The organism is Acidovorax sp. 93 (assembly GCF_003633835.1).
In the GTDB taxonomy this organism is placed as follows: domain Bacteria; phylum Pseudomonadota; class Gammaproteobacteria; order Burkholderiales; family Burkholderiaceae_C; genus Acidovorax; species Acidovorax facilis.
In genome coordinates this window covers 3,833,964-3,947,167 of sequence record NZ_RBIT01000001.1, presented here as the reverse complement: position 1 = coordinate 3,947,167, position 113,204 = coordinate 3,833,964, and the positions used below count along the sequence as shown (strand labels likewise).

The window sequence follows — 113,204 nt, the reverse complement described above, 5'->3', positions numbered from 1 at the left end:
GTTCTTGACGGGCAGGAAGCCCGCAAACACGAAGCCGCCATGTTCAGTGCTGTGGGCCACGGCACCCGCCACGCTCAGCGCCGTGGTGATGCTGCTGGCGCCCGGCAGGGGCACGGCCCGCAGACCGGCCGCCTGCACGGCGGCCACGAGCCGGGCGCCAGGGTCGCTCACACCGGGCGTGCCAGCGTCACTCACATACGCCACGCGCTGGCCCAGCTGCAACCGCTGCACCACGTTCTGCGCAGCTTCGGCCTCGTTGTGCTGGTGCACGGCCAGCAACTGCGCGGCGCCCTTGTCGATGCCGTAGGCGCGCAGCAGGGACTGGGTGTGGCGCGTGTCTTCGCAGGCCACGGTGTCGGCCATCTGCAGCACGTGCAGCGCGCGCAGGGTGATGTCGGCCAGGTTGCCGATGGGCGTGGCCACCACGTACAAGGCGCCCTCGGGATAATGCTGGGCCGCCGCTGCTTCGCGCGCGGCGGCCTGGGCTGAAGCGAAAGATGCGCTCAATGAAATTCCTTGGAAAGAGAAAACCAGCGGGGGCGGTGGCACCAGCGGCCGCAACCATCACCACCCGCGAGCGCGGAAACGCCGCGGAAGACACCGCCCTGGCCCACCTGGAAGCCGCGGGCCTGCGCCTGGTGGCACGCAATTATCGGACGCCGGGGCGTGGGGGCGGCGAGATCGACCTGGTGATGCGTGAGCGGGATGGCACGCTGGTCTTCGTCGAGGTGCGCAGCCGTGCGGGCAACGCCTTCGGCGGGGCGGGCGCCAGCATCAGTGCCACCAAGCAGCAGCGCATCATTTTTGCCGCCCGGCACTACCTGCTGCGCTTGCCATCACCGCCGCCCTGCCGCTTTGACGTGGTGCTGGTCGAAGCTTCGGTGCAGTGGCTCAAGGCGGCCTTTGATGCGCAGTGACCCCATCCGTTCCCTGTCCCCCATTCGGGCTCCAAAGCAATGCCGGTGACTACGGTTTGCTACAAAAGCTGTAACACGCGGCGGGTATCATCGGGCCCTCATGCTTGAGCAACGCATCCAACAGCATTTCATCGACAGCGCCGACCTGAAGTACCAAGCCGCGCAGGTTCTGAGCCACCCCATCGCCGCCGCCGTTCAGGCCGTGCTGGCCTGTGTGACCAGCGGCGGCAAGGTGCTGGCCTGCGGCAACGGCCCCTCGGCCGCCGAGGCACAGCAGTTCGCCGCCTTCTGCGTGGCGGGTTTCGAGCGCGATCGGCCCGAGCTCGCGGCGCTGGCCCTCACTGGCGACAGCACCCTTCTCACCGCAGCCGCTGGCGGCCCCTACGATGCCGCGCAGCAGTTCGCCCGCCAGGTGCGGGCGCTGGGCCAGGCGGGCGACGTGCTGCTGGTCCTGTCCGTCACCGGCAACGATGCCAACCTCCTGGCCGCTGCCGAAGCCGCCCACGAGCGCGACATGACCGTGGTGGTGCTGACCGGCCGCACCGGCGGCAAGCTGGCTGCGCTGCTGCGCGAAACCGATGTATTGATCAGCGTGCCCCATGACCGCGCGGCGCGCGTGCGAGAAGTCCATGCCCTGGTGCTGCATTGCCTGAGCGACGGCGTGGACGCCCAGTTACTTGGTGAACAGGAGATTCCGCTATGAAGCAACAAACAACCATGAAGCGTACCCAGCGCACGGTGTGCACCGTGCTGGCCGCAGCCGCCCTCGCTGCAGGCCTGTCGGCCTGCGCGCCGCTGATCGTCGGGGGCGCTGTGGTGGGTGGTGTGATGGCCGTGGACCGCCGCACGGCAGGCACCCAGATCGAGGATGAAGGCATCGAACTGCGCGCGGCCAACCGCATCCGCGAAACGTTTGGCGACCGCGTCCATGTGAACGTGACGAGCTACAACCGCCAGGCCCTGCTGACGGGCGAAGTCCCCAACGCGCAGGAGCGCCAGGCCGTCGAGCAATTGGTGTCGCAGGTGGAGAACGTGCGCTCGGTGGTGAACGACCTGACCATCACCACCTTCTCCAGCACCCTGAGCCAGCGTTCCAACGACACCTTCATCACCGGCAAGGTCCGCGCCAGCCTGGTGGACGCGCAGGACATCTCGGCCAATTCCTTCAAGGTGGTGACCGAGCGCAACGTTGTCTATCTGATGGGCCGTGTGTCGCAGCGCGAAGCCAACCGGGCCACCGAGATTGCGCGCGGGGTGAGCGGCGTGGGCAAGGTGGTGCGTGTGTTCGAGATCGTCTCGGAAGAAGAACTGCGCCGCATCGCTCCGCAGCCTGCACCCGTCACCACGGATGACACCAAGCCCTCTGGGGGCTGAAGGCCGTTTAGCAGGCTTGGCGGCCAGCACAGCCAACCACCCGTGCAGCAAAAATCCCGGCCCGCATCCTGCGGCCCGGGATTTTTTCTTGGGGATTTTGCCCCGCGCGCTGCGGCGTGAAACCGGCGCTGCACAAGCCAGCGCGCCCGTGGAACCGGCTTTGCCGGGCCACCGGGTGCGTCCCCCCTCAGGGGGGAAGGCGCGAAGCGACTCAGGGGGGAGCCTATTTCAACCGCTGGATGAGGGACGATGTATCCCAGCGGTTGCCCCCCATTTTCTGCACATCGGCATAAAACTGGTCCACCAGGGCCGTCACCGGCACGCGTGAACCGTTGCGCTTGGCCTCATCGAGCACCAGGCCCAGGTCCTTGCGCATCCAGTCCACGGCAAAGCCAAAGTCGAACTTGCCGTCCACCATGGTCTTGCCACGGTTGTCCATCTGCCAGCTTTGGGCGGCGCCTTTGCCGATCACGTCGAGGACCTGTTTCATGTCCAGCCCCGCGTTCTGGCCAAAGGCCACGGCCTCGGACAGGGCCTGCACCAGCCCGGCAATACAGATCTGGTTGACCATCTTGGCCAGCTGGCCCGAGCCACTGGCACCCAGCAGCGTGAAGGCACGCGAGAACGCCATGGCCACGGGTTGGGCTGCCTCGAAGGCTGCGGCATCGCCGCCGCACATTACGGTGAGCAGGCCGTTCTGCGCGCCAGCCTGGCCGCCCGACACGGGGGCATCCACAAACTGCAGGCCCAACGCCTGGGCGGCTGCGTACTGCTCGCGCGCCACCTCGGCCGATGCCGTGGTGTGGTCCACAAAAATCGCACCCGGCTTCATGCCCGCAAAGGCGCCGTCCGCGCCCAGCGTCACAGAGCGCAGGTCATCGTCGTTGCCCACGCAGCAGAACACGATGTCCGCGCCCGCGGCGGCTTCGCGCGGCGTTGCAGCATGTTTTGGCGCCTTGGCGCTTGCATACTCTGCGCACCAAGCTATTGATTTAGTAGCGGTCCGGTTGTAAACCGTCACCTCATGCCCGGCCAGTGCAAGGTGTCCGGCCATCGGGTAGCCCATCACACCCAAGCCCAGAAAGGCGACCTTGCGGGAAGGGGTGGCGTCGTAGTTGCGGGGGTTGGTGCTTGGCATGAAAATGGTTCTTGTGAGAAAAGGCCGCCATGTCGACGGCGTTTGAAACTGGCGCGGCCTGGGCCAGCGGACGCCGTGGAACTGGCTTTGCCAGGCCACTGGCGTCGTCCCCCTTCCCGCGCGCCGCGCGAGAGAAGGGGGAAGCGGCGCAGCCGCTCAGGGGGTTGTCACACGATCGCGAAATGCTCGGTACCCGAGGCCAGGTCTGGCGACTTGGCGCGCTGGCTGTTGAGCTTGATCTGCAGGCGCAGGTCGTTGAGCGAGTCGGCGTTGCGCAGCGCGTCTTCGTAGCTGATCACGTTGGCCTCGTACAGGTCGAACAGCGCCTGGTCAAAGGTCTGCATGCCCAGGTTGCGGCTCTTTTTCATGATCTCCTTGATCTCGGAGACATCGCCCTTGAAGATCAGGTCGGAGATCAGCGGCGTGTTCAGCATGATCTCCACCGCAGCCGCACGGCCCTTGCCGTCCTGCTTGGGGATCAGGCGCTGCGAGACCATGGCGCGCAGGTTCAGTGACAAATCCATCAGCAGCTGCGCGCGGCGCTCTTCAGGGAAGAAGTTGATGATGCGGTCCAGCGCCTGGTTGGCGCTGTTGGCGTGCAGCGTGGCCAGGCACAGGTGGCCGGTTTCGGCAAAGGCCACGGCATGTTCCATGGTCTCGCGGTCGCGGATTTCGCCCATCAGGATCACGTCGGGCGCCTGGCGCAGCGTGTTCTTGAGGGCCGCTTCCCAGCTGTCGGTATCCAGCCCCACTTCGCGCTGCGTGACCACGCAGTTCTTGTGTGGGTGCACGAATTCCACCGGGTCTTCCACCGTGATGATGTGGCCGAACGAGTTCTCGTTGCGCCAGTCCACCATGGCGGCCAGCGTGGTCGATTTGCCCGAGCCCGTGGCACCCACCAGGATGCACAGGCCGCGCTTGGTCATTGTCACTTCCTTGAGTACCTGCGGCACGCCCAGGCCGTCGATGGTGGGCAGCGTGAGCGGAATCGTCCGCATCACCATGCCCACATGCCCCTGCTGGATGAAGGCGTTGACGCGAAAGCGGCCGATGCCGGAGGGCGAGATCGCGAAGTTGCACTCCTTGGTGCGCTCGAAGTCGGCCACTTGCTTGTCGCTCATGATGGCGCGCGCCAGCGTGAGCGTATGGTTGGGGGAGAGCGGCTGGGGCGACACCTTGGTCACCTTGCCATCCACCTTGATGGCGGGTGGAAAGTCTGCGGTGATGAACAAGTCGCTGCCGTTGCGGCCCACCATCAACTTGAGCAGGTCATTGATGAATTTACTGGCCTGATCGCGTTCCATCAGAAGTTCTCCCGGGGCTGTTCGTCGGCTGGACGATCATTGATCTTGTCGTGGCGCATCATTACTTGTGGTTGTCGCTCAGGCGCGCACTCACCACACGCAGGCGCAGCGACAGCTTGCGGGCCAGCAGTGCAATCAGGCTGGCTGCAAGCTGCGGGTCCTTGGTCATCATGTCGTCCATGGCTTCGGCGCTCAGCACGGCGATCTCGCAGTCGGTGAGCGTAGTGCAGGCCGAAAAGCGGATGCCGCTGTCGAGCAGCGACATCTCGCCCAGGATGTCACCGGGCCGCGTCTCGGCCAGGCGCAATTGCTCGCCCCAGGGCTGCACACGGTCCACGGCGATAGTGCCCGTGAGCAGCACCACCATGAAATTGCCGTACTCGTCCTGGCGGATCACATCGCGGTTGGACGGGATGGCCGCAAATTCGAAGAAGCGCTCCATGCGCTCCACGGCGTCCTTGTCCAGGTGCGCCATGTATTTGTCTTTGGCCCACAGACCTTGCAGCAGCTTGCCGCCTCGGCTGGTGGGCAGGCGTTTGGCGCCTACTTCCACGGCACGTGCCTCCCAGGGCACCAGCATCGAATCGTCTACGCCCTGGCCTGCAAAGGCCGTGGAGAACAGCACGGAATCCGTGTGGTCTTCCGCAGGCTTGCCGCCCCGGGTTTTCATTTTCAGAAGGCTCAGAATGCCTTTCATATCGGGCTCCGGTATGCGGCGCCTGCGGGGGCCGCAAAGTCGTTCATGGGTGTGTGCTGCGGGGGGCTCAGCCAGGGAAGTTCTCGGGGATCTTGGCCTTGCTGCGGGCCTCGGCCGGGCTGATGATGTTGCGGCGCACGAGGTCGGTGAGGTTCTGGTCCAGCGTCTGCATGCCCACGCTGTTGCTGGTCTGGATGGTGGAGTACATCTGCGCCACCTTGGCCTCGCGAATCAGGTTGCGGATGGCGCTGGTGCCCAGCATGATCTCGTGCGCGGCCACGCGGCCCGAGCCGTCCTTGGTTTTGCACAGTGTCTGCGAGATCACCGCCTGCAGCGATTCGGACAACATCGCACGCACCATTTCCTTTTCTTCGGCCGGGAACACGTCGATGATCCGGTCAATCGTCTTGGCAGCGCTGGAGGTGTGCAGCGTGCCAAACACCAAGTGGCCCGTTTCCGCCGCCGTCATGGCCAGGCGGATGGTTTCGAGGTCGCGCATTTCACCCACCAGAATGGCGTCCGGGTCTTCGCGCAGTGCGGACTTCAGCGCGGCCGCGAACGACAGCGTCATCGGCCCCACTTCGCGCTGGTTGATCAGGCACTTCTTGGATTCGTGCACGAACTCGATCGGGTCTTCCACCGTGAGGATGTGGCCGTATTCGGTTTCGTTGAGGTAGTTGACCATGGCGGCCAGCGTGGTGGATTTGCCCGAGCCCGTGGGCCCGGTCACCAGCACCAGGCCGCGCGGCTTGAGGGCCAGGTCGCCGAAGATCTTGGGCGCGTTGAGCTGCTCCAGCGTCAGGATCTTGCTTGGAATGGTCCGGAACACCGCGGCGGCGCCCCGGTTCTGGTTGAAGGCGTTGACGCGAAAACGTGCCAGGCCTTCGATTTCAAACGAGAAGTCGACTTCCAGAAACTCTTCATACGTCTTGCGCTGGGCGTCGCTCATGATGTCGTACACCATGGCATGCACCGTCTTGTGGTCCAGCGCATCGACGTTGATGCGCCGCACATCGCCGTGGACCCGGATCATGGGCGGCAGGCCTGCGGAGAGGTGCAGGTCGGAGGCCTTGTTCTTGACGCTGAACGCGAGCAGTTGGGTAATGTCCACGGAATCCCTCTATCGTTTGGTACGCTTGCCAAACATTATGACCACGATTGCTAACAACCTCCAACAGGTTCTGGGCAGGATGGCGCAGGCGTGCAAAGCCGCCGGGCGCGATCCGGCCAGCGTTTCCTTGCTGGCCGTTTCCAAGACCTTTGGCGCCGATGCGGTGCTGGAGGCCGTGGCCGCCGGCCAGCGCGACTTCGGCGAAAACTACATCCAGGAAGGCGTGGACAAGATTGCAGCTGTGCACGCAGCCTTGCCCGGTGCAGCTTTGCAGTGGCACTGTATTGGCCCCATTCAGAGCAACAAGACCCGCCTGGTGGCCGAGCACTTTGACTGGGTGCATACGGTGGACCGGCTCAAGATCGCCGAGCGCCTGTCGGCCCAGCGGCCCGATCACCTGCCGCCGCTGCAGGTATGTATCCAGGTCAACATCGACGGTGGGCCCACCAAGTCGGGCGTGGCCCCGGCCGAGGCCCTGGACCTGGTGCGGGCTGTCGCAAAACTGCCACGGCTGGTGGTGCGGGGGCTCATGAGCATTCCGGACCATGCTCCTGAGTTTGAAGCGCAAATGGCAATCCACACTAGCGCCAGAAGGCTATTTGACGAGATATCGGCAGTAGGAGAGCCAGGCCTGGGGCAGTTTGACACCCTGTCCCTGGGCATGACGGCCGACCTGGAGGCCGCCATTCAGGCAGGCAGCACGCTGGTGCGCGTGGGCACCGGCGTGTTTGGTGGACGGACCTACCCCGCCGCCTGAGCGGGCTCAGCCCGGCAGCGTGAAGCGCGCCACGCAGTCCAGCGCCGCTGTCACATCCGCCTCGCTCACATCCAGGTGCGTCACCCAGCGCAGCCGGGTGGCGCCGCCATACAGGCTGCTGGTGACGCGCACGCCGTGCTGCGCCAGCCAGGCGGTGAAGGCCGGGGCCACCTCTGCGTGCAGGTCGGTGAAGAGGATGTTGGTCTGCCAGGGCAGCACGGTGAGCTTGCCCTGCAGCACGGGGTGGCTGCGGTTGGCTTCAGCCAGCCCTTGCGCCAGCCGGTCCAGGCGGGCGTGGTCTTCCGCCAGGCGCCGCACATGGTGCTGCAGCGCGTAGTGGCCGGCAGCCGCCAGGACACCCGCCTGCCGCATGCCACCGCCCAGGATCTTGCGGGTGCGGCGCGCCTGCCGGATGAAGTCGCGCGAGCCCAGCACCAGCGAGCCCACAGGCGCGCCCAGGCCCTTGCTCAGGCACAGCGATGCTGAATCAAAGTGGCTGCACAGCGCGCGCGCTTCTGCATACACATCGGTGCCGTTGCGCGCGGCATTGGCCGTGGCGGCGTTGAACATGCGTGCGCCGTCCAGGTGCATCGCCAACCCCCGGCTGCGCGCCAGTTGGGCCACCTCGGCGATGTAAGCGGGCGGCAGCACCTGGCCGCCGGTCGTGTTCTCCAGCACCACCAGGCGGGTGCGCGCAAAGTGCGGGTCGTCCGGTTTGATGGCTGCCGCGATGTCGGCCACGCGCAGCGTGCCGTCGGGCTGCGTCTCCACCGGCTGGGGCTGGATGGAGCCCAGCACGGCCATGCCACCCGCCTCCCAGCGGTAGGTGTGCCAGCTCTGGCCCACGATGGCTTCGTCGCCGCGCTGGCAGTGGCCCCACAGCGCGATCAGGTTGGTCTGCGTGCCCGAGGGGGCGAACAGCGCGGCCTCAAAACCCAGCAGCTCGGCGGCATGGTCCTGCAGTGCGTTCACCGAGGGGTCATCGGCAAACACATCGTCGCCAAGCGGGGCCTTGAACATGGCCTCGCGCATGGCGGGCGTGGGCTGGGTGACGGTGTCGCTGCGAAAGTCGGGCATGGGCGCGGTCCTGGTGGGTCGGGTCAACGAATGACCGGCCATGTTAGTCGTGTTGGCTCCCACAGCGGCCGTAAGGCTCTCGGCTGGCGAAATGGGCGCTGCCGAGGCCAGGGACGGCGAGCAAGGGCCGCCCCGCAGCGAGGGCGTCGTCCCCCTGAGGGGGAAGGCGCCGAAGGCGACTCAGGGGGCTACGGTCTGGCCATCTTGCACTCGGTGCCTTGGGCTATTTCATTGCCGGTGTAGGCCGCATCGGTGCGAAAGCCATAGTTCGTGCCTTCCCAGCCCACCTTCACGGCCTTGCCGTCCACCGGCGCGATGGTGTTGACCACCTGGGGCAGCAGCAGCTGGTGGTCTTCGCCGCGCATGCGCACGGGGCCCACCACCGAGTCAATCGTCAGGTCTTCCAGCGCGCGGGCCACCTTCACCGGGTCGGTGGACTGGGCCTTGTTGATGGCGGCGGCGAGGAAGCGCGGCGTCATCTCGATGCGCGGCGCGAGAAAGTCCTTGCCCGTCTTGGCCTTGTAGGCCCTGGCCAGCGCATCCACCTTGGGGGTGTCGGCCTGGCCGGGGTGCCATTCGGCCACCCAGGTCAACTGGCCCTGCTTGGCCTGCGACACCGCCAGCACCGTGCCGGGGATGGAGCCCGCGCTGTGGTTGAAGTAGCGCAGGTTGTAGCCCGCGTCACCCGCCGCCTTGAGCAGCAGCGTCATGTCCTGCCCCCAGTTGCCGGTGATGACCGAGTCGGCCTCCGTGCTCTTGACCTTGGCGAGGTAGGGCGCAAAGTCCTTCACGCGGCCGATGGGGTGCAGCGCCTCGCCCACAAACTGGATGTCGGGCCGCGCCAGGCCCACCATCTCGCGGCCATAGTGCGCCCACTGCTTGCCGTGCGCGTAGTCCTGGTTCAGCAGGTAGACCTTCTTGATGTCCGGCTGCTTCTTGATGTAGTTGGCAATCGCCTTCATCTTCATGGCCGTGTTGGCCTCGAACTGGAAGTGCCAGAAGTTGCACGCCTTGCCCGTCAGCTCGGGGTCGATGGAGGAGTGGTTCAGCACCAGGATCTCCTTGCCCGGGTTGCGCTGGTTGTGGCGCGCTGCCGCCTGCACCAGCGCCGTGACCACCGATGAGCCCGAGCCGCCCGTCACGATGGCCTTGGCTCCCTGGTCAATGGCGGCCTGCAGCGCGCTCTGGCTCTCTTGCGCCGAGAGCTTGCTGTCGAACTGCAGCAGCTGCAGCTTGGTGCCCTTGAGCACGCCGCCCTTGGCGTTGATGTCCTCGATGGCGTACTGCGTGTGGGTGAGCATCAGCTCACCCACGTTGGCGAACGGGCCCGACAGCGGGTCGATGTAGGCGACCTTGAAGGTCTCCTGCGCGCTGGCGGCCGTGCCGATGAGTAGTGCCGCCGCAGCGGCCAGGGGGGTGAGGAACACTGTTTTCATGGGTTTTGTCTCCGGTGGTTGTTGTGCTTGGGATGGGGGCGCAGCGCAGCCGCGCGCGTCATGCAGGGTTGCGCTTGCGGGTGCGCCGCAGCCCCAGCACGCGCCAGGCCAGCTGCGCCAGCTCCTGCGCCACCTCGTCTTGCGACAGGCGGCCGTCAGGGCGGTACCAGTTGTAGAGAAAGCCGGGCAGGCTGCAGGCGGCCAGGGCGGTGATCTTGGTGTCGTTGAACTCGAACATGCCGTCGTCGCGGCCCTGTTCGAGCAGCGCGCACAGCCGGTCGTAGAAGTGGTTCGCCAGATCCTTCTGCGCCGCCAGGTACTCGGGCCGGTACACCTGCGGCTCGCGGTAGGGGAAGAAGGCTGACGGGTGGTGCTCCAGCGTGGCGCGGATCAGCCGCTCGATGCCTTCGGTCACCTTCACATGCGCGGGGCGGTCGTCGCCCGCCGCAAAGTCCATGGCCGTGAAGCAGGCCACGGCAGGTGCCCACGACAGCGTCTCGAAGATCTCCTGCTTGTTGCGAAAGTAGTAGTACACAAAGGGCTTGGTCACGCCCAGCTGCTGCACGATCTGCTCGATGGTGGTGTTGGCGTAGCCCTGCGCATCGAACAGTGCCTCGGCCGCGCGCAGGATCCGCTCGCGCTTCTCGTCCGACCCGGCCGTGGCGGCCTTCTGGCGGCCGCTGGCCTGCACGGGGGGCTGCTGGTTCATCGGTGTCCTTTGTGCGACGTTGAAGTTATACCCATGGGTAGCATTGTTCTACCGAGCGGTATATATTGGCAAGACGCTGGCGGGTGAGGGCGCTCAGAGAAAACCCTGAGTGGCCGCCAAGAACCAGCGATTCCAGACACCTCGGAGACAACGCCATGCCTTCTGCCGCACCGCAGCTGCCGCTGCACGAACACCTGCGCCGCCACGCGCGCGAAACGCCCGACCGCATCGCCTACCTCTGGTACGGTCAGCCCCTCACGTGGGCGCAGCTTGATGCGGCCAGTGATGCATTTGCTGCGCGCCTGCAGGCGCTGGGTGTGGCCAAGGGCGAGCCCGTGGCGCTGTTCATGAACAACTGCCCGCAGTACGTGATGGCGCACTACGGCATCCAGAAGATCGGCGCCATCGTCTGTCCTTGCGGGCCGCTGAACAAGGAGCACGAGCTGGAATACCAGCTCACCGACCTGCAGGCGCGCGTGATCGTCGCGGCCGATGTGCTGCTGCCCGTGGTGGACAAGGTGCGCGCCAAGACCGCGCTGCAGCAGGTGTTTGTGGTGCGCTATGCCGAGCTGCTGCCCGAGGGCACGCCCAGCATCGACGTACCCGCCGAGCTGCTGGCCATGCGCGCCGCCATGGTGCCGGTGCCTGCGGGCTGCGAAGACTTCCTGGCCGCCACCCGCACCGGTGCGCGGCCTGCGCCCGTGGCCTTGTCGATGGATGACATCTCGCTCATGACCTACACCTCGGGCACCACCGGGTTGCCGAAGGGCGCGATGCTGAGCTACGGCAATGCCACGTTCAAGACCGCAGCCTCGGCTGACTGCAACGGCATGACACCGCACGAAACGCTGCTGGCGGTGGCGCCGCTGTACCACATCGCCGGCATGGTGATGGGCGTGAACCTGCCGGTCTACACCGGCGCCACGGCCGTGCTGCTGTACCGTTTTGACCCGCTGGGCGTGGCCCAGGCGCTGGAGCGCCATCGCGTGACCTGGTGGTACAGCATCGCGCCCATGAATGGCGCGCTCATGCAGGTGCCCGGCGCACGCGAGATGGACTGGAGCGCGCTGCGCCGCAACCCGGTCACCAGCTTTGGCATCACCTTCACCGAGGCGCTGGCCCAGCAGTGGCAGCAGTTCGCGCCGAACTGCATCTCCCACGAGGCGGCCTACGGGCTGTCCGAAACGCACACCGTGGACACCGCCATGCCGGTGGACGCCATCCGCTGGGGCACTCAGGGCAAGCCCGTGTCGGGCAACACCATCCGCATCGTCGACCCCGACACTGGCGCGCCGCTGCCCACCGGCGAGGTGGGCGAGATCACCATCCACGGCCCCGGCAACTTCAAGGGCTACAGGAACAAGCCCGAGGCAACGGCCAAGACGCTGCGGGATGGCTGGGTCTACACCGGCGACATGGGCAAGATCGATGCGGACGGCTATGTCACCTTCATCGGCCGTTTCAAGGAAATGATCAAGGTGTCGGGCTACAGCGTGTTCCCCGAAGAGGTCGAGACCCTGCTCATCAAGCACCCCGCCGTGGCCCAGGCCGCCGTGATTGGCGTGCCCGATGCGGAAAAGGGCGAAGTGGTGCGCGCCTTCATCGTCAAGAAGCCCGGCCAGGAGGTGGACGCCGCTGGCCTGGTGGCCTGGTGCCGCGAGAACATGGCGCCCTACAAAGCCCCGCGCGAGGTGCGCTTCATCGACGCACTGCCCGCCACGGGCGCGGGCAAGGTGCTGCGCCGCCTGCTTCGGGATATTGCTTGATTGAATGAGAAATTGGCTGCTGGCGCCTGATGAATATGCGCTGGCAGCTATACAAAACATAGCGACTGCCCCATGCCATCTTCTGTTCTGTTCATCAAAGTGCTGGTTGCCAATCGGGGCGAAATCGCACTGCGCACCGTGCGCGCCCTGCACGACCTGGGCATTGCCAGCGTGGCCGTGTATGCCGACGATGACGCCACCAGCCCCCATGTCCACGCAGCCAGTGCGGCCGTGGCGCTGGGCGCGACCGGCCCTGCGGCGTACCTGGACGGTGCACGCCTCATCGCCATTGCGAAGGCGCAGGGCTGCGACTCCGTGCACCCCGGTTACGGTTTCTTAAGCGAGCGCGCCGACTTCGCCCGCGCCTGCGTCGAGGCCGGGTTGCGCTTCATCGGCCCCACGCCCGCACAGCTGGCGCTGTTCGGCGACAAGGCGCAGGCCCGTGCGCTGGCGCAGCAGGAGGGTGTGCCGCTGATGCCCGGCACGCAGGCGGCGGTGACGTTGGAGGAGGCGCAGGCCTTCTTTGCGCAGCACGCCACTTCAGGCATCGTGATCAAGGCCATCGGTGGCGGCGGCGGGCGCGGCATGCGCGCGGTGGCGTCGGCCGATGAACTGCCCGCTGCCTACGCGCGCTGCCGCAGCGAGGCGCAGGCCGCCTTTGGTGTGGACGGCGTGTACGTGGAGCGCCTGATGGGCAACGCGCGCCACATCGAGGTGCAGGTGCTGGGCGATGGGCGCGAGGTGATCGCCCTGGGCGAGCGCGAGTGCACGCTGCAGCGGCGCTTTCAGAAGGTGGTGGAGATCGCGCCCAGCCCTTCGTTGCCCGCAGCGCTGCGTGAGCGCATCACCACCGCTGCCTTGTCGATGGCGCGGGCCGTGGCCTACGAGGGCCTGGGCACGTTCGAGTTTCTGGTGGACCTGGCCTCGAACGACCTGCCGTTTGTGTTCATCGAATGCAACCCACGCCTGCAGGTGGAGCACACCATCACCGAAGAGGTCACCGGCGTGGACCTGGTGCAGGCCCAGATCGCGCTGGCGGCGGGCCGCACGCTGCAGGACATCGGCCTCGACCCTGCAGTACCGCCCGCCGTGTTGGGCTTTGCAGTGCAGTGGCGCATCAACGCCGAAACGCTGGACGCGCAGGGCGGCGCCACGCCCGGCAGCGGCACGCTGAAGCGCTTTGACCTGCCCACAGGCCCCGGCGTGCGTGTGGACACCCATGGCGCAGCGGGCGCCGCGCCGTCACCGCACTACGACACGCTGCTGGCCAAGCTCATCGTGCACACACGCAGCCCGCGTTTTGCGGATGCGCTGCGCCGCTCGCAGCGCGCGCTGGCCGAGTGCCGCATCGACGGTGTAGCCACCAACCTCGCGCTGCTGCAGGCCCTGGCCGCACGGCCCGAAATGGAGAGCCAGCAGGTGCACACGCGCTGGCTGGAAACCGTGTTGCCGGCATTGCTGAATGCTTCCGAAAAAATAGCTGCTAGCGCTTATCCATCAAGCGCTAGCGGCCAAAAAGACTCAAATTTCTCAATGTCTGCACCCGAAGGCGCCGTGCTGGCCCCCATGCCCGCCCGCCTGGTGCAACTGAGCGTGGCCGAGGGCGACGTGGTCGCCGCAGGCGCTGAGCTGGCCGTGCTCGAATCCATGAAGATGGAGCACGTGCTGCTGGCCCCACACGCGGGCCGCGTCGGCGCGCTGCTGGCCGTGGCCGGTGGCTACGTCGCGCAGGGGCAGCCGCTGCTGGTGCTGGACGCAGTGGATGATGCGGCCGATGTCGAAGTGCAGGGCAGCGCTGCGCACGACCTCGACCACATCCGCGCCGACCTGCAACGCGTGATCGACCGCCACGCCTTCACGCTCGACGCCGCGCGCCCCGACGCCATGGCCAAGCGCCACGCGCAAGGCGGCCGCTCCGCGCGCGAGAACATTGCCGACCTGTGCGACGACGGCAGCTTCATCGAATATGGTGCCCTCGCCATCGCCGCGCAGGCGCGCCGCCGCAGCAAGGAAGACCTCATTGCCAACACGCCCGCCGATGGCATGGTCACGGGCATTGGCGGCATCAACGGCGCACTGTTTGGCGACGAGAAATCCCGCGCCGTGGTCATGTCCTACGACGCCACCGTGCTCGCAGGCACCCAGGGCGTGCGCAACCACGCCAAGACCGACCGCATGCTCGGCATCGCACTGGCGCAGAAGCTGCCCGTGGTGCTGTTCGCCGAGGGCGGCGGCGGGCGCCCGGGCGACACCGACATGCCCGTGGTGGCGGGCCTGCATGTGCACACCTTCGCCAGCTACGCGGCGCTGTCGGGCCAGGTGCCGGTGATCGGCATCGCCGCAGGGCGCTGCTTTGCGGGCAACGCGGCGCTGCTGGGCTGCAGCGACGTGATCATCGCCACGCGCGCCAGCAACATCGGCATGGGCGGCCCGGCCATGATCGAAGGCGGTGGTCTGGGCGTCTTCAAGCCCGAGCAGATCGGCCCGAGCCGCGTGCAGCATGCCAACGGCGTGATCGACGTGCTGGTCGATGACGAGGCCGGGGCGGTGCAGGCCGCGCGCCACTACCTGTCGTTCTTCCAGGGCCGCTCATCGCAATGGTCTGCACCCGACCAGCGCCTGCTGCGCGCCGTGGTGCCCGAGAACCGCCTGCGCGTGTACGACACCCGCACGGCGATGGCGGGCCTGGTGGACGACGGCAGCCTGCTGCTGCTGCGCACCGGCTTTGGCGCGGGCATCCACGCCGCGCTGGCGCGCATCGAAGGCCGCCCCGTGGGCTTGCTGGCCAACAACCCGCAACACCTGGGTGGCGCCATCGACGCAGATGCGGCCGACAAGGGCGCGCGCTTCATGCAGCTGTGCAACGCGCATGGCCTGCCCATCGTGAGCCTGGTGGACACGCCCGGCTTCATGGTCGGCCCCGAGGTCGAAGCCACGGCCCAGGTGCGCCATGTGAGCCGTCTGTTCGTCACCGCCGCCAGCCTGCGCGTGCCGACCTTCAGCGTGGTGCTGCGCAAAGGCTACGGCCTGGGCGCCATGGGCATGACGGCCGGGGGCTTCCATGCGCCCGTGTTCACCGTCGCCTGGCCTACGGGCGAGTTCGGCGCCATGGGGCTCGAAGGCGCCGTGCGCCTGGGCTTTCGCAAGGAGCTGGAGGCGCTGCCCGAGGGCGCCGAGCGCGACGCGCTGTTTGCCAAGCTGCTGGCCAAGTCCTACGCCAATGGGGAGGCGATGCACATGGCGGCCACGCTGGAAATCGACGCGGTGATCGACCCGGCCGACACGCGGGCCTGGCTGGCGCGGGGGCTGGCGTCGGCACAGGTGGGGCCATTGGTGCACCGGTTCATTGATACCTGGTGAGCCACTGCGTGGGGACGGCAGCCCGTGCTAAGCTGGTTTTTGACATCGCGGCGTGCGATCCTGAATGCCAGAGGGCATCCCGCCACACCCGCCGTTCACGCTGAGCTGGCCGAAGCGCCGCGCAGGGCTTCGACCAGCTCAGCCTGAACGGGCGGGGGGATTCGATTCAACTCGCATCCTTGTGAGCGGCGCGCGCCACTCAACCCTGCTTTGTACGGAGACTTTTCACCATGCCCGGACTGCTGCCCGATATCGACCCTGATGGCCTGCTCGAATTCTCGGTGGTCTACACCGACCGCGCGCTCAACCACATGTCCAAGCGCTTCACCGGTGTGGTGCAGGACATTCTGGGAACGCTCAAAGAGGTCTACCACGCCCACACTGCCGTGCTGGTACCCGGCAGCGGCACCTTCGGCATGGAGGCCGTGGCGCGCCAGTTTGCCAACAAGGAAAAAGTGCTCATCGTGCGCAACGGCTGGTTCAGCTACCGCTGGACGCAGATCTTCGATGCCGACAAGGGCCTGGGCGGCGGCTCGGTCGTCTGCAAGGCGCGCCAGCAGGGCAGCGGCCCGCAGGCACCCTGGGCCCCATGCCCTGCTGAAGACGTCGCCGCCACCATCCGCGCCGAAAAGCCCAAGGTGGTGTTCGCGCCCCATGTGGAGACGGCCAGCGGCATCATCCTGTCCGACGACTACATCCGCACGCTGACGGCGGCTGCGCATGAGGTAGGCGCGCTGTTTGTGCTGGACTGCGTGGCGTCGGGCGCGATGTGGGTGGACATGCAGGCCACGGGCGTGGACGTGCTGATCTCTGCGCCGCAAAAGGGCTGGAGCGGATCGCCCTGCTGCGCCATGGTGATGCTGTCCGAGCGTGCGCGCGAAGCCATCGAGGGCACCACGAGCAGCAGCTTCTCGTGCGACCTCAAGAAGTGGATGCAGATCGCCGAGGGCTATGAAAAGGGCCAGCACGCGTACCACACCACCATGCCCACGGATGCGCTGGTGCGCCTCTCCGAAGTCATGGCCGAGACGCGTGCCTACGGTTTTGAGAACGTGCGGCAAGAGCAAATCGAACTGGGCGCCAAGGTGCGCGCGCTGCTCGAATCGCGTGGTTTTCCCAGTGTGGCGGCCGAGGGCTTCAAGGCGCCCGGCGTGGTGGTGAGCTACACCACCGACCCCGGCATCCAGAACGGCAAGAAGTTCATGGAAGTGGGCCTGCAGACGGCTGCGGGTGTGCCGCTGCAGTGCGATGAGGGGCCGGACTTCAAGACCTTCCGCATCGGCCTGTTTGGCCTGGAAAAGTGGCACAACGTGGACCGCACCGTGGGCCATCTGACAGCAGCATTGAATAAGGTGAAATGAATGGCTCGTTTGGCTACAGTCACTCCCCCTCTTCAATCACTTAGGGATAAAGGGTTCGATGTTCTATTTCTGTCGCATGCGAGGTCAATCTTAGAGGGAGAGTTTCCCGAGGCGTTGATAGAAATAGAGCGCGTCCTGAGTGCAATTGAATTGCCGATCTCGGAGATCATTGGATCGGGCGGTGGCGAGACCCAGTTCACTCAACGTTTGCGGAGGGCTCTTGCAACGCTGAACTGGAAAAAACACATTTTTGAAATCGGCAAGACGATCGATGGCGTGCCACGTGAATCAACCTCTCATGAAGTTGACCACGTAAAGCGTTACGTAGACGCAGGCGTTGTCGCGATGGAAATCGAGTGGAACAACAAGGACCCGTTTTACGACCGAGACCTGGAAAATTTCAAGCGCTTGCACGCGGAGGGCGCGATCAGCGTAGGAATCATCATTACGCGCGGGCAATCTCTGCAGGAAAGCCTGTGGGACGCCGTCCACCGATTCGCTTCCGAGCGCGGTATCGATTCGATAGAAAAACTCTCCGAGAACGGAGTAGTCCCGACTCCCAAGCAGCGGGCGAATATCTTGAAGCGAGTTCTACGCAACAAAGACCCAGTGCCTTTCGCGACTGCATGGGCTGACAACTTCGTCGGCAACAAGTTCGGACAGGCGACCACGCATTGGTCTAAGTTGATGAACCGGGTAGAGCGTGGGGTTGGCAATCCATGTCCGCTGTTACTCATTGGCTTGCCTGCCTCAATCATCGTGTTTGATGGGGCAAAGGTTGAGCCACTTTCAGAAGAGGATGCGGCAGACGGAAGCGAGGCCGCTTAGGCGAGCGCTAACTGGAGGCCAGTTTCTGCTTGAGAGTGATTGGTGTATGTTGGCCAAGTGGGTGTGTAATTTTCATCCGCTTGGTTCCCCCAAATAGCCCATCCCTCCCTCTTGCCACGAGCAAACATCTCAAGATAGGGCCCTGGACTGCACGAGGTAATCAGGGGGTACTGCTCGTCTGGCTTGCGTGAGTGCTCGCGTTTGCGAGTGTTCATGATGTTGACTTGAGTGCGCCCTGCCTGCAGGGTACGAGCATTTTTGCCACGCGTTCCGAACAAAAGTATTTCGGTGACGTTACGAAAGTAGAAGCCGACGCCTCGACCGTCAGGGCCTCCATCCTTTCGGATTTTTTGCCAGATGATGTTCGACTTGTACTGAAACCCCCATGCTTGCATTACCGCTAGGCCATCTGGGAGAAGAGCGTTCGGAACCCAAAGATAGAGATGAGCCGTGTCCGCTGCTGCTTCGGCGACTGGAAGGGCCTTGATATCGTCCAAGGTCAACGTTCCATAGCGGCTGAGCCGTTTGTGTTCTGGCGCTACTTTTCCGGTTCTGTTTTGAAACTGCCAAGGCGGGTCGGCAAGAATCGTCTTGAACTTACGCCCTGCAACAAAGTTCGAGAAATTTTGGGAAGCTGATTCACAGTTCATGGCAGGGGTTTGGTTTTGAGACGTCTAGCGAAATTACTGTATATAGATCCATGTGTCAACACATGGCAACAACGGCGCACGAACATACCACTACCTTGTCACCCTGTCCGACGACATAGGCATTAACAGCATTTCGGTGAGCTTGAACTATTCGACTCCTTCCGACCAGGCATGCGCGCTGCGCCGCGCCAAGTTTCAAGCACTGGGCCTGCTGCTGCTGGTGACGGCCGTGTTCTTCGCCACCAGCGTGGTCGAACGCGGACTGTGGCTCAACGGTGTGAAAGCCATGGCTGAAGCCGCCATGGTGGGCGCGCTGGCCGACTGGTTTGCGGTGGTGGCGCTGTTCCGGCGCCCGCTGGGCCTGCCCATTCCGCACACGGCGGTCATTGCGCGCAACCAAGCGCGCATCGGCCGCAACCTCGCCACCTTTGTGCGCGACAAGTTCCTGGATGTGCCCTCGCTGGTGTCTCTGATCCGCCGGCACGACCCCGCCGAGCGGCTGGCGCAGTGGCTGACTGCCCCCGGCAACGCCGCGCTGCTGGGCCACCAGGCCACGCGCCTGGCATCGGCTGCGCTGGAGACGGTGCAGGACGCGCAGGTGGAGCGCTTCATCCACAAGGCCGCGCGTGCCTTGATCGGGCAGGTGGATATGTCGCGTGCCCTGGCGGCAGTGCTCGACACCCTCACGCACAATGGCCGTCACCAGGCGCTGCTGGACGACGTGCTGGCCAAGCTCATCGAACTGTTGCAGAACGAGCAAACCCGCACCTGGGTCGCGCAGTCCATCGTGGCCTGGCTCAAGAAGGACCACCCGCGCACCGAGAAGTTGCTGCCCAGCGACTGGCTGGGCGACAAGGGCTCGGCCCTGCTGGCCCGCGCGCTCGAGAGCCTGATGGCCGATGTGGCCGCCAACCCGCAGCACGCACTGCGTGCGCAGTTTGATGTGGCGGTGCAGCGCTTTATCGAGCGCCTGCGCAGCGACCCGGAATGGGAGCGCAAGGGCGAGGAGATCCGCACCTGGTTGCAGACCGACGCCACGGTGGCAGGTTATGTGCAGACCTTGTGGCTGGATCTGCGCGGCGCTCTGCAACGCGACCTGGCCGATGCCAACTCGGTGCTGGCGCGGCAGGTGGGCAAGCTGGGGTTATGGCTGGGTGAGTCGCTGGCGGGGGATGCGGCGTTGCGGCAGTCGTTCAATGACCGGCTGGAGCGGTGGGTGGAGGGCCTGGCGCCGGATGTGTCGGCATTCATTGCGCAGCACATCGAGGACACGGTGCGGCGGTGGGATACGGAAGAGATGACGCAGCTGGTCGAGCTGAACATTGGCAAGGACCTGCAGTACATCCGCATCAATGGCACCGTGGTGGGCGGGCTGATCGGGCTTGTGCTGTTTGTGGTGTCGCACGCGGGGGAGATTTGGCGGGCGGTGGTGGGTGGCTGAGGCTGCTGCAGTCTGAGTACCACCCCCAACCGTTCGGGCTGAGCCTGTCGAAGCCTGGGCGTACGCGTGGAGAAGGCCGTCGCCTGCAATGACGAGTTAGAGACCTCCGTTAGCGCCTTCTTGCACACGAACTGGCTTGCCAAGCCTTCGTGCCATGGCTGCGATATGAGACTGCTGAGCATCTACTACATGTTGCTCCACAAGGCGGATCAGCTCTTGTACGTCATAGAGCCGATCAAACGGAAAAGAAAGGTTGTATTCAAGGTGAATAACCAGTTCTTCCGCGCTTTCATTCTTCGACATAACTACCGATTCAAATTCGTTCTCGTCGCTATGCGAAACGTACTTGTGGCGTAGATCAATGATTTTTCTGTGCTTCTCGATAAGCGGTGTATCAGTACCAAAGACTGAAGAGATTTCAAGGCGCTTCCGCCCGGCGCCAGCGCTCACAAAACACTTGGCGTAGGCGTTTATTGCGCCTCGGAAATGTGCAAGAAATTCAAGAATTGCTTCATATGAAGTCCAGAGATGTGGGTGCCCAAGTTCTTCGGCCCGGGCAATGTAGTAGCGAGCTTCGTGAACTTGCTGCAGCAAGTAGACCCAGCGACTGAAGGAGTTCAATTCGTTCATGCTCAACGTACGTCTAATGCGGCACCGTCAGATGCGCGCTTATTGAGTCGGCACCAACCAACTTGAAGCCGTTCACGCTTTTCGAAGCGCCGCGCAAGGCTTCGACAGGCTCAGCCCGAACGGTTGGTTCAAATTCAATGATTCCGAATCAAAAATGAAAAAGATGGTCACCATTCTTTGTTTCAGCTACTCAAAAGAGCGTGTGCGCAGGATTTCTTGCTCTGCTAGATCAAAGGAACATGCCCAGGTTTTGCTACCTGTGTAGCCGCCAAAGCTGTTTTTCGCATTGATGCTCACCGTATATGAGATGCTGGGAAACCAGCCTCTAGCCGTTTCATAGTCGGGCTCTGGACCGGGCGCTCTATGAACGTCGCCCACTCTTGCTGACTCTGGGTCTTTGAGCATTGCCACGATCTTGGCGAGACAGCGTTTCTTGTTCGCCTCAACTACCTCGGAAGATGGCGGTACTGTTGGAGACATGGCATCGATCTGTTTCTGGACTTTGGCTTTTGCTTCTGCGACGCTGTTCGAACCGTTCGAAGTCGATTTCCCTCGGCAAGCTTCGGAGAACGTGTGCTTGTAGTCGGTGCAGTCAATGGGAACAGCTGGCTTTACTTCAATCTTCTTAGCGTCATTGGCGCATGGCGTTTGACTGAAAGTGCTTCCGCACTTGTAAACGGTCTGTCCATGGGCAGGTGCGTAAAAGAGAAAAACCAAGATAAATAAGTGAAAGAATTTCAATGGACCTCCTATGCCTTCAGGCGCTTTGATGTAGTCGGCAATTGACCAATATGCCATCAAGTCTGCTAGTCAAAATTCGCTCGCTCACGCTCTGAAGCTAGTATGACAAGAGGCTGATATGTGCAGCGTGTATCAATTCCTGTCAGCGAGAAGCCGGTACGTTCCAGGGCCGCCACCCTTCAAAACCTCGGCAAATCCGGATGCTTGATCGCCCCTCCGCGCACCAACATCTTCCCGTACTCCGCACACCGGTTCAGCGTCGGAATCACCTTCCCCGGGTTCAGCAACCCCGCCGGGTCAAACGCATGCTTGAGGCCGAACATCTGCGCGTTCTCCTCCGCAGAAAACTGCACGCACATGCTGTTGAGTTTCTCCACACCCACGCCATGTTCACCCGTCACGGTGCCGCCCATGGCCACGCTGGTCTCCAGAATCTCAGCGCCAAAAAGCTCGCAGCGGTGCAGCTGGTCGGCGTCGTTCGCATCGAACAGGATCAGCGGATGCAGGTTGCCGTCGCCCGCGTGGAACACGTTGGCGCAGCGCAGCTGGTATTTCTTTTCCATCTCCTGGATGGCCAGCAGGATGTCGGCCAGGCGCTTGCGCGGGATGGTCGAGTCCATGCACATGTAGTCGGGGCTGATGCGGCCGCTGGCGGGGAAGGCGTTTTTGCGGCCGCTCCAGAAGCGCAGGCGCTCGGCCTCGTCGTTGCTGACCGAGATGGCGGTGGCGCCTGCGGCGCGCAGCACCTCGCTCATGCGGCCGATTTCTTCTTCCACCTCTTCGGGCGTGCCGTCGCTTTCGCACAGCAGGATGGCTTCGGCCGTGAGGTCGTAGCCTGCGTGCACAAAGTCTTCCACGGCGGCGGTCATGGGTTTGTCCATCATCTCCAGTCCTGCGGGGATGATGCCGGCCGCGATGACGGCGGCCACCGCGTCACCCGCTTTGCGCACGTCGTCAAAGCTGGCCATGATGCAGCGCGCCAGCTGCGGCTTGGGGATGAGCTTGACCGTCACTTCGGTGGTCACGGCCAGCATGCCTTCGCTGCCGATCACGGCGGCCAACAGGTCGTAGCCGGGGGCGTCCAGGGCCTCGCTGCCGAATTCGACGGGCTCGCCTTCCACCGTGAAGCCCTTCACCTTGAGCACGTTGTGCACCGTGAGTCCGTATTTGAGGCAGTGCACGCCGCCCGAGTTCTCGGCCACGTTGCCGCCGATGGTGCAGGCGATCTGGCTGCTGGGGTCGGGGGCGTAGTAGAGGTTGTAGGGTGCCGCCGCCTCGCTGATGGCCAGGTTGCGCACGCCACACTGCACCACGGCCGTGCGGCTTTCGGGGTTCAGGTCGAGGATGCGGTTGAACTTGGCCAGCGACATCGTCACGCCCAGGGCGTGTGGCATGGCCCCGCCCGACAAGCCCGTGCCCGCACCGCGCGCCACCACCGGCACCTGCAGCCGGTGGCACACCTGCAGCACGGCCTGCACCTCGTCGTAGGTTTCAGGCAGGCACACCACCAGCGGGCGCTGGCGGTAGGCGGTGAGGCCGTCGCATTCGTAGGGCGTGGTGTCTTCGGTGTGCCAGAGCAGTGCGTGGGCGGGCAGCACGCGGCCCAGGGCCTGGACAACCTCGGCCTGGCGTGCGGCGCGTTCGGACAGGGCTACGGTGGGGTCGGCGGCAGTGTTCATGGCTGTCACTGTAGGGGATGGCTCGGTGCCCGGGCTTGAGCTTTTCTTCAGGGGATTGTGAAAAACACCGGATTGCTCATCAATTGATAGCTGCTGATGTCTGTTGGGCAAGCGCTGGAGGAAAATCTGCCTGAACCTGATGGAGGCGGGCGTGACTCGGGCGAGGGCAGCCGAGCAAGGGCCGCCCCGCAGCAAGGGCTGCGTCCCCCTTCCCGGCGCAGCCGAGAGAAGGGGGAAGGCGCCAAAGGCGATTCAGGGGAATGCCTCGACTACGCCATGGTTTTGCGCAGCCACTCGGCAAACGCCGCGCATTCCCACCGGTCCATGGTGCCGGTGCGCCAGCACAGGTAGTGGGCGTGGGGGCTGGCAGTGTCGGTGTCAAACAGGCGCACCAGCGTGCCGTTCTCCAGCCACGGTGCGCCCAGCTTCAGTCGCACTAGGGCGACGCCCATGCCGGCGGCGGCGCCGTCGCACATCAGGCCGATGTCGTTGAACTGCGAGCCCTCGCTGGGCTCGGCCCAGTCAAGGCCCGTGGCAGCAAACCAGGTGCGCCAGGGCTCCAGGGGACTGCGCAGCAGGGGCACGCCCTCCAGGTCTTCGGGGCGGTCAAAGGGGCCGTGTTCGCGCACGAAGGCGGGCGAGGCCAGGGGCGTGACCACGTCGCGGGCCAGTTCCACATGCTCCACGTCGGCATAGTGGCCGGGGCCAAAGCGCACCATCAGGTCGGCATCCTCGGCCACCACGTCCAGCAGCGGGATGGACACCTGCAGGGCCAGGTCGATCTCGGGGTAGGCCTCGGTGAACTGGCGCAGGCGGGGGATGAGGATGGTGCGCGCAAACGTGGGCGTCACGGCCAGCTTGAGCCGCCGGCGCCCGGGCGCGGCCGCCTGGCCCGGAAAGCGCTGCAGCGCACCCAACCCCTCGCGCACATGGGCCAGGTAGGCGCTGCCCTCGGTGGTCAGCGAAAAATCGGCCCGGCCAAACAGCCGCACGCCCAGGATCTGCTCCAGTTGCTTGACCCGGTGGCTCACGGCGCTGGGCGTCACGCACAGCTCGTCGGCCGTCTGCGTCACGCTGCGCAGGCGGGCCAGCGCCTCAAAGGTCAGCAGGCACTGGATGGGCGGAATGCGCCGGGCTGCGCTGCTGAGGAAGGAAGAAGGTAATGCTGTGGCCACTCAGCCCCCCCCTGAACTGCGAACTGTCTGCGGCGCATGAAACTGGCGTGACCCAAGCCAGGGCCGCCGTGCAAGGGCCGCCCCGCCGCACTGGCGGCGTTCCCCTGCCCGCAGCGCGCAGCGATGCGAGAGCGGGGGGAAGGCGCGAAGCGCCTCAGGGGGGTGTTCCATATCTTTAGCGGAAGACGACGGTCTTGTGGCCGTTGAGCAGCACGCGGTGCTCGCTGTGCCACTTCACGGCGCGGGCCAGCACCTGGCTTTCGGTGTCGCGGCCGCGGGCCGTGAGGTCTTCCACGGTGTCGGTGTGGTCGGCGCGGGCCACGTCCTGCTCGATGATCGGGCCTTCGTCCAGGTCGGCCGTCACATAGTGGGCGGTGGCGCCAATCAGCTTCACGCCCCGGTCATGCGCCTGGTAATAGGGCTTGGCGCCCTTGAAGCTGGGCAGGAAGCTGTGGTGGATGTTGATCGCCCGTCCGGCCAACTTTTGACATAGGTCAAGAGAAAGTATCTGCATGTAACGTGCCAATACCACCAACTCGGCACCTTCGCCCTCGATAATCTCAAGCTGCTTGGCTTCGGCCTGGGCTTTGGTGCTGCCCGTCAGCGGGATATGGTGGAACGGCACGTTGTAGCTGGCCGCCAGCTGGTAGAAGTCGCGGTGGTTGCTGATGATGGCGCGGATGTCGATGGGCAGCAGGCCACTCTTCCAGCGGAACAGCAGGTCGTTGAGGCAGTGGCCCTCCTTGCTGACCATGAGCACGGTTTTCATGGGCGCAGCTGTTGCGTGCAGGCGCCAATGCATGTTGTAGGGTTCTGCAAACGTGGCCAGACGGGCCTTGAGCGTTGCGTGATCGTGCTGGTCGCAGGCAAACTGAACGCGCATGAAGAACAGGCCGGTGGCGTGGTCGTTGTACTGCGCGGCTTCTTCGATGTTGCCGCTGTGCTCCAGCAAAAAGCCCGAAACGGCATGCACCAGCCCCAGGCGGTCGGGGCAGGACAGGGTAAGGATGTAGGCGTTGGTCATAGCGGTGCGATTGTCGCAGCATGGCCTGAGCGCTTGTGGAACAGGGAAATCAATGACCAATCCGGGCGATGCGTCGCGTATTGTCCCCTGGCGGGGAATGCTGCTGTACTTGGTGCTGGGGGTGGCCTGGGTGTTCGTGGGCGACGCGCTGCTGGCCCGGTGGGTGAGCGACCCGGTGCTGCTCACGCGCTTTCAGACCTGGAAGGGCTGGGGCTATGTGCTGCTGACCAGTGGCCTGGCCTGGTGCATGCTGCGCAGCATGCGCCGCGCCGAAAAGGTGCGCGTGGCCATGGCCAGGGAGTTGTCGCAGATCGTGCGCCACGTGCCCGCTGGCATTGCGCGTGTGGCGCCAGACGGGCGGTTCCTGTGGGCCAACACCCGCCTGTGTGATCTGCTCGGCGCGCCGCTGGAGCGGGTCTGCAGCCTGAATGTTCGCGATGTGCTGATGGCGCCCGACCGTGACCGGGTGGCTGCCCAGTTGTCGCGCCTGCTGGCGGGCGAGATCGACCACTATGTGGGTGAACACGAATGCCTTCGTCCGGGCGATGGGCGCAAGGTGGCCGTGCTGTGCACGGTAGCGCTGGTCCCCGAGGCGGATGCCGAGCCCGCCCATATGGTCTGCGTTCTGCAGGACCTGGACGAGATCAAGGCCGCCCGCGCCGCACTCAAGAACAGCGAGGCCCGCCAGCGGCTGGCCGCCACGGTGGTGGACAACACCATGGAGGGCGTGGTGGTGACCGATGCGCAAAGCCGCATCCTGTCGGCCAACGCCGCCGTCACCCGCCTGCTGGGCTATACCGAGGAGGAACTGCTGGGCCAGACGCCGCGCGTCTTCAAGTCGGGGCGGCATGACAAGGCGTTTTACGAGGCCATGTGGGGCACATTGCGCCAGACGGGCCACTGGCAGGGCGAGATCTGGAACCGCCGCAAGAACGGCGAGGTGTTTCCAGAGCACATGTCCCTGTCGGCCGTGCGCGACCCTGCCGGGCAGATCACGCACTACGTGTGCATGTTCACCGACATTTCTGAAGAAAAGGTGCAACAGCAGCGGCTGGAGTTCCTGGCGCACAACGATGCGCTCACGGGGCTTTCCAACCGCGCGTGGTTCGGCCACCAGCTGGAGCAGGCCGTGTTGGAGGCGCGAGCCAGTGGCGAGCACATTGCTGTGCTGCTGCTCAACCTCGACCGTTTCAAGGACGTGAACGACAGCTACGGCCATGCCACCGGTGACGAGGTGCTCAAGCACATCGCGCGGCAGGTGCAGTCGGCCCTGCGGCCGGGCGATGTGATGGGGCGGCTGGCGGGCGACGAGCTGGCCGTGGTGGCGCGCCACCTGCGCCATGCCGACGGCGCCGCTGCCGTGGCGCGGCACCTGATCACGGCCGTGGCCGAGCCCTGGCGTTCGCCCGATGGCTTTGAAGTGGTGGCGGGTGTGAGCGTGGGCATCTGCATGTTCCCCGAGCACGCGAACACCACCGAGCTGCTGCTGCAGGGCGCCCATGCAGCGGTGTATGGCGCCAAGGCACGGGGCCGGGGCGCATGGTGTTTCTTCCATGAAGCGATGACCCAGGCCGCACGCGAGCGGCTGGCGCTGGAGTCGCGCCTGCGCCTGGCGCTGGCGCAGGGCCACCTGCAGATGTACTACCAGCCGCAGGTGGACATTGCCACCGGCCGCATCCAGGGTGCCGAGGCGCTGGTGCGCTGGAACGACCCGGTGGAGGGCCTGATCTCGCCCGCGCGCTTTATCCCCGTGGCAGAAACCTCTGGCGTCATCGGCCCGCTGGGCGAATGGGTGCTGCGCGAGGTTTGCCGCCAGGGCCAGGCCTGGCGCCAGGCAGGCCTGCCCGACCTCACGCTCGCCGTGAACGTGTCGCCGCGCCAGTTCCACCTGACGGACCTGGCCGGTTGCGCGTCGGGCGCGCTGGCCGATTCGGGCTTTCCGCCCGAGCTGCTCGAGCTGGAAATCACCGAAACCGCCCTGGCCGAGCGCACCGAAGAGGCGCGCCAGGTGCTGATGCGTCTGCGCGCGCTGGGCCTGCGCATTGCGGTGGATGACTTTGGCACAGGGTATTCGTCGCTCGCGCAGCTCAAGCGCTTTCCCATCGATGTGCTCAAGATCGACCAGGGCTTCATCCGAGACATTCCGCAAAGCGAGGACGACATGGCCATCAGCGCCGCCATCATCGCCATGGGGCACAGCATGGGGCTGTCGGTGCTGGCCGAAGGGGTGGAGACCGACGGTCAGTTGGCCTTCTTGCGAGAGCGGGGCTGTGATGCGTACCAGGGCTACCTGTGCAGCCGGCCCGTGCCCGCCGATGACTTCGCAGCGCTGCTGCGGGCACAGCCCGTGACTGCGGCACCGTAGGTCAAGGTGCTGGGCGCGCCGGGCGCCACTTCTCGCGCAGTTCTGCACAGGCATCGCGGGGTGGCAGGGCAGGGGTTTCAATCACCGCATCCGCGTCGCCTGGTTTGCTTGCTTCACTTTTGATAGCTGTCTGCGCTTTCCCAGATTGCGCCAGGGCCACTTTTGACACCAAATCGGCTGGCCAGTGGGTGGGCACTCCCAGGCTGCGCAGCACATGGCCGCCCCCGGCCACCAGCAGCACCGTCTGCCCGGGGCGCAGGGCCTGCTGGGCGGTGCGCGCCATGCTCGCGTCGCGGGCGATCTGGATGCGGGCCATGGGGGCAATTTGCGATTCCGGCAGCAGGCCGCAGTGGCCCTCGCGCAGCGCCTGGTGTTGCTGTGCCAGTGCGGGGGCGGGCAGGTGCTGGTCCCAGCGGGCCTCGCCCATCGCGGCGCGCATCTGGGCGCGCGGCAGGTTGCCACCCAGCACCGGCACGCCAGCGGCCACGGCGGCCATCACCACGGGGCCATAGGCTTTCCACGGCCAGGCGGCGTCGTTCCATTGCAGGGCGGCCTGGGCCTGGGCGTCGGTGGCGTCGCGCGGCAGGGCCTGCGTGCTGTGGCCGCTCTCGGCCATCTCCATCACCACGGCCGCCAACTGGCCTTTTGCGGCCAGCCACAACACGGTCTCGCGCTGCAAGCGCTGGTGGTCGGGCGCATCGTGCTGTTCGCCGAGCAACAGCACATCGGTGGGGAGCAGAGCCTGCAGGCGGTCGGGCCACGCAGCGAGTGGGGTGCTGGGGGGCGTGGTGCCCGTGCTGGCACAGCCTGCCAGTGCTCCCGTGGCTATCAGGGCTCCGGCCAGCAGCAGGCGGGCACAGAGGTGGGTGTCGGGTGGTCGTTGCATGGCGCCATGCTACGCGGGTGAGACTTGACCCAGGTCAAGAGTCGGCGCAAGCTCGGTGCCTACACTGCCCTGCATGCGCACCAAGCCCACCCTGTCCACCAAGCTCCTGGCCATGGGCGCGGGTTTTTTGCTGGTGGCGCTGGCCTCCATCAGCCTCACGCTGTGGGTGACCTGGAAGCTCGAAGGCGGCGCCGCCGCTGTCAACGAGGCCGGCCGCCTGCGCATGAACATGCTGCGCATGGTGCTGGTGCTGCAGACCGAGCCCGCCGAGGCGGTGCAAGAGCGTGCCCGCCTGTTCGATGCCAGCCTGGACCTGCTGCGCACGGGCGACCCCTCACGCCCGCTGTTTGTGCCCTGGAGCGACGAGACCCGCTCGCGCTTCGACGCCATACGCACCCAGTGGGCCCAGGCGCGCAGCGGCTGGGTGACCACGTTGCCCCCCGATCGCGCGCAGACCTTGGCGCAAGCCGATGCGTTTGTGCAGCAGGTCGATGGTTTTGTGGATGCCATCGAGATCCAGATTGCGGGCTGGACGGCGGCGCTGCACCTGTTCCAGCTGTTCATGATGGCGCTGGCCATTGTTGCCGCAGTGACCTTCATGGCCGCAAGCTATCTGCTGGTCATCAACCCCGTGGCGCGCCTGCAGCAGGCCCAGGCCCGGCTGCGCCAGGGCGAGCTCGGCACCCGCCTGCCGGTGGACACGGATGACGAGTTCGGCCAGCTGTCGGCGGGCTTCAACCTTATGGCGCACGCCTTGCAGGCATCACACGACGAACTGGAGCACAAGGTGCGCCAGAAGACCGCCAGCATCGCCGTGCAGAACCAGCGCCTCGCCGCTTTGTATGAGGTGAGCGCGCTGGCCTCCACGGCCAGCAGCCTGGAGCTGCTGGCCCAGGGCTTTGTGCAGCAGATCCGACGCGTGGCCGGGGCCGATGCTGCGGCCGTGCGCTGGTCCAACGAGGCCAACGAGCGGTATGTGCTGCTGGCCGGTGACGGCCTGCCGCGCAGCATGGCCGAGGGCGAGCACTGCCTGCACACCGGCAGCTGCCTGTGCGGCCAGCCCCAGGCCCAGGCGCGCACGCGAGTGATTCCCATCATGCCATCGACCACCCTTGCCTTGCCACATTGCCGCGAGGCGGGTTTTGAAACCATGGTGACCATCCCGGTGCAGATGCAGCAGCGCTTGCTGGGTGAGGTGGACCTGTTCTTCCGCTCGCCCATTGAGCTGACCGACGAACTGCGCGATTTGCTAGAAGCCATGACGCGCCACCTGGCCAGCGCCATGGAAGGCCTGCGCGCCACGGCCCTGGAGCGCGAAGCCGCCGTGGCCGAAGAGCGCAGCATGCTGGCGCGCGAGCTGCACGACTCCATCGCCCAGTCGCTGGCCTTCCTCAAGATCCAGACGCAGCTGCTGCGCGACGCCGTGAACCGTGGCGACGAGGCCAAACGCGACCGCAGCATCAGCGAGCTGGATGTCGGCGTGCGCGAGTGTTATTCCGACGTGCGCGAGCTGCTTGTGCACTTTCGCACCCGCACCAACGACGAGGATATTGAATCGGCCCTGCGCGCCACGTTGTCCAAGTTCGAGCACCAGACCGGCATGGCCACCACGCTGGGCATGGTGGGCCATGGCCTGCCGCTGGCGCCCGACCTGCAGATCCAGGTGCTGCACATGGTGCAGGAAGCGCTGTCGAACGTGCGCAAGCATTCGGGCGCCACGCGGGTGGACCTGCTCGTGCACCGGCACCCACGCTGGCGCTTTGAGGTGCAGGACAACGGCAAGGGCTTTGACGTGGCCACCGTGCCGCCCGATTCACTGCATGTGGGCCTGGGCATCATGCGCGAGCGCGCCCACCGCGTGGGTGCCGTGCTGCAGGTTGAATCCACCCCGGGCCAGGGCACGCGCGTGTGCATCGAGCTGCCCACGGTGACCGCTGCCACCACCATGCCTCCCCAGCCTGCACCTCCTTCCGCAGCGGCCATGGCGCCCCAAGGCGCGGCTTCTGGCGAAGAACTCACACCCGCCGCGGCCGCAGGCCGGGTGGCCACCACCGCATGACCATCACCACCGCCATCCCCTTGGCCCCCCCCGCCGGTGTGGGCCACCAACCCTCCGCAGAGCCGCCTGTGACGCTGCTGGTGGTGGACGACCACACGCTCTTCCGCCGGGGGCTGATTGCACTGTTGGGGCAGGACGCGGGCTTGCTGGTGGTGGGCGAGGCGGGCGATGCCGCCGAGGCCCTGCGCCTGGCGCCGCAGCTGTTGCCCCAGGTGATCCTGCTGGACAACCACCTGCCCGGCGTGATGGGCGTGGACGCCATCCGGGGCCTGCGCGAAGTCTCGCCCGCCTCGCGCGTGCTCATGCTCACCGTCAGCGAAGACGGGCAGGACCTGGCCGCCGCACTGCGCAACGGCGCGCAGGGCTACCTGCTCAAGACCATCGACGGCGATCTTTTGGCCCAGGCCATCCGCCGCGCGGCCCGGGGCGAGCCCGTGGTGAGCCCCGAACTCATGGGCAAACTGGTGGCCGCGTTCCAGTCGCAAGGGGTGGCTGAAGCGGCAGCGCTCATCGCCCCAGCCGGGCCCGCCGGGGCGGGTGCGTCCACGCAGCCGCCCGAGGCTGCCAACAACGGCGCCGCGCCCCTGTCCCCGCGTGAGGAAGACGTGCTGCGCGAGATCGCGCGCGGTGCCAGCAACAAGGAAATCGCGCGCACACTCGACATCGCCGAGACCACGGTCAAGATCCATGTGCAGCACATCCTGCGCAAGCTGGGCCTGAGTTCGCGCGTTCAGGCGGCGGTCTACGCATCGGACCGCCAGCGCTAGTGTGCAACGCCACGCTAGGAGTAGCGCGGCAGTGCAACCGCCGTGGTCGGCCAGGGATTTGCCGCTGACCACCCTGCGCGCGAGCCGGTGCACCTGCACGAGCGCGCCCTGCGCGAGGCCCGGCGCATGAAGCCGTCACGCCCGCTACATCGCCAATCGCACATAGCGCGTCGCCCATAGCGCATAGGGCCTGTCGTCATGCAACCCCTGGGGGTGGGGCGCAGCGCGGGGGAACTTCATAGACTTCTTTCCAGTGTTCTACCTGCCACTGGCCAACGGCCGCATTGCTGAGGAAGCCTTTGATGTCCCCCGAACAAATCCATCTGGTTCGCCAGAGCTTTGCGCAGGTTGCTCCTGTCGCTGCGAAGGCGGGTGCGCTGTTCTACGCCAAGCTGTTCGCGCGCGATCCCGCCATCAGCGGGCTGTTTGCGTCGTCCGACATGAACGAACAGGCGCGCAAGCTGCTGGACATGATCGGCAGCGCCGTGCGCATGCTCGGCCAACCCGAGCAGCTGGACGCCGCACTGCGCGCACTTGGCAAACGGCATGCGGGCTATGGCGTAGAGGCCGCGCACTACGACACGGTGGGTGCGGCGCTGCTCGACACACTGGCCGAAGCACTTGGCGGCGCCTTCAACCCCGCCACGCGCGAGGCATGGGCCGCCTTGTATGCCCACGTGGGCACCACCATGCGGGCGGGGGCCGCAGGGGCGTAGCGTTGCAGCGCCGGGTGGTTGCTTGCCCCGGTGACCAATCCTTGTCCGGTTGCACGCCCCGGGGCATGATGCCCTCGCCAGCGCCCGGTGCCGGGGCGCTGGCCCCCATCGATACAGGAGCAACAACGCATGCAAACCACCTCCTTGCGCCGCTTCGGCGCAGCCGCAACCCTGGCAGCAGTCTCCCTTGCTACCGTCTTCGCCTCTGTCACTGCCATGGCCGACACCACCAAGCCGCTGCTGTTCAAGATCGTATCGGTCAAGGACGATGTCATCGTTGCCGTGCCGCCGGACGAGGCCGGTGCCCTGCGCCCCGAAGCCGCCGCCATTGGCCAGGCTCTGGCCGCCAAAGGCGCGCTCACCTTCTGGCAATACGCCACACGCAAGGCAGCCGACGGCGCACTGGAAATGGCCCCCAGGGCCAAGATCAGCGTGCTGGCGCACGACAGCCTGCGCGTTGAGCCCTACACACCAGCGGTGCGTGTTGTGCCGGTGCCGTAGTGGCGCTTGCCTGGTTGGACCTGTCCTGGTCGGGCTGAAAAAGCCGAAGGGAGCGAAGCCCGGGTGTTTCTTCATGAAACCCCTTTTGAACGGGCTCTTACCCTCGCCCCACCGGAGGCTCCTCAACGGGGCGCCAGCAGACGCGCTTGCAACTCCAGCCGGTTTTGCACCCCCAGCCGTGTGTAAATCTGGCGGCGGTGGTAGGTGGCGGTGTTGGCACTGATCCCCATACGTTCGGCAATCTGTGCCTCGGGCAGGCCCCGCGCCAGCCAGTAGGCCAGCTCGTGCTGGCGTTGCGGAAGCCCCAGCGCGCGCAGTGCGGGCAGCAGGTGCGCCACGCGCGGCACCCGGTGGGTGATCTGAATGCCCACCGCCTGGCCTTCGCCCGCTGCGGCGGCCATCTGCGTGGCGCGCAGGCTGAACCAGCCGCTGGCGTTGTGCAGGTCCAGCTGGGGCAACGCAGGCGCGGGGCCACTGCGGCTGTCACCGCTGCGGCCCGAAAATTGCAGGCGCTGCAGCAGCATGTCCAACTTTGGCGGCAGCTCAGAGCGGCGGTGCCAGCTCGGCCCAAAGGCCAACGCCATCAGCAGATCCGATTGTTGGGACGTCCATACCAGTCTTCCTTGGGGCGTGACTACCAGCATGGCACTGTCGTGTACCACGCTGTCCTGCGCGTCCAGCTCGCCCGGTTGCAGAATCCGCGCCAGCCACGGCTCCATCCGTCCAAACATCGCCACGTCGTCCACGTTGAAGCGTGACGAGTCGGCGCTGCGATACAGCTTGAGCGCACCCAAGCCAGCACCCTGCGGCGTGCGCAACACGAGGCTCAGGCAGTCAAACACCTCGGCGGGCCGCAACGCCAAGTTGTAGAAATCGCTGCGCAACAGCTCGCTGATGGGCACCGCCAGAAGTTGCTCCAGCACTTGCGGCCCATGGTCAAAGCGCACCGCCTCGGCAAAGTGGTGAGCGCTGCGGCGAATCACCTTGCGTTCGCTGGCTATTACCTGTGGCTCGAAGTAGGTGTGCATGGTGTCCCTCGTGATCGACGGCTCGACATACGCATCCAGCCCAACGTCGCCGCCTGGATAGAAATAGCAACCCGAGTCAAAGCCAATGAGGTGATGCAACTCATGCAAAACGGGCTCAATGAGCTGGGGCCCGTTGAAATCAAGGCAAGCCATCTGCTGCAGGCGCGCAATGGCCTGCTGCTGAATTCGGGTGAGAGACATGAAGTGGTGTGTTTGTTTACTGCATCGCTTCAACGCAATGCGCGTGCCCCAACGTAGCACATCGAAAGTGTCGTTTCCCAACCCCTGGGGGTGGGGCGCTGCGCAGGGGGGCTCCATAAACTTCTTTTCAGCCCAACCCCCCTTCCATTGAGGTTTTCATGCTCTCGATGAGATAGCGCGCCTCAAAAGCCAACCCCCGAAGACCACGCCATGAAAAGAACCGATGTTTTCCTCGCCCCGGCCTACCACTACGCCTGCGCTGCGGGCTGCGTGGGGGTGGCCATGCACCACCCGGCGCGGTGGGCTCCATTTGCTCATCAAGGGATAGCTACTTGCGCTTGTTAGACATGCGCCAAGGTCATTTTTGGCATCAACCCTGCCACCTGCCGCCTTATCTATCCACACAAGAGGACATCTATGCAGTCACAACCCCGTTCTAAACGCCCCCCGCGCACGCCCTGGCCCCGGTGGGCTGCGGGCTTTGCTGCACTGCTGCTGTCAGGCGCTGCCTGTGCCGACATGGTGGGCGGCCTGCTGGTATCGCCCACGTCGCTGAACTTTGGAAGTGTGGCGCTGGGCGCCACCAGCGCCAGTCAGCAGGTCACGGTAACCAACACCACCTCCGCGCCGATCGGGCCGCTGAGTGTGGGCAGTGGAGTTAGTGCTCCTTGGGGTTCCGGTACAGGTTGCAGTGGCGTCACGCTCGCGGCCGGTACGAGTTGCTCCAGCACGTACACGTTTACGCCGACGGCACTCGGTCCACAGGTGAGCTCCGGAGAGGGCATCACGATCAATGGCGTGAAGGTGCCGATGAGCTTCGTCGGCACTGGTGTGCAGGGTTTGCAGGTCACCCCCACCAGCTTTAATTTTGGTGACGTGATTATGAACACGACCAGTCCCGGCCAAGTGTTGACGGTGACCAACATCACCTCTTCCCCCGTCACTATTGCAAGCAGCAGCGCTGGGGCAATGGAGCCTTTTGCCTACAGCGGCAACTGCCCTGGCATCACCCTGGCCTCGGGCGCCAGTTGTACCTACACCTACACCTTTCTCCCTACGACCCTTGGAGCAAGAGCTACCCCTGCGGGAACCGAATTTGTCGTCAATGGCCAAGCAACGCCGATCTCCCTTCAAGGCACGGGGGTTGCATCTATCCCCCCGGGGTCACTGCTGGTCACTCCTTCGGCATTTGATTTTGGTGATGTTCCTATCGGGTCCACTAGCGTGCCGCAAGCCGTCACCGTCACCAACCCCACTGGCGCGGCTATTTCACTGAACCTGAGCGGAGGCGGTACAGGCGCTGCGCCGTTCAACACTTTTCAGGGCGACTGTGGCGCGAGCTTGGCGGCGGGATCGACTTGCACGCTGCGCAACTTCTCCTTCAGTCCCATTGCGACAGGGTCGCAAACCGACGGTGCCGCGATTCAGGTCAATGGTGTCAGTTACACCTTTGGCGTTTCGGGTCGTGGCGTATCTGGCGTTACGGTAGGTCCTGCCAATCTGGATTTCGGCCCGGTTCTGGTCGGCGCGGTCAGCCCGCCGCGAGCCATAACCGTGACCAACCCTACGGGTGCGGCTATTTCACTGAACCTAAGCGGAGGCGGTACAGGCGCTGCGCCGTTCAACACTTTTCAGGGCGACTGTGGCGCGAGCTTGGCGGCGGGATCGACTTGCACGCTGCGCAACTTTTCCTTCAGTCCCATTGCGACAGGGTTGCAAACCGACGGTGCCGCGATTCAGGTCAATGGTGTCAGTTACACCTTTAGCGTTTCGGGCATCGGCATCAACGCTGGGCAGTCCCTTATCGCCCCGGTCATCACCAGCGCCCCACCGCCCGGCGGCACGGCAGGCGCACCCTACAACTTCATCGTCACCGCCACGGGCACGACGGCATTCACTTTCTCCGACGCTGGCACGCTACCGCCCGGGCTGACCATCAATCCCAGCACAGGCGCCATCACCGGCACGCCGTCTGCAGCTGGCAGCTACAACGTCACCCTCGCGGCCGCCAACGGAATTCTGCCCAACGGTGCGCAGGCATTCACCATGGACATTGCGCTCGCCCCTGTTGGCAGCGTGACGGCAGTGCCCACGCTGGGCGAATGGGGCCTGCTGCTAATGGCCTGCCTGGTGGGAGGCACGGGCTGGTGGCAGGTGCGGCGCCGCAGCACATCGCGCTGGCCCGCGCCATGAGCGTGCAAACACTTTTGCAGCGGGGGCGCGCGCCTGCCAGGCCTCTGCTGCATCGGTGGTGCCAGGTGCGTTACCGCTCTGCCGCCGCGCAGTATTTGCGAATTGCTATACAAAACATAGCTATATGCGCTTGCTGAGTAAGCGCTAGAGCCTCTTTTTATTGAAATTTTGAGTGCACCGCCGCACCCACTCCGTCTACGTTGCTGCCAACACCATGAAGAAATACCTTGCACTCCTGGCTGCGGCCTTTCTCCAAACCAGCGCCTGGGCGGCCACTTACACTTTTACCGGCCCCACCTACGTCAACCTGCTGGACTACACAGCACCCTGCGCCGCCGGTACCTGCGTCAACTTCAGCACGGTCATGCGGCAAACAGGCCACTTCACCACCAACCAGCCGCTGCCCGCCAACCAGGTCAGTCTCGACATTGCACCCCTCATCACCTGGTACGACTTCAACGATGGAGTGACCAGCTACAGCATGAACGGCCTCAACACTCGGTTGGTCAAAGCCCATGTTTCTACCAACGCAGCAGGCGAGATTGTTGATAACGACATGGTTTTTCTGTGGTGGCAAACCGGCAGCCATGGCGTGGGCGACCGATTGAGCTACATGTCGGTCAACTTTGCCAGCTACTTCAACCGCCCCTGCGTTTCCCTGAGCAGCCCCGACATCTGCCATAGCTACGCTGACGACGGCGCCACCAGCCACGGCTTTGCCCATGGCAGCGGTGGCTGGACGAGCGACGTCCCCGTGGTGGGGCCGGGTGGGGCGCAGTCCGTATCCGTGGACAACCCGTTTGCCCTGGTGCTGACAGCCGTCGGCTTGCTGGGTCTGGCCTTGCGTGGTCGGCAGAAATTGCTCCTAAAAAAATAGCTATTTCCGCTTTGCGGATAAACGCTGAAGGCAAGTTTTTGATCCGCCCCTCAACCCTTCCACTTTGCGCAGTGGGCGACAAATCACCATGAAAAAATATCTTGTATTCCTGGCTGCGGCCCTTCTGCAGGCGGGCGCCTGGGCTGCCACTTACACCTATACCGGACCAGCCTATAGCGCTCCAGATCTGCACAATTTCACGTCTTGCCCGCCGGGCACGGGCAATTGCGGTGCCTATACAACCGCAATGGCGCAGACGGGCTCTTTCACTACGGCCGCCCCTTTGCCCTCCAACCTCAACAGTCAGGACATCACGGCGCAACTCACCTCGTATTCCTTTTCCGACGGATTGACCACTTATTCCAGTGGTGACCCCCAGGTGACGCTTGTGAGCGTGTCGGCTACAACCACAGGAGGGGTGCTTGATTTCTCCGTGCACTTGGTGCGCTGGCAAACGCCCGCTCCGCACGTGATCGGAGATCATCTTGACCAAGTTTTGGTGACTGAAAGCGGCCAGCATAACGCGGTGTGCGGCGATATTCAGGTGAATCCACAGGGCGACTCATGTGGCACCTCCAATGCGGGAGGGGTGTTTTCCAGTTGGACAGATGCGAGTTCTACTGTCGGCTCCTGGACCGTCACCGGCCTTCCGCCCGTGGCCACCAACGCAGTTCCCACTCTGGGCGAATGGGGTCTGCTGCTGTTGGCCTTGTTGATGATCAGCGTGGGCTGGATGACGATGGGCCACCGCCGCATGTGAGTGCAACGTTATTAGGCGCTGGGCGGAGTCAGCGCCTTTCTCAGATTTCCTACGGATCGTCGGCCCTGGGGCCGCTCCGTGGCGGGCAAGCGCAGCCTGGTCGATGGGGTGGGCATCCCAGCGCCATCCCGGGGCTGCAGGGTCTGCCCGGGTGGCATAGTTCTTTCGAACGATGGCCCCAAGCCGCGCACTAGTCCTTCTGCCGCACACCGTGCTGGTCGAGCGAAGGATGTGCAAAGGCCGCTACAAACGCGACCATTCCTCTCATGCAAAAAGAGAGAAACCGCGCAATGGCACATACCCCCTTGCCCCCGGGCGACAGCCCACAGCGCACCCGCCAGGCCTGGTCGGTGCTGATCGTCAGCACCTTCGCTTTCACGGTCTGTTTCATGGTGTGGATGATGTTCGGCGTTATCGGCATTCCCATCAAGAAGATGCTCAACCTGAACTCCACGCAGTTCGGGCTGCTCATGTCCATGCCTGTGCTCACGGGCTCGCTGGTGCGGGTGCCGCTCGGTATCTGGACCGACAAGTTCGGCGGCCGCATTGTGATGGCCGCCGTGATGGCCACCACCGTGCCCGCCATCTGGATGATGGGCTACGCCACGGAGTACTGGCACTTCCTCACCATCGGCCTGTTTGTGGGCTTGGCGGGGGGCTCGTTCTCGGTGGGCACGCCCTATGTGGCGCGCTGGTTCCCCAAGCACCGCCAGGGCACGGCCATGGGGGTGTATGGCGCGGGCAACTCGGGCGCGGCGGTGAACAAGTTCGTGGCCCCGGTACTGCTGGTGGCCTTTGGCTGGACCATGGTGCCGCAGGTGTATGCGGCCATCATGCTCGGCACGCTGGTGCTGTTCTGGTTGTTCAGCTACAGCGACCCGGCCCACCTGGTGCCCAGCAACGTCAAGTTCACCGACCAGCTCAAGGCGCTGAAGGACCCCAAGGTCCTCAAGTACTGCCAGTACTACAGCATTGTGTTTGGCGGCTATGTGGCGCTGTCGCTGTGGATGGTGCAGTACTACGTGGGCGAGTTTGGCCTCGATATTCGCGTGGCGGCGCTGCTGGCGGCCTGCTTCTCGCTGCCCGGGGGTGTGCTGCGCGCCATCGGCGGCATGCTGTCTGACAAGTACGGCGCCCACAGCGTGACCTGGTGGGTGATGTGGGTCAGCTGGATCTGCCTGTTTTTGCTGAGCTACCCGCAGACCGACTTCACCATCGTCACCGTCAACGGCCCCAAGACCTTTCACATCGGCCTGAATGTGTACCTGTTCACGGGCCTCATGTTTTTGCTGGGCATTGCCTGGGCCTTTGGCAAGGCCAGTGTCTTCAAGTACATCAGCGACGACTACCCCCAGAACATCGGTGCCATCAGCGGCATCGTGGGCCTGGCCGGTGGCATGGGCGGCTTCATCCTGCCCATCCTGTTCGGCGCGCTGATGGACCTCACCGGCATTCGCTCCAGCGCTTTCATGCTGATGTATGGCGTGGTGTGGGTCTCGCTCATCTGGATGTACTTCACCGAAGTGCGCCGCACCGATCTGATGGCCACGCAGGCAGCACAGGCTGCTGCGGCTGGCCGCTGAACTTTCACTTTCCAAGGAAACACCATGTCTGCCACACCCGCCAGTAGGCGCCAGGGGCGTCTGCTCACCCTCTGGGCTCCTGAGGACAAATCGTTCTGGGAGCGCGAAGGCGAAGCCATCGCCAAGCTCAACCTGTGGATCTCGGTGCCCGCGCTGTTCCTGGCCTTTGCCATCTGGCAGGTCTGGAGCGTGGTTGCCGTGAGCCTGCCGGGCCTGGGCTTCAAGTATTCGACCAACCAGCTGTTCTGGCTGGCCGCAGCGCCCGCGCTTTCGGGCGCCACGCTGCGTATCTTTTATTCGTTCATGGTGCCGCTGGTGGGTGGGCGCCGCTGGACGGCGATCTCCACCGCCAGCTTGCTGATCCCTGCGATTGGCATCGGCTTTGCGGTGCAGGACAACACCACGACCTATCCCACCATGCTCATCCTGGCGCTGCTGTGCGGCCTGGGCGGCGGCAACTTCAGCTCCAGCATGGCCAACATCAGTTTCTTCTTTCCGAAGGAGCGCAAGGGCTCGGCCCTGGGTGTGAACGCGGGCCTGGGCAACCTGGGGGTGTCGGTGGTGCAGTTTCTGAGCCCGCTGGTCGTCACGGCCGGCATCTTCGGCATCTTTGGTGGCGAAGGCCAGACCATCGTCAAGAACGGCCAGACTGTGCAGGTGTGGACGCAGAACGCCGCATTCATCTGGGTGCCATGGATTGCGCTGACGGCGCTGGCCGCGTGGTTCGGCATGAACGACATCGCCGATGCGAAGGCCTCGTTTGCCGCGCAGGCCGCCATCTTCAAGCGCAAGCACAACTGGCTGATGTGCGTGTTGTACCTCGGCACCTTCGGCTCGTTCATCGGCTATGCCGCGGGCTTTCCGCTGCTCATCAAGAGCCAGTTCCCTGGCATCAACCCGCTGGCCTACGCCTGGCTGGGCCCGCTGGTGGGCGCCGTGATCCGCCCCTTTGGTGGTTGGCTGGCCGACAAGCTCGGTGGTGCGCGTGTCACGCTGTGGAATTTCATCGTCATGGCCGTGGCCGTGATGGGTGTGACGTTCTTCCTGCCCTCCGGTGGCCCTGGCGGCAACGAAGGCCAGTTTGCCGGTTTCTTTGTGTGTTTCCTGGTGCTGTTCCTCACCACCGGCATCGGCAACGGCTCGACCTTCCGCATGATCCCCGTGATCTTCCTGACCGAAGCCATGCGCGGAGTGGACAAGCACAACGCCGCCGCTGTGGCCAGCGCCAACAAGGAGGGCAACACCCTGGGCGCGGCCACGCTGGGCTTCACCGCCGCCATGGCCGCCTACGGCGGGTTCTTTATCCCCAAGAGCTATGGCAGCTCCATCGCGCTGACCGGCAGCCCCCACGCCGCACTGTGGACGTTCTTCGCCTTCTATCTCGTTTGCATCGTGATCACCTGGTGGACCTACGCACGCAAGCACGCCGAGATGCCTTGCTAGTCAACCCCAGAACAGAAATCAGAAAAGGAGCCCTTCGATGAGCCATTTCCTCGATCGCCTTTCGTACTTCTCGCAGCCCCGCGAGACCTTTGCCCAAGGCCATGGCGAAACCAACGGTGAAGACCGTACCTGGGAAGATGCCTACCGCGACCGCTGGGCGCACGACAAGATCGTGCGCAGCACCCACGGCGTGAACTGCACAGGCTCCTGCTCGTGGAAGATCTACGTCAAGGGCGGCATCGTCACCTGGGAAACCCAGCAGACCGACTACCCCCGCACCCGCCCTGATCTGCCCAACCACGAGCCCCGTGGCTGCGCGCGGGGCGCCAGCTACAGCTGGTACCTGTACAGCGCCAACCGCGTGAAGTACCCCATGGTGCGTGGCCGCCTGCTCAAGCACTGGCGCGCCGCCATCGCCCTGGCCAAGAGCCCGGTGGACGCTTGGGCCAGCATCGTCGAGAACGATGCCTCCAAGCGCGAATGGCAAAAGCAACGGGGCCTGGGCGGTTTCGTGCGCAGCACCTGGGATGAAGTCAACCAGATGATCGCTGCGGCCAACGTGTACACCATCAAGAAGCACGGCCCGGACCGCATCATCGGCTTCTCGCCCATCCCGGCGATGTCGATGATTTCGTACGCTGCAGGCAGCCGCTACCTGAGCCTGATCGGCGGCGTGTGCATGAGTTTTTACGACTGGTACTGCGACCTGCCCCCCAGCAGCCCGCAAGTGTGGGGTGAGCAGACCGACGTGCCCGAGTCGGCCGACTGGTACAACAGCTCGTACATCATTGCCTGGGGCTCCAACGTGCCCCAGACGCGCACGCCCGATGCGCACTTTTTGACCGAGGTGCGCTACAAGGGCACCAAGGTCGTGTCCATCACGCCCGACTATTCCGAAGTCGCCAAGCTGGGCGATTTGTGGATGCACCCCAAGCAGGGCACCGACGCCGCCGTGGCCATGGCCATGGGCCACGTCATCCTCAACGAGTTCTACTTCAAGGACGGTGGCAAGGGCCGCTCGGCGTACTTTGACGACTACGCGCGCCGCTACACCGACCTGCCGCTGTTGGTGGTGCTCAAGGAAAAGACGCTGCCCGATGGCCGCACGGTGATGGTGCCCGACCGTTATGTGCGCGCCAGCGACTTCCCCGGCCAGCTCGACCAGTCCAACAACCCCGACTGGAAGACGGTGGGCTACGACGAGCTGGGCCAGGTCACGCTGCCCAATGGTTCCATCGGCTTTCGCTGGGGGGCGGACGGCCGCCCCGACCAGGGCCTGTGGAACCTGGAGAACAAGGAAGCGCGCACCGGCAACACCGTCAAGCTCAAGCTGTCGGTGATCGAAGATGGCGAGCAGGCCCACGACATTGCCGATGTCGCCTTCCCGTACTTTGGCGGAGTGGCAACGCCCAACTTCACGGCCAACGAACAAGGTGGCGACGTGATGGTGCGCCGCGTGCCGGTGTCCCACCTGGAGTTAGCCGGGCACGAAGCCCAGGGCCGGGTGATGGTGGCCACCGTGTTCGACCTGCTGGCTGGCAACTACGGCATTGACCGAGGCCTACCGGGCGAAGAGCCCGGTGGCGGTTACGACGCCGACCGCCCCTACACCCCTGCCTGGCAAGAGGCCATCACCGGCGTGCCGCGCGAGCAGATCATCACCGTGGCGCGCCAGTTTGCCGACAACGCCGACAAGACGCATGGCAAGTCCATGGTGATCATCGGCGCGGCCATGAACCACTGGTACCACAGTGACATGAACTACCGGGGCATCATCAACATGCTGATGCTGTGCGGCTGTATTGGCCAAAGCGGTGGCGGCTGGGCGCACTATGTGGGCCAGGAAAAGCTGCGCCCACAGACGGGCTGGACGGCGCTGGCCTTTGCGCTGGACTGGATCCGCCCGCCCCGCCAGATGAACAGCACCAGCTTCTTCTACGCCCACACCGACCAGTGGCGCTACGAGAAGCTGGGCATGGAGGAAATCCTCTCGCCCCTGGCTGACAAGAAGGCCTACCACGGCGCACAGATCGACTACAACGTGCGCGCCGAGCGCATGGGCTGGCTGCCATCAGCGCCCCAGCTCAAGACCAACCCCATGCAGGTGGCCAAGGATGCCGCTGCAGCGGGTATGGACGCGAAGGATTACGTCGTCAAGTCTCTGAAGGACGGCACGCTCACGATGAGCTGCGAGGACCCGGACCATCCGTCCAACTGGCCGCGCAACATGTTCGTGTGGCGCTCCAACATTTTGGGCTCGTCGGGCAAGGGGCATGAATACTTCCTCAAGCACCTGCTGGGCACTACCCACGGCGTGCAGGGCAAGGACCTGGGTAAAGACGAGGCCAAGCCTGAGGAAGTGCAGTGGCACACCAACGCACCCGAAGGCAAGCTGGACCTGCTGGTCACGCTCGACTTCCGCATGAGCACGACCTGCCTGTATTCGGACATCGTGCTGCCCACGGCCACCTGGTATGAGAAGAACGACCTCAACACCAGCGACATGCACCCCTTCATCCACCCGCTGTCCACCGCAGTGGACCCTGCCTGGCAGGCCAAGAGCGACTGGGAGATCTACAAGGGCTTCGCCAAGGCCGTGAGCGAGGTCAGCGTGGGCCACCTGGGCGTGGAAAAGGACGTGGTGCTCACGCCCATCATGCACGACACGGCGGGTGAAATGGCCCAGCCCTACGGCGTGCGCGACTGGAAGCGGGGCGAGTGCGAACTCATCCCCGGCAAGACGGCGCCGCAGGTCACCGTGGTCGAGCGCGACTACCCCAACCTCTACAAGCGCTTCACCGCCCTAGGCCCCTTGATGGACAAGGCAGGCAACGGCGGCAAGGGCATCGGCTGGAACACGCAGACCGAAGTCGGCCAACTGGGCGACCTGAACGGCCGCGTGAAGGAAGAGGGCGTGACGCAAGGCATGCCCCGCATCGTGACCGACATCGACGCCACCGAAGTGGTGATGATGCTGGCGCCCGAAACCAACGGCCATGTGGCCTGCAAGGCCTGGGATGCCCTGGGCAAGCAGACGGGCCGCGACCACGTGCATCTGGCGCTGCACCGCGAGGACGAGAAGATCCGCTTCCGCGACATCCAGGCGCAGCCGCGCAAGATCATCAGCTCGCCCACCTGGTCGGGCCTGGAAAGCGAAAAGGTCAGCTACAACGCCGGCTACACCAACGTGCACGAGTACATCCCATGGCGCACCCTCACGGGCCGCCAGCAGTTCTACCAAGACCACCCGTGGATGCGTGACTTTGGCGAAGGCTTTGTGAGCTACCGCCCACCCGTGCACCTCAAGACGCTGGAAGAAGTGGAAGGCAAGAAGCCCAACGGCAACCGCGAGATCGCGCTCAATTTCATCACGCCGCACCAGAAGTGGGGCATCCACAGCACGTACAGCGACAACCTGATGATGCTCACGCTCAACCGGGGTGGCTCGGTGGTGTGGCTGAGCGAGGACGACGCGAAGGTCGCTGGCATCGTGGACAACGACTGGGTCGAACTCTTCAACGCCAACGGTGCCATTGCAGCCCGTGCGGTGGTGAGCCAGCGTGTAAACCCCGGCATGGTGATGATGTACCACTCGCAAGAGAAGATCATCAACACCCCCGGTTCCGAGATCACCGGCACGCGCGGCGGCATCCACAACTCGGTCACGCGCATTGTGCTCAAGCCCACCCACATGATTGGCGGCTATGCGCAGTTGAGCTACGGCTTCAACTACTACGGAACCATTGGTACCAACCGCGACGAGTTCGTGCTGGTGCGCAAGATGGACCGCGTGGACTGGCTCGACGACGAGCCCGTGTCCAGCACGGCAGCCCACGCCTGAAGCCGAAGACAAGGAGAAACACGATGAAAATTCGCGCACAAATCGGCATGGTGCTGAACCTGGACAAGTGCATTGGTTGCCACACCTGTTCCGTCACCTGCAAGAACGTCTGGACGAGCCGCCCCGGGGTGGAATACGCCTGGTTCAACAACGTCGAAACCAAGCCTGGCATCGGCTACCCCAAGGAATGGGAAAACCAGGACAAGTGGAACGGCGGCTGGGTGCGCAACCCTGACGGCTCCATCGCCCCCCGCCAGGGCGGCAAGTGGAAGCTGCTCATGCGCATCTTCGCCAACCCCAACCTGCCCCAGATCGACGACTACTACGAGCCCTTCACGTTCGACTACGACCACCTGCAGTCGGCGCCTGAAACGAAGGCCGCACCCACGGCCCGCCCGCGCAGCCTGATCACCGGCAAGCGCATGGAGAAGATCGAGTGGGGCCCGAACTGGGAAGAAATCCTGGGCGGCGAGTTCAGCAAGCGCAGCAAGGACAAGAACTTCGACGATGTGCAAAAGGACATCTACGGCCAGTTCGAAAACACCTTCATGATGTACCTGCCGCGCCTGTGCGAGCACTGCCTGAACCCGGCGTGCGTGGCATCGTGCCCCTCGGGATCGATCTACAAGCGCGAGGAAGACGGCATCGTGCTGATCGATCAGGACAAGTGCCGTGGCTGGCGCATGTGCGTCTCGGGCTGCCCTTACAAGAAGATCTACTACAACTGGCAGTCGGGCAAGGCCGAGAAGTGCATCTTCTGCTACCCCCGCATCGAAGCGGGCCAGCCCACCGTGTGCTCGGAAACCTGCGTGGGCCGCATCCGCTATCTGGGCGTGCTGCTGTATGACGCAGACCGCATCCAGGAAGCTGCCAGCGTGGAGCGCGACCGCGACCTATACCAGGCGCAGCTCGACATCTTCCTGGACCCGAACGACCCGGACGTGATCAAGCAAGCCCGCATCGACGGCATCCCGGACAGCTGGATGGACGCCGCGCGCAACAGCCCCGTCTACAAGATGGCCGTGCAATGGAAGGTGGCCCTGCCACTGCACCCCGAGTACCGCACGCTGCCCATGGTCTGGTATGTGCCACCGCTCTCGCCCATCACGGCCGCTGCCAACGCGGGCCATGTGGGCGTGAATGGCGATATCCCCGATGTGTCTCAGCTGCGCATCCCCGTGCAGTACCTGGCCAACCTGCTCACCGCTGGCGATACCGGCCCTGTGGTGCGGGCGCTGGAGCGCATGCTGGCCATGCGCACCTACCAGCGCGACAAGCACGTGGAGCAGCGCCAGAACCTGGCCGTGCTCAAGCAGGCCGGCCTGTCGATGGCCGAGGTCGAGGAGATGTACCACGTGATGGCAATTGCCAATTACGAGGACCGCTTCGTCATCCCGTCGGCCCACCGCGAATACGCCGAAAACGCGTTCGACATCCGGGGCGGCTGCGGCTTCTCGTTTGGCAACGGGTGTTCCGACGGCGCCACCGAGACCAGCATGTTCGGCGGCAAGAAGCCCCGCACGATCCCCATCAAAGCCACTGTTTGAGTGCAACGGAAGGAATCACCATGTTCAAGAAGAACCCGACTTCCGTGCGCCTGACCTTGCGCGCTCTGGGCTACCTGCTGAGCTACCCCGATGCGCAGTTGCGCAGCGTGATGCCGCAGCTGATCGACGCGCTGCAGGCCGAGCAAGCCCTGACGGCTGATCGCATGGATGAGCTGAAGGCAGTGTGCGAGCACCTGGCTGCACTCGACCCGCTGGAAGCCGAAGCCCGCTACGTGGACAACTTCGACCGGGGCCGCCAGACCTCGCTGCACCTGTTCGAGCATGTGCACGGCGACTCGCGCGACCGGGGGCCTGCGCTCATCGATCTGCTGCAGACCTACGACAAAGCAGGCCTGAAGTTTGAAGCCGAAGAGCTGCCCGATCACCTGCCGGTGGTGCTGGAGTTCGCCTCCACCCAGCCGCCCGAAGTGGCCAAGGAGTTCCTGGGCGAAATGGCCCACATCCTGAACGCGCTGTTCAGTGCGCTGGTGGCAAGAAGCAGCCCCTATGCCAGCGTGATTGCTGCGGTGCTCGAAGTGTCGGGCCAGCGCGTGCAGTCGGTGGCGCTCACTCCCGAGCCGCCCATGGACGAGGTCTGGGCCGAGCCCGAAGCGTTTGGCGGTTGCAGCACCCAGGGCCAGGCCAAGCCTGACCAGCCGCAGCCTCTGCATTTTGTTCGTACCCCCCGCACCGAGCGGGCACCAGAAGGAGTCTCCGTATGACCGCCTGGCTTGACACCCTCTTGTTTGGCATCTATCCCTACATTTGCCTGGCCGTCTTTTTCATTGGTAGCTGGGCGCGGTTTGACCGCGACCAGTACACCTGGAAAAGCGATTCGTCGCAGCTGCTGCGCACCGGCAGCCTGCGCTGGGGCAGCAACCTGTTCCATATCGGTGTGCTGTTCCTGTTCTTTGGCCATACTGTGGGCATGCTCACGCCGCACTTCCTGTACGAAGGCTTTATCACTGCAGGTGCCAAGCAGATCATGGCGATGGTGACAGGCGGTATCGCGGGCGTGCTGGGCTTCATTGGCCTGTCCATCCTGCTGCACCGGCGCCTGTCGGATGACCGCATCCGCGCCACGTCCAAGACCAGCGACATCCTGATCCTGGTGCTGCTGTGGCTGCAACTGGCGCTGGGCTTGGCCACCATTCCGCTGTCGGCGCAGCATCTGGACGGCTCCATGATGATGAAGCTGGCCGAATGGGGGCAGCGCGTGGTCACCTTCCGCAGTGGGGGGGTGGAGCTGTTGGCCGAAGCGGGCTGGATCTTCAAGGCCCACATGTTCCTGGGCATGACGATCTTCCTGGTCTTCCCGTTCACCCGCCTGGTGCATGTGTGGAGCGGCTTTGGCACGCTGGCCTATGTGCTGCGCCCCTACCAGGTGGTGCGTGCGCGCCGCCTGAACCTGCCGCCCGGCCATATGAAGTCGCAAGACCGCCGTGCCTGAAACCCACTGACCCAAGGAGTACACCATGAGCGGATGTGGAACCGGGAGCTGCGGATGCGGCTCCACTGACAGCAGCGTGGCGGCAGCACCTGCCAGCACGCTGACCCGTACACAGGCTGCGGCCTACGAGGCACTGGTTGCAACGATGGACGATGCGCCCCAGCAAGCCACCCTGGCACCACAAGTCGGCGCTATGGGGGGCATGGGCTCAGTGACGGCCGAGATGGCACGTGTCAATGGCGTGGCCCTCAACGCCCCGCACGAGCTGCTGGACGAAGAGGCCCTGCGCCAGCGTGCCTGCACCGAACTGCTGCGCCAAGCGGCCCAGCAGGCGGGTTTGCTTTCAGCAGACGATGTGCCCGGCGTCGAGGGAGCCATCAGCACCGAGGCCTCCAACGCCATCGAGCAGCTGCTGGAGCTTGAGCTACCCATCCCCGACCCATCGGAAGAAGCCTGCCGCCGCTACCACGACGCCCACCCTGCGGCACACGCCCAGGGCGAGCGGGCCCAGCTGCGCCACGTGCTGTTTGCAGTGACGCCGGGCGTGGATGTGAAGCAACTTCGCCTGCGTGCCGAGGCCATGTTGATTGACTTGCGCTGTGCGGACGATGGTGGTGCCAAGTTTGCCGAGGCGGCTGCGCAGTGGTCCAACTGCCCCAGCGGCCAGCAAGGCGGCGACCTGGGCTGGCTGACCCGCGCCGACTGTGCCCCCGAGTTCGCCCGCGAGGTGTTTGGCAGCGCCGAGATCGGTGTGCTGGCACGCTTGGTGCACAGCCGGTTTGGCCTGCATGTGGTGGAGGTGGTGGCGCGCGATCCGGGGCAGCAGCCTTCGTTCGAAGAGGTGCGCCAGGCCATCGCCCTCACGCTGCGCCAGCAGGCCTGGGTGAACGCATTGAGGCAGTACCTGCAATTGCTGGCGGGCGCTGCCGTGGTGGAGGGCGTGGCACTGGACGCGGCCGATTCTCCGCTTGTACAGTAGTTGCATTGCACGCCATCTGATCGCACCATGCCCGACGAGCTGCTTGATCGCCTGCGTCGTTTTCACGACGACGCCTTTCCCCAGTACCGCGAACAGTTCCAGACGCTGGTGGACGAGGGGCAGCACCCCACCACGTTGTTCATCGGCTGTTCCGACTCGCGCCTGGTGCCCTACCTGTTGACCGGCGCGGGCCCGGGGGAGCTTTTCCTGGTGCGCAACGTGGGTGCGTTCATCCCGCCGTATGACGGATCTCACGGCCACCATGGCACGACGGCTGCCATTGAGTTTGCAGTGCTCAACCTGCAGGTGCGCCGCATCGTGGTGTGCGGCCACAGTCACTGTGGGGCTATCAAGGCGATGTATGGTGAGGTTTCGCCCGAAGCGCCCAACCTGAACCGCTGGCTGGACCTGGGGCGCGAGGCCCTGCTGCCCATGCAGGCGGGCCCCGAGGTGCTGCGCCGCACTGAGCAACGCGCCGTGGTGCTGCAGCTCGAACGCCTCATGGAGTACCCGATGGTGCGCAGCCGTGTGCAGTCAGGGCAGATCAGCCTGCACGGCTGGCACTACGTGATCGAGGAAGGAGAAGTCCATGTGTTTGATGTCAAGACGGGCGGTTTTGTGCCGGCCTCGCTGGCGGACAACAGCGGCACCGGCCCCTACCACCCTTACGTGGAGCATGATGGGCAAGTTCTTCTGGACGAGCTTTGACCTTGTCCGGCATTCTCGCGGCAGATCCGTGAGGAATGAGGCCCTCTTGATGGAACGCAAGACCTCACTGGCGTGAAACCCAAATCATCGGCCCCCATGAAACGCGAACCTCAGCCCCCCCTCAAGCCCACCTCGTCCCTGCAGCCCATCAGCCTGGATGTATTGCGCGAGAAATACCTCAAACCCGGCGAAACCACCGCCGACGAGCTGTACCAGCGTGTGGCGCGGGCTCTGGCCTCGGTCGAAAAACCGGAGCTGCGCGATAAGTACGAAGCCTTGTTCCTCGCCAACCTGAAGGCAGGCGCCATCGGTGCGGGCCGCATCATGAGCGCGGCAGGCACCGACATACAGGCCACCCTTATCAACTGCTTTGTGCAGCCCGTGGGTGACTGCATCCAGGGCGTGGATGACGAAGGCTTTCCGGGCATCTACGAAGCGTTGCGTGAGGCGGCCGAGACCATGCGCCGTGGCGGGGGCGTGGGCTATGACTTCTCCCGCATACGTCCCAAGGGCGCACAGGTGAAGGCCACCGCCTCCATGGCATCGGGGCCGTGCAGCTACATGAACGTGTTCGATCAGTCCTGCTCCACCGTGGAGAGCGCGGGAGCGCGGCGGGGGGCGCAGATGGGCGTGCTGCGCATCGACCATCCCGATGTGCACGAGTTCATCACGGCCAAGCGCACGCCAGGGCGCTGGAATAACTTCAATGTGTCGGTGGGCGTGTCGGACGAGTTCATTGCAGCCGTGCAGAACAACGCACAGTGGGAGCTGGTGCACAAGGCTCGCCCCGGCGCTGCGTTGCTCGCCCAGGGCGCCCACCAGCGTGCGGACGGCCAGTGGGTGTATGCCACCGTGCCCGCACGCGAGCTGTGGGACACCATCATGAAGTCGGCCTACGACTTTGCCGAGCCGGGTATTCTGTTCCTGGGACGCATCAACGAAGACAACAACCTGCACTATTGCGAAGACATCGCTGCGACCAATCCCTGTGTGACAGAAGACACCTGGGTCATGACCACTGAAGGGCCTGCGCAAGTGGCTGACCTGGTAGGGCGCCCGTTTGTAGCGGTGGTGGATGGGCGCGCTTACCGGGTCGAGAGTCAGGGCTTCTTCAAGACCGGCACCAAACCCGTGCTGCAGTTGCAAACCGAAGAGGGGCATGTACTGCGCCTTACCGCAGACCATCGTGTGCGCCGCGTGGCGCGTAAGACCCGTTACTGCCTGGAGGTGGAATGGACGGAGGCGGCGCAGCTGCAGCTGGGCGATGAGGTTGTGCTGCACGACCACCGGGCCTTTGCGGGCTGGGGCGGTGCAGGCACGCAGGCAGAAGGTTACCTGCTGGGTTTGTTGATTGGTGACGGAACCCTCAAGGCCGACAAGGCCGTGATTTCGGTATGGGCGCCTGAGCTGAAAGCCGTGGGGCAGGGCACGGTAGCTTTCGCGGCCACCGGGGCGGACGGCATCATGCGGGCCGCCATGGCTGCGGCAGCTACGTTGCCGCACCGTGCAGATTTCAAAGGCTTTCAGCGCCCTGTGACAGGACGCGGTGAGACACGGTTGGCCAGTGCGGCGCTCTTGAAACTCGCGCATGAACTGGAAATGGCGCCCGGCCACAAGACCATCACGGTTGCCATGGAGCGGCAATCGTCTGCCTTTGCGCAGGGCCTGCTGTCTGGGCTGTTCGATGCCGATGGATCGGTACAAGGTGCGCAGGACAAAGGCTTGAGCGTGCGCTTGTCGCAAAGCGACGAGGCCTTGCTGCAAACTGTGCAGCGCATGTTGTTGCGCATGGGTATCGCTTCCACGCTGTACCGCAACCGTCGCCCGGCGGCTGAGCGCAACCTGCCCAATGGCAAAGGGGGGATGCAGTCCTACGCTACGCGTGCGCAGCACGAACTGGTTATTAGTGGGGACAACATCGCGGTATTTGCCGAGCGGGTGGGCTTTTGTGACACAGACAAAGCGGCGCGTTTGCAGGAAGGGCTGGCGCAGTACCGGCGTGCACTCAATCGCGAACGGTTCACCGCCACCGTGCAGGCTTTGGTGGATGCCGGGGTAGAAGATGTTTACGACGTCACTGTGGCCGATGTGCATGCCTTCGACGCCAACGGTATCGTGGTGCACAACTGTGGCGAACAGCCGCTGCCGTCGTATGGCTGCTGTGATTTGGGCCCCATCATCTTGACCCGCTTTGTACGCCACCCCTTCGGTTTTGGCGGGGTCGCTGCGTTTGATTTCGATGCGTTTACCAAAGCCGTGGCGCTGCAGGTGCGTGCGCTCGACAACGTGCTCGATGTGACCTACTGGCCGCTGCCGCAGCAGCGCGACGAGGCCATGGCCAAGCGCCGCATTGGTGTGGGCTTTACCGGCATGGGCAACACACTGGCCATGCTGTGCCTGCGCTACGACCTGCCCGAGGGCCGCACCATGGCTGCGCGGATTGCCGAGTACATGCGCGACGCAGCGTATGCCGCATCGGTGGACCTGGCGCGTGAGAAAGGGGTGTTTCCGAAGTTCGATGCGCGGGGCTATCTGGCCGAAGGCACGTTTGCCAGCCGCCTGCCGGAGTCGCTCCAGGCTGCCATCCGCCAGCATGGCATGCGCAATAGCCATCTGCTCTCCATCGCACCCACGGGCACCGTGAGCCTGGCCTTTGCCGACAACGCTTCCAACGGCATCGAGCCGCCGTTTTCGTGGATGTACAAGCGCAAGAAGCGCGAGTCCGACGGCAGCACGACCGAATACGCGGTGGAAGACCATGCCTGGCGCCTGTACCGCGAGCTGGGCGGGGATGTGGATGCGTTGCCGGACTATTTCGTCTCGGCCCTCGCCATGCCCGCCGAAGGCCACATCGCCATGATGGAGGCCGTGCAGCCCTTTGTGGACACGGCCATCTCCAAGACTGTCAACATCCCTGCCGACTACCCCTACGAAGGGTTCAAGGACCTGTACCTGCAGGCCTGGCGCGCCAAGCTCAAGGGCCTGGCCACCTACCGACCCAACGCCATCCTGGGGGCGGTGCTGGAGACCCACGCTGCACCTGCGCCCACGCTTGCTGCTGCGCCCATGGTGCCACCCGCACCCCCGGTGGATCCCATGCGCACCGTCATCGAAAGCCGCCCCCAAGGCGGCCTCTCCGCCGTGGCGGAGAAGCTCGAATACTGGACGCAAGAGGGCCACAAGACGCTGTACCTCATCGTGTCGTTCCTCCCCGTTCCCACTGGCATCGGTAACGGCACGGTAGACCGCGCCATCGAGTTCTTCATGCCCGTGGGCCAAAGCGGCGAGTCGCAGCAGTGGATCACGTCCAGCATGCGCATGTTGTCGCTGGCAGCGCGTGGCGGCTTTTTGGAGCGGGCGCTGTCGGACATGCGCAAGGTCGCCTGGGACCGCGGCCCCGTGCGCCTGGGCACCCATCGCAAGGACGACGGCACGCTGGTGCCCATGTGGCACGACTCCGAGGTGGCGGCCATGGCCTATGCCATCCAGAACATCCTGGCGCGCCGCGTGGCCGACCCGGTACAGCAGCAGCTGCCGCTGGACGAGCCTGCACCGCCCCCGGTGGCAGTGCCCCAGGCCATGGCGGGCAAGAAATGCAGCGAGTGTGGCGCCCACGCCGTGATCCGCAAGGATGGTTGCGACTACTGCACGCAGTGCGGGCATCTGGGGACCTGCGGGTGACCTCTCGCCCCGTCATCCCCCTGCGCACCGCGTCGGGAAAACCGTCGCCGGAGATGCTGGCGTCGCTGGACAGGCAATGGCGCTGGCGCTATCTGATGCTGGCACCGCACCGGTTGGGGTTTTTCCTTGCCATGGTGGTGCTGGTGGTGTCAGGGGGGTGGTGGGCGTTGGTGCAGGTGGCGCGGTCCAGCGGTGGGTGGGGGCTTTACTACGCGGTGTCTCCCACACTGGTGCACTCGGCCGTGATGGCGTTCGGATTCATTCCCCTGTTCTTTTCCGGCTTCCTGTTCACAGCAGGCCCTAAATGGCTCGGGGTGGAGCCTTTGCCAGTGGAGGCGATTCGCGCACCGCTGGTGGCGCAGGCGGTGGGGTGGCTGTTGTGGCTGGCGGGCGCGCACCTGTGGGTGGGCGTGGCGCTGGTCGGGTTGGCGGTGGCGACGGCGGGCCTCGTCTGGATGACCGCGCAGTTCTGGGGGCGTGTGCGGCGCAGCCAGGCCGAGGACCAGTTGCATGCTCGCACCATCGCTTGGGCTTGTACGCTGGGATGCATCAGCCTTGTTGGGCTGTGGCTGGGGCTGGCCGTGGGCACCCATGCGCTCGCACGTGCCTGGGTCTTCACCGGCCTGTGGGGGTTTGTAGTGGTGGTGTATGTCACGGTGGCGCACCGCATGATTCCATTTTTCACCTCCAGTGCCATGCCCATGGTGCAGGCTTGGCGGCCTTTCTGGGTGCTGTGGCTGATGCTGGCGGCCGCCGTGCTGCAGGTGCTGGCGGTGTGGCTGGATTGGCTCGGGTTGCCTGCCAGCGCTGCGGGGCCGGCCTGGGGGGTGGTACACGGCACGCTGCAGTTGGTGATCGGGTGCGTGCTGGTCTGGCTGGCCTGTGTCTGGGGGCTGGTACAAAGCCTCAAGAACAGGTTGCTGGCCATGCTGCATATCGGTTTCCTGTGGCTCGGCCTTGCCTTTCTGCTCGGAGGGCTTTCGCGGTGGCTGGCGTGGGGCTATGGCATGGGAGCCCTGGGCCTGGGAGCGCTGCATGCCCTGACCATGGGCTGCCTGGCATCGCTGATGCTGGCCATGGTGACGCGGGTGTCGTGTGGGCACAGTGGCCGTGCGCTGGTTGCTGACCACACGGCGTGGACATTGTTCTGGCTGCTGCAGGTGGCTACCGTGTTGCGCATTGCGGCAGAAGTGCCGGGCGTTTTTGGCATAGCGTGGGTGTGGGTGCTGCCGGTGGCGGCTTTCCTGTGGGCCGCCACCATGGGCGTATGGGGTGTGCGGCTGGGCCGGTGGTACGGTTGCCTGCGGGCCGACGGCCGGCCGGGCTGAAGAAGCTTCTTTCAAGGACCTGTGATGGCTGTCATTCCCTGGCCTCTGCACCATGCCCCCCGGCAGGTGCCAACTGCTGCGCTCCCGCCAGACGATACCGCCGCCATGGCTGCCGCGCTGATCCACTCGCGCCAGACCATCCTGCCTAAACGCCTGGCTGCTCCCGGACCCAGCGCGGGGGAGCTGGCCCAGATTCTCAGCGCTGCGGCCCACGCGCCGGACCACGGCCAATTGACGCCCTGGCGTTTTGTGCTGGTGCCCGCCGCCGCGCGGCCGGCGTTGGCCGACGTGTTTGCGCAGGCTCTGTGCGAACGAGATCCTGCCGCTACGCCCGAGCAGGCCGAGCAGGCCCGCGAAAAGGCCTACCGTGCCCCGGTACTCATGCTGGTGGTGGTAGATAGCCAGTGCGGCGACCCCGCCATCGACCTGTCAGAGCGCTTGGTGTCCGCTGGCTGCGCGGTGCAGAACATGTTGCTCATGGCCACTGCACAGGGCTTCGGATCGGCCCTCACCAGCGGCAAGGCCCTCAAGTCCCCCGTATTGCGCGGCTTGTTCCAGCTGGATGCCTGGGAGCAGGCGCTGTGTTTTGTCAGCATTGGCACCGTGCAATCGCGCAAGGCGGCGCGTGCTCGACCTGTAGCAGACAGCTATGTGAGCACGCTAGACCCGCAAAAGGGCGTGGTGCCAGGCTTCTGAGAAGACCGAGCCTCCCTCGCAGCATTTTTAATTCATCGAAATTTTTTATGAACATTTCCAGCTTCGACGATCTACTTGAGGCGGCACGCATGCAGCCTGAACCCCAGCGGCTCCTGTTCGTGTTTGTTGCCGTTGAATTGCCCGACGATGCCACCCCCGCGCAGCGGGCCCGGTTTGAAGCCGGGCAGGGCGGCGCGCTGGTGCCACTGATGTGCGTGGACAAGACGCCACAGGAGCTGCCTTCGTTCGACGCGCTGGTCGGTGAGGCCAGCCAGTTCACGGCCCCTGGCCACGACTGGGCCATGGTGTTCGCAGCCGCCATGTCGGGCACCCTGAACAAGGCGCCCACCAGCGCCGATGCCGAGGCGCCTTTGCAGCGCATGGTGGATGCGATCAAGGGCGGTGCGCATGGTGCCTACATCCCCTTCGACCGCCAGGGCCAGCCCGTGCGCTTTGGGTGAGGCGAGGATGGCGTCCACTTCTGCACCTGCTCGCCACATTCCTGGCTTCAGCGCACCTGCAGTCGGGTTCGAAGAGCCCTTCGCCATGCTGGAGGCCTGCCACGAGCGCGTGCAGCGCACGCTGACACTGCTGGACCGCCTGCGTGAACATGTCCGCCAGCAAGGTGCCGATGAGAGCGCGCGCCAGGCCGCGCGCGATGTGTTGCGCTACTTTGATGTCGCTGCGCCATTGCACCATGAGGATGAGGAGCTCCATGTCTTCCCGCTGTTGCTGGCCCAGGCTGCACCGGAGATGAGGACTCTGGTGCAGCGGCTGCAACAGGACCATGTCGACATGGTGGCTGACTGGGCGGCGGCGCGAGTTCCGCTACAAGCGCTGGCGCACGGGGAAATCGAAGGCTTCTCGGAATCGGCAGAGGCGCTTTTTGATCGATTTGCGGCGCGCTATGCGAGCCATATCCACCACGAGGAGCGCCAGGCCTACCCGGCGGCGCTGCATCTTTTGGAGCCCGCTGTGCTGGGCAGGATGGGACAAGAAATGGCACACCGGCGGGGCGCGCCTGAGCGCTGAAAAGCTCCGTCAGTGCGCTCTGCGCGCCCAGAAAGAGGAGGCCACAGTACCCGCTTTCCATGGCGGTTTGCTTTGCGGTGGACTTGGCTGTTGTCCCTGGAGCCCCCCGGCTGGCGCTTGATGGCGGTTCGGTGCCGCGCAGGTGTTTACCATGGCGGGATGTCAATCTCTCATCTGTATCGGGAAGCACCTTGACCGACACAAAGAAACCCCATTTCGGGCAGTCCTTCAAGCCTGGTGCCATACCAGCCAGCCAGCCCAGTTTTAAATTCGGAATCAACTATGGAACGGGCTTGGTTGCGGGCGTTAGATCTGTGGAGTCGCCCCTCCCCGATGATGCGACGGCGTGCAACACCCGGGGCAATGAATGGATGATGGCCAACCGGCCCGCAGACGCTATTCGCGCCTACGACCGAGCCATCGCTCTCAAGCCCGACTACGTTGACCCCTACTTCAATCGTGGCAACGCGCTGCTACGCCTGCAGCGCAATCAGGACGCGCTGGCTTCGTTCGATCAGGCCATTGCACTCTCGCCTGGGTTGGGGCTCGCACATTACAACCGGGGAACGGTCCTGCAAACCTTGGATCGGTTGCCGGAGGCCATGGAAAGCTACCGCAAGGTGCTGGCGATAGATCCTGCGAATGTGCAGGCGCGTTTCAATCTGGGCTGCATTCACCTGCAGATGAAGCAGTTTGATGAAACCCTGGAGTGCATGGACCAGGTGATCGAGCGCGCACCCGAGATACCGGAGCCGCACAACAACCGAGGCACGGCTTTGCTGAGGCTGGGCCGGTATGCAGAAGCGGTTGCTGCCTTCAGCCGGGCGCTGGAGATTAACCCGCAGTCCGCCGAGGCGTACAACAACCGTGGCGAGGCGCAACTGCAACTGAGAAATCTGGAAAGCGCACTGGCGGACGTGAGCCGCGCGATCGAGCTTCGGCCCCAGCAGGGGGAGTCCAGATTCCTCATGGGTCGGCTTTTGCGGGAAATGAAGCGGTACGACGAGGCTTTGCAGCAGTTCTATCTGGCCCAGCGGCTGCCCGCTCCTTTGGCGATGCTGCAAAGCGAGATCGTTACCGCCAAGGTCCATGGCTGTATTTGGCAAAACCTGGAGGAAGAACTGCTTCAGCTCCAACAGGACATCCGGGCTAGGCAGCCTGTCCTTGAGCCATTCTCTGCCCTGTCCGTGTTCGACCAGCCTGCCCTCCACAAAGAGATTGCAAGCCGTCTTGTAGAACGCGATATGCCTGGCTCTGCAGCGTTGGGCGCGATTCCTGTTCGTGCGAGGGGCGATAAGATTCGCATCGGTTACTACTCTGCAGATTTTCGCAATCACCCCTCGGCGTACTTGATTGCAGAGCTGATTGAAGTGCATGACCGCGAGCGATTTGAATTGTTCGCGTTTTCGGTCAGTCCCCAGGTGCACGACAGCATGCGCGAGCGACTGGTGGTGGCCTTTGACCATTTTCTGGATGTGCGTGAGCGTACCGATCTAGATATTGCGCAGCTTTCGCGAGAGCTTGGTATCGACATTGCTGTGGATCTGATGGGCTTTACGCAAGCGACGCGTTTGAGATGTTTTTCCTACCGGTGTGCACCCGTTCAGGTCAGCTACCTGGCGTACCCTGGCACCATCGGCGCCGGTTACATGGACTATGTGATCGCCGACAAGGTGGTGATTCCTCCCCATGCCCAGGCCGACTTCACTGAAAAAGTGGTCTATCTGCCGCACAGCTACCAGGTCAACGACTCCCAGCGGAAAGTAGCTGACCGGACATTTTCCCGCGACGAACTGGGTTTGCCCGCCACTGGTTTTGTGTTTTGCTGCTTCAACAACAACTTCAAGATCCTCCCACCCACGTTTGACGGCTGGATGCGCATCCTCCATACCGTTGAAGGCAGCGTCTTGTGGCTGCTGGAAGACAACCCGATTGCGGCGCGGAATCTGCGCCGAGAGGCGCAGGCCCGGGGGATTTCTGCAGACCGCCTCGTGTTTGCCAGCCGCGTGCCCATGGACCAGCATCTCGCCCGCCAGCGGATGGCCGACCTCTTCCTTGATACGCTGCCCTACAACGCGCACACCACCGCGAGCGATGCCTTGTGGGTAGGGCTGCCGGTTCTGACGTGTTCAGGACAATCGTTTGCGAGCCGAGTGGCGGCGAGCCTGTTGCATGCCGTGGGGTTGCCCGAGCTTGTCACCCAGACGCAGTCTGCATTTGAGGCCCGAGCCATAGAGCTTGCCCGCGATGTGGTGCAACTCAGGAGCATTCGGGACAAGCTGGAGGAACAGGGGCCCCAGTCGCCCTTGTTCAATGCCCGGCTCTTTGCGCGGCATATCGAGTCGGCATACACCACAATGGTCGAACGCGCGCACCAGGGGCTGCCTCCCGATGTGATTGAGGTGTGAAACTTCACGGCGCCCTTCGCGTGGGCGCGAGCCCCATGTCTTGTATTTTTCAGTTTTTTTGCCCCCTCCATGAATCTCACCTTGTTCGGAACCGGTTATGTGGGGCTCGTTACCGGCGTATGCCTTGCGGAGCTGGGCAATGATGTCCTGTGCATCGACACGGATGCCGAGAAAATTGCCACACTGCAGCGCGCAGAGGTTCCAATCTACGAGCCAGGGCTGCAGGAGTTGATCGTCGGCAATGTCCGCGCCGGCAGGCTGGCGTTTTCCACCGACATGGCGCGCGGTGTTGCCCACGGTGACGTGCAGTTCATCGCGGTGGGCACGCCCTCTGCGGACGATGGCAGTGCGGACCTGAGTCATGTGTTCGAGGTGGCGGGAGCCATCGCGACCCACATGACCAGCTTCAAGGTGATCGTCAACAAATCTACCGTGCCTGTGGGCGCGGGCGAAGCGGTGCACAAGGCCGTCGCTACTGTGCTTGCCCAGCGCTGGCCCGGTGCCCATCCAGCACCTGGCTTTGCGGTGGTCTCGAACCCGGAGTTCCTCAAAGAGGGCAGTGCGATCAACGACTTCATGCGGCCTGACCGGATCATCGTTGGATTGGGTGAGTCGCCTGAAGAGCAGCGCGCTGGTGATCTCATGCGTGCGTTGTACCGCCCGTTCGGGCATGGCCATGATCGCGTTATCTGCATGGACCGCCGCAGCGCAGAGTTCACAAAGTACGCCGCCAACGCCATGCTCGCCACGCGCATCAGTTTCATGAATGAAATGGCCAATCTGGCAGATCGTCTGGGGGTGGATATCGAACCTGTGCGGGTGGGTATTGGCGCTGATCCGCGCATTGGTGACAGCTTTCTTTATCCCGGCGTTGGTTACGGTGGCAGTTGTTTTCCCAAGGACGTGACAGCGTTGCAGCGCATGGGCGATGACGTCGGGCTCCCGCTGCGGTTGTTGGCGGCGGTGGCGCAGGTCAATGAAGGACAGAAGCGGCAGCTGGTGGATAGGCTGGTGCAGCGGCTCGGCCCGGATTTTTCGGGCCAACGGTTTGCGTTGTGGGGGCTGGCCTTCAAACCCAATACCGACGACATGCGCGAGGCTCCCAGCAGGGTGCTGGTGCGCGAACTGCTGGAGCGTGGTGCGGTGCTGCAGGTGTTTGACCCGGTGGCCATGCAGGAGGCTCGCCGATGCCTGCAAGACGATTTGCAGGATCGGCCCGACCTGTTGGAGCGTATCCGTTATGCCCAAAGTCCTATGGATGCGGCGCGCGATGCCGACGCATTGTTGATCGTGACCGAATGGCAGGTGTTTCGCAGTCCCGACTTCGATGCCCTGCGGGCAGTCCTGCGGCAGCCGCTGGTCGTGGATGGGCGCAACCTCTACGAGCCTCGGTCCATGCGTGCTTTGGGGTTCGACTATCTGACGGTGGGGCGGAATGCGGTGGATGCACCTGGGGCCACCACACCATGAAGAAGGCTAAGTCAATCCTGGTGACCGGGGGCGCGGGCTTCCTCGGCTCTCATTTGTGCGAGCGTTTGTTGCAAGATGGTCATGGGGTGCTGTGCGTGGATGACTTTTCCACGGGCTCCGAAAAGAACATTGCCCACCTCCAGGCTTCGCCGCGTTTTCGTTGGCTTCGGCACGATGTCACCCAGCCGCTGGCCGCTGAGGTGGACGAAATCTACAACCTCGCCTGCCCCGCATCGCCCGTGCACTACCAGGCCGACCCCGTGCGGACCCTGCGTACCAGCGTGATGGGGGCTCTGAACCTGCTGGAGCTGGCCCGCCAGTGCAGGGCCGTCATTCTTCAGGCTTCCACCAGCGAGGTGTATGGCGACCCCAGCGTGCACCCACAGCCGGAGTCCTACTGGGGCAACGTCAATCCCATTGGCGTGCGGGCCTGCTATGACGAGGGAAAGCGCTGTGCGGAGACCCTGTTTTTCGATTACCGGCGCCAGCATGGCGTGCGCACGAAGGTGGTGCGGCTGTTCAATACCTATGGCCCCCGCATGCGCCCTGACGATGGCAGGGTGGTCTCCAACTTCATCGTGCAGGCGTTGCGCGGCGCAGACCTGACCGTATACGGCTCAGGTGACCAGACCCGCAGCTTCTGCTACGTGGACGACATGGTGGAAGCACTGGTGCGCATGATGGCAACGCCTCATGAAGTGGCGGGGCCTGTCAACTTGGGGAATCCTGGGGAATTCACTATCCTGGAACTCGCCCAGAAGGTCCTTGCTCACACGGGGGCCGCCGCCCGGATCACCCACCACACCCTGCCGAGAGATGACCCCCGGCAGCGGCAGCCCGACATCACGCTGGCGCACCAACTGCTGGGCGGCTGGGAGCCCCGTATCGATCTTGATGCTGGATTGCGCCAGACCATTGCTTACTTCAGGGGCGCTGGTGCCCCCTGAACCTGAAAGGCAAAGGGATGCGGCTTTTCACGTTGTCTCCCTTTCCCATTTGGACTGGTCGCCAGGTCGAAAGTGTCGGTATGGTGGCTGCAGGGTGTACTGGTCATCGACTGATGCCGTCTCACTTTCACCATGCCTGTGAATTCTTTCTTTCGCGTTCTTGCAACGCTTGTTCTGGCCCTTGCCGCCGCAGTCGGCTGCGTGGCTCTGCACACGCCCTTGCCCTGGATGATCGGGCCGTTGCTGGCGACTTCCGTCGTGTCGATCGCTGGCGGCCCTACGCAGAGCTGGGGGCCACTGCGCAATGCCGGGCAGTGGACCATTGGCGCAGCGCTGGGCCTTTATTTCACACCCCAGGTGGCGGCGCTGATCAGCGGGCTGTGGTGGGCCATCGTGCTGGGCATCGTGTGGGCGCTTTTTCTCGGCTGGCTGTTTGGTGCCTGGCTGTACAGGCTGCATGCACCGCGCATGCACGGTGTGCCTGCACCCATGCTGCGCGCCACCAGTTACTTCGCCGGTGCAATTGGTGCTGCGTCCGAGATGACCTTGCTGTCCGAGCGCGAGAACGCACGCACCGACTTGGTTGCAGCGAGCCACAGCCTGCGCTTGCTGATCGTCACCGTGACGATTCCCTTTGCCTTGCAGTGGAGCGGTCTGCATGGCCTGGACATTCTGCCGCCCACCGTGCGGGCGGTGGACTGGCCCGGCTTGGCGCTGATGGCGCTGCTGACGGGTGCTGGTGCCCTGGTGATGGACCGGCTGGGCCGTGCCAACCCCTGGTTTATGGGCGCCATGCTCGTGTCCATGGTGCTCACGATGGCGGGCATCAGCCTGTCCGCCGTGCCGGCGGCCATGGTGAACGCAGCGCAACTGGTGATCGGTGTGAGTCTCGGAGTGCGCTTTCGGGCTGATTTCCTGCGCACGGCTCCCCGCTGGCTTGTATCCGTAGCCGCCGGTACGCTGGTGTTGATGGGTGCGTGCGCGCTGTTCGCGGGCCTGCTGGCCTGGGCCACGGGGTTGCCCTGGGTCACCTTGCTGCTGGGTACTTCGCCGGGCGGGATCACGGAGATGGCGATTACCGCCAAGGTGCTGCAATTGGGCGTGCCCGTGGTCACAGCGTTTCAGGTATGCCGGTTGATGGCGGTGCTGATGCTGGTAGGCCCGCTGTACCGGCGCATCTATCCGGCAGCGGCGATCTGACCGAGGGGGCGCTCGCGTCACAATCTCCCTTTTATTGGCGCTGGAGGGTTGTCCTGGTGACGGCCGTTCCGCGTTTCTATCCGCTGCACACCCTGGATCATGAGCATTCACTACAACTTCGGAATACGCCCTCCCCAAGTGACAAAAGCCCAACTGGCTGCGTGGTTGGACCAGGCCATGCGAGCACACCGGGAGGGCGCCATTGCGCAGGCCAACCAGCTCTACAACACCATTTTGAAGAATGACCCCAAAAACGTTGGCGCCCTGCACATGCAAGGCGTTTTGGCGTACCAGGCGGGTCACTTGCAAATTGCGGTGGACCTGATCGGCCAGGCCATCAAGCTGGCTCCGGACGATGCTGCGCCCCACATCAATCGTGGGCTGGCTTTGAGCGCATTGAAGCGCCATGACGAAGCACTGGCGCATTTTGAGCGAGCCACCAGCCTGCGCCCAGATTTCGCAGAAGCCTACGTCAACCGGGGGATCACGCTCAAGGAGTTGTCGCGGCCCGAAGACGCCATCGCAAGCTACGACCGGGCCATCGCCCTTCAGCCCAGACTGGCTGCCGCCCATAACAACAAGGGTAATGCCCTTCGCCAGATGGAGCGGCTGGACGAGGCGCTGAAATGTTATGAACAGGCCTTTGCCCTGGACGGCCAGGACGTGGACGCGTGCCAGAACATGGGCATGCTGCACGCCGATGCCGGCCGTTCGGACGAGGCCCTGAAATGTTTCGATCACGTTATTGCACTGAGGCCTCAGCACGCCGAAGCCCATAACGGCAAGGGGGCGATCCTGGCGCAAAAGGAGCAGTGGACGCAGGCCATTGCGCACTTCGAGGCCGCCATTCAGGGCAATGACAAACTGGTCCAAGCCCACAAGAACCTGGGGATAGCGCAGCGCAGCCTTTTCCAACTGTCCAATGCGGTACGGGCTTTTCAGAAGGCTGCCCAACTGAGCCCACTCGACGTGGAGATCCTGGCGTTCCTAGCCCTTTCGTTGCTGGAGGCGGGGCGGTATGCAGAAGCACTTGCCGTCTACGACCAGGCGATTCGGCTGGCGCCTGAAAGGCCAGACCTGTACTACAACCGCGCCAATTTGAACATCCGGTTCAACCGGCATCAGGACGCCGTGGCCGACTACACGCAGGTGTATCGCCTCAAGCCAGATGCGAAGTATCTGCTCGGGTATCTTGCGAGCTGCAGGCTCAAGACCGGCGATTGGGGGCACTTGGCAGACGACATGGCGCAATGTGAGCGGAGCATCCGGGCCGGTGAGCTGGGTGTGAAACCCTTCATCGCGCTTTCGTTGTTCGACTCGCCCGAGTTGCACAAGCAGGCGGCACAAGCTTCCGTACAGCAGGATTTTCCTGAATCCACCGTCCTGGGGCCCATCCTTGCGCGTGCTGGCGCAGGCAAGATCCGGGTCGGTTACTACTCTGCGGATTTCCACGGCCACGCCACTTCGTATCTGATAGCGCAGCTTTTCGAAGTCCATGACCGTGAACGCTTCGAGTGGTTTGCGTTTTCGTTCGGACCTCCCGCGACGGATGCTATGCGCGCGCGTCTGGTTGCAGGTTTCGACCATTTCATCGACGTGCGCGAGCGCAGCGAGATCGATATTGCCCGCTTGTCGCGGGAGCTGGGCATCGACATCGCCATTGACCTGATGGGTTTCACCACGGGCTGCCGCTTTGGCATTTTTGCCCACCGCTGCGCCCCCATCCAGGCCGGTTATCTGGGCTACCCGGGGACGACCGGGGCAGACTATATGGACTACGTGATTGCCGACAAGGTGGTTGTGCCCCCCGACGCGCGGCGCCATTTCACCGAAAAACTCGTCTACCTGCCGCACAGCTACCAGGTCAACGACTCGCAGCGCGCGATCAGTGACCGGATGTTTACCAGGGAAGAGGCGCGGCTGCCTGCCACGGGGAGCGTGTTCTGCTGTTTCAACAACAACCAGAAGATCCTCCCGCAGGTATTCGACAGCTGGATGCGCATTCTGCAAGGGGTGCCTGACAGCGTTCTGTGGCTTCTGGCAGACAACCCTGCTGTGGAGGACAGCCTGCGGCGCGAGGCGCAGGCGCGCGGCGTGGCGGCCGAGAGGCTGGTGTTTGCACAGCGACTGCCTCTGAGCGAACATCTGGCGCGCCACCGGCTGGCCGACCTGTTCCTGGATACCTTGCCCTACAACGCTCACACCACGGCCAGCGATGCCTTGTGGGCGGGTCTGCCGGTGCTCACGCGGCTGGGAGAATCGTTTGCGGCGCGAGTGGCGGCCAGCCTGCTACATGCTGTGGGCCTGCCGGAGCTTGTGACCCACAGCGCCGCCGAATATGAAGCCCTGGCGATTTCGCTCGCCCAGGACCCTGCGCGCCTGAAGGCGCTGCGCGACAAACTCCAAGCGGAAAAAGCCCAGTCCCCCTTGTTCAACACCCACCAGTTTGCGCGTGATATCGAGGCTGCCTATCTGGCGATGCATGAACGGCACCTGCAGGGGCTGCCGCCCGAGGTGATTGAGGTGTGACAACTGGGGGCGCTGCCCCAGTCTGCCGATAATAGAGGAAACCGATCTGGGCCTCCCGGGCCATCCAGGGATGGCTGCTGTGGAGGATGCGGTCAGTGCACCACGACCGGGTTCTGTGCCAGGCCCGCATAGCGGTCCAGCGCGTCTTCCACTTCTTCCTGTGTGGGGGTGTCGCGCTGCCAGGCCAGGATCTGCTCCTGGAACATCTCGGCCCAGGAGCCGTCCAGGTACACCTCTTTGCCGGAGCGCTTGTCCACGATTTCAAAGCCGTGGCGCGCGAGCTGGGGAACGGCGGGGGCGGTGTCGTTGAGCACCTGGGCGCTCTTTTTCTCCACGGCGTCGGGCAGCATGTGGACCACCACGAAGGATTCTGAGTCGTAGAGCATGTGCATCGTGTTCCCCTTGTCGATATAGATGTCAGATGACAGCGGGTGCGCAGAGTTCAAGTGGCACAGGCAAAGCCCGTGGCTTTTGTTCCCTTGCCGATGCAGTATTTCATGAAAACCCGGTGCTTCCGGTTTCGCGGGTCTATTTTGGTGGGATGGCGCTCCTGCGCAACACTTTTTAACAAGACCCCTCCAGACCATCAAGGCGGGCCGCTGCGGCTCAATTGCAGGTCGGCGAAGTCGCCGTTGGCTTGGGTCAGCTTGATGCGTACTGGCAGATAACCCAGTGCGGGGGCCACCCACAGTTCGGCCTTCTGGTCGTAGTCCTTGCGGGGCAGGCGCTGCAACTTGAGGGTGGGCGTGGCGCCTGCGGGCAGGTCCAGTGTTTCTGCACCCTCGATGGTGAAGGTCCAGCGGTCGGCGCTGCGCGCGCTCACCGTGGTGAGCGTGATCTGGGTGCCGGTCACAAACCGGGCAGGATCGGCGGCGAGCAGGGCACCGAGTTGGATGAACACACTCAGCCGGTCCTGCACCCCCGGGCCCACGGTGGCGTCCGGCGTGTTGGCGCTGAAGGTGACCCGGCTCTTGGTGTAGTCGAAGTGCGCTGCCTGCTCGCTGCGCGACCGGTCCGAGAACCGCTCCGGCAGCAGCCCCTGGGCCGTGATCGCACCCACACTGCGCTGCGCCCGGGTGCCAACCAAAAACGCGCTGATCTCCTGCCGCGCCTCGTAGCGGCTGCCATCGTGCTGCCACAGCAGCTCGGCGCGGGCGCTGTAGGCAAATTTCTTGGCCTGCCCACTCACGTCAAACGCCAGCCGTGTAGGCGGGGGCAGGCGCACAGGCGGTGGTGCCGTGTTGGGCGTGTGGTCCGTGCCAGCCCCGGGCGGGGCGATGTCCACGCCTGTTGTGGCTTCAGAGGGGAGACGCGCTGATGATGCCTGGGCTGGTGCCGATGCAGGGGAGGCTGCCGTTGTGGGGAGCGTTTCCTCCACAACGGTCGAGACAGCTTCGGCGGGGGCGGCCAGCGCGACGTCTGCACCCGCCTCGGTGCTGGGGGCCGTGGCCTCGGTGGAGGGGGATGCAGGGGGTGGCGCCAGGGCGGCCGGGGGCTGGGGTGTTGCCCGTGCCTGTGGTTTGGGGCGCGCGGGCGGCTTGGGCGCGACCGCAGGTTTCGCCGCAATGGGGGCAACGGCTGCCACAGCTGCCACAGCGGCAGCGGGTGGCGGGGGGGCCGCAATGCTGCGCGTGCTGAACACTTTGCCGACAGGCGACCGGGGGCTGTCCCAAGCCAGCGGCACGCCGCTCAGCACCAGCCAGTGCAGGGCCAGCACCAGGACTGTGATGAGAAACAGCGCGCGCCGTGGCATCTACCTGCGTGCCGGGGCCGTCAGGCGCTGCCCGCGCCCAGATCACTGGAGAGCTGGGCCGCAGCCGCGCGCAGCGGCGCGTCGATGGCGCCGCCCCACTCGGGGTCGAAGGTGGCAATCGAGCCCAGCGTGGTGATGCCCAACTCCAGGTGGCCGTCCGCGTCAAACACGGGTGCGCAGAACGCCACGATGCCGGGCAGCAAGGTATCTACCACCCGCGCGGCACCGCGTTCGCGTACCTCGGCGAGCAGGGTATTGACCTCGGTCATGGTCGAGGGCAGGTCGGTGCGGCGCATCTTCACGGCGCGGGCCAGCTCCTCCTTGAGCAGCGGCGCCACCACATCAGGCGCCATGTGCGCCGCAAAGCAGCGGCCGGTGGCCGACGACAACAGCGGCATCACGTCACCCAGGCGCAGGTTGGCAGTGACAGCCTGGGGCGACTCCTCCCAGTGCACGATGGTCGGGCCGTGGTTGCCCCACACGGCCAGCGCCAGCGTGTGACCGATGGCTTCCATGAGCTCCGGCATGCGCTCGCGCGCCAGGCGCACGGCATCGAGCCGGGCCAGCGACGCCAGCCCCAGCTTGAGGGCGGCGGGGCCCAGGTCGTAGCGGGCGTTGCGCGGGTCTTGTGTGACCAGGCCCAGGCGCTGAAAGCTCACCAGATACCGGTGCGCCTTAGCCGCGCTCATGCCCGCCGAGGCCGCCACATCCTTGAGCATGAGCGGCCCGCGCGAGCGGGTCAGCCCCTCCAGCAGGGCAAAACCCACCTCGACCGATTGAATTCCTGCACGTTCTTTGTCCATGTGCACTAAAATTTGCGAGTTTTGTTTAGTTAAATCAATTTACCCAAGCGTAATTCGTGTTGGGTGAAGACTTTCAACCCCTTGAGACAAAGGTCCTGCCACCATGAAACTCGCTACCTACAAAGACGGCTCGCGCGACGGCCAACTGGTTGTCGTCTCCCGCGACCTGGGCACGGCCCATTATGCGACCGGCATTGCCAGCAAGCTGCAGCAGGCGCTGGACGACTGGGGCTTCATCTCGCCCCAGCTGCAGGACCTGTACGACCAGCTCAACAGCGGCCGCGCACGCCACGCCTTCCCCTTTGACCCCAAGCAGTGCATGGCCCCGCTGCCCCGCGCCTACCAGTGGGCGGATGGCTCGGCCTACATCAACCACGTTGAACTGGTGCGAAAAGCGCGCAACTCCGAAGTACCCGAAAGCTTCTACACCGACCCCCTGATGTACCAGGGCGGCAGCGACGACTTCATCGGCCCCTGCGACGACGTCGTGGTGCCCAGCGAAGCCATGGGCATCGACTTCGAGGCCGAGATCGCCGTCATCACCGGCGACGTGAAGATGGGCACCAACGCCGACCAGGCGCTGGACGGCATCCGCCTGGTGATGATTGCCAACGACGTGAGCCTGCGCAACCTGATCCCTGCCGAGCTGGCCAAGGGCTTTGGTTTCTTCCAGAGCAAGCCCGCCACCGCCTTCGGCCCTGTGGCCGTCACGCTGGACGAGCTGGGCGACGCCTGGGACCATGGCCGCGTGAACCTCACCGTGCAGTCCACCTGGAACGGCCGCAAGGTCGGCATGTGCGACGCGGGCCCCGAGATGACCTTCCACTTCGGCCAGCTGATCGCCCACGTGGCCAAGACGCGCAACCTGCGCGCGGGCTCCATCATCGGCAGCGGCACCGTGAGCAACAAGGGCGTGACCGACGCCAACGGCCGCACCGAATGGCCCAAGGGCTACAGCTGCATCGCCGAAAAGCGCTGCATCGAGACCATCCAGGACGGCAAGCCCAGCACCGAATTCATGAAGTTCGGCGACACCATCCGCATCGAAATCAAGGGCAAGGACGGCGCGAGCATCTTTGGCGCCATTGACCAGAGCATCGCAGCCCCCTGAGCCGCCTTCGGCGTCTTCCCCCTCAGGGGGACGCCACCCGTGGCCTGGCAAAGCCAGTTCCACGGTGGTGCTGGCCTTAGCGCGCGCCGGTTTCAAGCGACGCGCGCATGTGCAGTCAGAAATACAAGGAAAAACAGGCTCTAGCGCTTATTGGATAAGCGTTAGCAGCTATTAATTTAATAGTTTCATATAGGAGACAACCCCATGCAGCGTAGAACCCTCTTGTCCGCCCTGGCCGCCGCAGGCGCCACCACCGCCGCCCCTTGGGCCCTGGCCCAGCAAGCAGCTTGGCCCGACCAGCCCCTGCGCTGGGTGGTGCCCTACCCCGCAGGCGGCGGCACCGACGTGCTGGCCCGCACCGTGGCCGAAGCCATGCGCCAGACGCTGGGACAGCAGATCATCGTGGACAACCGCCCAGGCGCCTCCACCAACATCGGCGGCCAGGCCGTGGCCACGGCCAAACCCGACGGCTACACCTTCATGTCGGCCGACAACGCCATCCTGGCCTACAACGAACACCTGTTCACCAAGCTGCCGTTCAACCCCGAAAAAGACTTCACCTACGTGGGCGGCATCAGCCGCTTCCCGCTGGCGCTGGTGGTGCATCCATCGTTCGAAGCCAAGACGGTGAAGGAGTTTCTGGACTACGCGCGTGCCAATCCCGGCAAGCTCAACTACGCATCGCCCGGCAACGGCTCGCCACACCACCTGGCGATGGAGATGTTCAAGAACCGCACCAAGACCTTCCTCACCCACATCCCCTACCGCGGCGCCGCGCCCGCGCTGCAGGACGTGATGGGTGGGCAGGTGCCGTGCATGTTCCTGGACCTCGCCGCCGGCTTGCCCGTGATCACCTCGGGCAAGGTGCGTGCCTTGGCCATCGGCTCGGCCAAGCGCGTGGCCGCGCTGCCGGACGTGCCCACCCTGGCCGAAGCCGGTGTGCCCAACACCGAGGTGTTTGCGTTCCAGGGCATCCTGGCGCCCGCCGGTCTGCCCGCTGCGATCACGGCGCGCCTCAACGGCGACCTGAACAAGGCCCTGCTCAACCCCGCCGTGGTCAAGCGCATGAACGACTTCGGCATGGAAGCCCTGCCCGGCACGCCCGAGCAGTTCCGCGCCATGGCACGCTCCGAGTCCAAGCGCTGGGGCGAGATCATCAAGGCGGCAGGCGTGAAACTCGACTGACCCCCCTGAGCGGCTGCGCCGCTTCCCCCCAAGGGGGACGCACCCGGTGGCCTGGCAAAGCCAGTTCCACGGGTGCACTCGCTTGGCGACGCGCCCTCTGCGGGGGGGCTGCGGTGTTTCTTACTCCGGCAGGTGGCACACCGCTTCGATGTTGTTGCCTTCCGGGTCGATGACAAACGCGCCGTAGTAGTTCTCGTGGTAGTCGGGCCGCAGGCCCGGGGCTCCGTTGTCTTTGCCCCCGGCTTCCATGGCGGCGCGGTAGAAGGCATCGACCTGGGCCCGCGTGGTGGCCCGCCACGCCAGGTGACAGCCCGTGGTCGCGGGCGGGCCGCCGTAGGGCGAGGGGCCATCGATGAACCACACATCCGCCTTCTTGCCGTCGGGCTCGGACGGAGCCGGGTAGGCATAGCCCAGCATGTTGGAGCCGTAGTTGCCTTCAAAACACAGGTTGTAGCCCAAAGGCGCGAGGGCAGCGGTGTAGAACGCCTTGGTGCGGGCGATGTCGGTGACACGGAAGGTCATGTGGTCCAGCATGGGAGGGACTCCTAGGGTTGTTGTGTGCGGTTTTATATCTGAAATACTGATATTAAACACAGTATTTTTCATCTGGATACAGAACTCACCGCAGCCTCAAAGGCCGCCCCGCCCATGCCTCTGACTCATCGGACTGGCGCTCTTCAGGTCCACCCCTCCAGCACCAGCTTGCCCCGCGCCTTGCCGCTCTCGATGAGCGCATGGGCGCGTTTCAGATTCGCCGCATTGATGCTGCCCAACCGCTGGTCCAGCGTGGTGCGGATCAGCCCGGCGTCCACCAGCTGCGCCACCTCGGTCAGCAGGCGGTTCTGGCCGATCATGTCGTCCGTGCCGAACAGTGCGCGGGTGAACATCAGCTCCCAGTGCAGCGACACCGACTTGCGCTTGAACTGCGTCACGTCGAGCGACACGGGGTCGTCGATCAGCGCGAACTGGCCTTGGGGCGCGATGGCCTCCACGATCTGGTCGAAGTGCGCATCGGTCTGCGTGAGGCTCACGATGATGTCCACCGTGGGGTGGCCGATGCGGGCCAGTTCTTGCGTGAGCGGCTGGCTGTGGTCGATGACGTGGTGGGCGCCCAGGTCGCGCACCCACTGCTGGGTTTCGGGGCGTGATGCGGTGCCGATCACCGTGAGGCTGGTGAGCCGAGCCGCCAGCTGCGTGAGGATGGAGCCCACACCACCGCTCGCGCCGATGATGAGCAGGGTCTTGTTGGTGGGCTGCTTGCCTGGCGTCACGCCCAGGCGGTCAAACAGCAGCTCCCACGCGGTGATGGTGGTCAGCGGCAGCGCAGCGGCTTCGGCAAAGTCCAGCGACTTCGGTGCGTGGCCCACGATGCGCTCGTCCACCAGATGCAGCTCGCTGTTGGTGCCGGCGCGCGCGATGGAGCCTGCGTACCAGACGCGGTCGCCGGGCTGGAACAGCGTCACCTCTGGCCCCACGGCGCGCACGATGCCGCTGGCGTCCCAGCCCAGCACCTTGTAGTCGGGGCCGTCGCCGCTGCGCGAGCTGCTTTTGCGCACCTTGGTGTCCACGGGGTTCACCGAGACGGCATGCACCTCCACCAGCAGGTCGCGGCCGGTGGCCACGGGGTCGGCTTGGGTGATGTCGAGCAGCGACTCGGGGTGGTCGATCGGGTGGGCGGTTTGGTAGCCGATGGCTTTCATGGGGTGGTCCTGGCTCTAAAAATGAGATGCCTCGATGATTGGTCTTGCGGGTTTGTTTTTAAATGGGTGGATAGTTGAATGAATATTCAATCAATATTTGAAAATAAAGCCGACAACACCTGAAATCGCCATGAAAAGCCTTCAAGACCTGGACATCTTTGTGCGTACCGTGGACAGCGGCAGCCTGTCTGCTACGGCCAGGGCGCTGGACCTGACCCCGGCAGCGGCCAGCGCGGCGCTCAAGCGGCTGGAGGCCGAGCTGGGCGTGCTGCTGTTCGTGCGCTCCACGCGCAGCCTGCGGCTCACGCCCGAGGGCACGCTGTTTCTGGAGCACTGCCGCCCCGCGCTGGCTGCGCTGCAGCAGGTGCAGGGGCAACTGGCCAGCGGCCGGGCGGGTGCGCTGAGCGGCACGCTGCAGCTGGCGGCGCCGTCGGACCTGGGGCGCAATGTGCTGCTGCCCTGGCTGGATGCGTTCCAGACCCAGCACCCCGGCATCACCGTGCGTTTGCAACTATCGGACCGCATGGCGAATGTGTACAGCGAGCCGGTGGACGCCGCCTTTCGCTATGGCAAGCCCCAGGATTCGGGCCTGGTGGCGCTGCCGCTGGCGGCCGAGCACCGGCGCGTGCTGTGTGCGGCCCCGGCCTACCTGGCGGCCCACGGCGCGCCCCCCACCCCGCATGCGCTGGTGGACCATGACTGCCTGTGCTTCATGCTGGGCGAGGACGTGCACGACCGCTGGCGGTTCTGGGATGCGGCGGGCCAGGAGGCGCAGGTTCGTGTGCGCAGCCACAACGTGGCCAATGACGGCGATGCCGTGCGCCGCTGGGCCGTGCTGGGGCGCGGCATTGCCTACAAGTCGTACTTTGACGTGGCGCACGATCTGGCTGCCGGTCGTCTGGTGCCACTGTGCACCGACTGGACCACGGAGGCGGTCCCGCTGTTTCTGGTGGCCCCCAGCCGCAGGCAGCTCACGCCGCTGGTGCGTGCGCTGCGTGACTTCATGGCCACGCGGCTGCAGGCGCTGCAGTAGCAAGAGGTCGCCTCCTGATCTTTGCGTGTCGCGGGCGAGGGTGGAGAGGGGGGGCCGCCGGCCGCCAATCGGTGGTCCGGATTCAGCGAGTGCCTGGGGCGGAGCGGTTTTACGCTCCGGTCGGAGTGGGGCGCCAAGCCATCGCTCGCCCGGCTGGCGGCGCAACTGGCGCCCGGCATTTCTCCCCAAGACCCAAAGGCATCTTCATGAATATCGTTCTTTTGCACGGCAGCTGGCACGGCGCCTGGTGCTGGCACAAAGTGGTCCCGCTGCTGCAGGCCCGGGGGCACCAGGTGCATGTGCCTGACCTGCCCGCTCACGGTCGCCATTGGCGGGTGGCGCGGGGGCGCACCACGCTCTCGGCCATGGCGGCGCATGTGTGCCGGGTGCTCGATGCGCTGGATGGCCCGGCGCTCATCGTGGCGCACAGCCGGGGCGGCATTGTGGCGTCCACAGTGGCCGAGTTGCGGCACCACAAGCTGGTGGGTGTGACCTACCTGGCCGCCTACATGCTGCGCCATGGCGAGCGGGTGACGGACTTCTTCCTCCAGGACAAGGCCTCGCTGGTGGCGCGCCACATCCATGTCAGCCGCAGCACCTTGACCGACCACCTGGCGCCCGAGGCCTACCGCCCCGCGCTGTACGCCGATTGCTCGGACGCCGACGTGGCGCTGGCCCAGGCGCTGCTCACGCCCGAGCCCTCGTTGCCCGCACTCACCCGGCTTGCGCTGACGGTGCCGCGTTATGGCAGCGTGTCCCGGCACTACATCGAGCTGACGCAGGACCGGGCCGTGACTATCGAGCTGCAGCGCAAGATGATCGCGGCCTCGCCCTGCGCCACGGTGTCGTCCATCGAGGCGAGCCATTCTGCGTATTTCTCGCAACCCCAGCGGCTGGCGGACACCGTGCACCAGATTGCCGGTTTTCGCTGACGAGCCCGGGATGAGCGCGGCGGCCGCAGGGCTATCGCCCACGCGACGCCGCCCGGGCGCGGGTGCGCCGCACAATGCGACCCCCAACGGCGCATGCGCCGGCCTCGCCCAGAAAGACCCCCATGCTGAACTTCGACTTCCACAACCCCACCCACATCGCCTTCGGCCAGGGCCGCATTGCCGACCTGGCCAAGCTCGTGCCCGCTGCCGCCAAGGTGCTGATCCTCGTGGGTGGCGCCAGCGCCGAAAAGACCGGTACGCTGGCCGAGGTGCGCGCCGCGCTGGGCGAGCGCCAGCACGCCACCTTCAGCGGTATCGAGCCCAACCCCAGCTTTGAGACCTCCATGAAGGCCGTTGCGCAGATCCGCGAAGGCGGGTTTGACTTTCTGCTCGCCGTGGGTGGCGGTTCGGTGATCGACGCCACCAAGTTCATCGCGGCCGCTGTCCGCTTTGAAGGTGATGACCCCTGGGCCATCCTCGAAAAGCACGGCCGCAACGTCAAGGGCGCCATGCCGTTTGGTTCCGTGCTCACGCTGCCCGCCACGGGCTCGGAGATGAACAACGGCGGCGTCATCACCCACCGCGCCAAGGGCGCCAAGCTGTCGTTTGGCAGCGTGCACACCTACCCGGTGTTCTCGGTGCTCGACCCCACCAAGACCTACACCCTGCCACCCCAGCAACTGGCCAATGGCGTGGTGGATGCGTTTGTGCACACGGTCGAGCAGTACCTGACCTACCCCGTCAACGCACCCGTGCAGGACCGGTTTGCCGAAGGCATCCTGCAGACGCTGATCGAGATCGGCCCGCGCCTGCTGACCGCCCCCGAGCCGGTGTACGACGACCGTGCCAACCTCATGTGGGCCGCCACCATGGCGCTCAACGGCCTGATCGGCGCTGGCGTACCGCAGGACTGGGCCACGCACATGATCGGCCACGAGCTGACGGCGCTGCACGGCATCGACCACGCGCGCACCCTGGCCATCGTGCTGCCCGCGCTGCTGAATGAGCGCCGGGTGGCCAAGCGCGCCAAGCTGCTGCAGTACGGCGAGCGCGTATGGGGCATCACCACCGGCAGCGAGGACGAACGCATCACCGCCGCCATCGAGCGCACGCGCGATTTCTTTGAGAGCATGGGCATCGCCACGCGCCTGTCGGGCTACGGCCTGGGCAGCGAGGTGGTGAACACCGTGGTGGCGCAGCTGGAAGCGCACGGCATGGTGACGCTGGGCGAACAGCGCGAGATTACCCCTGCTGTGAGCCGCCGCATCCTCGAAGCTGCGCTGTAAATGGTGGTGGGCGGGGAGGGCGGGCCTATGGTCCTCTCTCCTGCTCGCCCCGCCTGCGCTGCATTTCGCGCCGCGCAGCAGCGTTTCGTCGCAGGGCGCTGGAGCCCGCCGGTTGTGCCACCTACAGTGCCGTCAAGCCACCTCTCTGGGTGGCATCTGACGAAAGGCGCACCGTGACCCTCATCCTCATCCTGGCCCTCCGCTCCGCGTGGCGCAACGCCCGTACCCCGCTGCTGGCGGCTTTTGTGGCACTGCTGGCCTGGGCCACGCCGGCATCGGCCCAGTACGCCGGCTTGCGCACCCTGGTGGTACCGGGCGCAGAGCCCGTGACCGTGGCGCTGTTCTACCCCACCCCCGCCGTGGCGCGCACCCTGCCCATAGGCCCGTGGCGGCCCGTGGTCACGCCGGGCGCCCCGGTGGCAACCGCGCCCCTCAAGGGCCTGATCCTCATCTCGCACGGCACGGGTGGCCATGAACTGGGCCACCACAACCTGGCCACGCGCCTGGCGGCCGACGGCTATCTGGTGGCGGCGTTGCGCCACCCGGGCGACAACTGGGAAGACCGGTCGATGATTACCTCGGGCCGCTACTTCAGCGAGCGCCCCCGCCAGGTGAGCCGCGTGCTGGACGCGCTGCTGGCCAGCCCCGAATGGGGCCCCCGCATTCCGACCGGGCGCATTGGTGCCGTGGGGCATTCGGCAGGTGGCTACACCGTGCTGGCCCTGGCCGGTGCGCAGGCCGAACCGGCCCGTGCGGCACAGCACTGCCGCAGCGTGTCGGACGACCCCGGCTTTTGCAGCCTGGGCAAGCTGCCCGCCCGTGGCCAGACCGCCCAGACTTCCAAGGAGGCACCTGCGGCCGCCACTGCGGCACCCACGCAGGCCGGCGCCCCCGCGCTCGATGGTCCGCTGGTCTCGGTGGCAGACCCCCGCATCCGCGCCGTGGTGGCCATGGCGCCCATGGCGGTGGTGTTCACGCCAGACAGCCTGAAGGCCATCAGCGTGCCCGTGCGGCTGATGGTGGCCGAGCGCGATGCCGTGCTTGTGGGCCCCTACCATGGCGGCTATGTGGCAGCGAATTTGCCGTCTGCACAGGCCAGTACGGTGCCGGGTGCAGGCCACTTCGCCTTCATGGCCCAGTCTGTCTGGCCGCTGGCGTCCGAGGCGGGAGACGCCGCCGCCAACCCCGAAGGCTTTGACCGCGTGGCTTACCATGCCACGCTGGAGAACGAGGTGGCGGAGTTCCTGGCCAGGCAGCTGCGCTGAGATGCTGGGGGGCTTACAGCGCGGTAGTACCGTCCTGTAAGCCAATGCCGCAAACCTGCCTGCATCGCGGGACAACGGGCCCTATGGCTGGTACGGTGGTGGTTTGCTTTTTCCGATCAATCCCCACAACGAAAGCGACCTCCATGGCACACATCCTCATGGTTCTGACGTCCCACGACCAACTGGGCGACACCGGCAAAAAGACGGGCTTCTGGCTGGAAGAGTTTGCGGCACCGTACTACGTGTTCAAGGATGCAGGCGTGCAGATCACGCTCGCATCGCCTCACGGTGGCCAGCCGCCCCTGGACCCCAAAAGCGACGACGAAAACGCCCAGACCGATGCCACGCGCCGCTTCAAGGCCGATGCTTCAGCGAAGCAGCAGCTGGCCAGCACCGTGCCCCTGTCCAGCGTGAAGGCCGAGGACTTTGACGCCGTGTTCTACCCCGGCGGCCATGGCCCCCTGTGGGACTTGGCCGAAGACGCGCAGTCCATCGCACTCATCGAAAAGACCTTTGCGGCCGGCAAGCCGCTGGCGCTGGTGTGCCACGCACCCGGCGTGTTGCGCCACACCAAGGCGCCCGACGGGTCGCCCCTGGTGAAGGGCAAGAAGGTCACGGGTTTCACCAACACCGAAGAAGACGCTGTGCAGCTGACCCAGATCGTGCCGTTCCTGGTGGAAGACATGCTCAAGGCCAACGGTGGTGTGTATTCCAAAGGCCCTGACTGGGCACCCTATGTGCTGACCGATGGCACGCTGATCACGGGGCAGAACCCGGCATCGTCAGAGCAGGGCGCCCATGCGTTGCTGAAGCTGTTGGGGTAAGGGGCCGCGAAGGAACCCTGCACAGCCGCAGATCCTGCGCAGAACGGGTGTCTGCGCAGGTTAAGGGTCAAAATGGCTGCAAGCGCTAGTGGGTATTGCGCAAGCAGCTATTGAATAGATAGCAAGCCCAGCATCTCAAGCTGCCCTCAGGCCGTGGTGCCGACGCGGGCCCCGGCATCCATGCCGGCATCGGCGGCGCCTGCGGCCTCCACTTCCACCAGGCAGTCATAAAACGTGGGTGCGCGGCCCAGGTCGGTCAGCGCCTGGCTTGTCACCTCGTTCACGTTGGTGCCGTTCAGCCCCAACTTGCGCCACCAGATGCCCAGGCCATTCACAACCCCGGGCCGTGCGCGGCGCGACACGGTGGCGTGGCACAGGTAGCTGCCCCGGTCGTTGAACACGCGCACCACGGCGTCGTTGGCAATGCCGCGCGCTTCGGCGTCGTCGGGGTGGATTTCCAGGATTGGCCGGCCCTCGATGTTACGCAAGCTTGTCACGTTGACGAACGTGGAGTTCAAGAAGTTGCGCGCGGGCGGCGAGATCATGGCCAGCGGGTAGCGGGCGTCCGAGCCCTGCAGTTCGTAGTTGGGCAGGTGGTCGGGCAGGCCGTCCAGGCCCTGGGCGGCCAGGCGGGCGCTGTAGAACTCGCACTTTCCAGAGGGTGATGGGAAGTTGCCCTCGGCGAACGGCGCATCGGGCAGCGCCAGCGTGGCAAAGCCTTGGCTTTCGAGCAGTGCGTAGTCCACTGCGTCGCCAAACGCCTGGCGGCACAGGGCCTCGTCGCTCTCGGCAAAACAGGGCTCGGCAAAGCCCATGCGCGCCGCCAGGTCGCGGAAGATCTGTGCGTTGCTGCGCGCCTGGCCCTGCGGCGCGATGGCGGGGCGGTTGAGCAGCACGTCGGTGTGGCCGTAGCTCAGGTGGATGTCCCAATGCTCCAGCTGCGTGGTGGCGGGCAGGACGTAGTCGGCGTAGTCGGCCGTGTCGGTGCGGAAGTGCTCCAGCACCACCGTGAACAGGTCTTCGCGCGCAAAGCCTTGCACCACCTTGCCCGAATCGGGCGCCACGGCCACGGGATTGCTGTTGTAGACCACGATGGCCTCCACCTTCGGTCCGAACGCAGGCGAGGCCTCGCGCAGCAGGTCGTCGCCAATGGTGGACATGTTGATGGTGCGCGGTGTCTGGGCGGGCATCAGGTCGGGCCGCTGCAGCACGGCGCGCTGCGCGGGGAACTGGCCCGAGCTGGACAGCAGCACGCCGCCCGCGCGGTGGCGCCAGGCGCCCGTGAGCGCAGGCAGGCAGGCCACGGCGCGCACCGCATTGCCGCCGCCACGCACACGCTGCATGCCGTAGTTCAGGCGGATGGCGGCGGGCTTCGTCGTGCCGTAGTCCTTGGCCAGCTGGCGGATCTGCTCCACCGGAATGCCGCACACCTCGGCCGCGCGTTCGGGCGGCCACTGCAGTGCGCGCTCGCGCAGCTGTTCCCAGCCCAGCGTGTGGCGGGCGATGTAGTCGTGGTCCAGCCAGTCGTTCGCGATCAGCTCGTGCATCAGCGCCAGGGCCAGCGCGGCGTCGGTGCCGGGGCGCAGGGCAATGTGCTCGTGGCATTTGTCGGCCGTCTCGCTCTTGCGGGGGTCAATGCACACCAGCTTGGCGCCATTGCGCTTGGCCTGCTGGGCGTAGCGCCAGAAGTGCAGGTTGCTGCCGATGGAGTTGCTGCCCCAAATCAGGATGAGCGGCGATTCGGCAAAGAACTCCACCTTCATGCCCACCTTGCCACCCAGAGTCTGCACCAGGGCCTCGGCCCCGGCCGATGCGCAGATGGTGCGGTCCAGCTGCGAGGCGCCGAGCTTGTGGAAAAAGCGGCGGTCCATGCTCTCGCCCTGCACCATGCCCATGGTGCCCGCGTAGCTGTAGGGCAGGATGGCTTCGGGTGCGCGTGCGGCGATGGCCTGCAGGCGCTGGGCGATGTCGCTCAGCGCCTCGTCCCAGGTCACGGGCACGAACTGGCCGGCCCCCTTGGCGCCCGTGCGCTTGAGCGGCGTGAGCACGCGCTCGGGGTGGTAGCTGCGTTCGGTGTACTTGCTCACCTTGGCGCACAGCACGCCGTCGGTGTGCGGGTGAGCGGGGTTGCCCTGTACGCGGGTGGCCACGCCGTTCTCTACGGTCGTCAACAGGGCGCAGGTGTCCGGGCAGTCGTGGGGGCAGGCGCCGCGCACCTGAGTCGGTACAGATAGAGGGGGATTTGCAGCAGAAGACGTGGGCATTTGGTAGGTTGATCGTTAAACTGGCAATCAGGGTTGGAACGGCTGTGCCTATCTAGCCACCCTTCCAAGGAGGCTGCCTACCGGCAGCGCAGAGGGATCCCCCTCGATTCACAAGAGCAGAGATTTCACCATGAACCAACCGGTATTGGGTCGTAGACAGTTTTCCGTGGGCCTGGGCGCTGCAGCGCTGGGGGGCTTCCAGCTGGCACACGCGCAAAGTGAAGGCCGGATTGTGCTGGGCCAGTCTGCTGCCTTCACGGGCCCCGCCGCGCAGCTGGGCGTGCAGTTCAACCTGGGTGCCAAGCTCTTTTTCGACCAGCTCAATGCGCAGGGTGGCGTGGGCAAGCGCACGGTGGAAATCCGCACGATGGACGATGGCTACGAGCCCGACCGCTGCGCCGAGAACACCCGCAAGCTCATTGCCGAAGACGTGTTCGCCCTGTTTGGGTACATCGGCACGCCCACCAGCCTGGCGGCGATGCCCATCTTCACCAAGGAAAAAGTGCCATTCTTTGGCCCCTTCACGGGGGCCGAGGCGCTGCGCCAGCCGTTCAACCGGCTGATCTTCCATGTCCGCGCCTCGTACTACGACGAAACCGCACTCATCGTGCGCCAGCTCACCAACCTGGGCCTCAAGAAGATTGCGGTGTTCTACCAGAACGACGCCTACGGCAAGGCCGGGCTCGATGGAGTGACGAAGGCGCTGACCGAACTCAAGCTCGCGCCCGTGGCCACTGCCACGGTGGAGCGCAATTCGACCGACGTGAAAGCGGCCGTGGAAAAGCTGGTGGCTGCCAAGCCGGATGCCGTGGTGCAGATCACTGCCTATGCCTCAGCCGCGGCGTTTGTGCGCGCAGCGCGCAAGGCGGGCTTTGGCGGCACGTTCTACAACGTATCTTTCGTGGGCACGCAGGCGCTGGCCGACGAGCTGGGCAAGGATGGCGCCGGTGTGGTGGTGTCGCAGGTCGTACCTTCGCCCTATCAGCCGTCGCGCCAGATTACCCGCGAGTTTCTGGATGCCATCAAGAAGGGCGGCGACAAGGTGCAGGCCAACTACTCCAGCATGGAGGGTTTTCTGGCCGCCCGCATCTTCACTGAAGGTCTGCGCCAGGCCCAGGGCAGCGGAAGGCCCACCCGCGAGAGCCTGATCACCGGCATTGAGTCGCTGGGCAGCCAGGTGATTTCGGGCTTTCCGGTCACCTACAGCGCTACGAGCCATGCGGCATCGAAGTTTGTCGAGATGTCCATGCTGACGGGCGACGGCCGCGTGAGGACTTGACTGCAGCGCCGCAGGCCCCGGCGGAGGGCTCTGCGGCATCTATCTGCAAGGCGATCAGTCCAGTGTGCGTGTGCGCGCCAGACCTTGCATGAAGGCCTCGCAGCGCGCCAGTTGTTCCAGGCTCACGTATTCGTCGGGCTGGTGGGCCTGCTGGATGCTGCCGGGGCCACACACCACGGTGGAGATGCCCGCGTTCTTGAACAGGCCCGCCTCGGTGCCAAAGGCCACCAGCGTGGTGCTTTTTTCGCCGCTCAGCTCCTGCGCCAGGCGCGTCACCGGGTCGTCCTTGCTGCCCAGAAAACTCGGAATCTCGCAGATGGTCTCGAATTCAAAGCCTGCTGCGGGCGCCACCTTCTTCATCGCAGGCTCCAGCGACTTGGCATAGGCCACCACCTCGGACTGCATCTGCGCAGCATTGGCCGTGGGCAGGTCGCGGAACTCGTAACGGAACTCGGCGTCGCGCGGCACCACGTTGTCGGCAATGCCGCCGTGGAACTGGCCCACGCTGGTGGTCGAAAACGGCACGTCGAAGCCCTCAAAGCGGGGCTCGTTCTTTTCAAAGTCTTCCGCCATGTCGCGCACCCGGCCCACCACGCGGGCGGCCATCTCGATGGCGTTGACCGAATGCGGCGTGAGGGACGAATGCGCCTCCTTGCCGCGCACGCAGCACTTGTAGCGGTACACGCCCTTGTGTGCGATGGCGGGCACCATGCTGGTGGGCTCGCCAACGATACAGGCCAGGGGCTTGATGTTGGCATCGCGCAGGTCGGCGATGAGCTCTTTTACGCCAAAGCAGCCGATCTCTTCCTCATAACTGAAGGCCAGGTGGATGGCGAAGGGCGCGTCGCTGTTCAGGAATTGCTCGGCGTGCGAGACCGCAATGCCAATGAAGGCCTTCATGTCGGCACTGCCGCGCCCGTACAGATTGCCGTCCTTGACCAGAGCGCTCAGTGGGTCCATGGTCCAGTCCTGCCCGTCCCACGGCACCGTGTCGGTGTGGCCAGAGAGGATCACGCCAGCGGGTTTGCCCTCGCCCAGCGTGGCGAACAAGTTGGCCTTGGTCTTGTCGTCGTTGAAGGTCAATCGGCTTTTCACGCCCAGCTTGGCCAGATAGTCGCGGATGAAATGGATCAGCTCCAGGTTGGAGTGGTGGCTGACGGTGTTCATGCGCACCAGGGTTTGCGCAAGTTCGAGGGCGTGGGGGGAGAGTGTCATGTTGCAGTGCAAATAAACCCGGGGTGGCGCAAGGGACGGCCAGCGGGCTAGACTGTGAGATCGTAAGGACACATATCATGAACGTTATTGACTCCATCGTCACCCAGGCGGCCAGTATTGCAGCGGTGCGCCGGGACATTCACGCCCACCCCGAGCTGTGCTTTGAAGAGGTGCGCACCGCCGACGTGGTGGCCCAAAAGCTCACCGAATGGGGCATTCCCATCCACCGGGGGCTGGGCAAGACGGGCGTGGTGGGCATCGTCAAGGGGCGCGACGGTGGCGCCAGTGGCCGGGCGATTGGCCTGCGCGCCGACATGGACGCCCTGCCCATGCAGGAGTTCAACACCTTCGCCCACGCCAGCAAACACCAGGGCAAGATGCACGCCTGCGGCCACGACGGCCACGTGGCCATGCTGCTGGCGGCGGCCCAGCACTTTGCCAAGCACCGCAACTTTGACGGCACTGTGTACCTGATCTTCCAGCCCGCCGAAGAAGGCGGCGGCGGCGCCCGCGTGATGATCGAAGACGGCCTGTTCGAGCAGTTCCCCATGGAGGCCGTGTACGGCATGCACAACTGGCCCGGCATGCCGGTGGGCACTTTTGCCGTCAGCCCCGGCCCGGTCATGGCATCGACCAGCGAATTCAAGATCACCCTGCGCGGCAAAGGCGGCCATGCGGCCCTGCCGCACACAGGCATCGACCCGGTGCCGATCGCCTGCGGCATGGTGCAGACCTTCCAGACAATCATCAGCCGCAACAAGAAGCCGGTGGACGCGGGCGTGATCTCGGTCACCATGATCCATGCGGGCGAGGCCACCAATGTGGTGCCCGACAGCGTCGAACTGCAGGGCACGGTGCGCACCTTCACCGTGGAAGTGCTGGACCTGATCGAAAAGCGCATGCGCCAGATTGCCGAGCACACCTGCGCCGCACACGACGCCACCTGCGAGTTCGAGTTTGTGCGCAACTACCCGCCCACCATCAACTCGCCCGTCGAGGCCGAATTTGCCCGCAAGGTGATGGCGGGCATCGTGGGGGAGGAGCGTGTGCTGCCCCAGGAGCCCACCATGGGCGCCGAAGACTTCGCCTACATGCTGCAGGCCAAGCCCGGTGCGTACTGCTTCATCGCCAACGGCGACGGCGCGCACCGCGAGATGGGCCACGGCGGCGGGCCTTGCATGCTGCACAACCCGAGCTATGACTTCAACGACGACCTGATCCCGCTGGGCGCCACCTACTGGGTCAAGCTGGCCGAGGAGTGGCTGGCCCAGCCCGTTGACGCCGCCTGACGCACAGATCCGAGTTATGCCCGCCCTGGGCGCCCATCGCGCGCCGGGGTGTTTTGTTTCCACCCCCGTCTGAAAGTCCCTGTCCATGATCGGTCTCGTTGACGCGTTTTCGCCCAGTTACGCAAAGGCGCGCACAAAGTTTCTGGAGGCGGCCGCCACCGCAGGCCTGCCCATCGAGTCACATGCCCACCCCCTGAAGGGCCGCGATGGTGAAGACCTGGCCATGGACGTGGTGCGCGACGGCCCGGCCGATGCCAAGAAGCTCCTCATCGTGAGCAGTGCCTGCCATGGCGTCGAAGGCTATTGCGGCAGCGGAGTGCAGGTGTTTGCACTGCGCGACGCCGAGTGGCGTGCGAAGGCGCGCGACGCCGGTGTGGCCACGCTCTATATCCATGCGCTCAACCCGTATGGCTTTTCGCACGTGCGCCGCTTCACCCACGAAAACGTGGACCTGAACCGCAACTTCCAGAACTTTTCAAGGCCCCTGCCCGTGAACACTGCCTACCGAGAGGTGCAGCCCCTGCTGCTGCCCGAGCAGTGGCCACCTGGCCCCGACAACGTGGCCGCCGTGGAGCAGTACATCGCCACCAAGGGCGAAGCGGCATGGCAGGCCGCCATCTCGCAAGGCCAGCACGAGTTTCCGCAAGGGGTCTTCTTTGGCGGCACCGAGCCCACCTGGAGCAACCGCACGCTGCGCCATGTGCTGCGCCAGCACGGTGCAGGTGCGTCGTACATTGCCTGGATCGACCTGCACACCGGCCTGGGCCCCAGCGGCCATGGCGAGCGCATCTATGCAGGCAATGACGACGATGTGGCCGTGGCCCGCGCGCGCGCCTGGTGGGACGGCGGCGGCGCCACGCCGGTCACGTCGATCTACGACGGCTCGTCCACCTCGGCCTTCCTCACCGGGCTGATGTGGACCTCGATCTACGACGAATGCCCGCATGCCGAGTACACCGGCATCGCCATGGAGTACGGCACGGTGCCCGTGCTCGACGTGATGAACGCCATCCGTGCCGAGCAGTGGCTCCACCTGCACCCCGACACGCCCGCCGACAAGGCCGCCCAGATCAAGGCACAAATGCTGGCGGCCTTCTACACCGACACCGATGCCTGGAAGGGGCAGATCATCAGCCAGGCGCGGCAGTCGATGTTCCAGGCGGTGGAGGGGCTGGTTTCTTGAATACTTGGTGAAAAATGCACCTGGCGCTTATCCAGCAAGCGCAAGTAGCTATAAAAAATATAGTATTTCAGGTCCATGGGGCCTGGTTTTTACGAGGGAGCCGCTGGCGCATGGCGGCTACCATCGTTCCCAAAAACCAGGAGACCCCATGGCGCCACGCCCCCGCACACCCCCCATCCCGCACGCAGCAGAACACGCTGGCCCATGAGGCCGCCCAGCGTGGCACACGTGGCAGCGCAAGCGCAGCAAGCAGATCCCCTGCGCGCGCTCAGCCGCAGCCTGCTCCGGCTGGCTGAACAGGCCCAGCACGCGCCGCCGCAGGACCTGCTGCACCAGGCGCTGCAGACGCTGCGCGGGCTGGTGCCCTTTGATTCGGCATGGTGGGGCGAGGTGTCGGCAGGCGAGTCTGGCGCAGGGGGCGGCGCGCAGGAGGTGCAGGCCGCGCCGCGCAACTGGCTGCACGGCAGCATCGGCCTGGCCCGGGGTTTTGCCGACGAGTGGAACGCCTTGTCCGCTGCGGACGATTTTGCGAAGCATTCCATGCGCCACCTGGGCGAGGTGATCCGCGAGCGCGACCTGGTCGGCGCGCCACCTGAAGACCCGCAGGTGATGGCCTTCGCAGAGCGGCACGGCCTGTACCACTGCATGGCCCTCACGGCCGAGCTGCCGCACAGCGGGCTGCTGTTTTTTGTCTCGGTCTACCGGACGCCCACACGCAGCGAATTCACCGATGCCGAAACCGTGCTGTTTGGCGAGTTTGTGCTGCACCTGCTGCAGCACTGGCACCACCGGCTGCAGCGGTTGCAAAGCGATTCGCCCCGCCGGCCCTGGGACAGCTTTGCGCTGGCGCAGCCCACGGGCGAGCTGCTGTTTGCAGGTCTGCGCATCAGCCAGGCCCTGCGTGCGGCCCACCCGGAATGGGCGGGCACCCACCTGCCCCCGGCCGTGGTGCAGGCGCTGCCCGGCGCTCCTTGCAACCTGGTGCTGGGCAAGGCCTGCCGCCTGCGGCTGGAGCCCTGCGGCCCGCTGGTGGCGCTCAGCATCGCATCGCGCCAGCACAAGCAGGCGCTGGCCCCGCGTGAGCTGAGCGTGGCCATGCTCTACGCCCAGGGGCAGTCGCACAAGGACATTGCGGCCACGCTGGGCCTCACGCCCGCCACGGTGCGAACTTACCTGCGCACTGCCTACGCAGCGCTGGGTGTGCGCAACAAGCTGGAACTGGTGGCGGCGCTGCGCAACGCGTAGGGCGGTGGCCCGCCGCTGTGCGGGCTCGGTAGTTTCCCGCTCCCTCTGCATTTGCAGAGGCCGCAGCGGCAGCTTCTTTTTCTATCGTCCGCACCGGAGTCCCAGAGACTGCGGTGGCGCTGCCGCCGCAAGCTGGGCTCCTGAGAAAAACACACCACAGGAGACTTTCCGCATGTTCCCGAACCCCACCCGCGCCGCCGTGGCGCAACCCCGTCGCATCGCACTCGCGGCACCCTCGGGCCGATGGCCCGCGCGTGCGCTGAGTGGCCTGGGCGCCGCAGCCACCCTGGCGCTGACGGCCTGCGGCGGTGGCAGCGATGCCCCTGCGCCCCTGGCCAGCAAGCCCCTGGCAGAAGCTTGCGCTGCCTACACGTCAACCACCTTGCCCCATGGCGCCAAGCTCACGCGCACCGAGCTGCGCAAGGCCGAGGGCACGTTGCCCGACGTGTGCATCGTGCGCGGGCAGATCGTGTCCTCGCCCGACTCCACCATCAACTGGGCGGTGGAACTGCCCACGCTGGCGCAATGGAACAGCAAGACGCTGACCATCGGCGGTGGCGGCTTCGACGGATTTATCCCCACCGACGATCCGTGGTACCAGCAGCTGGTGGGCCCATCGGCCAATCCGTATGTGAAGATCAGCTCCGACTCCGGCCACCAGATCCAGGGTTTTGCCTGGGGCAAGAGCGATGTGGCGCTGCGCAACCATGCGTTCGACGCCAACCATTTTGTGCTGGAGGTGGGCACCGCCATCGCCACCGAGTTCTACGGCAAGCGTCCCGTGCGGCGCTACCACATGGGCCATTCCAACGGCGGGCGCTCAGGTCTGATCTCCACGCAGAAGTACCCCAAGGACTACGACGGCGTGGTGGCCATGGAGCCCGCCATCGCCCAGCAGGCGCACCAGGTCAACCTGGGCCCCACGGTGCTGCGCCACATCTTCAAGAGCCGCGAGAACTGGATGAGCCCCGCCAAGATCGCGCTCTACGCCAAGGCCGAGACGGCCGCGTGCGACGGGCTGGACGGTCTGAAGGACGGCATCATCGGCAACGTCGAGGCCTGCAACTACGTGCCCACCGAGCTGCTGTGCCAGGGCGCGGACAGCGATAGCTGCCTCACGGCCGGTCAGATCGAATCCATCCGCCTCATCTACAGCGACCACAAGACGCCCGTGACCCTGTCGCGCGGCGCAGTGGGCTACCCGCGCTTTGGCCGGGGCGGCGCGTCCACGTCCGATTGGCAGTCGTACATGTTCGGCACCAGCTTCGATGCCCCCGATTCGTTCAACCACATGGCCGTGACGGCGGCTGCGCGCCTGGTGGAGGGCAACCCTAACGCCAACATCCTGAGCCACGACCCCACGCAGTACCAGGCGCAGTACAGCCGCCTGGCCGAGATGATCGACGGCACCGACCCGGACATTGCTGCCTTTGCCGACAACGGCGGCAAGCTGCTGATCTGGTACGGCGCGGGCGACACCTGCGTGTCGATGTACCGCACGGTGGAGTACCTCGACACGGTGAAGCAGCGCCTGGGCGCCAGCAAGGTGCAGAGCTTCGCGCGCATGGTCACCTCGCCTTCCAACGGGCACGACTTGGACGGCGTGGGCACCGAGCCCCGCTCCATCGACCTGCTGGCCGCCATGGACGCATGGGTGGAAAAGGGCACGGCGCCCGACAAACTGGTGGCCACGAAGTTCGCGCCCGGCACCACCACCCCCGTGGCCCAGCGCCCGGTGTGCGAGTACCCGAAGTTCCCGCGCTACAACGGCACGGGTGACCCGGCCAAGGCCGAGAGCTTCACCTGCTCGGCGACCTGAGCGCGGTGGGTGGAGCAAGGGCACGCCCCGCCCGGGCGTGCCCTTTGACCACGGCATGGGGCCTTTGCGGTTTCACAGCCCCAAGTCGCTCAACCCCGGATGGTCGTCCGGCCGGCGCCCCAGGGGCCAGAAGAATAGCCGGTCTGCGGCCTGGATGGGCCGGTCGTTGATGCTCGCGTGGCGCACAGCCATCAGACCCGCATCGTTGAACTCCCAGTTCTCGTTGCCATAGCTGCGGTACCACTGGCCCGCGTCGTCATGCCATTCGTAGGCGAACCGCACGGCGATGCGGTGGCCGCTGAACGCCCAGAGCTCTTTGATGAGGCGGTAGTCCAGCTCGCGCGCCCACTTGCGCTCCAGCAGCTGCCGGGCGGCCTCGCGGCCCACGGGAAACTCAGCCCGGTTGCGCCAGCGGGTGTCCTCGGTGTAGGCCAAGGCCACGCGCGCCGGGTCGCGCGAGTTCCAGCCGTCTTCGGCCAGGCGCACTTTCTGGATGGCGGTTTGCAGGGAGAAGGGGGGAAGAGGCGGACGGGTTTCCATGGGCAGCACCTTGGGGTTGTGGGTCATGAGGAATTGGTAGACAAGTCTGTCTACATCGCATCATAGCGAAATGTAGACAGACTTGTCTACAATGCCCACATGATTCCCCTGCCGCCTTCTGACTGGAAAGACCTGCCTGCCCGCGACCGCCTGCTGCAGACTGCGCACGCGCTGTTTTACCGCGACGGTATCCGTGCCACGGGCATCGACCGCGTGATCGCCGAGTCGGGGGTCACCAAGGTCACGTTCTACCGGCATTTCCCCAGCAAGAACGATCTCATCTGCGCCTATCTTGAATACCGCCATGCGGGCTGGATCGCATGGTTTTCTGCGGCCCTGGAGCGCCATGGGGGTGGAAAGCGTGGTGGTGCGTCCGGCCTGAATGTGCTGGTGGCCACGCTGGCCGAATGGTTTGGCCGCGATGACTTCCGGGGCTGCGCCTTCATCAACAGCGTGGGCGAGCTGGGCAGCACGGTGCCGGAGGTGATGGAGATTGCACAGCGCCACAAGCATGAGATGACGGACCTTCTGGCCACCCTGCTGCCGCCTGGCGCACAGCGGGCGCGCGACGCGCAGGCCGTGACGCTGGTGGTGGAGGGCGCCATCGTGCGTGTGCAGATGGGCGAGCCTGTCAAGGCGGTGCTGGGCAGCGTGGAGCGCCTGCTGGCGGGCCTGGCCGCATAGCCTGTCTGCCCGGAGCTGCGCATCACCTCATGCGTACTGCGCCAGGCCGTGGCCGAAGGACCAGTTCTCCTTGTCCACCTCGACGATGTTGATGAACACGTCCTCGGGCCGGAGGCCCGGGCTCTCGCCCAGCAGCTGCGCGATGCGCGCAAACAGCGCCTTTTTCTGCTCCAGGCCGCGCGTGTTGTTGGCGGTGATCTGGATGAACACCACGACGTCGCTGCGGGCCACGCCCAGGTACGTGGGGCTGTAGCGGAAGTTGGCGGCGTCGTGCTCGGTGATGGTCATGAACTGGTCGTCCTCGGGCACGTTGAAGGTCTCGCGCAAGGCGCGGTACAGCGTGTCAAAGATCGCCTGCCGGTAGGCCGCAGGCTTGCCGCCGCGCATGGCAATGTGGATGAGGGGCATCGCAAGATCCTTTCTGAACAAGATGCTGGCGAAATCCTATCCATATGAATATGCTATGGATATCTATTTCAGAAATATCAAATTCAAATGGTTGAGCGATCCCTGGATCTGGATGCCGTCGAAGCCTTTGTGCGCATTGCCGAGCTGGGCAGCTTCACGCGCGCAGCTGAGGCCATGGGCACGGCGCAGGCCGCGATGAGCCTGAAGCTCAAGCGGCTGGAGGACCGGCTGGGCTGCCGCCTCATCGAGCGCACGCCGCGCCACGTGCAGTTGTCGGCCCGGGGCGCGGCATTTCTGGAGCATGCGCGTGAACTGCTGGTCGCGCACGACCGGGCGCTGGCCACGTTCGCTCAGGCCCGCCAGCGCCTGACCATCGGCATCAGCGACCATGTGGCCGGGCCGGAGCTGCCCGCGCTGATCGCCCGCATGAACCAGCAAGACCCACAGCTGCTCATCGAGATCCGCATCGGCTCGTCGGGCGACCTGCTGCAAAGCTACGACCGGCGTGAGCTGGATGCCGTGCTGGCCCGCATGCACGTGGGCCGCAGCGATGGCGAGCTGCTGGCCGAGGAGCCCTTCGGGTGGTTCGCCGCCCCCGGCTGGCAGCACCGTGCGGGCGAGCCCTTGCCCCTGGCCACGCTGGCCGAGCCCTGCGGTGTGCGGGCGATGGCGGGGCAGGCGCTGGACACTGCGGGCATCGCCTGGGCCGAGGTGTTTGTGGGTGGAGGCGTTGCGGCCGTGGCGGCGGCCGTGATGGCCGGGCTGGGCGTGGCGGCACTGGCGCCGCGCATGCTGCCGCTGGGGGCGGTGGATGTGGGTGCCCGCCTGGGGCTGCCTGAGCTGCCGCGTCTGCCGGTGTTGCTGCACACACGCAATCAGGAAGGTCGCCCGCGCGATGCGCTGGCAGCGTTGTCGGCGGCCTTTCGCAGCGCGGTGCGGGGAGAGCGCACACGCCTGTACGCTTGTTGATGGACCCGGCCTTTCACTCCAGCCTGGCGCCTTGCGATGCGCCGTGCCGCGTGCCGCGGTCGTACTGTTTTTCGCGCTCCGCGTGTTCGCGCAGCAGGCGGTGGCCCAGCGTGTTGGCCCGGCGCTCCAGCGCCGCGCAGTCGGGGGCAGCAGGCAGTGCGGCAATGCCCTCGTCAATGGCCTGCGCCGCATCGCGCCCGAACTGGACATGGCCCTGTTCGTGGCGGGACAAGGCGCTCAGGTACCGGTCGAAAACCGCCTGCTGGGCGGGCGTGCCACTGCGCAATTCGGGCAATTGCACTTCGGTGCGCAGCCGGGTGGTCACCTCGGTGATCGCGCAGCGGCCCGATGCCTCGCGCCACCAGCGAAAGGTCCAGCGCACGTTCCAGCGGGTGTAGCCATGAAAGCGCTGCCCATCGACGGCGATGGGCGTGGCGGCGTTCAGCGCTTGCCGCAGGGTCTCGCCGGGCAGGGCGCGCACGGGGTAGGGCTGCTGGATATGTTCTTCCGTGACGGCGGCATGGGCGACGCCCGCACAGACCAGGGCCGCCAGCACCCCGGCAAGGTCCACCAAGCGCGCCCTCAGCACCACCGAGGCTCCCCGGTTCACTCGCCCCAGGGCAGCATCAGCGTGAGTAGCGACAGCTGGTCAAACTCGGGCGCAAACGCGTCGATGATCTGCTGCGGCTCGGGGCAGAGCGTGGTGTCGGTGATCACGCCAAACTGCACACCGCCACCGTAGCTCAGGATGGAGACACCGAGGCCGATGTCGCCCGACTGCGGCACCCAAAACATGCACTGGGTGACGCGTGAGCCGCACAGTGTCAGCTGCTCCTTGGGTCCAGGCACATTGGTCATCACGGCAGTGGTCTTGCGGCCGAAAAGATTGAGCAGCGCGTCCTGCGCGGGCTTGATCATCAGCCCCGCCACGGCCAGCATGGCAAAGGCCAGGATGGGCTGGGTGCTGCCCTTGAGCGCGTTCATGCGCTTGCGCACCTCGTACACGCGCTCGACGGGGTTGGCCACGCCAATCGGCAGCACCAGCGGCACCAGCCCAAAGCGGTTGCCCAGCTTCCACGCCTCTTCCATGGGGCGCAGGTTGACCGGGATCATGGCGCGGATCTCCTGCCCCGTGGGGTCGTCGCCCTGGCTGCGCAGGTAGCCGCCGATGGCGCCCGCCACGCACGACAGCAGCACGTCGTTGATGGAGCAGTTGAGCGCCTTGCCGATGGCCTTGACTTCTTCCAGCGGGATGGGCGGGCACCAAGCCACACGTTTGGCGCTGCCAGGCTGGCCCTTCAGGCGCGTGGGGGAGTCGTCGGGCATCAGCGCCAGGGCAGCGGCATCGCTCACCAACTGGTAGGCCACGCGTGCCATGTCCATGGTGCCAGCCAGCCCATGGTGCATGGTCTTCTCGGGGTCGCTCAGCATCTTGAACGACTTGGCTGCGCCGTCACCGGCCAGATCCAGCGCCTTCACCGTCATGTCGGTAAAGGGCTTGATGAGCGCGTCCGCAATCCAGTCCTCGGCCGTGGCGGCCTGCTCGCGCTCTTTGCGGGTGCGCTTGGGCGGTTCGGCGCCGCCGTCCACGATGGACATGGTCACCGAGATCAGCGCAATGCCGTCCGCAATGCAGTGGTGGATGCGCACGATGAGCGCGCTGCCGGGCTGTCCGTCGTCACCCACAAAATCTTCGATCAGGTGCATTTGCCACAGCGGCCGCCGGGTATCGAGCGGCTGCATGGCGAGTTCGCCCACACGGTCCTGTAGCGCGCGCTGCATGCTGTGGCCTTTTTGGTGGGGCAGCTTCTCGCGCAGCACATGCGCGGCGATGTCGAAGTTGCGGTCCTCCACCCAGGTGGCGCCCGCCGCGTCTTCCACCACACGCTGGCGAAAGCGCGGGTACTGCAGCAGGCGCTGCTGAACGCGATCGCAAAGGGCGTCCCAGGTGATGCCGGGCGACAGGGTCCATACCCCGTTGATCATCATCAGGTTGCTGTGCGAATCCATGCGCAGCCAGGCGGTGTCTACCTTGGTCATGCGTTCGCCTGACAGGCCCAGCATGCCAGTGGCTGCGCGGCGCACGTTCTTCTGTACCACGGTGGCAGCTTTTCGGGCGGCTGGGGGCAGGGCCTGTGCTGCCTTGCGCGCCACCTCGGGGGCCTGGTTGCGCATCGTGCGCAGGGGGCTGGAGCCTTTGCCCGGAGTGGCTTTGCTGGGGGCTGGAATGCGGGTCACCATCGGATGTACACCTGTTGTTTGATTTTTGGGGACTTGCCTCTATGGATTGAGCGGTCCCAGACTGTGCTCAGCCCGTAAGATACAACGCAGCAAACCCTTGCCGACACCGTTCTTTCCCTCCCCCCAAAGATCTCAAGGAGCACACCGACATGGCCGACCTCAACGCCACCTTCGAAGCCGCCGTGGCCAATTCCAAGAACCTGAGCGAGCGTCCCGACAACGCCACGCTGCTCAAGATCTACGCGCTGTACAAGCAAGCCACCGCCGGCGACAACACCGAGAAGAAGCCCAGCTTCTCCGACATGGTGGGCCGTGCCAAGTGGGACGCCTGGGAAAAGCTCAAGGGCACGGGTGCCGACGAGGCCAAGCAACAGTATGTGGACCTGATCACCTCGCTGAGCTGATACGGCGATACTCCAAAGAAAAAGGCGACTTCGGTCGCCTTTTGCTTTGGGGCCAAAGGTGCCTAACGCTGGACCCACCCCTTGGGCAGTCCCGCTTCCGGCGTCATGCCGTAGACCGGCTCGCCCGGCAGCCCCGCCTGCAGCGGCGCGCGTGCGGCCATCAGGCGCTCCAGGTCTACCCCCGTGGCAATGCCCATGGCTTCGAACATGAACACCAGGTCTTCCGTCACCACGTTGCCCGACGCGCCCGGCGCATAGGGGCAGCCGCCCAGGCCGCCCAGTGACGCATCAAACGTGCGCACGCCGACGTCGTAGGCCGCCAGGCAATTGGCCAGGCCCAGGCCGCGGGTGTTGTGCATGTGAGCCGCCCCGGCCTTTGCGCCCAGCTCGGCGCGCAGGCGCGTGAAGAGGCGGCGCACCTGGGCCGGGTTCGCCATGCCGGTGGTGTCCGACAGGCCCACCTCGTCGGCCCCGGCCTCAGCGCACAGGCTCGCGAGCCAGATCACGTCGTCCTCGGGCACCTCGCCCTGCAGGGTGCAACCAAAGGCGGTGGACAACCCCACCTCTACCAGCATGCCGGGGGCCTGCGCGTCGCGCAGGTGGGCCACGGCGCGCACTTCCTCGACCATGGCCTCGCGCGTCTTGCGCACATTGGCCAGCGAATGGGCGGCGCTGGCCGACACCGGCAGCGTGACCTTGTGCACACCTGCCGCGAGGGCCGCCTCGGCGCCGCGCAGGTTGGGGGCCAGCGCCATCACAGTGATGCCAGGGTGGGTCAGCGCGTGGCGCACCACCTCGGCCACATCGGCCATCTGGGGCAGCAGGCGGGCAGGCACGAACGAGCCCACTTCAATCTCGCGCAGCCCGGCGGCCACCAGGGCGTCGATCCAGCGCAGCTTGTCGGCCGTGGGCATGGTGGCTTTGACGGACTGCAGGCCATCGCGCGGGCCGACTTCGCTGATGAGGACTTGGGGTTGCGTCATGGTGCGGAATGTTGTCGGACGTGCGTGGAATGTGCCGGATGCGGGAGGATAGCGCCCCATGCTCCCATGGCGCGGGGCCGACGATTGTGCAAAGTGGCAATTTGTTCTGCCATACCGGCAAACCACTCCACAACATGCGGCAGTTTGGGCAATTCCCATTGCTGCGTTGCTCCGGGACACTGCTTGTATCCCACCCGGAGACAAGCACCATGCCTTCCAAGAACCACTTTTCCACCCTCTACCTCAGTGCGCCCGATGTCATCGAGTTGGTGCAGCGCAAAGGCGTCGAGGCCTGCCTGCGCGGCATTGCCGACTACATCCAGTCCGACTTTCTGCGCTGGGGCGCGTTCGACAAATCCGCACGTGTGGCCAGCCATTCGCGCGACGGCGTGATCGAACTCATGCCGATTGCCGACGATCAGACCTATGCGTTCAAGTACGTCAACGGCCATCCCAAGAACACGCGCTGGGGCTTGCCGACGGTGATGGCGTTTGGCGTGCTGGCCGATGTAGCCACCGGCGTGCCGCTGCTGCTGAGCGAACTCACCCTCACCACCGCCCTGCGCACCGCCGCCATGTCGGCCGTGGCCGCCCGCGCCCTGGCGCGGCCTGGCAGCCGCACAATGGCGCTGATCGGTAACGGCGCCCAAAGCGAGTTCCAGGCGCTGGCCTTCCACCACCTGCTGGGCGTCACCACGCTGCGGCTGTTTGACACGGACCCGGCCGCCACCGCCAAGCTGCAGGCCAACCTGCAAGGCACGGGCCTGCGCACCGTGGTCTGCACCAGCACGGCCGAGGCCGTGCGTGGCGCCGATATCGTGACCACGGTGACGGCCGACAAGACCAATGCCACCATCCTCACGCCCGGCATGCTGGCGCCCGGCATGCACATCAACGCTGTGGGCGGCGACTGCCCCGGCAAGACCGAGCTGCATGCCGACGTGTTGCGCCAAGCCCAGGTGTTTGTGGAATACACCCCGCAGACACGCATCGAAGGCGACATCCAGCAGTTGCCTGCCGACTTTGTGGTGACCGAGCTGTGGGAAGTGCTGGCAGGTCAGCACACCGGCCGGGCCAGCGATGCGGCGGTGACGGTGTTCGACTCCGTGGGTTTTGCGCTGGAGGACTTTTCTGCACTGCGATTCTTGCGCGATGCGGCCACCGAGCTGGGCATGGGCCAACCCATCGAACTCATCCCCCAGCTGTCAGACCCCAAGAACCTGTTTGGGCTGCTGCGCACGCACAACCCCCTGCTGCGCGCTGTGGCCTGACGCCCGCCCGGTCACGCCCTCTCAGTCTCGCCACACCACACTGCTGGCCGGATCGGCGCGTGTGGTGCGGAAATGGTTGGCCGGGTGGGCGGTGTCTGCCATGCCAAACGAGATGCCGCAGACGATGCTGCGGTCCTCTCCAATGCCCAGCACCTCGCGCAGCACGCCGGGGTAGGACGCGAGCGCGGCCTGTGCAATGGAGCCCACGCCCAGGCTGTGCGCGGCCAGCATGAAGTTGCTCACATACGCGCCACAATCCACCGCACCATAGACGCCCAGTGCCTCATCGCTGCTGATGATGGCCACATGCGGTGCACCAAACATGGTGAAGTTCTGCGCCGCCTGACGGGCCGAGGCTTCGCGGTCGCCCTTGGCAATGCCCAGGGCTTCGTACAGGCCCCAGCCACATTCGCGCCGCCGCTCCTGGTACACGCCCCGGTATTCGCGCGGCCAGGGCAGGTCGGGCGCAGGGGCTGCGTTGGCCATGTGCGATTGCAGCGCGACGCGCAGGCGCTCCAGCGTGGCGCCACTGGCAATGGTGAGCTGCCAGGGCTGCGCGTTGCACCACGAGGCCGTGCGTTGCGCGGTGGCCAGGATGGCTTCGATGGTGGTGCGCGGCAGCGGCTTGGGCAAAAAGGCGCGGCAGCTGTAGCGGGTGTGGAGCAGCGTGGAGAGGGTGTCAAACGCCGGGCTGTGGGCGGCGGTCTCGCTCGCGGTGGATGTCATGGCGGTGGCTAGGCCTTCTTGGTCTTGGCGGCAGGCTTGGCCGCTGCCTTGGGGGCAGGCTTGTCAGCCTCCGCGTCTGCTGCATGTTTCTTCTTGTCTGCAGCGGGCTTCTTGGCGCCGGGGTGGGGCGCGTTGAGCAGGGCATCCAGCTGCTCGCCAATTTCGGCCTCGATGCGGTCCTTGAACGCGCCGAACAGAAAGCCGAGCTGTGCCTTCATCTCGAACTGGTGCGCATCCACCAGCAGCGTGCCCTTGACGCCCGAGCGGGTGAAGGTGAGCAGGTCTTCCTTGTCCCCTTCTTCGTAGGTGCATTCCATGTCGAATTTTTCTTCGGCCTTTTCGGCCCAGGAGAAGGCGACCTTGCGGGCTTCCTTGAAGCCCAGGTGGTGTTCGCGGTGGATATGAATGTCAGGCACCGGCTGTCTCCTTGAGGTGTTGGGGGTCAGGTAAAAGGGCGCGCAGTGTGTCGTGCCGCTCGGGCAGGGGCTGCTGCGTCAGTTGTCGTACGGCATCATAAAACCGGGGCCAGTTGCGCCCCTCGCGTTCAAACAAGGCCTCGAACGCGGGCACCAGTTCGTCGTAGGCGGCCTGGGCGGCAAAACTGGCGTTGTTGGCTTGGGCCACCCAGCGGTCGTAGCCTGCCACCTGGGCAGTGGTGGCCCGGGGGGGCGTCCCGCCGGGCGCGTCCAGCCAGCGTGCGCGCAGTGCGGCATAGTCGTCTCGGAAAGCCTTCATTGCTTCCGTTTTCATAGCATTCAGCGCATGATCCTCTAGCGCTTGAAGCTCCTTTTGCTCATAAATGGCCGCCAGGCGGGTGCGCGTGGCCCGGGTGAGCATGCGGAAGGCGCTGCGCCGCGCTTCGCTGGTGGCGTAGGCCTCGCGCGCGGCGGGGGGGGACTGCGTGGCCAGCCACCGCGCCACGCCAATGCGTTCCACCGCCGTGGCAAAGGACTCGTTGAACAAGGTGTCGTTCTTGGCATAGACCACCTGGTGCGCCAGCTCGTGGAACAGCAGGCGCACAAAGTCACCCTCGGGCCAGGCGATGAAGGTGGACAGCAGCGGGTCGCCGCCCGCCCAGTTCATGTAGCCCAGCGTGGAGTAGGCGGGCACGCCGTACACCTCCACCTCCAGGCCCTGCGCTGCCAGTTCGGCGGCCTCGGCCTGTGCCGCAGCCTCGGTGAAATAGCCCCGGTAGCCGATGCAGCCCGTGACCGGAAAGCACCAGGTGTGCAGCGTCAGCGAATAGGGCGGCGCGGCGACCACATTCCACACGGCGGCGGGGCGCTTCAGGTCGGCATAGCGGCGGTAGCTGGCGTTGTCGGGCAGGCCGAGTTCCGCCACCGCAAAAGCCCGCGCACGTTGCGCCAGCTGCAGCCGCTCGCGCAGGGCGGGCGAGATGTCCTTGCGCGCCACCCATTCGTCAATCGGTTCTGCGGCATGCATGATCTGCATGTGCCCGCGCAGCGATTGCCAGTAGTAGCCCAGCGCGTTGGAGGGACCGGTGGTGCTGGCGCAGCCGGCCAGCACCAGGCAAAACATCAGGCTGAAAGTGGCCCGCAGGCGAGAAAGTGGCTGGCGCATGGGGGCAGTTTATGGGCAGATCGAACCCTTTGCGCTCGCCCTGTCAGCAGCCTGGCTGTTGCGCTTTCTAGAATGCCGCGCATGACCCCTTTGACCGCTCCCGATCCTGCTCGCCCACCTGCGCTGGCCGACGGCCTGTTCGCCGACGAGGCCGGTTGCCCGCGCTGCACCTGGTGCCAGGCCACGCCGCTGTACCGCCACTACCACGACACCGAGTGGGGCTTTCCGGTGGCCGACGACCGCAGGCTGTTCGAGAAGATCTGCCTGGAGGGTTTTCAATCGGGCCTGAGCTGGCTCACCATCCTCAACAAGCGCGAGGGTTTTCGCGCCGCGTTCGCGAACTTCGACGCCGAGCAGGTCGCGGCCTTCGGCCCCGCCGAAGTCGAGCGCCTGGTGCAGGATGCGGCCATCGTGCGCCACCGGGGCAAGATCGAGTCCACCATCAACAACGCGCGCCGCGTGCTGGAGCTTAAGCGCGAATTCGGATCGCTGGCGCACTACGCCTGGCGCTACGAGCCGGCCGCTGCCGACCGGCCCGAGCGGCTCACGCGCGAAGTGGCGCGCACGCTGTCCACTTCGCCCGCATCCATTGCCATGTCCAAGGACCTGAAAAAGCGCGGCTGGAGCTTTGTGGGACCCACCACGGTGTACGCCTTCATGCAGGCGATGGGTCTGGTCAACGACCACCTGGAAGGCTGCCACTCGCGCCCCGCAGCGCTCGCGGCGCGGAAGGCGTTTGTGGTGCCGCGCGGTTGATCGTTCAGACCCGCGCCACGGGACGCAGCAGCCACAGCGCTCCCAACGCGGCCAGGCCCAGCAGTGTGGTGAGCCACAGGGCCGCTGCCCCGGCGCGGTCCAGCAGCATGCCAAACAGCACCGGTGCAAACGCCTGCGCCACACGGGCGGGCACCATCATCAGGCCCTGGCGCGCGCCGTAGCCTGCTGGCCCAAACAGCACCAGTGGCAGCGTGCCCTTGGCAATGGTCAGTATCCCGTTACCTGCCCCGTGCAGCACGGTGAACACCGCCGCCGCAGGCCCGCCCAGCACCATCAGCAGGCCCGCGCCCACAGGGTGTGCGGCGGCTGCCAGCTGGGCCGATAGCAGCGGGTGCAGGCGGCGCAGAAAACCAAACTCCAGCAGGCGTGCCGCCACCTGCGCAGGGCCCACCAGTGCCGCCAGGGCCACTGCCGCCTGCAGCGACGTACCGCTGGCCTGCAGCAAGCGCGGCAGGTGGGCTGCCATGGCGGTGCTGGTGAACCACGTGACCGCAAACACGAAGGACAGCAGCACGGTGGTGCGCAGCGGGTGTGCTGGAGTGGGCGGGGCGGATACGGCCGGTTCTGTGGCGGGCGCTGCGATGACGTCCGTCGATGGTTCGGTAGCCTTTTCTGCAGCGTCGGCGCGCGGCAGCCAGCCATTGAGCGGCACGCCCACCAGCAAGTGCAATGCGGCCCAGCCCGCACACGCGCCGCGCCAGCCCCACTGCGTCTCCATCCAGGCCGACAGGGGCCAGCCCACGGTGCTGGCAAACCCCGCGATCAGCGTGATGCCGGTGATGGCGCCGCGTGCGCCCTGGCCGTACAGGCGCACCAGCGTGGCAAACGCGGCCTCGTACAGGCCCGAGCCCATGGCCACCCCCATCAGCACCCAGGCGGCAAACAGGCCCACGGGGCCTTGCGCCAGCGCCATGCCGACCAGACTGGCGGCAAACAACAGATTGGTGCCCACCAGCACCGGGCGGCCGCCATGGCGGTCGATGCCCCGGCCCGCGAAAGGCCCGAGCAGCGCCGACACGATGAGCGCCACCGAAAACGCGGCGAACACGGTGGGTGTGGTCACGCCCAGGTCGCGCGCCATGGGCGCGGCCAGCATGGCGGGCAGGTAGTAGGACGAGGCCCAGGCCAGGGTCTGGGCCGTGCCCAGGCGCGCCACGGTCCAGCGTTGCGAGGCGGCGCTCATGCCGTGCGGTGGGCTATCGAGGGGGCGCGCGAGGTTGCCTCAGACACGCTGGCCCTGCGCATTGATGACGACTTCGCCATCCTCCTTGGTGAAGGCACCTTGTTGCGGTGCGGGCAGGATGTCCAGCACCTTCTCGGACGGGCGGCACAGCCGCGTGCCCAGGGGCGTGACCACGATGGGACGATTGAGGAGGATGGGGTGCTGCAGCATGGCGTCGATGAGCTTGGCGTCGGTGACGCCCGGTGCGTCCAGCTGCAGCTCGGCGAAGATCGCCTCCTTGGTCCGCACAGCGTTGATCACCGGCTCGCCGGTCGCCGCAATCAGCGCCACCAGCGTGGCTCGGTCGGGCGGGGTCTTGAGGTACTCAATGACCTCGGGCTCCACGCCGCTGTTTCGGATCATGGCCAGCGTGTTGCGGGACGTGCCGCATTTGGGGTTGTGATAGACGGTGATGGCAGTCATGGTGGGTGCTGTGGATGGCTGACGGGATGGAAAGGGTTACGAATAGGCAGGTTGTTGGCGTGAAAGTTTGCCACTGTGCAGGGGCCAGCCCGGCAACTGCTCCAGCGCGTTCAGTAGTCGCTGGCCTGCATTGCCCAGCGCGTCGTCGTTGTGTACCTCTAGGCTGACAGTGCCTGGGGGCGGTGTGTAGGCCATGGCCCGTTGCACGCGGGCCTCCACCTGCTCAGGACTCTCGCGGCCCCGCGACAGTATTCGCTCGCGCAGCACCTGGGGGCTGGCGGTGATGTGCACCGCTACGAGGTCCGGGAAGCGCGCCAGGGCCTCAGGCAAGTAGGCGCGCGAGCCATTGAGCAGCACCCAGTGGCCTTGGGCCAGCGGCGCCAGTTGTGCATGCCGCACGCCGTAGCCCAGGCCGTTGGCTTCCCAGTGCAGGGCAAAGGCCAGTTCGTGGCGCAAAGCAACAAACGTTTCGGGCGAAACACTTTCATGGGCTTCGCCGCCCGGCATGGCGGAGCGGCTGATGGTGCGCTGCGCCCAGTGCACGGGGCATGGGGTGGGCAGGTGTGCCCGCAACCAGTCCAGCAGGCTGTCTTTGCCCGCGCCCGAGGGGCCCATGCAGTAGACCAGCCGGCCCGCGGTCATGCGCCCATCTCCAGGTGATCCAGCAGCACAAAGTCGGCGCCGGGTGTGGGCTCTGCGAACAAGGCCAGGCTGTTGAACTTCAGGATGGGAAGGTCCGAGAAGAACTCCTGCGCGGCCTCGAACACCAGCGCCTGCGTTTGCGCGCCCACCTGCGCCAGGCTGCCGGTGAGCGACATGTGGAATCGGAACTCGTCCAGCACAAACGGGTAGCCCCATTGCTGCAGCAGCGCGTCCTGCTGGGCAGTGAGCCCCGCCGCGCGGCGCCGGGCCAGGTCGGCGTCGGACAAGGGGGCGGCCAAAGGCTGCAGCGCCGTCACGCAGGTGGCGGCGGTCTCCTGGATCTGCGCATTGGCGGGGTGCAACGCCGGGGGCACCAGCGCCAGAAAGTCGTCGATGCGTTGCACCTGCAGGGGCGGAAGCACAAAGGGTTGCAGCCCGCGCGCCACGGACTGCACGGCCTGGTGCAGCGCGATCCAGTCGGTGCCGGGCGCCAGTGCAAACGGCGCCTTGAGCGTGGCGTGCCAGCCGTAGCGGCGGGGCGCTGCGGTCAGGCGGTGCAGGTCGTCCGCCGCCACGCCGTCGATGGCGAGCTGCTGCAGCGGCTGCAGCAGCGCGGCGCAGCGCCCCAGCCAGTGGCTGCCGGCCAGCCAGCCCAGGCTGCCCGGGTTGGGTGCGAAATAGACCGCATAGCGGTGGTGGGTGGGTGGCATGTCAGGCGTGTTCATCGTGGTCAATGGTCAGTTTTACGCGGTCGCCCGCAAACCAGGCGCGGGCCCATTCGATGGGCGTGCCTGCCAGGTCCACGTTCAGGCTCTCTACCTGCAGCACGGGGCGTGAGGTGGGCTGGCGCAACTGGGCGGCCACTTCGGCGCTGGGCAGCTCGGCGGTGATGCGGCTTTCGCGGCGCGTGTAGTCGGCCACGCCGTGGGCGGTGAAGCCTGCGGTGATGGAGCCCGTTTCGCGCACAACGGCCGCCAGGCTTTCGAAGCGGGGCAGGGGAAAGTAGCGCTCGCTGATGTGCAGGGGCTGGCCCTCGGCGTCGCCCCGCACGCTCAGCGCCAGCAGCGGGCTGCGCGCGGGCACCTGCAGCGCCTTGGCCAGCGCCGCCGTGGCGCGCGTGGTCTGGGCCTGCAGCACCACCAGGCTGCCGCGCAGACCGGCCTGTGCCAGGCCCTGCTGGTGGCGCGTGCGCTTGCCCAGCACCAGGTCCACCGCAAAGTCTTCCACATAGGTGCCGCTGCCCTGTGTGATGCGCACCAGCCCCTGGCTGCACAGGCTGGCGAGCGAGCGGCGAATGGTGTGGCGGTTCACGCCGAACTGCTCGGCCAGCGCGTGTTCCGAGGGCAGTCGCTGGCCTGGCGGATAGACGCCGCTGCCGATGGCCTCGGCCAACTCGGCGGCAATGCGCGTCCAGAAGCTGTCGCGCGCAGGGCGCAGTGGTGGTGCTTGCGGGACCTGCAACGGGGTCGTGAGAGAGGTGGTGCTGGCTGTCATGAAACCTACATGCGCGCTCTTTAAGCTGGCGCCAGTTGTTCAATTTGTCTATACAACTTTCAGGGTACCACTTCCATGTTTCAAGCCTTTGACAACCCGGGGCCGGGCCGCCCCCTGGGCCGTGCGCAGTGGATGGCGCTGCTGGCCCGGGCGCCGCTGGGGCTGCTCGAATCTGCCTTGCACGAGCATGCCACGCGCCCCGCGCGCTGGCTGCGTGCGCCAGAGACCGGCCTGATGATGGTGCAGGGCCGCGCTGGCGGAACGGGCGAGCGCTTCAACCTGGGTGAGGTCACTGTCACCCGCTGCGCGCTGCGCGTGGCCGACGCATCGGACGCCGCCGAGGCCACTGTGGGCGTGGCCTACGTGCTGGGCCGATCGCGCCGCCAGGTGCAGCTGGCGGCCTTGGCCGATGCGCTGCTGCAAGACCCTGTTCAGCAACCGGTGCTGGACGCACAACTGCTCGAACCCATCCGCAACCACCTGCGCAACACCCAGGCCGAGCGCCAGGTCCGTGCCGCCAGCACCAAGGTGGACTTCTTCACCGTGGCGCGCGAGAGCGGTTCTGACAACGATGAGGACACCGAATGAACACGACCCCCTTGGCATCGCTGGGTGCCGGATTCTCGAACGAAGCCTTCGGTAGCCAGGCGGTGTTCCGCGCGGTGCTGCAGGCGCTTTCGCACCCCGGTCGCACGGTGGCCGTGGAACACGACGCGCAGACGCCCGTCGTGGGGCATGCCGCATCGGCGGCCGTGCTGCTGGCGCTGCTCGACAGTGACTGCACGCTGTGGCTTTCGCCGCGCCTGGCCGCCAGCGACGCGGGTGCGTGGCTGCGCTTTCACACGGGCTGCTCCTTGGTGAGCGAGGCCGCTCAGGCTCGCTTTGTGTGGGTGGCGCAAGGCGACGTGGTACCGCCCCTCGACAGTCTCGCGCTGGGGTCCGACATCTACCCCGACCAGTCCGCGACCTGCGTGGTCGATGTCCTGCGCGCTACGGCCACCACGACAGATTCCGAAGGTGCTTGGCACTTGCGCGGCCCCGGCATCCAGGAGGTGGCTGCTTTGCAGGTCGAGGGCCTGCCCGACGACTTCGAGGCCCGGTGGGCCGCCAACCACGCGGTGTTTCCGCGCGGCGTGGACCTGGTGCTGGCCACGGCAGGCCACATCGTGGGCCTGCCCCGCACCACGCGGGCGGCGCGCGTTACCCCAGCCCTTCAGGAGGCCTGAGCATGTACGTAGCCGTCAAGGGCGGAGAAGCCGCCATTCTCAACAGCTACCAGTTGCTGGCGCGCCAGCGCCGGGGCGATGCCGCGCAGCCCGAACTCTCGGTGGCGCAGATTCGTCAGCAGCTCAAGCTGGCCGTGGACCGGGTGATGACCGAGGGCTCGGTGTACGACCCCGAACTCGCGGCCCTCGCCATCAAGCAGGCGGCGGGCGACCTGGTGGAAGCCATCTTCTTGCTGCGCGCCTACCGTGCCACGCTGCCGCGCCTGGGTACCACCTGCCCGCTGGACACCAGCCGCATGGCACTGGACCGGCGCATCTCCGCCACCTTCAAGGACCTGCCGGGTGGCCAGGTGCTGGGCCCCACCTACGACTACACGCAGCGCCTGCTGGACTTCAAGCTGCTGGCCGAAGGCCCGGTGGCGCCGCCTGCCGCTGCGGCAGCTGCGGTGCCACCCGGCCCCACGCCGCGCGTAGTGGACCTGCTCAACCAGAAAGGCTTGATCGAAACCCGCCCCGTGCCCCCGGGCGACCCCGCGCCCACAGACCTGACCCGCGAGCCACTGCGCTTCCCCGCCAACCGCGCCACACGCCTGCAAAACCTGGCGCGCGGCGATGAGGGCTTCCTGCTCGCCATAGCGTATTCCACACAGCGCGGCTACTCGCACTCACACCCGTTTGTGGGTGAGGTGCGCCTGGGCACGGTGGCGGTGGAGATCGAACCCGAAGAGCTGGGCTTTGCCATCGACATCGGTGATATCGAGATCACCGAGTGCGAGATGGTGAACCAGTTTGCAGGCAGCAAGAGCCAGCCCCCGCAGTTCACGCGCGGCTATGGCCTGGCGTTTGGCCACAGCGAGCGCAAGGCCATGGCCATGAGCCTGGTGGACCGCGCCCTGCGCGCGGATGAGCTGGGCGAGCCGGTGGAGTCGCCCGCACAGATGCAGGAGTTCGTGCTGGGCCACAGCGACAGCCTCGAAGCCTCGGGCTTTGTGCAGCACCTGAAGCTGCCGCACTACGTGGACTTTCAGTCCGAGCTGGAGCTGGTGCGCAAGATGCGCGCCGCTGCCGCCCACCCCACCACCCCCGCCGAGAAGGATGCCGCATGAACGCACCCCTGGAACCCGCCGTGATGGGCCTGCCCGCCGACGCCGCACCGGTGGACGGCCACTTCAACTTTGCCTACCTGGACGAGCGCACCAAGCGCATGATCCGCCGCGCCATCCTCAAGGCCGTGGCCGTCCCCGGCTACCAGGTGCCGTTTGGCTCGCGCGAGATGCCGCTGCCCTATGGCTGGGGCACAGGCGGCATCCAGGTCACCGCGTCCATCATCGGCCCGCAGGACTGCCTCAAAGTCATCGACCAGGGATCGGACGACACGGTCAACGCGGTCAACATCCGCCGCTTCTTCGAGCGCACCACATCAGTGGCCACCACCACCCGCACGCGCGAGGCCACGCTGATCCAGACGCGCCACCGTATCCCCGAGACGCCGCTGGCCGAAGGCCAGGTCATCGTCTACCAGGTGCCGGTGCCCGAGCCCATGCAACGCCTGGAACCGTGCGAGACGGAGACACGCACCCTGCACGGCCTGGCCGAGTACGGGCTCATGCACGTCAAGCTCTACGAAGACATCGCACGCTACGGCCACATCGCCACCACCTACGACTACCCCGTGCTGGTCAACGGCCGCTATGTGATGGCGCCGTCGCCCATCCCCAAGTTCGACAACCCCAAGATGCACATGAACCCCGCGCTGCAGCTGTTTGGCGCGGGCCGCGAAAAGCGCATCTACGCCGTGCCGCCCTATACACCGGTGGAGAGCCTGGGTTTTGAGGACCACCCGTTCGAGGTGCAGCGCTGGGATGCTGCCTGTGCGCTGTGTGGCGCCACCGACAGCTTTCTGGACGAGGTCATCACCGACGACCAGGGCGGGCGCATGCATGTCTGTTCCGATTCGGACTACTGCCAGGAGCGCCAGGCGCAGCAGGCCGAAACGGCGCAGGTGGAAGGCGGCGCCGCATGAGCACCATGCACATCCGCGAAGCCCTGCAGTCCGACCTGGAGAGCGTGCTGGCGCTGTATGCCGCGATTGAAGACAGCGCGGCCGACGTGCTGACCCTGGAAGAAGCCCAGGCCGTGTGGGCCCAGTTTGCCCGCTACCCCAGCTACCGCCTGTGGGTGGCCTGTGACCCCGCGCAGCACGGCGCCGTGGTGGGCACTTATGCGCTGCTCGTCATGCACAACCTGGCGCACCGGGGCACCCCCTCGGCCATCGTCGAAGACGTGGTGGTGGCGCAGGACCAGCAGGGCCGTGGCATTGGCCGCCAGATGATGGCCCATGCGATGCAGCAGGCGCGCGATGCCGGCTGCTACAAGCTCGCGCTCTCGTCCAACGCCCGCCGCAAGGGCGCGCATGCCTTCTATGAATCCCTGGGCTTTGCACAGCATGGCCTGAGCTTTGTGATCGAGAGTCTCACATGAACACCCCCGAAAATGCGGCGCCGCTGCTGAGCGTGCGCAACGTCAGCAAACGCTATGGCGACCGTGTGGCGCTGCAAGACGCCTCCTTTGACCTGTGGCCGGGCGAAGTGCTCGCCGTGGTGGGCGAGTCGGGCTCTGGCAAGTCCACGCTGCTCAACGCCATTGCAGCACGCAGCGCCCCGGACGAAGGCACGGTGCAGTTCCGCCAGCGCAGCGGCGAGCTGCAGGACATCTATGCCATGACCGAAGCGCAGCAGCGTCTGCTGGCCCGCACTGACTGGGGCTTTGTGCACCAGAACGCGGCGGATGGCCTGCGCATGGATGTGTCCGCCGGTGCCAACGTGGGCGAGCGCCTGATGGGCCTGGGCGAGCGCCACTACGGAAAGCTGCGCGCCACGGCCACCGAATGGCTGCAGCGTGTGGAGATCGACGCGGCGCGCATCGACGATGCACCGCGCACGTTTTCGGGCGGCATGCGCCAGCGCCTGCAGATTGCGCGCAACCTCGTCACCCAGCCCCGCCTGGTGTTCATGGACGAACCCACGTCGGGCCTCGATGTATCGGTGCAGGCGCGCCTGCTGGACCTGCTGCGCCAGCTCACGCGGCAGATGCAGTTGGCGGCCATTGTGGTCACGCACGACCTGGCCGTGGCACGCCTGCTGGCCCACCGCATGGTGGTCATGCAACGCGGCCGCGTGGTGGAGGCGGGCCTGACCGACCAGGTGCTCGACGACCCGCAACACCCTTACACCCAGCTCCTCGTTTCTTCGGTACTGCAGCCATGAACCAGCCCCCTTCCATCGCGCCCATTCTCCAGATGCAAGGGGTGGCCAAGCGCTTCACCCTGCACCACCAGAACGGCATCGAACTGCCCGTGCTCGCCCAGGTGGACCTGGCCGTGCAGCCCGGTGAATGTGTGGTGCTGGACGGCCCCTCGGGCATGGGCAAGAGCACGCTGCTCAAGATGATCTACGCCAACTACCGGGTCAATGCAGGGAGCATCACCGTGCGCTCGGCCGATGGCGCCGTGGTGGATGTGACGCAGGCCACGCCGCGTGCGCTGGTGCAGCTGCGGCGCGACACCGTGGGCTATGTGAGCCAGTTCCTGCGGGTCATCCCACGGGTGTCGGCCCTGGATGTGGTGGCCGAGCCACTGGCCGAAGACGCGGGCGGCGACCCGGCGGGCATCGAGGCCGCCCGCGAGGCAGCCCGCCAGTGGCTGACGCGCCTGCGCATCCCTGAGCGGCTGTGGCACCTGCCGCCCGCCACGTTCTCCGGTGGCGAGCAGCAGCGCATCAACATCGCCCGCAACATGATCAAGCCCAAGCCGCTGTTGCTGCTGGACGAGCCGACTGCATCGCTCGACGCGGCCAACACAGAGACCGTGATTGCCATGATCCGCGAGGCCGTGGCGCGCGGCGCGGCCCTGGTGGGCATCTTTCACGACTCCCAGGTGGGTGCCGCTGTGGCCACGCGCCGCGTGAATGTGGGTGACTTCCGGGGGGTATCGGCATGACCGCGACCGTGTTCAAGAACGCCCGCATGGTGCTGCCGGGCGAAGTGGTGTTGGGCAGCCTGCAGGTGGATGCTGGGCGCTTCGCGTCGGTGGACGGCGGTGGCACATCGGCGTTGCAGGGCATTGACCTGGGCGGCGACTACCTGCTGCCTGGCCTGGTGGAAATTCACACCGACAACTTCGAGCGCCACCTGATGCCGCGCCCCAAGGTGCAATGGGCCGAGATGCCCGCACTGCTGGCGCACGACGCCGAGATTGCGGCCGCAGGCATCACGACAGTGCTCGACGCGCTGGGCGTGGGCGAGGCCGACGTGGACAGCCTGCGCGGCAGCGCCTGGAACCGCGTGCTCGACACCATCGACACCTGCACCGAACGCAACCTGCTGCGGGCCGACCACCACCTGCATGTGCGCTGCGAGCTGCCTGCGCCCAACACCATCGACCTGTTCGAGCCCTTCCACGGGCACCCGCGCCTGTCGTTGATCTCGCTGATGGACCACACCCCGGGCCAGCGCCAGTGGGAGAACATCGAGCAGGCGCGCACCTACTACACCGGCAAGAAGGGCTGGAGCGCCGAGAAGTTCGAGCGCCAGGTGGCGCACGCGGCCACGCTGCAGGCGCAGTACGCCGAGCCACACCGTGCGTACTTTGTGGATTACTGCCGCACGCACGGCATCTCGCTGGCCAGCCACGACGACACCACGGTGGCCCATGTGGAGCAGGCCCATGCCGAAGGGGCCGCGATGTCGGAGTTCCCGACCACACTGGCCGCAGCCCAGGCCGCGCACGAACGTGGATTGCTCACCGTGATGGGCGGGCCCAACGTGGTGCGCGGTGGTTCGCACTCGGGCAATGTGGCGGCGGCCGATCTGGCGCGCCGGGGGCTCTTGGACATCCTCTCGTCCGACTACGTGCCCGGCAGCCTGCTGAGCGCGGTGATGCGGCTGGTGCAGGACGACATCCTGCCCCTGCCACAGGCTGTGGCCACCGTCACCTGCAACCCCGCCAAGGCCGCGGGCATGGCCGACCGGGGCGCGCTGGCGCCCGGCCTGCGCGCCGACCTGGTGCAGGTGCACATGGCCGAGCTGCCCGATGGCGGCCGCCAGGCCGTGGTGCGTGGGGTGTGGCGCGAAGGGCAGCGCGTCCTGTAGAGCGCGTGCAGGTCTTTCCTGACATCCAAACTTCTCCCAACTGTCAAAGCACTGTCACGCCCCACAACCACACTCCGGTTGTCTAGACGACTTAACCCCCAGGAGGCTGCCATGACTGCCGCACTGCACATCCACCAACTGAACAAGCACTTCGCCAACGGCAAACACGCCCTGCGCGACATCAACCTCACCGTGCAGCGCGGCGAGATGGTGGCGTTGATCGGTGCATCGGGCTCGGGCAAGTCCACCCTGCTGCGCCATGTGGCGGGCTTGGTGGTGGCCGATGCGTCCAGCGATTCGCTGATAGAGGTGGACGGCCGCTGCGTGCAGCAGGGCGGGCGCATCCACAGTGACATCCGCAAGGTGCGTTCGCAGGTGGGCTTTGTGTTCCAGCAGTTCAACCTGGTGGACCGCTTGCCGGTGTTGATGAACGTGCTGGTGGGCCTGCTGCACCGCACGCCCTGGTGGCGCGGCTGGCTGCGCATGTTCAAGCCGCAGGAGCGCGCACTGGCGCTGGAAGCGCTCCACCGCGTGGGCATTGCCGAATGCCATGCACAACGTGCTTCCACCCTGTCCGGCGGGCAGCAGCAGCGCGCGGCCATTGCCCGCACGCTGGTGCAGGGCGCCAAGGTGGTACTGGCCGACGAGCCCATCGCGTCGCTGGACCCGGAGTCCTCGCGCAAGGTCATGGACATCCTGGCCCGCATCAACCGCGAGGACCGCTGCACTGTCATCGTGTCGCTGCACCAGGTGGATGTGGCCACCAAATACTGCCCCCGCGTGGTAGCCCTGCACCATGGGCAGGTGGTGTACGACGGCCCTTCGGCGGCACTCACGCCCGCACTGCTGCGCAGCCTGTATGGCGTGCACGCCGACGAAATTCTGTCGGATGCAGCGGGTGCCCCCACAGCACCCGTACATGCCCCAACACCCGTCCCTCAGTGGGCGCCCGCCATGGTCCAGGCCGCCTGAACGGTCTTTTTGTTTCTTTTCAATTCCTTTCTCTGGAGTTTTCAACATGTTCAAGAAACTGTGTGCCGCCCTGACGATCGGGCTGGGTTTGACCACGGGCGCGTTGGCCCAGGACATCAACTTCGGCATGATCTCGACCGAGGCCTCGCAAAACCTCAAGGCCGACTGGCAGCCCCTGCTGGATGACATGGCCAAGCAGACCGGTCTGAAGATCAACGCCTTCTTTGCATCCGACTACGCAGGCCTCATCGAAGCCATGCGCTTCAACAAGATGCAGGTGGCTTGGCTGGGCAACAAGTCGGCCATGGAAGCCGTAGACCGCGCCAATGGCGAAGTCTTCGCGCAGATGGTGAACGCCGACGGCACGCAGGGCTACTACTCGCACCTCATCGTGCACAAGGACAGCCCCCTGGCCACCCTGGATGACGTGCTCAAGAACGGCAAGTCGCTGAGCTTTGGCAACGGCGACCCCAACTCCACCTCGGGCTTCCTGGTGCCCGGTTACTACGCCTTTGCACAGAACAAGATCGACGCGAAGACGCACTTCAAGATCACGCGCAGTGCCAACCACGAGACCAACGCGCTGGCCGTGGCCAACAAGCAGGTGGATGTGGCCACCAACAACAGCGAGAACCTGGAAAAGATCAAGGAGCGCCAGCCCGAAAAGTTCAAGGACATCAAGATTGTCTGGACTTCGCCGCTGATTGCCCTCGACCCGCTGGTGATGCGCAAAGACCTGCCAGAGCCACTGAAGGCCAAGATCAAGGACTTCTTCTACAACTATGCCAAGACCGATGCGCGTGAAAAGGAGATCGTCATGAAGATCTCCAAGCTCTCGGGCTTCAAGGCATCGAGCAATGCGCAGCTCACGCCAATCCGCCAGCTCGACCTGTTCGGCAAGCGCAACAAGATCGAAGGCGACGCCACGCTGGCCGACGCCGACAAGAAGACCCGCCTGGCCGAGATCGACCAGCAGCTGGCGTCGTTGAAGTAATCCGTAGGTTTCTTGTTGCGGCCCGGGTGTCTCCATGTCCTCTGCTTTGAATCCCTCGCTGGCCACGCTGGCCAACACCACGTCGCCCAAGCGCAGCCTGGCCTGGTACCTGTCGTGGGGCATCCTGCTGGTGTTGCTGGCTGCGTCCTGGAAGGGTGCCGACATGCGCCCGCTCGATCTGTGGAACGACTCGGGCAACATGGTCAGCTATGCGGCGGAGTTCTTTCCGCCCAATTTTGCGCAATGGCAGATCTATGTGCAGGAGATGCTGGTCACGCTGCAGATTGCGCTGTGGGGCACGGCGCTGGCGGTGGTCACCGCCGTGCCGCTGGCACTGCTGGCCTCGTCCAACATCGTGCCCTGGTGGGTGTACCAACCAGTGCGCCGCGTGCTGGACGCGTGCCGCGCCATCAACGAAATGGTGTTTGCCATGCTGTTTGTGGTGGCCGTGGGCCTGGGGCCGTTTGCCGGGGTGCTGGCGCTGTGGATCCACACCTCGGGCACCTTGGCCAAGCTGTTCTCCGAAGCCGTGGAGGCGATTGACCCACAGCCGGTGGAAGGCATCCGTTCCACCGGTGCGAGCGCACTGCACGAAATCATCTACGGCGTGATTCCGCAGGTCATGCCGCTGTGGATCTCGTACACGCTGTACCGCTTCGAGGCCAACGTGCGCTCGGCCTCGGTGGTGGGCATGGTGGTGGGCATGGTGGGCGCCGGAGGCATTGGGGTGGTGCTGTGGGAAATCATCCGGGGCTTCCAGTACGCCGAGACCTGCGCCGTGATGCTCATCATTGTGGTCACGGTGAGCGTGATCGACCTGGTGTCGGCCCGCATCCGCAAGGCATTGGTCTAGTAAGGAAAGACGATGGCATTGAGCCTTGAAGACATTGCCCACCTGCTCTCCACTCGGGGAGTGAACCAGTACGGCCGCGAGGCGGTCAGCTAGCTGGAGCATGCGCTGCAGTGTGCGCAGTGGGCCGAAAAATCGGGTGAAACCCCGGCCACTGTGGTGGCGGCCTTGCTGCACGACCTGGGCCACCTGCTGGCGCCCGGGGGCGACACGGCCGAGCAGGACGACCTGCACCAGTACATGGCCATCCCGTTCTTGCGGGGCCTGCTGCCCGACGCGGTGCTGGAGCCCATCCGCCTGCATGTGGATGCCAAGCGCTACCTGTGCACCATGGAGCCGGGGTACTGGGAGACGCTTTCGCCCGCATCGCAGCACAGCCTGGTGCTGCAGGGCGGGCCCTACACGCCCAAAGAGGCGATGCAGTTTGCGGCCCAGCCCTTTGCGCAGGAGGCCATCCGCCTGCGCCGCTATGACGACCATGCCAAGGTGCCGGGGTTGGTCACGCCCCCGCTGGGCTACTACATGGCGCTGGTGCAGCGGCTGGCGCCAGTTCCAGCGGCGGTTGCCGCTGCGGCTGAACTCGCCCCGGTGGCTGCGTAAAAAGCCGCGCGACCAAGCCGAGGCCGCCCCTACGCATCAACCTCCCTTGTCGCCATTCACCCAGCCCAGGTCCAGCGGCCGGTCTTCAAACTCGGTATTTAGGACCACGGTGCTCGTGGTGCGCGCCACGCCGGGAATCGCCTTGATCTGGTAGAGCACGTCCTCCAGCCCGCGCGCGTGCGTGGTGCGGATCTTGGCCAGGAAGTCGTGCTCGCCAGCCACGCTGTGCAACTCCTCCACCTGGGGGATACCGCGCAGGCGCGGCGCAATGTCGCGGCAGTGCGCGCCGCCATCGTTGCGGATCGCCACAAACGCGGTGAAGTTCAGCCCCACGCGTTCCGGGTCCACGCTGATCGAAAACCGGCGAATCACGCCCTTGTCCAGCAGCTTCTTCACGCGCTCGTGCACTGCGGCGGTGGACAGTCCCACTTCGGCCCCCACATCGGCATAGGAACGTCGGCCATCGGCGCCTAGCGCCGAAATAATTCTGGCGTCCATGTCATCTGTCTGAATATTTGCTTGCATAGCCGCTCGATTTTGGTAAAAATTCCGAAAACCTTGCGGTTTCCATAAATTATTCGGTCAGGTGAAGAATATGCCGGCAATTTTCAATGCGCAAGCCCGCGCACAGCGCAAAGGGGCGGTGGCCATGGCACTGCTGTTGGTCTACATCGTCTGGGGCACTACCTATTTCGCCATTGGTATTGCGCTGCAGAGCATGCCGCCGCTGCTGATGAATGCGATCCGCTTTCTGTGTGCAGGCGGGGTGATGCTGCTGATTGCGCTGTGGCAAGGCCATGCATTGCCCACGTGGGTGCAATGGCGCAATTCGGCGGTGGTGGGCGGCTGCATGGTGTTTCTGGCCATGAACCTGATGGGTTTTGCGCAAAAGCTGGGCATTGGCTCGGGCCTGATGGCCACGGTGGTCACCACCATGCCGATGTGGCTGGCGCTGTGGTCGCGCTGGGGCGGCGAGCGCGTGCCGTTCACCAGCTGGATCGGTCTGGCCCTGGGCGTGGTGGGCGCACTGCTGCTGGCGCTGGAGGGCGATTTCTCGGCCACCTGGCTCGGTGCGCTGCTGGCCTTTGGTGCGCCGCTGTGCTGGAGCATGGGCTCGTATGCATCGCGCAAGCTGTCGCTACCTGCGCCCGCCATGGCATCGGCCGCGCAGTGGTTTGCGGGGGGCGCCATGGGGCTGCTCGTGGCGTTGTGGTTTGAGCCGTTGAGCGCCCTGGGCCAGGTCACTGCCAAGTCGTGGGCGGCGTGGGTCTATCTGCTGGTGTTTGGGACCTTGGTGGCGCTCAATGCATATCTATGGCTGCTGCAGAACACGTCGGCCGCGCTGGCGGGCAGCTATTCGTTCGTGAACCCTGCGGTGGCTTTGCTGGTGGGCGTGGCGCTGGGGGGCGAGCTGCTCACGGGCTGGGTGTTTGCCGCGCTGCCGTTGATTGGGGCGGCGCTGGCCTTCATCCTCTACGGGCAAGCGCTGCAACGGCAACTGGAAAAGCTCAGTCCGGGATTACGGCGGTTGCTTCAATCTCGATCTTCGCGCGCTCTTCCATGAGCCCCGCCACCTGCACGCAGGCCATGGCCGGAAAGTTCTTGCCCAGCACCTCGCGGTAGACCGCGCCCAGCTCCTTCAAGCGGCTGTTGTATTCGTTGCGGTCGGTCACGTACCAGGTCAGCCGCACCAGGTGCTCGGGGCCTGCGCCGCCAGCCTCCAGCACCGCCCGCACGTTCAGCAGCGTCTGCTTGGTCTGGGCGATGAAGTCGTCGCTCTCAAACTGCTGCTGCGCATTCCAGCCGATCTGGCCGCCGGTAAAGACCATGGTGCCGCGCGCGGCCACGCCGTTGGCGTAGCCCTTGGGGGTGACCCAGCCTTCGGGCTGCAAAAGGGTGTTTTTCATCGTCATGTTGTTTTTGTGGAATTGGGCGTAGCGGCGGAGGGTGATGCAGCCGTACCCTGGCGCAGCTTGAAGCGCTGCAGCTTGCCAGTTTCGGTGCGGGGCAAGGCCGCGACGAACTCCACCAGGCGCGGGTATTTGAACGGAGCAATGGTGGCTTTCACATGGTCCTGCAGCGTCTTGACCATGGCGGCGTCGCCCGTGTGCCCGGGCTTCAGGACGCAGATGGCCTTGACCACCATGCCGCGCTCCTCATCGGGCACGCCGATCACGCCGCACTCGGCCACGGCGGGGTGGCGCAACAGGGCGTCTTCGACCTCGGGGCCACCCACGTTGTAGCCCGCGGTGATGATCATGTCGTCATCGCGCGCCTGGTAGAAGAAGTAGCCGTCGGCGTCTTGCGTGAAGGCGTCGCCCGGGTAGTTCCAGCCATCCTTTACATACTTGGCCTGGCGCGGGTCGTCGAGGTACTTGCAGCCCGTGGGGCCAATCACCGCGAGCTTGCCCACGGTGCCGCGCGGCAGCTCATTGCCATCATCGTCCACCACCTTGGCGGTATAGCCGGGCACCACCTTGCCGATGGCGCCGC

The 113,204-nt window shown here is 65.4% G+C and carries 104 protein-coding genes (2 of these 104 cut by a window edge); 65 read left to right on the top strand and 39 right to left on the bottom strand.

The features are described from left to right. Positions 1-507, bottom strand: the 5' portion of a protein-coding gene (gene rsmI, locus C8C93_RS17925; RefSeq protein ID WP_121507803.1) for a 16S rRNA (cytidine(1402)-2'-O)-methyltransferase. 453 nt of this gene lie to the left of the window's left edge; 507 of the gene's 960 nt are visible here — the first part of the coding sequence; the start codon lies at positions 505-507; its stop codon lies off the left edge, out of view. Between rsmI and C8C93_RS17920 the strand changes: the two genes are divergently transcribed. From C8C93_RS17920 to C8C93_RS17910, 3 genes are all read left to right on the top strand, one after another. After that, positions 507-917 carry a YraN family protein gene (locus C8C93_RS17920; RefSeq protein ID WP_121507802.1) on the top strand — a complete coding sequence of 137 codons (411 nt, stop codon included), beginning with the start codon at positions 507-509 and terminating at the stop codon, positions 915-917. The two genes, rsmI and C8C93_RS17920, sit on opposite strands and share 1 nt — an antisense overlap. A gap of 100 nt (positions 918-1,017) precedes the next feature. Continuing rightward, positions 1,018-1,620: an SIS domain-containing protein gene (locus C8C93_RS17915; protein WP_121507801.1), complete on the top strand. Its 603-nt coding sequence runs from the start codon at positions 1,018-1,020 to the stop codon at positions 1,618-1,620. Continuing rightward, positions 1,617-2,291 carry a BON domain-containing protein gene (locus C8C93_RS17910; protein WP_233559493.1) on the top strand — a complete coding sequence of 225 codons (675 nt, stop codon included), beginning with the start codon at positions 1,617-1,619 and terminating at the stop codon, positions 2,289-2,291. The genes C8C93_RS17915 and C8C93_RS17910 overlap by 4 nt, the downstream gene beginning before the upstream one ends. 223 nt (positions 2,292-2,514) lie before the next feature. Here C8C93_RS17910 and C8C93_RS17900 read toward each other — a convergent pair whose 3' ends face one another. From C8C93_RS17900 to C8C93_RS17885, 4 genes are all read right to left on the bottom strand, one after another. Further along, entirely contained in the window at positions 2,515-3,429 is a 915-nt protein-coding gene (locus C8C93_RS17900) for an NAD(P)-dependent oxidoreductase (RefSeq protein WP_121507800.1), read from the bottom strand. A 167-nt stretch (positions 3,430-3,596) separates the two neighbouring features. Further along, a complete protein-coding gene (locus tag C8C93_RS17895; RefSeq protein WP_055398402.1) occupies positions 3,597-4,733 on the bottom strand; it encodes a PilT/PilU family type 4a pilus ATPase in 1,137 nt (378 codons plus the stop codon). 61 nt (positions 4,734-4,794) lie between these two features. Then, a complete protein-coding gene (locus C8C93_RS17890) occupies positions 4,795-5,430 on the bottom strand; it encodes a Crp/Fnr family transcriptional regulator (RefSeq protein ID WP_055398403.1) in 636 nt (211 codons plus the stop codon). 67 nt (positions 5,431-5,497) lie between these two features. Continuing rightward, positions 5,498-6,541 carry a type IV pilus twitching motility protein PilT gene (locus C8C93_RS17885; protein WP_055398404.1) on the bottom strand — a complete coding sequence of 348 codons (1,044 nt, stop codon included), beginning with the start codon at positions 6,539-6,541 and terminating at the stop codon, positions 5,498-5,500. Between the two features lie 37 nt (positions 6,542-6,578). Between C8C93_RS17885 and C8C93_RS17880 the strand changes: the two genes are divergently transcribed. Further along, positions 6,579-7,298, top strand: coding sequence for a YggS family pyridoxal phosphate-dependent enzyme (locus tag C8C93_RS17880; RefSeq protein WP_121507799.1), 720 nt, complete (start codon positions 6,579-6,581; stop codon positions 7,296-7,298). 6 nt (positions 7,299-7,304) lie between these two features. On the opposite strand, the gene ltaE is transcribed toward C8C93_RS17880, so the two are convergent. The 3 genes from ltaE to C8C93_RS17865 form a co-directional block, all read right to left on the bottom strand. After that, positions 7,305-8,375 carry a low-specificity L-threonine aldolase gene (gene ltaE / locus C8C93_RS17875; RefSeq protein WP_108498068.1) on the bottom strand — a complete coding sequence of 357 codons (1,071 nt, stop codon included), beginning with the start codon at positions 8,373-8,375 and terminating at the stop codon, positions 7,305-7,307. A 188-nt stretch (positions 8,376-8,563) separates the two neighbouring features. Next, entirely contained in the window at positions 8,564-9,811 is a 1,248-nt protein-coding gene (locus C8C93_RS17870) for a branched-chain amino acid ABC transporter substrate-binding protein (RefSeq protein ID WP_121507798.1), read from the bottom strand. Positions 9,812-9,869: 58 nt separating this feature from the next. After that, the gene (locus tag C8C93_RS17865) at positions 9,870-10,520 is read right to left on the bottom strand and encodes a TetR/AcrR family transcriptional regulator (protein WP_121507797.1); all 651 of its coding nucleotides are present in this window, start codon (positions 10,518-10,520) and stop codon (positions 9,870-9,872) included. A 155-nt stretch (positions 10,521-10,675) separates the two neighbouring features. On the opposite strand from C8C93_RS17865, the gene C8C93_RS17860 reads away from it, so the two are divergent. The 4 genes from C8C93_RS17860 to C8C93_RS17845 all read left to right on the top strand — a co-directional run bounded on the left by C8C93_RS17860 (position 10,676) and on the right by C8C93_RS17845 (position 17,835). Beyond that, positions 10,676-12,286, top strand: a complete 1,611-nt coding sequence (locus tag C8C93_RS17860) for an AMP-binding protein (protein WP_121507796.1) — start codon at positions 10,676-10,678, stop codon at positions 12,284-12,286. Between the two features lie 87 nt (positions 12,287-12,373). Further along, positions 12,374-15,646, top strand: a complete 3,273-nt coding sequence (locus C8C93_RS17855; RefSeq protein WP_121508857.1) for a carboxyl transferase domain-containing protein — start codon at positions 12,374-12,376, stop codon at positions 15,644-15,646. Positions 15,647-15,876: 230 nt separating this feature from the next. After that, complete coding sequence (locus tag C8C93_RS17850) at positions 15,877-17,007, top strand: alanine--glyoxylate aminotransferase family protein (RefSeq protein ID WP_121507795.1); 1,131 nt, start codon at positions 15,877-15,879, stop codon at positions 17,005-17,007. Next, the gene (locus C8C93_RS17845) at positions 17,008-17,835 is read left to right on the top strand and encodes a BglII/BstYI family type II restriction endonuclease (RefSeq protein WP_121507794.1); all 828 of its coding nucleotides are present in this window, start codon (positions 17,008-17,010) and stop codon (positions 17,833-17,835) included. Here C8C93_RS17845 and C8C93_RS17840 read toward each other — a convergent pair. Then, positions 17,832-18,485 (bottom strand): MT-A70 family methyltransferase, encoded by a 654-nt coding sequence (locus C8C93_RS17840; RefSeq protein ID WP_121507793.1) that lies wholly within the window; start codon positions 18,483-18,485, stop codon positions 17,832-17,834. The genes C8C93_RS17845 and C8C93_RS17840 overlap by 4 nt on opposite strands. 142 nt (positions 18,486-18,627) lie before the next feature. Here C8C93_RS17840 and C8C93_RS17835 point away from each other — a divergent pair, with 142 nt between their 5' ends. Further along, positions 18,628-19,926, top strand: coding sequence for a DUF445 domain-containing protein (locus C8C93_RS17835; protein WP_121508856.1), 1,299 nt, complete (start codon positions 18,628-18,630; stop codon positions 19,924-19,926). 96 nt (positions 19,927-20,022) lie between these two features. On the opposite strand, the gene C8C93_RS25060 is transcribed toward C8C93_RS17835, so the two are convergent. The 5 genes from C8C93_RS25060 to purU form a co-directional block, all read right to left on the bottom strand. Further along, positions 20,023-20,556 (bottom strand): hypothetical protein, encoded by a 534-nt coding sequence (locus C8C93_RS25060; protein ID WP_147433782.1) that lies wholly within the window; start codon positions 20,554-20,556, stop codon positions 20,023-20,025. A 186-nt stretch (positions 20,557-20,742) separates the two neighbouring features. Next, positions 20,743-21,354, bottom strand: coding sequence for a DUF4124 domain-containing protein (locus C8C93_RS25055; protein WP_147433781.1), 612 nt, complete (start codon positions 21,352-21,354; stop codon positions 20,743-20,745). Between the two features lie 122 nt (positions 21,355-21,476). Next, on the bottom strand, positions 21,477-22,976 hold the full coding sequence (locus C8C93_RS17825; RefSeq protein WP_121507791.1) for an FAD-linked oxidase C-terminal domain-containing protein: 1,500 nt from the start codon (positions 22,974-22,976) through the stop codon (positions 21,477-21,479). 269 nt (positions 22,977-23,245) lie between these two features. Next, entirely contained in the window at positions 23,246-24,151 is a 906-nt protein-coding gene (locus C8C93_RS17820; RefSeq protein ID WP_121507790.1) for a LysR substrate-binding domain-containing protein, read from the bottom strand. Positions 24,152-24,326: 175 nt separating this feature from the next. Further along, positions 24,327-25,175 carry a formyltetrahydrofolate deformylase gene (gene purU, locus C8C93_RS17815; protein ID WP_121507789.1) on the bottom strand — a complete coding sequence of 283 codons (849 nt, stop codon included), beginning with the start codon at positions 25,173-25,175 and terminating at the stop codon, positions 24,327-24,329. Positions 25,176-25,227: 52 nt separating this feature from the next. Here purU and C8C93_RS17810 point away from each other — a divergent pair, with 52 nt between their 5' ends. Further along, the gene (locus C8C93_RS17810; RefSeq protein WP_199727047.1) at positions 25,228-27,540 is read left to right on the top strand and encodes a bifunctional diguanylate cyclase/phosphodiesterase; all 2,313 of its coding nucleotides are present in this window, start codon (positions 25,228-25,230) and stop codon (positions 27,538-27,540) included. Between the two features lies 1 nt (position 27,541). On the opposite strand, the gene C8C93_RS17805 is transcribed toward C8C93_RS17810, so the two are convergent. Then, entirely contained in the window at positions 27,542-28,426 is an 885-nt protein-coding gene (locus C8C93_RS17805) for a ChaN family lipoprotein (protein ID WP_121507788.1), read from the bottom strand. 73 nt (positions 28,427-28,499) lie between these two features. Here C8C93_RS17805 and C8C93_RS17800 point away from each other — a divergent pair, with 73 nt between their 5' ends. The 4 genes from C8C93_RS17800 (at position 28,500) to C8C93_RS17785 (ending at position 32,469) form a co-directional block, all read left to right on the top strand. After that, complete coding sequence (locus tag C8C93_RS17800; RefSeq protein ID WP_121507787.1) at positions 28,500-30,485, top strand: type IV pili methyl-accepting chemotaxis transducer N-terminal domain-containing protein; 1,986 nt, start codon at positions 28,500-28,502, stop codon at positions 30,483-30,485. Further along, on the top strand, positions 30,482-31,252 hold the full coding sequence (locus C8C93_RS17795) for a response regulator (RefSeq protein WP_233559486.1): 771 nt from the start codon (positions 30,482-30,484) through the stop codon (positions 31,250-31,252). The genes C8C93_RS17800 and C8C93_RS17795 overlap by 4 nt, the downstream gene beginning before the upstream one ends. Positions 31,253-31,554: 302 nt before the next feature. Next, complete coding sequence (locus tag C8C93_RS17790) at positions 31,555-31,968, top strand: globin family protein (RefSeq protein WP_121507786.1); 414 nt, start codon at positions 31,555-31,557, stop codon at positions 31,966-31,968. Positions 31,969-32,097: 129 nt separating this feature from the next. Further along, entirely contained in the window at positions 32,098-32,469 is a 372-nt protein-coding gene (locus tag C8C93_RS17785) for a hypothetical protein (RefSeq protein WP_199727046.1), read from the top strand. Positions 32,470-32,591: 122 nt separating this feature from the next. On the opposite strand, the gene C8C93_RS17780 is transcribed toward C8C93_RS17785, so the two are convergent. Then, entirely contained in the window at positions 32,592-33,698 is a 1,107-nt protein-coding gene (locus C8C93_RS17780; RefSeq protein WP_233559485.1) for a helix-turn-helix transcriptional regulator, read from the bottom strand. A 417-nt stretch (positions 33,699-34,115) separates the two neighbouring features. Here C8C93_RS17780 and C8C93_RS17775 point away from each other — a divergent pair, with 417 nt between their 5' ends. From C8C93_RS17775 to C8C93_RS17675, 21 genes are all read left to right on the top strand, one after another. Next, positions 34,116-35,891 carry an IPTL-CTERM sorting domain-containing protein gene (locus tag C8C93_RS17775; RefSeq protein WP_121507785.1) on the top strand — a complete coding sequence of 592 codons (1,776 nt, stop codon included), beginning with the start codon at positions 34,116-34,118 and terminating at the stop codon, positions 35,889-35,891. A gap of 214 nt (positions 35,892-36,105) precedes the next feature. Then, on the top strand, positions 36,106-36,768 hold the full coding sequence (locus C8C93_RS17770; protein ID WP_147433780.1) for a hypothetical protein: 663 nt from the start codon (positions 36,106-36,108) through the stop codon (positions 36,766-36,768). 88 nt (positions 36,769-36,856) lie between these two features. Then, a complete protein-coding gene (locus C8C93_RS17765; RefSeq protein ID WP_147433779.1) occupies positions 36,857-37,528 on the top strand; it encodes an IPTL-CTERM sorting domain-containing protein in 672 nt (223 codons plus the stop codon). Positions 37,529-37,818: 290 nt separating this feature from the next. Then, positions 37,819-39,111 (top strand): nitrate/nitrite transporter, encoded by a 1,293-nt coding sequence (locus C8C93_RS17760; RefSeq protein ID WP_121507782.1) that lies wholly within the window; start codon positions 37,819-37,821, stop codon positions 39,109-39,111. 24 nt (positions 39,112-39,135) lie between these two features. After that, positions 39,136-40,554 carry an MFS transporter gene (locus C8C93_RS17755; protein ID WP_055398426.1) on the top strand — a complete coding sequence of 473 codons (1,419 nt, stop codon included), beginning with the start codon at positions 39,136-39,138 and terminating at the stop codon, positions 40,552-40,554. Between the two features lie 37 nt (positions 40,555-40,591). Further along, positions 40,592-44,395 (top strand): nitrate reductase subunit alpha, encoded by a 3,804-nt coding sequence (locus C8C93_RS17750; protein WP_121507781.1) that lies wholly within the window; start codon positions 40,592-40,594, stop codon positions 44,393-44,395. 23 nt (positions 44,396-44,418) lie between these two features. Next, positions 44,419-45,942: a nitrate reductase subunit beta gene (gene narH, locus C8C93_RS17745; RefSeq protein WP_121422051.1), complete on the top strand. Its 1,524-nt coding sequence runs from the start codon at positions 44,419-44,421 to the stop codon at positions 45,940-45,942. Positions 45,943-45,962: 20 nt separating this feature from the next. Beyond that, a complete protein-coding gene (gene narJ / locus C8C93_RS17740; protein WP_121507780.1) occupies positions 45,963-46,664 on the top strand; it encodes a nitrate reductase molybdenum cofactor assembly chaperone in 702 nt (233 codons plus the stop codon). Further along, positions 46,661-47,392: a respiratory nitrate reductase subunit gamma gene (gene narI / locus C8C93_RS17735; RefSeq protein ID WP_121507779.1), complete on the top strand. Its 732-nt coding sequence runs from the start codon at positions 46,661-46,663 to the stop codon at positions 47,390-47,392. Before narJ ends, narI begins: the two co-directional genes overlap by 4 nt. A 145-nt stretch (positions 47,393-47,537) precedes the next feature. Next, positions 47,538-48,371 carry a peptidylprolyl isomerase gene (locus C8C93_RS17730; RefSeq protein WP_370110862.1) on the top strand — a complete coding sequence of 278 codons (834 nt, stop codon included), beginning with the start codon at positions 47,538-47,540 and terminating at the stop codon, positions 48,369-48,371. 27 nt (positions 48,372-48,398) lie between these two features. Further along, entirely contained in the window at positions 48,399-49,079 is a 681-nt protein-coding gene (locus tag C8C93_RS17725) for a carbonic anhydrase (protein ID WP_121422054.1), read from the top strand. Positions 49,080-49,175: 96 nt separating this feature from the next. Beyond that, complete coding sequence (locus tag C8C93_RS17720; protein ID WP_121507778.1) at positions 49,176-52,760, top strand: LAGLIDADG family homing endonuclease; 3,585 nt, start codon at positions 49,176-49,178, stop codon at positions 52,758-52,760. Then, on the top strand, positions 52,757-54,088 hold the full coding sequence (locus C8C93_RS17715) for an NnrS family protein (protein ID WP_233559483.1): 1,332 nt from the start codon (positions 52,757-52,759) through the stop codon (positions 54,086-54,088). The genes C8C93_RS17720 and C8C93_RS17715 overlap by 4 nt, the downstream gene beginning before the upstream one ends. A gap of 24 nt (positions 54,089-54,112) precedes the next feature. Then, positions 54,113-54,784 (top strand): nitroreductase, encoded by a 672-nt coding sequence (locus C8C93_RS17710; RefSeq protein WP_121507777.1) that lies wholly within the window; start codon positions 54,113-54,115, stop codon positions 54,782-54,784. 47 nt (positions 54,785-54,831) lie between these two features. After that, positions 54,832-55,245, top strand: a complete 414-nt coding sequence (locus tag C8C93_RS17705; protein ID WP_121507776.1) for a ribonucleotide reductase subunit alpha — start codon at positions 54,832-54,834, stop codon at positions 55,243-55,245. Positions 55,246-55,252: 7 nt separating this feature from the next. After that, complete coding sequence (locus C8C93_RS17700) at positions 55,253-55,816, top strand: hemerythrin domain-containing protein (RefSeq protein ID WP_233559481.1); 564 nt, start codon at positions 55,253-55,255, stop codon at positions 55,814-55,816. Positions 55,817-56,007: 191 nt separating this feature from the next. Then, positions 56,008-58,224: a glycosyltransferase family 41 protein gene (locus C8C93_RS17695; protein ID WP_121507775.1), complete on the top strand. Its 2,217-nt coding sequence runs from the start codon at positions 56,008-56,010 to the stop codon at positions 58,222-58,224. A 69-nt stretch (positions 58,225-58,293) separates the two neighbouring features. After that, the gene (locus C8C93_RS17690; protein WP_121507774.1) at positions 58,294-59,694 is read left to right on the top strand and encodes a UDP-glucose/GDP-mannose dehydrogenase family protein; all 1,401 of its coding nucleotides are present in this window, start codon (positions 58,294-58,296) and stop codon (positions 59,692-59,694) included. Beyond that, a complete protein-coding gene (locus tag C8C93_RS17685) occupies positions 59,691-60,641 on the top strand; it encodes a UDP-glucuronic acid decarboxylase family protein (protein ID WP_121507773.1) in 951 nt (316 codons plus the stop codon). The genes C8C93_RS17690 and C8C93_RS17685 overlap by 4 nt, the downstream gene beginning before the upstream one ends. A 132-nt stretch (positions 60,642-60,773) precedes the next feature. After that, positions 60,774-61,841, top strand: coding sequence for an AbrB family transcriptional regulator (locus C8C93_RS17680; protein WP_121507772.1), 1,068 nt, complete (start codon positions 60,774-60,776; stop codon positions 61,839-61,841). Between the two features lie 99 nt (positions 61,842-61,940). Then, entirely contained in the window at positions 61,941-64,370 is a 2,430-nt protein-coding gene (locus tag C8C93_RS17675) for a tetratricopeptide repeat protein (RefSeq protein WP_121507771.1), read from the top strand. 92 nt (positions 64,371-64,462) lie between these two features. On the opposite strand, the gene C8C93_RS17670 is transcribed toward C8C93_RS17675, so the two are convergent. From C8C93_RS17670 to C8C93_RS17660, 3 genes are all read right to left on the bottom strand, one after another. Next, entirely contained in the window at positions 64,463-64,762 is a 300-nt protein-coding gene (locus tag C8C93_RS17670) for a DUF3567 domain-containing protein (RefSeq protein ID WP_055392879.1), read from the bottom strand. A 194-nt stretch (positions 64,763-64,956) separates the two neighbouring features. Next, positions 64,957-66,123: a DUF3108 domain-containing protein gene (locus C8C93_RS17665; RefSeq protein ID WP_121507770.1), complete on the bottom strand. Its 1,167-nt coding sequence runs from the start codon at positions 66,121-66,123 to the stop codon at positions 64,957-64,959. A 20-nt stretch (positions 66,124-66,143) separates the two neighbouring features. Further along, entirely contained in the window at positions 66,144-66,926 is a 783-nt protein-coding gene (locus C8C93_RS17660) for an IclR family transcriptional regulator (RefSeq protein WP_055396937.1), read from the bottom strand. A gap of 103 nt (positions 66,927-67,029) precedes the next feature. On the opposite strand from C8C93_RS17660, the gene C8C93_RS17655 reads away from it, so the two are divergent. Both C8C93_RS17655 and C8C93_RS17650 read left to right on the top strand, forming a co-directional pair. Then, a complete protein-coding gene (locus C8C93_RS17655) occupies positions 67,030-68,037 on the top strand; it encodes a fumarylacetoacetate hydrolase family protein (RefSeq protein WP_121507769.1) in 1,008 nt (335 codons plus the stop codon). Positions 68,038-68,241: 204 nt separating this feature from the next. Next, complete coding sequence (locus C8C93_RS17650) at positions 68,242-69,222, top strand: tripartite tricarboxylate transporter substrate binding protein (protein ID WP_121507768.1); 981 nt, start codon at positions 68,242-68,244, stop codon at positions 69,220-69,222. A 120-nt stretch (positions 69,223-69,342) separates the two neighbouring features. On the opposite strand, the gene C8C93_RS17645 is transcribed toward C8C93_RS17650, so the two are convergent. After that, complete coding sequence (locus C8C93_RS17645) at positions 69,343-69,756, bottom strand: VOC family protein (protein WP_121507767.1); 414 nt, start codon at positions 69,754-69,756, stop codon at positions 69,343-69,345. A 143-nt stretch (positions 69,757-69,899) separates the two neighbouring features. Beyond that, on the bottom strand, positions 69,900-70,922 hold the full coding sequence (locus C8C93_RS17640; protein WP_121507766.1) for a zinc-binding alcohol dehydrogenase family protein: 1,023 nt from the start codon (positions 70,920-70,922) through the stop codon (positions 69,900-69,902). A gap of 130 nt (positions 70,923-71,052) precedes the next feature. On the opposite strand from C8C93_RS17640, the gene C8C93_RS17635 reads away from it, so the two are divergent. The 5 genes from C8C93_RS17635 to C8C93_RS17615 all read left to right on the top strand — a co-directional run bounded on the left by C8C93_RS17635 (position 71,053) and on the right by C8C93_RS17615 (position 76,262). After that, positions 71,053-71,955, top strand: a complete 903-nt coding sequence (locus tag C8C93_RS17635) for a LysR family transcriptional regulator (protein WP_199727045.1) — start codon at positions 71,053-71,055, stop codon at positions 71,953-71,955. Positions 71,956-72,161: 206 nt separating this feature from the next. Then, positions 72,162-72,887 carry an alpha/beta fold hydrolase gene (locus C8C93_RS17630; RefSeq protein WP_121507765.1) on the top strand — a complete coding sequence of 242 codons (726 nt, stop codon included), beginning with the start codon at positions 72,162-72,164 and terminating at the stop codon, positions 72,885-72,887. Between the two features lie 122 nt (positions 72,888-73,009). Then, a complete protein-coding gene (locus C8C93_RS17625; protein ID WP_121507764.1) occupies positions 73,010-74,173 on the top strand; it encodes an iron-containing alcohol dehydrogenase in 1,164 nt (387 codons plus the stop codon). 173 nt (positions 74,174-74,346) lie between these two features. Then, positions 74,347-75,438: an alpha/beta fold hydrolase gene (locus tag C8C93_RS17620; RefSeq protein ID WP_233559479.1), complete on the top strand. Its 1,092-nt coding sequence runs from the start codon at positions 74,347-74,349 to the stop codon at positions 75,436-75,438. Positions 75,439-75,581: 143 nt separating this feature from the next. Next, positions 75,582-76,262, top strand: coding sequence for a type 1 glutamine amidotransferase domain-containing protein (locus C8C93_RS17615; RefSeq protein WP_121507762.1), 681 nt, complete (start codon positions 75,582-75,584; stop codon positions 76,260-76,262). A 146-nt stretch (positions 76,263-76,408) separates the two neighbouring features. Here the strand turns inward: C8C93_RS17615 and C8C93_RS17610 are convergent, their stop codons facing one another. Next, entirely contained in the window at positions 76,409-78,526 is a 2,118-nt protein-coding gene (locus C8C93_RS17610; RefSeq protein ID WP_121507761.1) for a molybdopterin-dependent oxidoreductase, read from the bottom strand. Positions 78,527-78,656: 130 nt separating this feature from the next. Here C8C93_RS17610 and C8C93_RS17605 point away from each other — a divergent pair, with 130 nt between their 5' ends. Beyond that, positions 78,657-79,805, top strand: a complete 1,149-nt coding sequence (locus C8C93_RS17605; RefSeq protein WP_121507760.1) for an ABC transporter substrate-binding protein — start codon at positions 78,657-78,659, stop codon at positions 79,803-79,805. Between the two features lie 54 nt (positions 79,806-79,859). On the opposite strand, the gene argE is transcribed toward C8C93_RS17605, so the two are convergent. Continuing rightward, positions 79,860-81,020 carry an acetylornithine deacetylase gene (argE, locus tag C8C93_RS17600; protein WP_121507759.1) on the bottom strand — a complete coding sequence of 387 codons (1,161 nt, stop codon included), beginning with the start codon at positions 81,018-81,020 and terminating at the stop codon, positions 79,860-79,862. Between the two features lie 77 nt (positions 81,021-81,097). Here argE and C8C93_RS17595 point away from each other — a divergent pair, with 77 nt between their 5' ends. The 4 genes from C8C93_RS17595 (at position 81,098) to C8C93_RS17580 (ending at position 86,556) form a co-directional block, all read left to right on the top strand. Then, positions 81,098-82,309, top strand: coding sequence for a M20 aminoacylase family protein (locus C8C93_RS17595; RefSeq protein ID WP_121507758.1), 1,212 nt, complete (start codon positions 81,098-81,100; stop codon positions 82,307-82,309). Positions 82,310-82,394: 85 nt separating this feature from the next. After that, entirely contained in the window at positions 82,395-83,492 is a 1,098-nt protein-coding gene (locus C8C93_RS17590; protein ID WP_121507757.1) for a M14 family metallopeptidase, read from the top strand. 204 nt (positions 83,493-83,696) lie between these two features. Further along, positions 83,697-84,737: a LuxR C-terminal-related transcriptional regulator gene (locus tag C8C93_RS17585; protein WP_121507756.1), complete on the top strand. Its 1,041-nt coding sequence runs from the start codon at positions 83,697-83,699 to the stop codon at positions 84,735-84,737. A 172-nt stretch (positions 84,738-84,909) separates the two neighbouring features. Continuing rightward, complete coding sequence (locus C8C93_RS17580; RefSeq protein WP_121507755.1) at positions 84,910-86,556, top strand: tannase/feruloyl esterase family alpha/beta hydrolase; 1,647 nt, start codon at positions 84,910-84,912, stop codon at positions 86,554-86,556. Positions 86,557-86,628: 72 nt separating this feature from the next. Here the strand turns inward: C8C93_RS17580 and C8C93_RS17575 are convergent, their stop codons facing one another. Further along, positions 86,629-87,096 (bottom strand): nuclear transport factor 2 family protein, encoded by a 468-nt coding sequence (locus C8C93_RS17575; protein WP_055397008.1) that lies wholly within the window; start codon positions 87,094-87,096, stop codon positions 86,629-86,631. A gap of 99 nt (positions 87,097-87,195) precedes the next feature. On the opposite strand from C8C93_RS17575, the gene C8C93_RS17570 reads away from it, so the two are divergent. Next, positions 87,196-87,780 (top strand): TetR/AcrR family transcriptional regulator, encoded by a 585-nt coding sequence (locus C8C93_RS17570; RefSeq protein WP_121507754.1) that lies wholly within the window; start codon positions 87,196-87,198, stop codon positions 87,778-87,780. 27 nt (positions 87,781-87,807) lie between these two features. Here the strand turns inward: C8C93_RS17570 and C8C93_RS17565 are convergent, their stop codons facing one another. Then, the gene (locus C8C93_RS17565) at positions 87,808-88,188 is read right to left on the bottom strand and encodes a tautomerase family protein (RefSeq protein ID WP_121507753.1); all 381 of its coding nucleotides are present in this window, start codon (positions 88,186-88,188) and stop codon (positions 87,808-87,810) included. A gap of 87 nt (positions 88,189-88,275) precedes the next feature. Here C8C93_RS17565 and C8C93_RS17560 point away from each other — a divergent pair, with 87 nt between their 5' ends. Further along, positions 88,276-89,157 (top strand): LysR family transcriptional regulator, encoded by an 882-nt coding sequence (locus C8C93_RS17560; RefSeq protein WP_121507752.1) that lies wholly within the window; start codon positions 88,276-88,278, stop codon positions 89,155-89,157. 13 nt (positions 89,158-89,170) lie between these two features. On the opposite strand, the gene C8C93_RS17555 is transcribed toward C8C93_RS17560, so the two are convergent. After that, a complete protein-coding gene (locus C8C93_RS17555; protein WP_233559601.1) occupies positions 89,171-89,728 on the bottom strand; it encodes a DUF922 domain-containing Zn-dependent protease in 558 nt (185 codons plus the stop codon). Positions 89,729-89,763: 35 nt separating this feature from the next. Further along, the gene (locus tag C8C93_RS17550) at positions 89,764-91,398 is read right to left on the bottom strand and encodes a wax ester/triacylglycerol synthase family O-acyltransferase (protein ID WP_121507750.1); all 1,635 of its coding nucleotides are present in this window, start codon (positions 91,396-91,398) and stop codon (positions 89,764-89,766) included. Between the two features lie 149 nt (positions 91,399-91,547). Here C8C93_RS17550 and C8C93_RS17545 point away from each other — a divergent pair, with 149 nt between their 5' ends. Continuing rightward, positions 91,548-91,802: an acyl-CoA-binding protein gene (locus C8C93_RS17545; protein WP_055397012.1), complete on the top strand. Its 255-nt coding sequence runs from the start codon at positions 91,548-91,550 to the stop codon at positions 91,800-91,802. Between the two features lie 62 nt (positions 91,803-91,864). Here the strand turns inward: C8C93_RS17545 and C8C93_RS17540 are convergent, their stop codons facing one another. Further along, positions 91,865-92,785, bottom strand: coding sequence for a hydroxymethylglutaryl-CoA lyase (locus C8C93_RS17540; protein WP_121507749.1), 921 nt, complete (start codon positions 92,783-92,785; stop codon positions 91,865-91,867). A 209-nt stretch (positions 92,786-92,994) separates the two neighbouring features. Here C8C93_RS17540 and C8C93_RS17535 point away from each other — a divergent pair, with 209 nt between their 5' ends. Beyond that, positions 92,995-94,056: an ornithine cyclodeaminase gene (locus C8C93_RS17535; RefSeq protein WP_121507748.1), complete on the top strand. Its 1,062-nt coding sequence runs from the start codon at positions 92,995-92,997 to the stop codon at positions 94,054-94,056. Positions 94,057-94,077: 21 nt separating this feature from the next. Here C8C93_RS17535 and C8C93_RS17530 read toward each other — a convergent pair whose 3' ends face one another. Genes C8C93_RS17530 through C8C93_RS17520 form a run of 3 tightly spaced genes read right to left on the bottom strand, consistent with a single transcriptional unit; the run spans position 94,078 to position 96,363 of the window. Beyond that, positions 94,078-94,782, bottom strand: coding sequence for a nitroreductase (locus tag C8C93_RS17530; RefSeq protein ID WP_121507747.1), 705 nt, complete (start codon positions 94,780-94,782; stop codon positions 94,078-94,080). Positions 94,783-94,790: 8 nt separating this feature from the next. After that, positions 94,791-95,198: a polyhydroxyalkanoic acid system family protein gene (locus C8C93_RS17525; RefSeq protein WP_121507746.1), complete on the bottom strand. Its 408-nt coding sequence runs from the start codon at positions 95,196-95,198 to the stop codon at positions 94,791-94,793. Next, complete coding sequence (locus C8C93_RS17520; RefSeq protein WP_121507745.1) at positions 95,191-96,363, bottom strand: aminopeptidase; 1,173 nt, start codon at positions 96,361-96,363, stop codon at positions 95,191-95,193. Before C8C93_RS17520 ends, C8C93_RS17525 begins: the two co-directional genes overlap by 8 nt. Positions 96,364-96,444: 81 nt before the next feature. Between C8C93_RS17520 and C8C93_RS17515 the strand changes: the two genes are divergently transcribed. Further along, a complete protein-coding gene (locus C8C93_RS17515) occupies positions 96,445-97,119 on the top strand; it encodes a DNA-3-methyladenine glycosylase I (protein WP_121508847.1) in 675 nt (224 codons plus the stop codon). Positions 97,120-97,123: 4 nt separating this feature from the next. Here C8C93_RS17515 and C8C93_RS17510 read toward each other — a convergent pair whose 3' ends face one another. The 5 genes from C8C93_RS17510 to phnF are packed head-to-tail and all read right to left on the bottom strand — an operon-like array spanning position 97,124 to position 100,921. Beyond that, complete coding sequence (locus C8C93_RS17510) at positions 97,124-98,323, bottom strand: MFS transporter (protein WP_121507744.1); 1,200 nt, start codon at positions 98,321-98,323, stop codon at positions 97,124-97,126. A gap of 39 nt (positions 98,324-98,362) precedes the next feature. Then, positions 98,363-98,785, bottom strand: a complete 423-nt coding sequence (gene arsC / locus C8C93_RS17505) for an arsenate reductase (glutaredoxin) (protein WP_121507743.1) — start codon at positions 98,783-98,785, stop codon at positions 98,363-98,365. Between the two features lie 36 nt (positions 98,786-98,821). Then, on the bottom strand, positions 98,822-99,427 hold the full coding sequence (gene phnN / locus C8C93_RS17500) for a phosphonate metabolism protein/1,5-bisphosphokinase (PRPP-forming) PhnN (protein WP_121507742.1): 606 nt from the start codon (positions 99,425-99,427) through the stop codon (positions 98,822-98,824). After that, positions 99,424-100,152: a DUF1045 domain-containing protein gene (locus C8C93_RS17495; protein ID WP_121507741.1), complete on the bottom strand. Its 729-nt coding sequence runs from the start codon at positions 100,150-100,152 to the stop codon at positions 99,424-99,426. Before C8C93_RS17495 ends, phnN begins: the two co-directional genes overlap by 4 nt. Continuing rightward, positions 100,139-100,921, bottom strand: coding sequence for a phosphonate metabolism transcriptional regulator PhnF (gene phnF / locus C8C93_RS17490; protein WP_121507740.1), 783 nt, complete (start codon positions 100,919-100,921; stop codon positions 100,139-100,141). The genes C8C93_RS17495 and phnF overlap by 14 nt, the downstream gene beginning before the upstream one ends. Positions 100,922-100,996: 75 nt before the next feature. Here phnF and phnG point away from each other — a divergent pair, with 75 nt between their 5' ends. From phnG to C8C93_RS17430, 12 genes are all read left to right on the top strand, one after another. Further along, a complete protein-coding gene (gene phnG, locus C8C93_RS17485) occupies positions 100,997-101,509 on the top strand; it encodes a phosphonate C-P lyase system protein PhnG (RefSeq protein ID WP_121507739.1) in 513 nt (170 codons plus the stop codon). Next, positions 101,506-102,147, top strand: coding sequence for a phosphonate C-P lyase system protein PhnH (phnH, locus tag C8C93_RS17480; protein ID WP_121507738.1), 642 nt, complete (start codon positions 101,506-101,508; stop codon positions 102,145-102,147). The genes phnG and phnH overlap by 4 nt, the downstream gene beginning before the upstream one ends. Positions 102,148-102,149: 2 nt before the next feature. Further along, complete coding sequence (locus tag C8C93_RS17475) at positions 102,150-103,253, top strand: carbon-phosphorus lyase complex subunit PhnI (protein ID WP_121507737.1); 1,104 nt, start codon at positions 102,150-102,152, stop codon at positions 103,251-103,253. Continuing rightward, complete coding sequence (locus tag C8C93_RS17470; protein WP_121507736.1) at positions 103,250-104,170, top strand: alpha-D-ribose 1-methylphosphonate 5-phosphate C-P-lyase PhnJ; 921 nt, start codon at positions 103,250-103,252, stop codon at positions 104,168-104,170. Before C8C93_RS17475 ends, C8C93_RS17470 begins: the two co-directional genes overlap by 4 nt. Continuing rightward, positions 104,167-104,628: a GNAT family N-acetyltransferase gene (locus tag C8C93_RS17465; RefSeq protein ID WP_121507735.1), complete on the top strand. Its 462-nt coding sequence runs from the start codon at positions 104,167-104,169 to the stop codon at positions 104,626-104,628. Before C8C93_RS17470 ends, C8C93_RS17465 begins: the two co-directional genes overlap by 4 nt. Beyond that, complete coding sequence (gene phnK / locus C8C93_RS17460) at positions 104,625-105,413, top strand: phosphonate C-P lyase system protein PhnK (RefSeq protein WP_121507734.1); 789 nt, start codon at positions 104,625-104,627, stop codon at positions 105,411-105,413. Before C8C93_RS17465 ends, phnK begins: the two co-directional genes overlap by 4 nt. Further along, entirely contained in the window at positions 105,410-106,144 is a 735-nt protein-coding gene (gene phnL / locus C8C93_RS17455; protein WP_121507733.1) for a phosphonate C-P lyase system protein PhnL, read from the top strand. Before phnK ends, phnL begins: the two co-directional genes overlap by 4 nt. Then, positions 106,141-107,295: an alpha-D-ribose 1-methylphosphonate 5-triphosphate diphosphatase gene (locus tag C8C93_RS17450; protein WP_121507732.1), complete on the top strand. Its 1,155-nt coding sequence runs from the start codon at positions 106,141-106,143 to the stop codon at positions 107,293-107,295. Before phnL ends, C8C93_RS17450 begins: the two co-directional genes overlap by 4 nt. A 111-nt stretch (positions 107,296-107,406) precedes the next feature. After that, positions 107,407-108,267, top strand: coding sequence for a phosphonate ABC transporter ATP-binding protein (gene phnC / locus C8C93_RS17445; protein ID WP_121507731.1), 861 nt, complete (start codon positions 107,407-107,409; stop codon positions 108,265-108,267). 46 nt (positions 108,268-108,313) lie between these two features. Beyond that, positions 108,314-109,261, top strand: coding sequence for a phosphonate ABC transporter substrate-binding protein (phnD, locus tag C8C93_RS17440; RefSeq protein ID WP_121507730.1), 948 nt, complete (start codon positions 108,314-108,316; stop codon positions 109,259-109,261). Between the two features lie 34 nt (positions 109,262-109,295). Next, positions 109,296-110,114, top strand: a complete 819-nt coding sequence (phnE, locus tag C8C93_RS17435) for a phosphonate ABC transporter, permease protein PhnE (protein WP_121507729.1) — start codon at positions 109,296-109,298, stop codon at positions 110,112-110,114. A gap of 93 nt (positions 110,115-110,207) precedes the next feature. Further along, complete coding sequence (locus tag C8C93_RS17430; protein ID WP_233559600.1) at positions 110,208-110,711, top strand: HD domain-containing protein; 504 nt, start codon at positions 110,208-110,210, stop codon at positions 110,709-110,711. A 36-nt stretch (positions 110,712-110,747) separates the two neighbouring features. On the opposite strand, the gene C8C93_RS17425 is transcribed toward C8C93_RS17430, so the two are convergent. Continuing rightward, on the bottom strand, positions 110,748-111,209 hold the full coding sequence (locus tag C8C93_RS17425) for an Lrp/AsnC family transcriptional regulator (RefSeq protein ID WP_056059735.1): 462 nt from the start codon (positions 111,207-111,209) through the stop codon (positions 110,748-110,750). 97 nt (positions 111,210-111,306) lie between these two features. Here C8C93_RS17425 and C8C93_RS17420 point away from each other — a divergent pair, with 97 nt between their 5' ends. Beyond that, positions 111,307-112,275, top strand: coding sequence for an EamA family transporter (locus C8C93_RS17420; RefSeq protein ID WP_121507728.1), 969 nt, complete (start codon positions 111,307-111,309; stop codon positions 112,273-112,275). On the opposite strand, the gene C8C93_RS17415 is transcribed toward C8C93_RS17420, so the two are convergent. Then, the gene (locus C8C93_RS17415; RefSeq protein ID WP_015012337.1) at positions 112,220-112,618 is read right to left on the bottom strand and encodes a RidA family protein; all 399 of its coding nucleotides are present in this window, start codon (positions 112,616-112,618) and stop codon (positions 112,220-112,222) included. The genes C8C93_RS17420 and C8C93_RS17415 overlap by 56 nt on opposite strands. 2 nt (positions 112,619-112,620) lie before the next feature. Continuing rightward, a protein-coding gene (locus C8C93_RS17410; protein ID WP_121507727.1) for an AMP-binding protein crosses the window boundary here: on the bottom strand, positions 112,621-113,204 show its final stretch. Its footprint extends 1,084 nt past the window's final position; only the last 584 of its 1,668 coding nucleotides appear in the window; its start codon lies off the right edge, out of view; its stop codon occupies positions 112,621-112,623.

Bases quoted from the DNA above. Each gene is read 5' to 3' on its own strand.
- C8C93_RS17920 (WP_121507802.1), top strand. From the start codon at position 507: ATGAAATTCCTTGGAAAGAGAAAACCAGCGGGGGCGGTGGCACCAGCG.
- C8C93_RS17915 (WP_121507801.1), top strand. From the start codon at position 1,018: ATGCTTGAGCAACGCATCCAACAGCATTTCATCGACAGCGCCGACCTG.
- C8C93_RS17910 (WP_233559493.1), top strand. From the start codon at position 1,617: ATGAAGCAACAAACAACCATGAAGCGTACCCAGCGCACGGTGTGCACC.
- C8C93_RS17900 (WP_121507800.1), bottom strand. From the start codon at position 3,429: ATGCCAAGCACCAACCCCCGCAACTACGACGCCACCCCTTCCCGCAAG.
- C8C93_RS17895 (WP_055398402.1), bottom strand. From the start codon at position 4,733: ATGGAACGCGATCAGGCCAGTAAATTCATCAATGACCTGCTCAAGTTG.
- C8C93_RS17890 (WP_055398403.1), bottom strand. From the start codon at position 5,430: ATGAAAGGCATTCTGAGCCTTCTGAAAATGAAAACCCGGGGCGGCAAG.
- C8C93_RS17880 (WP_121507799.1), top strand. From the start codon at position 6,579: ATGACCACGATTGCTAACAACCTCCAACAGGTTCTGGGCAGGATGGCG.
- ltaE (WP_108498068.1), bottom strand. From the start codon at position 8,375: ATGCCCGACTTTCGCAGCGACACCGTCACCCAGCCCACGCCCGCCATG.
- C8C93_RS17870 (WP_121507798.1), bottom strand. From the start codon at position 9,811: ATGAAAACAGTGTTCCTCACCCCCCTGGCCGCTGCGGCGGCACTACTC.
- C8C93_RS17865 (WP_121507797.1), bottom strand. From the start codon at position 10,520: ATGAACCAGCAGCCCCCCGTGCAGGCCAGCGGCCGCCAGAAGGCCGCC.
- C8C93_RS17860 (WP_121507796.1), top strand. From the start codon at position 10,676: ATGCCTTCTGCCGCACCGCAGCTGCCGCTGCACGAACACCTGCGCCGC.
- C8C93_RS17850 (WP_121507795.1), top strand. From the start codon at position 15,877: ATGCCCGGACTGCTGCCCGATATCGACCCTGATGGCCTGCTCGAATTC.
- C8C93_RS17845 (WP_121507794.1), top strand. From the start codon at position 17,008: ATGGCTCGTTTGGCTACAGTCACTCCCCCTCTTCAATCACTTAGGGAT.
- C8C93_RS17840 (WP_121507793.1), bottom strand. From the start codon at position 18,485: ATGAACTGTGAATCAGCTTCCCAAAATTTCTCGAACTTTGTTGCAGGG.
- C8C93_RS25060 (WP_147433782.1), bottom strand. From the start codon at position 20,556: ATGAACGAATTGAACTCCTTCAGTCGCTGGGTCTACTTGCTGCAGCAA.
- C8C93_RS25055 (WP_147433781.1), bottom strand. From the start codon at position 21,354: ATGGCATATTGGTCAATTGCCGACTACATCAAAGCGCCTGAAGGCATA.
- C8C93_RS17825 (WP_121507791.1), bottom strand. From the start codon at position 22,976: ATGAACACTGCCGCCGACCCCACCGTAGCCCTGTCCGAACGCGCCGCA.
- purU (WP_121507789.1), bottom strand. From the start codon at position 25,175: ATGACCAACGCCTACATCCTTACCCTGTCCTGCCCCGACCGCCTGGGG.
- C8C93_RS17810 (WP_199727047.1), top strand. From the start codon at position 25,228: ATGACCAATCCGGGCGATGCGTCGCGTATTGTCCCCTGGCGGGGAATG.
- C8C93_RS17805 (WP_121507788.1), bottom strand. From the start codon at position 28,426: ATGCAACGACCACCCGACACCCACCTCTGTGCCCGCCTGCTGCTGGCC.
- C8C93_RS17800 (WP_121507787.1), top strand. From the start codon at position 28,500: ATGCGCACCAAGCCCACCCTGTCCACCAAGCTCCTGGCCATGGGCGCG.
- C8C93_RS17795 (WP_233559486.1), top strand. From the start codon at position 30,482: ATGACCATCACCACCGCCATCCCCTTGGCCCCCCCCGCCGGTGTGGGC.
- C8C93_RS17790 (WP_121507786.1), top strand. From the start codon at position 31,555: ATGTCCCCCGAACAAATCCATCTGGTTCGCCAGAGCTTTGCGCAGGTT.
- C8C93_RS17785 (WP_199727046.1), top strand. From the start codon at position 32,098: ATGCAAACCACCTCCTTGCGCCGCTTCGGCGCAGCCGCAACCCTGGCA.
- C8C93_RS17780 (WP_233559485.1), bottom strand. From the start codon at position 33,698: ATGTCTCTCACCCGAATTCAGCAGCAGGCCATTGCGCGCCTGCAGCAG.
- C8C93_RS17775 (WP_121507785.1), top strand. From the start codon at position 34,116: ATGCAGTCACAACCCCGTTCTAAACGCCCCCCGCGCACGCCCTGGCCC.
- C8C93_RS17770 (WP_147433780.1), top strand. From the start codon at position 36,106: ATGAAGAAATACCTTGCACTCCTGGCTGCGGCCTTTCTCCAAACCAGC.
- C8C93_RS17765 (WP_147433779.1), top strand. From the start codon at position 36,857: ATGAAAAAATATCTTGTATTCCTGGCTGCGGCCCTTCTGCAGGCGGGC.
- C8C93_RS17760 (WP_121507782.1), top strand. From the start codon at position 37,819: ATGGCACATACCCCCTTGCCCCCGGGCGACAGCCCACAGCGCACCCGC.
- C8C93_RS17755 (WP_055398426.1), top strand. From the start codon at position 39,136: ATGTCTGCCACACCCGCCAGTAGGCGCCAGGGGCGTCTGCTCACCCTC.
- C8C93_RS17750 (WP_121507781.1), top strand. From the start codon at position 40,592: ATGAGCCATTTCCTCGATCGCCTTTCGTACTTCTCGCAGCCCCGCGAG.
- narH (WP_121422051.1), top strand. From the start codon at position 44,419: ATGAAAATTCGCGCACAAATCGGCATGGTGCTGAACCTGGACAAGTGC.
- narJ (WP_121507780.1), top strand. From the start codon at position 45,963: ATGTTCAAGAAGAACCCGACTTCCGTGCGCCTGACCTTGCGCGCTCTG.
- narI (WP_121507779.1), top strand. From the start codon at position 46,661: ATGACCGCCTGGCTTGACACCCTCTTGTTTGGCATCTATCCCTACATT.
- C8C93_RS17730 (WP_370110862.1), top strand. From the start codon at position 47,538: ATGGACGATGCGCCCCAGCAAGCCACCCTGGCACCACAAGTCGGCGCT.
- C8C93_RS17725 (WP_121422054.1), top strand. From the start codon at position 48,399: ATGCCCGACGAGCTGCTTGATCGCCTGCGTCGTTTTCACGACGACGCC.
- C8C93_RS17720 (WP_121507778.1), top strand. From the start codon at position 49,176: ATGAAACGCGAACCTCAGCCCCCCCTCAAGCCCACCTCGTCCCTGCAG.
- C8C93_RS17710 (WP_121507777.1), top strand. From the start codon at position 54,113: ATGGCTGTCATTCCCTGGCCTCTGCACCATGCCCCCCGGCAGGTGCCA.
- C8C93_RS17705 (WP_121507776.1), top strand. From the start codon at position 54,832: ATGAACATTTCCAGCTTCGACGATCTACTTGAGGCGGCACGCATGCAG.
- C8C93_RS17700 (WP_233559481.1), top strand. From the start codon at position 55,253: ATGGCGTCCACTTCTGCACCTGCTCGCCACATTCCTGGCTTCAGCGCA.
- C8C93_RS17690 (WP_121507774.1), top strand. From the start codon at position 58,294: ATGAATCTCACCTTGTTCGGAACCGGTTATGTGGGGCTCGTTACCGGC.
- C8C93_RS17685 (WP_121507773.1), top strand. From the start codon at position 59,691: ATGAAGAAGGCTAAGTCAATCCTGGTGACCGGGGGCGCGGGCTTCCTC.
- C8C93_RS17680 (WP_121507772.1), top strand. From the start codon at position 60,774: ATGCCTGTGAATTCTTTCTTTCGCGTTCTTGCAACGCTTGTTCTGGCC.
- C8C93_RS17675 (WP_121507771.1), top strand. From the start codon at position 61,941: ATGAGCATTCACTACAACTTCGGAATACGCCCTCCCCAAGTGACAAAA.
- C8C93_RS17670 (WP_055392879.1), bottom strand. From the start codon at position 64,762: ATGCACATGCTCTACGACTCAGAATCCTTCGTGGTGGTCCACATGCTG.
- C8C93_RS17665 (WP_121507770.1), bottom strand. From the start codon at position 66,123: ATGCCACGGCGCGCGCTGTTTCTCATCACAGTCCTGGTGCTGGCCCTG.
- C8C93_RS17660 (WP_055396937.1), bottom strand. From the start codon at position 66,926: ATGGACAAAGAACGTGCAGGAATTCAATCGGTCGAGGTGGGTTTTGCC.
- C8C93_RS17655 (WP_121507769.1), top strand. From the start codon at position 67,030: ATGAAACTCGCTACCTACAAAGACGGCTCGCGCGACGGCCAACTGGTT.
- C8C93_RS17650 (WP_121507768.1), top strand. From the start codon at position 68,242: ATGCAGCGTAGAACCCTCTTGTCCGCCCTGGCCGCCGCAGGCGCCACC.
- C8C93_RS17645 (WP_121507767.1), bottom strand. From the start codon at position 69,756: ATGCTGGACCACATGACCTTCCGTGTCACCGACATCGCCCGCACCAAG.
- C8C93_RS17640 (WP_121507766.1), bottom strand. From the start codon at position 70,922: ATGAAAGCCATCGGCTACCAAACCGCCCACCCGATCGACCACCCCGAG.
- C8C93_RS17635 (WP_199727045.1), top strand. From the start codon at position 71,053: ATGAAAAGCCTTCAAGACCTGGACATCTTTGTGCGTACCGTGGACAGC.
- C8C93_RS17630 (WP_121507765.1), top strand. From the start codon at position 72,162: ATGAATATCGTTCTTTTGCACGGCAGCTGGCACGGCGCCTGGTGCTGG.
- C8C93_RS17625 (WP_121507764.1), top strand. From the start codon at position 73,010: ATGCTGAACTTCGACTTCCACAACCCCACCCACATCGCCTTCGGCCAG.
- C8C93_RS17615 (WP_121507762.1), top strand. From the start codon at position 75,582: ATGGCACACATCCTCATGGTTCTGACGTCCCACGACCAACTGGGCGAC.
- C8C93_RS17610 (WP_121507761.1), bottom strand. From the start codon at position 78,526: ATGCCCACGTCTTCTGCTGCAAATCCCCCTCTATCTGTACCGACTCAG.
- C8C93_RS17605 (WP_121507760.1), top strand. From the start codon at position 78,657: ATGAACCAACCGGTATTGGGTCGTAGACAGTTTTCCGTGGGCCTGGGC.
- argE (WP_121507759.1), bottom strand. From the start codon at position 81,020: ATGACACTCTCCCCCCACGCCCTCGAACTTGCGCAAACCCTGGTGCGC.
- C8C93_RS17595 (WP_121507758.1), top strand. From the start codon at position 81,098: ATGAACGTTATTGACTCCATCGTCACCCAGGCGGCCAGTATTGCAGCG.
- C8C93_RS17590 (WP_121507757.1), top strand. From the start codon at position 82,395: ATGATCGGTCTCGTTGACGCGTTTTCGCCCAGTTACGCAAAGGCGCGC.
- C8C93_RS17585 (WP_121507756.1), top strand. From the start codon at position 83,697: ATGAGGCCGCCCAGCGTGGCACACGTGGCAGCGCAAGCGCAGCAAGCA.
- C8C93_RS17580 (WP_121507755.1), top strand. From the start codon at position 84,910: ATGTTCCCGAACCCCACCCGCGCCGCCGTGGCGCAACCCCGTCGCATC.
- C8C93_RS17575 (WP_055397008.1), bottom strand. From the start codon at position 87,096: ATGGAAACCCGTCCGCCTCTTCCCCCCTTCTCCCTGCAAACCGCCATC.
- C8C93_RS17570 (WP_121507754.1), top strand. From the start codon at position 87,196: ATGATTCCCCTGCCGCCTTCTGACTGGAAAGACCTGCCTGCCCGCGAC.
- C8C93_RS17565 (WP_121507753.1), bottom strand. From the start codon at position 88,188: ATGCCCCTCATCCACATTGCCATGCGCGGCGGCAAGCCTGCGGCCTAC.
- C8C93_RS17560 (WP_121507752.1), top strand. From the start codon at position 88,276: ATGGTTGAGCGATCCCTGGATCTGGATGCCGTCGAAGCCTTTGTGCGC.
- C8C93_RS17550 (WP_121507750.1), bottom strand. From the start codon at position 91,398: ATGGTGACCCGCATTCCAGCCCCCAGCAAAGCCACTCCGGGCAAAGGC.
- C8C93_RS17545 (WP_055397012.1), top strand. From the start codon at position 91,548: ATGGCCGACCTCAACGCCACCTTCGAAGCCGCCGTGGCCAATTCCAAG.
- C8C93_RS17540 (WP_121507749.1), bottom strand. From the start codon at position 92,785: ATGACGCAACCCCAAGTCCTCATCAGCGAAGTCGGCCCGCGCGATGGC.
- C8C93_RS17535 (WP_121507748.1), top strand. From the start codon at position 92,995: ATGCCTTCCAAGAACCACTTTTCCACCCTCTACCTCAGTGCGCCCGAT.
- C8C93_RS17530 (WP_121507747.1), bottom strand. From the start codon at position 94,782: ATGACATCCACCGCGAGCGAGACCGCCGCCCACAGCCCGGCGTTTGAC.
- C8C93_RS17520 (WP_121507745.1), bottom strand. From the start codon at position 96,363: ATGCGCCAGCCACTTTCTCGCCTGCGGGCCACTTTCAGCCTGATGTTT.
- C8C93_RS17515 (WP_121508847.1), top strand. From the start codon at position 96,445: ATGACCCCTTTGACCGCTCCCGATCCTGCTCGCCCACCTGCGCTGGCC.
- C8C93_RS17510 (WP_121507744.1), bottom strand. From the start codon at position 98,323: ATGAGCGCCGCCTCGCAACGCTGGACCGTGGCGCGCCTGGGCACGGCC.
- arsC (WP_121507743.1), bottom strand. From the start codon at position 98,785: ATGACTGCCATCACCGTCTATCACAACCCCAAATGCGGCACGTCCCGC.
- phnN (WP_121507742.1), bottom strand. From the start codon at position 99,427: ATGACCGCGGGCCGGCTGGTCTACTGCATGGGCCCCTCGGGCGCGGGC.
- C8C93_RS17495 (WP_121507741.1), bottom strand. From the start codon at position 100,152: ATGAACACGCCTGACATGCCACCCACCCACCACCGCTATGCGGTCTAT.
- phnF (WP_121507740.1), bottom strand. From the start codon at position 100,921: ATGACAGCCAGCACCACCTCTCTCACGACCCCGTTGCAGGTCCCGCAA.
- phnG (WP_121507739.1), top strand. From the start codon at position 100,997: ATGTTTCAAGCCTTTGACAACCCGGGGCCGGGCCGCCCCCTGGGCCGT.
- phnH (WP_121507738.1), top strand. From the start codon at position 101,506: ATGAACACGACCCCCTTGGCATCGCTGGGTGCCGGATTCTCGAACGAA.
- C8C93_RS17475 (WP_121507737.1), top strand. From the start codon at position 102,150: ATGTACGTAGCCGTCAAGGGCGGAGAAGCCGCCATTCTCAACAGCTAC.
- C8C93_RS17470 (WP_121507736.1), top strand. From the start codon at position 103,250: ATGAACGCACCCCTGGAACCCGCCGTGATGGGCCTGCCCGCCGACGCC.
- C8C93_RS17465 (WP_121507735.1), top strand. From the start codon at position 104,167: ATGAGCACCATGCACATCCGCGAAGCCCTGCAGTCCGACCTGGAGAGC.
- phnK (WP_121507734.1), top strand. From the start codon at position 104,625: ATGAACACCCCCGAAAATGCGGCGCCGCTGCTGAGCGTGCGCAACGTC.
- phnL (WP_121507733.1), top strand. From the start codon at position 105,410: ATGAACCAGCCCCCTTCCATCGCGCCCATTCTCCAGATGCAAGGGGTG.
- C8C93_RS17450 (WP_121507732.1), top strand. From the start codon at position 106,141: ATGACCGCGACCGTGTTCAAGAACGCCCGCATGGTGCTGCCGGGCGAA.
- phnC (WP_121507731.1), top strand. From the start codon at position 107,407: ATGACTGCCGCACTGCACATCCACCAACTGAACAAGCACTTCGCCAAC.
- phnD (WP_121507730.1), top strand. From the start codon at position 108,314: ATGTTCAAGAAACTGTGTGCCGCCCTGACGATCGGGCTGGGTTTGACC.
- phnE (WP_121507729.1), top strand. From the start codon at position 109,296: ATGTCCTCTGCTTTGAATCCCTCGCTGGCCACGCTGGCCAACACCACG.
- C8C93_RS17425 (WP_056059735.1), bottom strand. From the start codon at position 111,209: ATGGACGCCAGAATTATTTCGGCGCTAGGCGCCGATGGCCGACGTTCC.
- C8C93_RS17420 (WP_121507728.1), top strand. From the start codon at position 111,307: ATGCCGGCAATTTTCAATGCGCAAGCCCGCGCACAGCGCAAAGGGGCG.
- C8C93_RS17415 (WP_015012337.1), bottom strand. From the start codon at position 112,618: ATGAAAAACACCCTTTTGCAGCCCGAAGGCTGGGTCACCCCCAAGGGC.